Consider the following 115,343-nt stretch of genomic DNA (forward strand, 5'->3'; position numbering starts at 1 on the left):
GGAAACCCTATTTTATCATAATGATGCCTGAAAATGTTGGTGGCATCACACCAAATATTGAAAAAGATCAGGCTTGTTGTTCAGATAATCCCCAAAGAAGTTATTGTCTTTCATCCGCTGCATTAAGGGTTCAAGATCTTCTGGGGATTTTAGCTCTACCCCTACAATCGCCGGGGCATTTTCCCTACTTGACTTTTTGGAATACTCAAAGTGCGTGATATCGTCGTTGGGGCCCAAAATATCGACCACAAATTCCTTCAACGCGCCGGGTCGCTGGGGAAACCTCACAATAAAATAATGCTTCAATTGGGCGTAGAGCAAGGCCCTTTCCTTGATTTCGGCCGTTCGGGTAATATCGTTGTTGCTTCCGCTTACCACACAAACCACATTTTTGCCCTTGATTTCTTCCTTGAAATCATCCAAAGCAGCAATGGTGAGTGCTCCAGCGGGCTCCACCACAATGGCATCCCTATTGTAAAGGTCCAAGATGGTCTGGCACACCTTCCCTTCGGGAACAGTTACCATTTTGTGTAGGTAATCCCTGCAAATAGGATAGGTCAACGAACCGACTTTTTGCACTGCCGCTCCATCAATAAACTTATCAATGTTTTCCAGCTCCACCAGCTCCCCTTGTTCCATGGATTTTAGCATGGACGGGGCTCCTTCAGGTTCTACCCCTATAATTTTGGTGTTTGGCGATAAGGCCTGGAACGTTCCGCAAAGCCCAGATGCCAATCCGCCACCCCCAACGGCCACAAACACATAATCGATAGGTACATGTGACTGTTGCAACATTTCCAATCCAACAGTGGCTTGTCCCTCTATGGTTTTTTCGTCATCAAAGGGATGCACAAAGGTTTTGCTTTCTTGCTCGCAAAACAATTCAGCCGCCTTTTTGGAATCGTCAAACGTATCCCCTTCCAGAACCACATCCACCCATTCCCCTCCAAACATCATTGTTTGGTCAATTTTCTGTTTTGGAGTCACCACGGGCATGTAAATGGTTCCTTTCACCTGCAAATGGCTACAGGCAAAGGCAACGCCCTGAGCGTGATTTCCGGCACTCGCACAAACTACTCCGCTCTCCAGTTGTTGTTTACTGAGTGAACTGATCTTGTTGTACGCACCACGAATCTTGTAGCTTCGTACACGGTGTAAATCCTCACGCTTGAGAAGAATATTGGCCCCATGGGATTTGGAATAGCGGATACTTTGCTGCAAAGGGGTTACCCCTGCCACTTGGGCAATGGTCTTTGCCGCTTGATAAATATCCGCTATTTGCGGAAAGTATGTTTCCACCGTTTCGCTCATGGGACCAATGGTTTTGTTATCCTATGGGCTTCATGGCAGTCATGGAGGCGCGTAATCTGGCACCGACCACTTCCACATCATGCTCACGGATGGCCTTGTTGACTGCAATCAGCCGAACGTTGTCCACCCCTGTATCTTTTCCTTCGCCAAAGTGTTTGCCAATGATATCGGTGTCCACATTCTTCATAAAATCTGCCAATAATGGCTTACAAGCATGGTCGAACAAATAACAGCCGTATTCCGCAGTATCGGAAATGACCCTGTTCATTTCGAACAATTTCTTTCTAGCAATGGTGTTGGCGATCAATGGGGTTTCGTGCAGCGATTCGTAGTAGGCCGACTCTCCAATGATTCCTGATTCGGTCATGGTCTCATAGGCCAATTCCACTCCAGATTTTACAAAAGCGACCATCAACACCCCATTGTCATAATATTCCTGCTCAGAAATACTCATGTCACCAGCAGGTGTTTTTTCAAAAGCGGTCTCTCCCGTAGCGGCTCTCCAATCCAATAGGTTTTTATCGCCATTGTCCCAGTCTTCCATCATGGTTTTGGAGAAATGCCCGCTCATAATGTCGTCCATGTGCTTTTGGAACAAGGGGCGCATAATTTCCTTCAATTCTTCGGCCAAATCAAAGGCCTTGATTTTGGCGGGATTCGACAAACGGTCCATCATATTGGTGATTCCACCTTGCTTCAATCCTTCGGTGATGGTTTCCCATCCATACTGAATCAATTTGGAGGCATAGGCTTCATCGATACCTTTTTCCACCATTTTGTTGAAGGAAAGAATAGAACCTGTCTGCAACAAACCACAAAGAATGGTCTGCTCTCCCATCAAATCCGACTTTACTTCTGCCACAAATGATGATTCCAATACACCGGCTTTGTCCCCTCCCGTTGCCGCAGCATAGGCTTTGGCTTGTTCCAAACCTTTTCCTTCCGGGTCGTTTTCCGGGTGAACAGCAATCAAGGTGGGTACACCAAATCCTCTTTTGTACTCTTCACGCACCTCGGAACCTGGACTTTTGGGCGCTACCATGATCACGGTAAGGTCTTCACGCACTTGCATTCCCTCTTCCACGATATTGAAACCATGCGAATAGGACAAGGTGGCGCCTTGCTTCATCAAAGGCATTACTGTGCTTACCACATTGGTGTGTTGCTTATCCGGTGTCAGGTTGATGACCAAATCGGCAGTCGGAATCAATTCCTCATACGTTCCTACCGTAAAGTTGTTTTCCTTTGCGTTTTTGTAAGATTGACGTTGTTCCTTGATAGCTGCTGGACGCAGGGCGTAGGAGATGTCCAATCCGGAATCACGCATGTTCAACCCTTGGTTCAACCCTTGGGCACCACATCCTACGATTACAATTTTCTTTCCTTTTAATGCGGTAACACCATCAGCGAACTCGCTGGAATCCATAAATCTACATTTTCCCAACTGTGTCAGTTGTTCACGAAGTGATAGTGTGTTAAAGTAATTTGCCATTTTAAATATTTGATTTTACGCTATTTAGTTTTCTTGAAATTCTTGCAACATTTCGCTAATGGGCATGGTGGCCTTGGTGACCGCAATTCGGCCGGAACGAACAAATTGAAGGATTCCATAAGGCTCCAATGCTTCGTGCATTTCATCTATTTCGTGCCGACGTCCTGTTTTGGCCAATGCAAAAAACTCCCGGTTTACGGTCACGATCTGCGAATGGCTTTCTTTGATGATGTTTTGTATCTGTCGTTCATCGAACAACAAATGAGAAGCAATTTTGAACAGTGCCGATTCCTGATATATGGTCTCGTCATCGGTATGATAATAGGCCTTAATGACCTCAACCTGCTTTTCTATCTGACCAACGATTTTCCGTGTCCACTCCTCGGTGGTAAAAACCACAATCGTGAACTTAGAAACACCTTCAATCTCTGATTTTGAGACATTTAAACTTTCTATATTGATATGTCGCTTTAAGAATATTCCCGATATCCTATTAAGCAATCCCACATGATTTTCGGAATATGCCGAGATGGTATACCATTGTTTTTCCATAGTGTTTTGATATGCTTTGTGACTTGTTGGGTTTGATAAACCATCACCCTACAAGTTTCCTTTTCTATTCATTTTTACTTCAATCTGATGTCCGAAACAGATGCACCTGATGGAATCATTGGGAACACATTGTCCTCTTTCTCCACTTTTACTTCCAAGAAATATGGATTTTTGGATGCCATCATCTCTTGCACCGCTTCTTGAAGGTCTCCCCTTTCGGTCACCCTTCTGGCCTGAATGTGATAGCCTTCGGCAATCTTTACAAAATCGGGGTTGGTCATAACGGTGGATGCGTAGCGCCTATCAAAGAATAGTTCTTGCCATTGGCGCACCATGCCCAAGTGATCATTGTTCAGTACCACAATTTTAACGGGGACATTGTGCTGAAAAATAACTCCGAGTTCCTGAATCGTCATTTGATAGCCTCCATCACCGATAATGGCCACCACTTCGCGGTCCATGGCGCCCATTTTGGCTCCGATCGCTGCCGGAAGGCCAAATCCCATGGTGCCCAGACCTCCAGAGGTAATATTACTCTTGGATTGTTTAAACTTGGCGTAACGGCAAGCGATCATTTGATGCTGACCAACATCGGAGACAATCACCGCTTTGTGGTCGGACGCCAAATTGATTTGCTCAATGACCTCGCCCATGGTCAATCCTTCCTTGGTCGGGTGAATGTCCTTATCAATCAGGGCATCGTATTCGATTTGGTACATTTTATCAAACTCTGCCTTCCATGCATTGTGCTCTTTTTTATCCACCAAAGGGAGAATATCGCGCAATGTTTCTTTGGAATTTCCCAAAACCGCTACATCTACCTTTACGTTTTTATTGACTTCTGCTGGGTCTATCTCAAAATGAATGACCTTGGCCTGTTTGGCGTAGGTATCCAAATTTCCGGTGACCCGGTCATCAAAACGCATTCCAATGGCAATCAGCACATCGCATTCGTTCGTGAGTAGATTAGGCCCATAATTGCCGTGCATTCCCACCATGCCTACGTTCAATGGATGGTCGGTATCCATGGCCGAAAGACCAAGAATGGTCCAAGCCGCAGGAATTCCTGTTTTTTCCACAAAGGCTTTTAGCTCCGCTTCGGCTTCGCCCAAAATGACTCCTTGTCCAAATACAATAAACGGCTTTTTAGCACTGTTAATGAGTTCGGCCGCCTTCTCTAAGCTTCCAGCTTCTGGCTTGGGAACTGGTTTGTAGCTTCTGACCTTTGTACATTTTTCATACACAAAATCGAGCTCATCGAACTGAGCATTCTTGGTGATGTCGACTAAAACTGGTCCAGGCCGTCCAGATTTGGCGATGTAAAAAGCTTTCGCCATAATCTCAGGTATTTCTTCCACACGGGTGATTTGATAGTTCCATTTGGTCACCGGGGTCGAAATCCCCACAATATCGGTTTCTTGGAAGGCATCGGAACCTAAAAGGCTCCGTGTTACCTGCCCGGTAATGCAAACCATGGGGGTTGAATCAATCTGTGCATCGGCCAAACCAGTCACCAAGTTGGTAGCACCGGGTCCTGATGTAGCCATGGCCACACCTACCCTGCCTGTCACCCTTGCATAGCCTTGCGCAGCATGGGTTGCCCCCTGCTCATGACGGGTCAAAATATGGGTCAACCTATCTTGAAACTTATACAGCTCGTCATAAACGGGCATAATGGCTCCACCGGGATAACCGTATATTAAATCGACTCCTTCAGCAAGCAAACAGTGAATGATGGCCTCTGCTCCTGTTATTCGGATGCTATTTTGTGTTTTGCTATCTTTTTTTTGTGCTTTCAATGTCTCCATAAGCCTTAATTTAGGGAGATACCCCTTTTGTAATTGTTAGAACAAATCGGTAACACAGCCTTTTGCTGCGGATGATACCGTTTTGGCATATTTGTACAAGCTTCCTGATTTGACCTTCAATTCAGGTTGCTTCCATTCTTTTCTTCTTTTTTCGAGCTCTTCGTCCGAAATATTCACATTAATGGTATTCTTCACGGCATCGATGGTAATTTCATCTCCATCTTTTACCAAGGCAATACCGCCACCTACTTGAGCTTCGGGCGATACGTGGCCCACCACAAATCCATGGGAACCACCGGAGAATCGACCATCGGTAATCAATGCTACATCCTTTCCAAGTCCCGCTCCCATGATGGCAGATGTAGGCTTCAACATCTCGGGCATACCTGGTGCTCCTTTTGGTCCTTCATAGCGAATGACCACCACATCGCCTTTTTGCACTTTGCCGTTATGGATGCCTTCGTTCACCGCGACCTCGCTATCGAATACGCGGGCGGTTCCCGTAAATTCAAGTCCTTCTTTGCCCGTAATCTTGGCAACGGCGCCTTCTGTGGCGATGTTCCCGGTCAAAATGCGAATATGTCCGGTTTCCTTAATAGGTTGTTCTTTTTTTCGTATAATGTCCTGCCCTTCGGCCAAATCGGGAACATCCAATAGGTTTTCGGCCAAGGTTTTTCCCGTAACGGTCATACAGTCCCCATGCAACATCCCTTCCTTCAACATATATTTTAGTACGGCAGGCACCCCTCCAACATTATGCAGGTCTTCCATCAAATATTTGCCACTGGGTTTTAGATCAGCCAATAAAGGCGTAGACTCACTGATGCGTGTGATATCCTCCAAAGAGAAATCCACTTCCGCGGCATGGGCAATGGCCATAAAGTGAAGCACGGCATTGGTGGAACCCCCGAGTACGGTAACCAACCTAAACGCATTTTCCAATGACTTTTTGGTTACGATATCCCTTGGTTTGATGTCTTCTTTCAATAAATGGTACAGTGCCGCTCCTGCAGCTTCGCAATCCGCCTGTTTTTTATCGTTCACCGCTGGAATGGATGAGTTGAAGGGCATGGACATCCCCATGGCTTCTATTGCTGACGCCATGGTGTTTGCGGTGTACATACCACCACAAGCACCAGCACCCGGGCATGCCTTGTGGATGACCTCCTTGTATTCCTTTTCATCTATGGCACCGGCCACTTTTTGTCCATAAGCTTCAAAAGCCGAGATAATATCCAATTTTTTGTTATTGTGGCATCCCGGAGCAATGGTTCCCCCGTATACCAAAATGGATGGGCGGTTCAAACGCAATTGCGCCATTAAGGCTCCCGGCATGTTTTTATCGCACCCCACCACGGTGACCAAGCCGTCATAGCTCATGGCATGGATTACGGTTTCGATGGAATCCGCGATAATATCCCTTGAAGGAAGGGAATAACGCATTCCCGGGGTTCCGTTCGAAATGCCATCGCTCACTCCAATGGTATTGAAAATCAGACCAACTAAATTGGATGACTCTACCCCCTTTTTTACGTCAAGTGCTAAATCATTCAAATGCATGTTGCACGGATTACCTTCGTATCCCGTACTCGCAATTCCTATCAAGGGCTTTTGTAAATCTTCGTCTGTCAATCCAATCGCATGCAGCATGGCCTGAGCCGCTGGCAGTGTTGGGTCTTGTGTTACTGTTTTACTAAACTTGTTCAATTCCATTGTTAAAATTCATTCAAATTGCGTTTTCTTTTAAAGAAAGGCAGTAATTCAAAGATATATGTTTAAAAAGCCCTAGATTTTTAACAGTTGTTCCCTGTTTAAATCCACTGGAAACATAATATACATAAATTACTGTTTTTCAAACTTTTAGATGGTTTAAAAATCCAACATTCAATTAATTTTCTCTGAAATAAAAAAGGCCTGTATCGTGGTGGGATACAGGCCTTTTAAGTCAATAACAAGTCCGTATCACCCCGTTCTTGGAATAATAATGACAGCTACGATGACTTGGTTATTTATTTCCATACACCAATGGTACAAAAAATAATTGTTTTTGGTACGAAGGCCTTGGAGATTTTTTTAAATCAGTTTAAACCGCAATTCATCCCCGTACTTCTTTTGGGCCAAAATGGAGATGGACGCTTCTGAAAGTTGCAAAATACGTGGGTAACCGCCCGTGGTTTGACCATCTTTCATCAAAATGATCATACGGCCTGCTGGCGTAAGCTGGATAGTGCCCGGCAAGGTCCCGGAAGTAAGCATGGTATGCGAATGCCCTGCGATGAGCTCCGAAATTTGATAGGCCATTCGATTGTTTTCCTTGGAAACATGATAGGTTTTGGTAAAGATCTCGGTCAGTTGCCCATCCGAAAGCAACGAAAACTCGGGGCCTTTGTACACCTTGAGCACATTGCTTTCAAAATGCTCTTCTATCTTGACTTCCGATATTTTGGGTTCGTACGACTTGGTTTCCTTGTACGGGACCTCATCGCCATCTTTAAGTCGGGCCGACTTGGTAACGGGATAAAACTGTGAACGACTGTGGAGCAGTTTTTCCGTTTGAAAACCTCCTTTCACGGCCAAATACCCCCTGAAACCCTTCTCCAGACGACCGTAGGACAAAATATCACCTTTGCCCACTTTGATTACGGTATAGGTGTCAACTGGTTCATTGTTAAGGGTAGCGGCGATATGTGCACCAGACATACTAATATACGTATCGGTATCAAATTGGAGCGTGGGGCCCGTCATGGTAATTTCCAATACTGCATCGTTCTCATCATTCTCCAACAACAGATTGGCTTTTTTTACCGATTCCACATCCATGGCCCCAGCTATGGGCACACCAATATCCCGATGTCCGAACCTTCCAAGGTCTTGAATGGTCAAATAGAGGCCAGGTTTCAATACTTTAAGCATTCAGCACCACTTTTTCGGGTTCATATATACCTACTTCGCCCTCGATTTTATGCAGTTTGTATTCCGCTTTTGAAATAGATTCAAACTGTATCTTGTCCCCTACCTTCACAAAGCAAGGGTCATCCTTTTTGGGGTCGAATAGATTCACTGGACAGTTTCCGATAATGTTCCAGCCGCCGGGCGATTCCTGTGGATAAATACCGGTTTGTTTGCTGGCAAGTCCTACCGAGCCTTTGGGAACCTTTAACCTTGGCTCGGCACGGCGAGGGATTTCCAAAGAAGCAGGAAGTCCACCCAAATACATAAAGCCGGGCAAAAAGCCGATGCCGTACACCACATATTGATGGGAAGTATGCTGTTCGATGAGCGCTTCGGGAGAAAGCCCCAAGGTTTTGGAAGCATCTTCGAGGTCCATTCCAAATTCCAAATCGTAGCAAACGGGCAGTGTCCATAAATGCTGTATCCGTTCTGTTTTGGATTGGGCCTGACGCTCTTGGCATTCCGCAATCATCTTTTTGGTTTCCTCAAAATCAATATGGTCCTGATTGTAGACCATGGTCAAGGAATTATAGGCTACGGACATCTCCCAACCTGGGATTTCCAGCTCTTTGAATGCATCCATAAAATCGAGAATGTCGGCCAAAATGGATTCACTCACCTCTTTGGGCCATTCTACCAGAACGGCACGTTCACCAAAGGGCTTTATACTGATGGGGTAACTTTTCACTATGCTATTTTTACCTGATTTTGAGGTAATTCTCTAGAAAGATACATCAATATATCCAAAGCAGAAACCGTATCGCCATGAATGCACAACGTATCCGCACTGATTTGTCGAAGTCCACCATCAACAGTTAAAACTTCCCCTTTTTTGATGATGGGAAGAATATGTTTCAAGACTGCCTCAGGTTGCTCAATAAGGGCATTTTCCGTTTTTCTGGAAACTAGGGACAGGTCAGGATTATAGTTTCGGTCCGCAAAAGCTTCATACCAAATTTGAAACCCTTGTTCTTGAGCTATTCTTGCTATTTCTGAACCATAAGGCACATACAGGACAGCTTTATTTTTATATGCTGCAATGGCATCCAAATAGGCAATGGCCAGTTGGTTGTCCTTCGCCGTTTGATTGTACAAGGCACCGTGCGCTTTGATATGGTGCAATGTAATTTCTCCCTGATTTAGCACTTCATCAAAATCTGTCAATTGGGATTGAATGCTTTGGATAAGATCTTCGTTCGAAATATCCATGACCTCTCTGCCAAAATTGGCTTTATCCGGATATGATGGATGCGCGCCCACTTTAAGTCCGTGCTGCTTGGCCAAAGAAACTATTTCACGCATGGTTTCCATATCCCCCGCATGTCCGCCGCAAGCAATATTGCACGAACTGATGTACGGAAAAATCTGCGCTTCGTTCCCTACACCTTCGCCTACATCACAATTGATATCTATGGTAAACTGATCCATTTAAAACAAACCTATCACTTTTAATATACTTTTTGCACCGAGAAAAATGGCAAAAGCAACGATGGCGATGCCAAATGCATTCTGGACAACCGAGTTTCGGTGTTCGCCCATCACCGAGTTTTTGTTTACAACCCATAAGAGCAAAATGGCCATTACGGGAAGTAAAATCCCATTGGCCACTTGTGCAAATTGAATGACTTCGATGGGTTTAATATCAAAAGAAAGGAACACCACCCCGCAAAGCAGTACCGTGGTCCAAACCATTTTAAATTTTTTGTGCTGCATTCCGCCTTTCCAGCCAAAGCAACTACTGGCCACATAGGCGGCGGCTAAAGGGGCCGTAATAGCTGAGGTAATTCCCGCTGCCAAAAGCCCAATGGACATGAACAAAAATGCCATTTGTCCAAATAAGGGCTCCAAGGCCTTGGCCATATCCAAGGCATTGTTGATTTCGGAGATGGGTGCAGCGGCGGCAGTCACCAATATGGCCATAGAAACCAAACCGCCCAACCCTATGGAAATAAGAGTGTCCCAATGCACTGCCTTTAGATCTTTTTGCGAATTCCATTTTTCCTTTACCAAAGAGGCATGCAAAAAGAGATTGTAAGGAACCACCGTAGTCCCCACCAGGGCAATTACGGTAAGCAATCCGTTTTCAGGTAGTTTTGGAACAAACATTCCCTTTACAATTTCCCCAATCGATGGTTGGGTGATGATGGCACAAATAACGAAGCTTACTCCCATAATGCCTACCAAGCCCACGAATATTTTTTCCAAAATCTTATAATTGCTCCACCATAGTAGCATAAAAATTATTCCACCTATGATGGCGGGCAAAAAAGGTTTTACCGAAGGATAGGGCAACAACTGCTCCAATCCTAAAGTGGCTCCGCCGATATTTCCAGCTTCATAGGCAGCATTTCCCACCAAAATGGCACCGAGCACTATGGCGATGACCATATTTCGAATCCAAGGTGTTCGCAGTTCTGCCCGAACCACGTCCACTAGGCCACTTTGGGTTATGAGTCCAATCCTACCGGCCATGCCCTGCAATACGATAGTGGCTATTACCGATACCAAAAGAGCCCACAGCAAAGCGTATCCAAAACTTGCTCCCGCTAGCGTACACATGGTTATGGTTCCCGGCCCAACAAAGGCTGCTGCAACAAGAACTCCCGGACCTATTTTTTTAAACATGGATGGTTTGGTTTTGGTGGGTTGAAATTAAAAGTATAAATGGACAAATCATGCATTTCATCCGAAAAAGTGCCATTCGTCTAAAAGTGGGATGCCGTACATCGATTTTTTATACGATTTCGAAAAACTGAAAGTTATGGTTATACCAAATCTTATTGAGACCTAAACTTGACTAAAACCTATGATATGTAAGGATTGTGGCAAAGGCCTTGACCCCCAACAATATAAAGCTTCCAAGGAATCTTTGGGTGTTACACTCTGCGAAAGACATACAAAGCTTATCAAAAGAGTGATATTGAACAATGATACGCCAATTGAGGCCATTCATTTATTCTATGCCCTTAAAGAGGCCGGTGTATCTCCAATGCTGGAATGGTGGGATGGAAAAAAATCTGTGGATATAGCAATTTCCAGAGTAAAGCTCAACATCGAAATTGACCAAAACTACAACATGATCACCCACGAACAGGCCATAGCCGACCTTGAAGATGCCATGCATTCGTTCAAAAATGGGTTTACCACTGTTCGGATTCCCCATTTGGCCATCAAATATTATTTGGACGAAACGGTGGAGAACATCATGGGAATCATCGAAGGACTAAAAGCCAACATCAAGGCCATTTAGTTGGAAAACTGAAATCTGTTCTCTTTTTTGGTTTCCTTGTATTCCAAAATATTGATGACTACGGTTGCCTCACCAATGTTTTCCAAATCGTTGACGTAGTTTTTGCCACGATTTTCGAAATATTCGGTATCCCCGGGGTTTAATTTGATCATGTCGATTTTACCGTTGCCGTAACGGGTGATCACCAAACCTCCTGTGGTGCATACCCAGCCGTAATTGGTATTGTGCCTTCTAAAGTTAAGACGTTCTCCGGGCAAAAGGCATAAATCCCAAAGCTTGACCTCTTCATTTTCAAAAACCAATCGATTACTCAACGATTCTTTGATTTCCTGATGTAGCAACTCATCTATCTTCTCCTGCTCCCAAGGGTCAAAATTCCCCATTGGGTTCAACTCCACAAACTGCATGTTCACTAAATTTTAAAAAAAACGGGGCGAAAGTACTGTTTAAAAGTCTTATCAACAGCGGTTTAAGCAATATTTAACGTAATCACGCCATATCTATCCACAAAAGACCCTAACCTTATCAATTTGATGATAAACCTTTGGTTTATTTTCCATGCTCGCATTCCCTTTTTTCATCAATTTGAGGTTTAGCTTAACCCAGCCACCCTTCCCTATCCAGACTTCGATACTGTATCGCTTCCGAGATATGGTTTTCAGTTACCTCGGGAAACCCTTCCAAATCGGCAATGGTGCGGGATACTTTTAAGATTCTGTCATAAGCCCTCGCAGATAGATTCAGTCGTTGCATGGCCTCCTTTAAAAGATTTTTGGAGGAATCGTTCAATTTGCAAAACTCCCGAATATGTTTGGTTCCCATTTGGGCATTGTAATGGATACCCTCTATTTCGGCAAACCTTTGGTTCTGAATGTCCCTGGCCGCTTCCACTCTTTTTCGGATAACGATACTGCTCTCCCCTCTCCTGTCTTCGGACAATTTATCGAAAGGGACCGGGGTGACCTCAATGTGAATATCTATCCTATCCAACAAAGGGCCCGATATTTTGCCCAAATACCGCTGCATTTCTGCAGGTGATGATGTCACAGGGGCATCGGGGTCGTTGAAATATCCTCCCGGACTGGGATTCATGCTGGCCACCAGCATAAAACTACTGGGATAAGTAACCGTAAATTGGGCGCGGGCTATAGTGACCTCCCTGTCTTCCATCGGTTGTCGCATCACTTCCAGTACACGTCGTTCAAACTCGGGGAGCTCGTCCAAAAACAGGACTCCATTGTGGGCCAACGATATTTCACCGGGTTGCGGATAACTGCCACCACCCACTAGGGCGGCACTGCTTATGGTATGGTGCGGGTTACGGAAAGGTCGCTGGCTCATCAAGCCTTTATTTTTCACCTTGCCTACCACGCTGTGTATTTTGGTGGTTTCCAAGGCCTCGTGCAAGGTCATGGGTGGCAAAATGGACGGTAAACGCTTGGCCAGCATGGTCTTCCCTGCTCCGGGGGGACCTATCAAGATGATATTGTGACCGCCGGCAGCCGCAATTTCCATACATCGTTTTATGCTTTCCTGTCCCTTCACATCAGCAAAGTCAAATTCTGGCAGGTACTGTTGCTCGTAAAACGTTTTTCGGGTATCCACCACGGTTTGTTCCAGAGGAAGGTCGGCATCAAAAAAATCAATAACCTGTTTAATGGTTTCCACGCCGTAGACCTTGAGTCCGTCTACCACGGCTGCTTCGTTGGCATTTTCCTTGGGAAGGATAAAGCCTTCAAAGCCTTCTTGCTGGGCCTTAATCGCAATGGGAAGGGCGCCTTTAATGGGTTGCAGGCTTCCGTCCAACGAAAGCTCTCCCATAATCAGATAGTTTTCAATGTTTTCCGAACGGATTTGTCCCGACGCAGCCAATATTCCAATGGCCAAGGTTAAATCGTAGGCCGAACCCTCCTTGCGCATATCGGCCGGAGCCATGTTGATGGTGATTTTTTTACCGGGAATTCGGTAATCGTTGTTCTGAAGGGCAGCGGCAATTCGAAAATTACTTTCTTTGATGGCATTGTCGGGCAATCCTACCAAATGATACCCGATTCCCTTGTCGATATTGACCTCCACTACAATGGTGGTGGCCTCTATACCAAAAACGGCACTTCCGTAAACTTTTGTGAGCATAAATTGTTTCTAATTGAAAAAGATTGAAAATGTAAACAATCTATGTTCAAGAATAGGTACTCAATTGACGGATGCCCCTTTTGAATTGACGGATGCCCCTTTTGGGTTAACGAAAGATCAAAATGGATGATGCAGTTTCTTCAATTTCCTGCTTGTTCATCATCATTTTACGGAACTCCCCATTCACGTACATTTGGGCTTGATCCTGATAATGCTCGCTGAACGGATTTCCCGACTGGCCCGTGGGCAAGATGCTGATGCTGTTCTCCACATCGGAAAAATCGATGATCCTCCGAGTGGATGGACCCGAATTTACTTTGTAAAAACCTGTGCTGTCATAGGGAAAAGCAAGGTTGTTGATTACTTCTCGAGTGCCTTCCACAGGAAATGGACCTACGTTGAAATAGCCTCGCAAGGATTCCACTTGCCCAAATGGGTGTGGATGCTCCAGCGTATGCAGTTTATCCCATGTCCATTGGCTGGGGTCGGGTCCGAAATCTTCCACCAACGAATTCCATGCATCGGAAAAGGAAGCCATGACCATATCCTGTCTGGTTTCCACTACATCGGGCGTATTGACATTGTCCCACCATTTGGAACGCTCTATGGAAGCACCCCAAGCAATTTGTCTTTTGAATAAATGGGTGGACAAAAACTGTTTGAACATTTCCGTACCCATTTCATCCTCCACCGTATTTTTGACCATAAAATAGAGACTCCGATGGTACAAGGCTGGACTGGTACTGGTCAAGGAATACTTCCCATCCCAATTCCTCAGCGAATCTACCATCACCAATTGTTCCTCGGTCATTTTGGTCACATCAAACAACTTGATCAGTTCGGTGACCACTTCCGTATTTACGGGTGAGGTGACATCCAATATCATTTCAGAAACGGATTCCTTGTCCCAGTCGTTTTTTGCATCCAATAACTGTACTATGCGCTTGGCGCGATTTTCGGGCAAATAATAGCCGGGATATAACATACCTGCAATGGAATCGGGTTGATTGTTGGCAGAGTAGACGTAATTCCATGATGGGTTTTCGGCCATTGGATTCTCCGAAAAATCCAGGTATCTCAAAGGCTCCTCTTTTCCAGATGTCCCGTCCAACACAAACTTGGTGGACAAACTGTCGGGCATTTGATAAAGTTTGGCTGTGGCCCACCAAGCTACATTGCCATCGGCATCGCCGTACATTACGTTAAGTCCGGGCGCATGAATATTGGGCAGAGCACTTTTAAATTCCTCCATGTTTTTGGCATGACTAAGCCCATATAGTGCATGCATCACCATATTTTTGGGTTTCGTATATATCCAAGACATGCTTATGGGCCGCTCCCCGGATATTTGGTCGGCAATGTTGTTCAGCACCGGACCGTGATGTGTTTTTTTGTATGAAAAGGCCACATCTTCACCATCCTTAACCTTTATGGTCTTGTTTACTAATTGGTAGGTTTTCCAACCTTCTGCTGTTTTGTATTGAGTACTGTCGGATGGATTGGTTTCCTCATAATAAAAATCGATGTCATCGTTTTCGAACATCGTAAGTCCATAGGCTATTTTTCTGTCGTGACCCAATAACGGGAACGGAACACCTGCCAAATGATATCCATATTTTTCATAGGTAGGAGTGCTCACGTGGGCCTCGTACCAAACCGAGGGCTGTGCAAAACCGATATGCGGGTCGTTTGCTAAAATCACCTTGCCGTTTTTGGTCTTTTGCGGGGCTATCACCCAACTATTACTGCCTTCAAATTGAGGTATGGGCAATTTTTTCAATGCCTCATCCACACTTGCGGTAATTTGGGTTCCCAAGGTGTCGACCGACTCTCCTTTGTAATTTTTTATCCATACGGTAGAAGAATCGGAATCAATGGCCATGTCCTTCATGTAATCGTCACCCAATTTATTCCGTAAACTAGTAAGGAATGGGTCCGTTTTATGGGCCATGGCAAAACTAAAGGCCATATATCCCACCGCATTGTACACATCTTCAATGGTAAAGGGTTCTTTATCTATCCCAGTCAAGTAAAACTCTATGGGCGTGGGACCTTCTTCTATAAAAGCATTGATCCCATCCAAATAGGCTTGTGAAAGCACGATAGGCTCACTGCTTTTGTCCAATCCTTCCAATGTTTCCCGGGTATGCTCATCAATTCCAAGGGAGAGAAAAAACTTATCGGTCTTCACCATATCCTTCCCAAACACCTCGGAAAGTCTTCCTTTGGCCACCCTTCGCAAGAGCTCCATTTGCCACAAACGATCTTGGGCATGCACATATCCCAAAGCCTTAAGGGCATCTGTCTCATTCTCGGCATAAATATGGGGGATTCCGTAGGGGTCGAAATAAGTATTTACCTCACCGGAAAGGCCTGGAAGGGATTTTTCCCCTTCATAATCCGGTTTGAGACTGTTGATAAATAGGGCTACGCCAATAATGACAAGTAGAAGTAATCCTGCTAGAACAAGAAGAATCTTTTTGTATGTTTTCACAAAGAAGGGTTAAGTCGATTAGTAGACCTAATGTATAATTATTTTTTTAGATGTTGAACAAAATTGATTGACAAATGTCAATTATTTGTTCATGGATAGCTGATGTTTTTCCAAACCGGATTTTAACCAATCTTCGTAGGTGTCCACATCCACATACTGCACAGCTTCGTTCAATATCTCCAAATCGGGTGACAACAGCACATAATAGGGTTGCGATGCCGCATTAAAGTTGATGGTTTGGAACGTGCCCCACTTTTGTCCAATGGTTTCAATGGCTTTTACCCGTCCTGAATCATATTTAAAATCAAACTTTTCGGAATCCGGCAACTCCTTCCTATCATCCACATAAAGTGAAATAAGCACATACTCGTCCTTCAATAAAGGGTACACGCTTGAATCGCTCCATACATTTTCTTCCATTTTTCTGCAATTCACACAGGCCCATCCCGTAAAATCAAGCAAAATGGGTTTGTTCACTTCCTGTGCATGGGCAACGCCTTCCTCAAAGTCCTTAAAACAGTCCAAGCCTAGTGGACAATCACTTTCGGTTTCTACCACACTGTAAAAACCGGGAGGCGGAAATCCACTCAACAATTTCAATGCATTGATGTTGAACAGACCAAGCGCCAAATACACAGTAAAAGCAAAGCTGATCAGCCCAACAATCTTTCTGGAAGGAGACAAATTCTTTTTGGGACCATCATGCGGAAACCTGAACAATCCGAATAAGTAAAGGGTCATCAATACAAACAACACCACCCAAATACCTACGAATATTTCCCGTTTCAAAATGCCCCAATTCCCTACCAAATCCGCATTGGATAAGAATTTGAAGGCCAAAGCCAGTTCCAAAAAGCCCAACACCACTTTTACCGTGGTCATCCATCCCCCTGATTTAGGTAGTGAATTCAACCAAGCCGGGAACATGGCAAACAAGGCAAAGGGCAAGGCCAAGGCCAAACCAAAACCGACCATCCCTGAAGTTAAATTGGTAGCTACATTTCCTTCTGCCAAGGTGGTACTGCCCAAGAGTCCACCCAAAATTGGTCCCGTACAGGAAAATGAAACAATGGCCAAGGTCAAGGCCATAAAAAAGATACCCAGTCCCCCTCCTACTTTGGAGGATGCCGAGTCCATCTTATTGGCCCAGGAACTCGGTAAGGTCAGCTCGTAGTAACCAAAGAAAGAAAAGGCAAAGAAAACAAAAATGACAAAGAAGAATACATTAAGCCAGATATTGGTGGCGATGGTATTCAATATTTGGGAGTCCACCGAATTGAACAAATGAAACGGTAAACTCAACAAGAAATAAATCAGCACAATGAAAAATCCATAGAGCAAGGCATTGGCAATCCCCTTGGATTTCTGCTTGGTCTGTTTGGTGAAAAAGGACACTGTTAGCGGAATCATGGGGAAAACGCAGGGCGTCAACAAGGCTATAAGTCCGCCGATGAATCCAAGTCCAAAAATCACCCAAAGGTTCGATTTGCCTTCGGAATCGGTCACTCCATCTTGTTGGAGCAGTTCCTTGTTCTTTAAATCAACCTTTAGCGATTCGCCCAAGGCCACACTTCGTTCATCCAAGGAGGTCTCTTCTGCCACAAATCCACTTCCATCCAACGAAATTTGGAAGAATTCATCTACTGGGAGACACACCTCTTTACAAATCTGATAAAAGAGATTTACAGAAATTTGATTTACCTCCGGGTCGAGGAGTTTAATTTTTTGGGTAAAAATGGCCTCTTCCTTAAAAAAGGTCTCATCCACTTCAAAAATATCACTGTATTCGGTAATGGTCTCACTCTCCTCTGTGACCCCGACCAATTCATAGTCTTCCCCTGCTTTTTCAAAAGTAAACTCACTAGGTAGGGCGCCACCTTCGGCTGTATGCTGGGAGTATACGTGCCATCCCTCCATGATTTTTCCCTTGAACACCAATTCATATTCAGTATCCGATAGCTGGCGAACCTCGTGGCTCCATACTGCAGGATTTTCATCCGTTTGGGCCAGAGCAACGCCTGTACCAATAAACAATAGTCCAAAAAAGAGTACCAATAATCTCATAGCAACTGTGTAATCTTAATTATTTCGCGGGTCGATTCCTCCACTTTGAAGCGTTCATCGGCCCTTTTGCCAACGACCCAAACAATATCATCCGCGGAACAGAGCAACCATTGTTTTCCTTTGGAAACAACATCCATTTTTTCATCCTTGAAAAACTTGGACAGTTTTTTTTTGCCCTGCATCCCAAAAGGGTAAAAATAGTCGCCTTTTTCCCAATATCTTAACAATAAGGGTGGGTTTAACTTTTCCTTATCCAAATAAACCACATTCTTCCCTGCTTTCTCCAACTTTTCAACCGATTCAATTTTTAGCGATATCGGCAATTCACATGGGGTTCCGTCCAAATAGACAGGATATGATTCATTTACCCTATTCTCTTTTGGTGTTAGCAACAAACAATCTCTATCCTTCAACAAGATATGAGTTTTTGAGACCACTTGCTTCCCACTCATTGCTGAAAGCAGTCCTTGTATATCTTCCCATTCAGAAAATCCATACTCCTGAAACAGATAATATAGATAGGCTTCCAAGGGTTTCAATTGTTTCAGTTCCGATATGCTGATTCTGATGATTTCGTCTTCTGACTTGAACAATTGAGATTTCAATGACTTGATATGGTGACTGATCAAGTCGTTGGTTTGACCCAGATGCTTTTGCGTGGACCGGAAATTTTGCAAAAAAGTTGGGTGCAGCTCCTTGAGCACGGGTACAATTTGATGACGAATCTTGTTTCTGAGGTATTTGCTACTTGCATTGCTGCTATCCTCACGCCATGCAAGACCAGCGGATTGGGCGTATTCCCGAATTTCATCCTGTGAGAAAGGGAGCAGCGGCCTTATGATTTTATCATTCCTTTCAGGGATGCCCGTAAGTCCCGAAATCCCAGTGCCGCGAGATAAATTGATCAAAAATGTTTCTAGATTGTCATCCGCATGGTGCGCTGTCAGCACAAAATCAAAGCCCTCAGCATCCAAAAGCTCGGCAAACCAGTGGTAGCGAAGCTCACGTGCCGCCATCTGAACGGAGCCGCCATGATTTTTCATGTGGCTGTCTACATCAAACTGTTTCACAAAACAATGAGTTCCCATGTTCGATGCCCAATTGTTCACAAAATCCGCATCACCATCACTCTCTTTTCCTCTAAGCCCAAAGTTGCAGTGTGCCATAGCAATATGCAATTTGGTAGCTTTACACAAATGCGCCAATACCACGCTGTCCACTCCACCACTGCAAGCAACCAACAGTTTCTTTTCTTTTAGAAAAGAAAAATTTTCGTTGATGTGTTGGTTGAACTTCTGGAGCATTTCGCAAATTTACGAATAAACATTATCCCTCCTCCAAAACCGTCCGCATAGCTTTGGCTTTGAGCAGGCACTCCTGATATTCCTTTTCGGGGTCCGATTGTGCCGTAATGGCACTCCCAACAGAATAGGAGACGTATTTTTTGGAAGCGTTGTACAAAATGCTTCGGATAACCACATTGAAATCAAAATCGCCGTTTGGGCTAAAATAGCCTACCGTACCGCTGTATAATCCCCGTTTGGTCTCTTCCAAATCTTCAATGATTTTCATGGCCGATATTTTCGGGGCGCCCGTCATACTTCCCATAGGGAAAGTTTCCCTAATGAGGTCAATAGATGACTTGTTTTCCGGAACCTCGGCCACTATGGTAGAAATCAACTGATGTACTTGCTTAAAAGTATAAGGTTTGCAGAGTTCTTCAACCTGAACGGATCCCTTGACCGCACTTTTGGAAAGATCGTTGCGCACCAAATCGGTGATCATGATGTTCTCCGAACGTTCTTTTTTATCCAAGCTAAGGGATTCTTTGATCTGCTCATCTTCCAGCTTGTCCTCACCTCTTCGAGCAGTGCCTTTAATGGGCTGTGAAATCACCTTTGTGCCTATCCTTTTAAGATAGCGCTCTGGAGAAGCGCACATCAAATACTTGTCTGAAAAACGCGCGAATACGGCAAAAGGAGGTTCCGAAATACGATTCAGTTTTTGATAGGTTGCCCAAGGATCCAATTGAAACTCCTCGGCATAAAATTCTTGACAAAAATTGGCCTCGTAAATATCCCCCCTATGCATGTGCTCCAAGAATTGGTGCGCCTTTTCGAAGTAGGCATCCTTATGGATTCGCATCTTTATTTTGATGGTTTCACGAGGCTTCAAAGCGTCACCCTTGCTTTTTGTATCATGGATTTCGGCAAAATCCGATTCTATTTCATGCCCAATAGCATCCAAATACTTAAAATGGAGTTGACCATCCGCTACTACTATGAGCTTTTGGGGCTGAAAGAATTGTATCATCGGAAAATCCAAACCATCCTCATGGGAGGAAGTCAAATCTTCCAACACATTTTTTACATCATAAGAAAAATAGCCAAACAGCCAATCTGGTGTTTGCCTTAAAAATGATTTGATTTCTTCTAAGTCGTTGCAAAATGTTGATGCACCAACGGCGAGGCAGGCCTCAAAACTGGAATATGGGTCGTGATGGGAGTTACTGTCCAACCAAACTACGTGTCCATAGTTCCTGGACCATTGGAGCAAGGATTCCTTGCACTGCTGTACCGAATGTATCTTGAATGACCGATGCGTCCGCAAGAGCTTTTAGTTTAATGAATCCAAAAACGTCTGCAACGCATGCTGATGCCCAGTCTTGAGGTCTTCGTCCAAAATCCCATCCTCGCTAAAGTTATCGTAAAAGGATGGCAAAGAAAATGTAGCCACTATCTCGGCCCCAAAGCGCGGCAACATGCTTTCAATCACTACCAACGAACCCTTTGCCCCTCGCTTTCCGCCGGAAGTTGACATCAAAAATACCTTGGTGCCCTCCAAAAAGTTGCGCTCCAATCGGGACAACCAATCCAAAAGGTTTTTAAAGTAGGCGGATGGATTGCCATTATGCTCGTTTACCGATAAAATGATGCCATCGGCTTGAGCAATCTGGTCCTTCAACCCGGTAAGTGCATCAGGATACCCTTTTTCCCTTTCCAGGTCTTCACTAAACATCGGAAAAGGATGCTCAGCCATGTTTAAGGTCTGTAAATCATGATTTTGCACTAAAGATGTGGTGAGTTCTACCAATTTAAAATTGATGGAAGTTGAAGAATTGCTCCCGGCAAATGCCAAAATTGCAGCCATAACTAAAAATCGTTGATTGTTTCGCTAAAATACCGTAATTGATATATACCTGCGACTATTTTCCATATTTTTGGCGCGAGTAACATCCAAACTGCTTGCTAAACAAGTATATAGGGTGAACAAAAATTGGATGACAACGGACAAGAACAGATTGTTTTTTATTGATGCCATGCGTGCTTGGGCCATTTTGATGATGCTGCAAGGGCATTTCATCGATGGTCTCTTGGACCCCGTTTTTAGGGATCCCAACAATCCGGTTTATGCGGTTTGGCTCTATTTTAGGGGAATTACTGCCCCAGTGTTCTTTACAGTTTCCGGTTTTATTTTTACGTATCTGCTCATCAGAGCTCCCCAAAAAGGAATGGAAAACCCGAGGGTTGCCAAAGGCATTCGTCGTGGTCTGCAATTGCTGGCCATTGGATATCTATTGCGTTTAAACCTTGGCGGATTGCTCAAAGGAGAGATTTATAATTCATTTTATCTGGTGGATGTGCTCCATTGTATCGGGCTTTCCATTTTAGGCCTTATTGGGCTTTACCTGCTCACTGCCAAAAAGAAAGAATACGTTTTTCCATTGGTCTTGGTCACCACCACCCTTTTGCTGTTTTTGTTCGAACGGACCTATAAACCATGGTCTTTTGCTTTTTTGCCTGATTTTCTCGCCAATTACTTTACAAAAGCCAATGGTTCGGTGTTCACCATTATCCCATGGTTCGGCTATGCCACCATGGGAGCGTTCATTGCAGTGTTGTTCACTCGCTTCAAGCATTTCAGGTATTTGTATCCCACCGCCATTTCCATTGCCCTGTTGGTAGGCTATGTATTGATTTATCATTCGACCCCTGCATTCGCCGCCCTGTATGAAGCGACCGGATTTGGATTCCTAAAGTTATTGTTGACCAACAATTACCTATTTATACGTTTGGGGAATGTGTTTGTGGTATTTGCCGTATTTATGATGCTCCGTAGTTGGATGACCAACAAAACCGTTTTGAATATTGGCGCAAGCACATTATCCATTTACGTAATTCACTTTGTGATTCTTTACGGAAGTTTTACCGGTTTGGGACTGTACCGATTTTTCAATCGTTCCCTTTCTCCCGAAGTCGTTGTTCCGGGAGCACTATTGTTCATGATGGTCTGCACCTTCTTGGCCTTGCAATACCATAAACACGAGGCGCATATCAAATCACAGATTGCCTCGGGGATTGCTTTTGCCAGAGCACAAATTGTTGAAGCAAAGGAGATTACACTTCCATTACTGAAAGAGCTGATGGTTCGCCTTCATCTTTTCCTAAAGCGTGTTTTACGTACCGTACGAAGCTAAAAAAAGCATCCAATCCCTAAGATTGAATGCTTTTAATTATGATTATACTTCAATAAACCCTTTATCGATACATTTTTTTGAATTTGGGTTCAAAAAAACACTCGAAATGAAAAGTATTCAATAAAATGAATACCTGCCAGTTCGACTTTTTAGTTACACATGCAATGCTCTATCATCTGTGGCTGCCAAGGCAGCTTCCTTAACGGCTTCGGCAAAAGTGGGGTGCGCATGGCTCATTCGGGAAATATCCTCAGCGGAAGCCCTGAACTCCATGGCGGTAACGCCTTCGGCAATCAAATCGGCACAACGTGCTCCAATCATATGAATGCCCAACACCTCATCCGTTTTCTTGTCAGCTAGTATTTTTACAAATCCATCAATGTCCATACTGGCACGGGCCCTGCCCAATGCGCGCATGGGAAACTGTCCTGATTTGTATTCGATACCTTCTTCCTTCAATTGCTCCTCGGTTTTTCCAACCGCGGCAACTTCCGGCCAAGTATACACGACCCCGGGAATCAAATTGTAATCGATGTGTGGCTTTTGTCCGGCCAACAGTTCGGCAACCATGGTGCCCTCTTCTTCCGCTTTGTGTGCCAACATGGCTCCTTTTACCACGTCTCCAATGGCGTAGATATTGGAAACATTGGTCTGTAGATGCTCGTTTACTTCAACGCGACCTCTATCATCCAGCTTTACTCCAGCTGCTTCGGCATTTAATCCGTCCGTGTAAGGTTTTCGACCAACACTTACCAAGCAGTAATCGCCTTTAAGTGTAACCTCTTCACCCTTTTTGTCATCTGCCTTTACAATGACCTCATCGCCTTTACGCTCCACAGATTTCACCTTGTGGGATAGGTTGAACTTTACTTTTTGCTTTTTCATCACCTTGGTCAACTCTTTGGAAAGGGCAGCGTCCATCCCAGGGATGATTCGGTCCATGTATTCGACCACAGTAACCTCTGCTCCCAAACGCTTGTAAACCTGACCCAATTCCAGGCCAATAACACCACCGCCAATGACAATCATGTGCTTTGGAACTTCTTTCAGTTTTAAGGCCTCGGTGGAAGTAATAATGCGTTCTTTATCAATTTCGATAAATGGCAAGGACGCAGGTTTGGAACCTGTTGCGATAATGATGTTCTTGGCCTCAATGGTTTCCTCCCCATCCTCTTTGGCAATATGGACATGGGTGGCATCCTTAAAGCTTCCTACCCCATGGTACACATCGATTTTATTTTTGCTCATCAAAAACTCAATGCCCTTGGTGGTTTGGTCCACAACGCCCTGTTTACGGGCGATCATTTGTTCCAAATTGACCTTTACCTCTCCCGGGATTTCAATACCGTGTTCTTCAAAATGCTTTACGGCATCTTCATAATGGTGCGAAGAGTCCAATAATGCCTTGGAAGGAATACACCCCACGTTAAGGCAAGTACCGCCCAAGGTTGCATATTTTTCTATTATGGCCGTTTTCATTCCCAACTGGGCACAACGAATGGCCGCCACATAGCCTCCTGGTCCTGAGCCGATGATGGCTACATCATATTGATTCATATTCTATTTTTTGAAAGGATAATTGCTAAACAGATTTGTACGTTACAAAACGACCGTAAAAATACAAATGTTTTTCGGGACGGCATCAATTCACTGTTTTCTAAAAATTGTGCAGTAGTTGATTGGATTGAATGACAGTGAGCAATGATTCTGTTGGCAGTATGGAGTAAACGGTTGGTGTTTATTTTGTCGGAAGTCAGAAGTCGGAAGTCAGAAGTCGGAAGTCAGAAGTCGGGAGTCAGAAGTCGGGAGTCAGAAGTCGGAAGTCAGAAGTCGGAAGTCGGAAGTTAGAAGTTATGGGTTTAGAGTTGCGGGTTTGATGTTGTGAGTTCAGTCTTGTTTTGAACTTGATGCTTGAACTTGAATTTTTCAAACAGATTTCTACATCGGTGCTTCGCATTTCAGGTGGAAATGACCCCGTGCCGCGATACCGGAACTGTCATTCCTACCCGCACAGGAATCCGCAGTTAACAACTCATGGATTCCGCATCAGGTGCGGAACAATACTGAAACCTGCCTTTGCCGCAGGCAGGCATGCTCAGCAAAAAAAAACCACCGAGGACCCGAAGGTCGCCCGGTGGAAAAATAACCCAACGTAAGACTTGTCAGTATAGATTTTTATTCTGCTACTTCTTCTGCCTCTTCTTCTGGGCAGTCAGCCTCAGCTTGCAATGTGCCCGTTAGGGCCCAATTATGGTTTATGGTAAGGCTTTGAATGGCTTCCACCACCTCTGGTCCGCAAATGGAAAGTCCATCAACACCTACGGTGATGTTCTTTGGCCCCTCGTTCTCTTCCACATAATTGTTCCAGCCGATTAGTGTGGCATTAAGGTTGGCGGCGGACATACCGCTGTTATCCAACATAAATTCCATGGTGAAGACACTTCCGATATCCCATCCTCCTAAATTCTGGTCAAAAGCGGTAGCACCGTCAAACATATTCTCTACATCTGTGACCTGGGATATATCCCAACCACTAATATTTTGGTTAAAGGAAGTTGCTCCTTGAAACATGGCACTCGTAGCCAACACATTGCCTGTATTCCAATCCCCAATATTCTGATTGAACGAAACCGCATCCCTAAACATTCCTCTCATATTGAATACATTACCAGTATCCCAGCTTCCTATGCTTTGATTGAATGCTGAAGCTCCTGAAAACATATTTTGCAATTCTGTCACGGTACTAGTATCCCAATTCCCCATAGCACCATTAAAGGAAGAGGCATTTAAGAACATGGACCTCAATGAGGTGACTTCAGAGAGGTCAGGCGTATCGGTAGCCGTAAAGCCTGTAAGATTGGAACAGTCAACAAAAGCCCATTCCATCGTCTGCCATTTACCTGTACCCCATTGCACAACGCTCACAAGTGATTCCTTACTACCTGCATCTGCATTCAACATTTGAATGGCAGGGAATTGTCCTTTGATCGCTATCAAATAGGTTCCGGCATCGGCATATTCATGGGATGGGTTTTGATCTAAAGACCCGTGCGAGTTTCCATCGCCCCAGTCTATGACATAATCGTATTCATAGCCTAAATTGGTACCTATGGTCAGCACTTGACCTTCGGCCACTTCCCACTCCGTAATAAAGGCCGCTGGATCTTCAAAAAGGGTCTCGATGACATTTTCCACTTCAATGGTAACATTAGTGCTGATGGGATTAGTGATACCATCGGTCACAGTTACCGTGATGCTATGCTGTGGTTTGGTCTCAAAATCGAGGTTTTTCCCCGTGGCAAGGCTCAACTGACCATCACTGGTCAGTTCGAACATATCATCGTCATTAGCGGTTAAACTGAAGGTAAGTGCGTTCCCATCCGCATCAAAAGCCTTTACGATTCCAATAATGTCGGTATCCGAAATATCCTCGGAAGGGTTAAAACTTTGCGCTACCATTACTGGCCCTCGATTGGTGGCAATGGGGTAGCCTGCATCGTCCTCGGCACAGGACCAGAACAGGCCCAGTGCCATGAAGGACAGTATTATGTTTTTGATATTCATTTTATTCTATTTTTTATTTTAATTGTTGAAAAAGATTCGGAAGCTTCAGGGGTTTTAGTTACACGTTACTGGTCCTGCATCTGTAATATCCCAGCTGTTGGCGTCTTGAAGAATGTCTATCCTAGCGGTTACAGTATCTGTATCATCACAAAAGTTGATGCCAGCAGCTCCCAAGTTTATGCCATCTGGAATGCTATCATCTCCTAAACTGGCCCAGCCTCTAAGGGTGGCGCTATAATTTAAGGTGCTCATACCGCTTTGCTGAAACATTCCAAACATGCTTACAATACTTTCAATATTCCATGCACCTAAGTCCTGATTGAACGAGGTTGCCCTCCTGAACATATTGAGCATCTGAGTCACATTATCAACTTCCCATCCACTAATATCTTGATTGAACGAAATGGCATCTGTAAACATATTATCCATGTGCGTTACGTTTAGCACATTCCAATTGCTAATATCCTGGTTAAAGCTTGAGGCTTCTCTAAACATACTCGTCATAAGGGTCACATTGCCAACATCCCAATCGCTCAAGTCTCCATTAAAATTAGTGGCGCCACCAAAAGTTGTTCTCATATCAACCACATTTCCTACTTCCCATTGACTCAGGTCCCCATTAAATGCGCTTGCATTGTAAAACATCAAGGCTATCGTCTCTACCTGTGTTAGATCCGGTAAATCAGCGGCACTGAAGCTTTCCAAGTTAACACATGAATGAAATGCAGCAGCCATAGATTGCCACTGCTGGCTTCCCCACTGTACTACATCCACCAAGGCTTCCTGGCTCAAAACATCTGATTCACTCATATTTAAGGCAGGGAATTGCCCATTAATGGCTACGGTATAGGTTCCCATGGTTGCATACACATGGGAAGGGCTTTCATTGGTCGTAATCTGTTCAACATTGCCATCACCCCAATCGATGGTATAGTCGTAGCTAAATTCTGGGTTGGTGCCAATAATCAATTCCTGTCCATCGGTTTCCACATTCCAAGTGGTGATGAAGGAAGCCGGGTCGTCAAAAATATCACCATCGTCCAATACGTTTATGGTCACGGTGATTTCCACAGTATTGACCCCGTCGCTGACGCTTACCACAATCGTGTGTTGCTCCGAGGTTTCAAAATCCAAACTTTGTCCTTCTGCCAAAACAATTTCACCATTGTTGGTCACCGCGAACAAACCGTCTTCATCTTCTATAATTTCATAGGTCAATGGTTCTCCTTCGGGATCAACTGCCTCGAGGACACCAATGAGCTCTCCTTCAGGTAGCGTTTCAATAATGTCATCAAAAATCTTATCCTCGGCTATGGGCGGCAAGTTTTCGGGCGGGGTAACCTTTATGGTTACACTTCCCTTTCTGCCCACAACCCCATCGTGTACATACACATCCAGAACATGTTCTTCTTGAACTGCATTACTCAACTTTTTACCTGCTGCCAAGAACAGGTTGCCGTTTTTGGCTACTTCAAATAGTCCGTTGGACTCTTGAATCAAGGAAAATTCCAAGGCATCTTCGTCCTTATCCGTCGCCTGGATTACGCCAATCAATTGGCCGTCAGGGAAATTCTCCGGAACGGTAAAGGTTTGGCTGGGCACCACGGGTGCATTGTTGATCAAAACGGAATCGGGCTCATTGGGCTCACAGGACCAAAAAACCACGAACGAAACCATGATCAGAAATAAAAATCTAGCTTTCATACTTATATATTTTGAAGGCTAAGGTCTACAATGCCATTGAATTTTTCGGGTGCCAATTGACGGATGCCCCTTCTGATCTGACGGATGCCCCTTCTGATCTGACGGATGCTTTTTTTGGGTGTCGATTTTAGAGTTGAAATTTTAGAAATTGGATGGAAGGAAATAGAGAAGAGACAGGAGACAAGAGACAAGAGAAGAGAGACATCAGACATCAGACATCAGACATCAGACATCAGACATCAGACAAAAGAAAATGGTTTAGCAGAGAGTTGCGGTCTGGGCTCTTTATTAGAATAACGGAACAGGAAAACAGTCAACTTGAAACCAGAAACTCGTAACCAACAAAACTAAATATACAACGACGGGCTGTTCTTCACTTTAGGGAGACAAGAGACATCAGACATCAGACATCAGACATCAGACATCAGACAAAAGAAAATGATTTAGCAGAGAGTTTGCGGTCTGGGCTCTTTATTGGAATAAAGGAACAGGAAAACAGTTAACTTGAAACCAGAAACTCGTAACCAACACACCTAAATATGCACCGATGGACTATTTTTCACCTCATTAATAACAAACGAGCTTTGGGTATTGCCAATATTCGATATGGCCGTGAGCTTGGTCAGCATAAACTCCCGGTAGCTTTTCATGTCCTTCACATAAATCTTGAGTACATAATCATAATCCCCGCCTACGTGAAAGCACTCGGAGACCTCCTTGAGTTTTAAGATCTCTCGCTCAAATTTTAGCACGTTTTCCTTGGTATGCTGTACCAAACGAATTTGGCAAAGTACCATAAAATCACGTCCCACCTTTACCTTATCCACCAAGGCCGTGTATTGGGTAACGACCCCATTGCGTTCCAATCGACGAATACGTTCGTAAACCGCGGTTTTTGACAAATGGAGCAAATCGGCATATTGTTGGGTTGTTTTTTTACTGTCGTTTTGGAGTAGACGTATCAACTCAATGTCTATTTTGTCCAGTTTCATCCTGATAATTTTTCTGATGAATGTGGCTAAAATGAATCATATTTGAATATTATCCTAATATTTTATCAGAAAAAGACTTAAATTCTATAATTCATAATAGGTATTGACAATGGGTCGGTTTATTTCTAATTTTATCAAAAACAGTACATTATGGACTACAAAGCATCGGAACACATTCAGGACCTTCAATATTTTGGTGAATTCGGAGGCGTAAACCCCTCCATATCAGATTCATCCACCTACACCTTCCTATCAGCAAAGACCATGTTCGATACCTTCGAGGGCAATACGGAAGGTTGCTATTTGTACAGTCGCCACTCCTCCCCTTCCAACCTATATTTAGGCGAGGCCATGGCACAATTGGAAGGAACGGAATCGGCCAATGTATATGCCAGCGGCATGGGAGCCATCACCGCAGTACTCTTGCAGCTTTGTGATTCGGATGACCATATTGTATGTAGCCGAACCATATACGGGGGCACCTACGCCTTCCTGAAAAACTTTGTAAAGAAATTTAATATCAAGGTTTCCTTTGTGGACATCACCGATTTGGAAACGGTTAAAAAGTCCATTACCCCCAAAACCAAATTGATTTACTGCGAGGCCGTAAGCAATCCACTGTTGGAAATTGCAGATATCCCCTCGCTTTCCAAAATCGCCAAGAAAAATGGCATGCCCTTGGTGGTTGACAATACATTTTCACCCCTTACCATCAACGCTGCACAACTGGGTGCGGACATTGTGGTGCACAGTCTCACCAAGTTCATCAATGGGAGCAGCGATTGCGTTGCGGGCGCCGTTTGCGCCTCTACCGATTTTTGCTTGAGCCTTAAGGATGTGAACAACGGGGCAGGTATGCTTTTAGGAAGTACCTTGGATAGTTTGCGGGCGGCATCCATTTTAAAGAATATGCGCACGTTGCATATCCGAATCAAAAAACACAGTGAAAATGCCCATTATTTAGCCCAACAATTTGAAAAGGATGGTCTTAAAGTGGTCTATCCCGGGCTGGAAAGTCACCCTGGTCATGAGTTGATGAAATCCCAAATGAACCATGAATATGGTTTTGGGGGTATGCTGACCCTGGATGTAGGTTCTGTGGAACGCGCCAATGCCCTTATGGAACTGATGCAACAGGAAAAACTGGGCTATTTGGCCGTAAGCCTCGGTTTCTATAAAACCCTTTTCAGTGCGTCGGGCACATCCACCTCTTCCGAAATACCTGAAGAGGAACAACAAGAACTCGGGCTTTCCCAAGGACTTATACGATTCTCCATCGGTTTGGACAACGATATCCGAAAAACCTACGCCACTATGCGAAGCTGTATGGAAAAACTGGATATTTTGTCTCCCGATACAAGTTTGGCCTAAGGGTATATTGCAACGGTTTGCACAACAAGGTGCAAAATCGTAATATTACCTTTTAACAAACTCACACCAACATGCCGAACCCAAAGGAAGAATCAAAGTTTAGGGAAGACGAACATATTGTAGAAAACAAAGAACTCTCTATTACAGAAGCATTGATACCCGTTTTTGCCCTCGTGGGGATGCTGGCCTACAATGTTTTTGTTTTTGGGGATGACGCCCTAAGCGGTTCCAACCAATTCATCCTTTTAATGGGCGGAGCAGTCGCTGCCATTGTTGGTATTTTCAACAAGGTATCCTACGAACAGATGATTGCCGAAGTGGCCGAGAACGTGAGGTCCACCACCGGTGCCTTGCTCATCCTTTTAATGGTGGGCGCCCTATCCGGAACATGGTTGGTCAGCGGAATTATTCCCGCGATGATCTATTATGGGCTACAGATTCTCAATCCTACCATATTTTTAGCGGCAAGCGTTATTATTTGTGCGATTATTTCCATTGCCACGGGCAGTAGCTGGACCACAGCCGCCACCGTAGGCATTGCTTTGATCGGGATTGGTGACGCACTGGGCATTTCTTTGGGAATGACGGCAGGTGCCGTGCTTTCCGGTGCCTACTTCGGGGATAAGATGTCCCCCTTAAGTGATACGACCAACTTGGCTCCGGCGATGGCCGGAGGGGATTTGTTTTCCCACATTCGCTACATGACCTATACCACGGTCCCGACCATTGTAGTCACCTTAATTGTCTTTATCATTATTGGCTTTACGTTGGATACCTCAGGTGTTGCAGATACCAGTTCATTATTGAACAATATTGGGTCTACCTTCAACATCAACGGATGGTTGTTCATTGTACCCTTGGCCGTCATCGGAATGATCGTAAAAAAAGCACCACCATTAATGGCTTTATTGGTGGGAACTTTGTTGGGCGGCCTCTTCGCCCTTATTTTTCAACCGGATATTGTGGCCAACATTGGCGGAGGAACTGCACTCAACTTTGAAACAGGCTACAAAGGTATCTTGAATGCGATAACCGTAGATACCGAGATTGCCACCAGCGACCCAGCCTTGAACGATTTGTTCTCTTCCGGGGGAATGTCCGGTATGCTAGGCACCATCTGGCTGATTGTTTGCGCCATGGTATTTGGGGGTATTATGGACGGTATTGGTGCTTTGGAGCGTATCACGGAGTCTCTGCTAAAATTGGCCAAGACCACTTTTGGACTGTTCGCAAGTACGGTGGGCAGTTGTTTGGCATTGAACGTTACAGCTTCCGATCAGTATCTGGCCATTGTAGTGCCCGGAAAAATGTTCGCTAAAGCATATGAGGAGCGTGGGCTGGCCCCAGAAAACCTGAGCCGTTCGCTGGAAGATTCCGGGACCGTAACTTCTGTTTTGGTGCCTTGGAACACTTGCGGAGCTTATCACAGTGGGGTTTTGGGCGTTGGTGTTGGCGAGTATGCGCTCTATGCCATTTTCAATTGGTTGAGCCCGTTCATGACCTTGTTGTTTGCCGCATTCCGAATCAAGATCAAGCAACTGGCCACTACTGCGGCTGAATAAATTTAAATTCTACATTTTTAATTAAGCCAGATTCTTTGAGGAGTTCTCAATGTGACTAGCTCATATTTGTGACAACCTTAATAATGACAACGTTTTTTTAGCACATAGTCACAGCTTATCCAGTCATAAGAAATAGAAATTTTTAAGTTGGTGTAAGCCATCAAACCGCCCTATTTTTGCAGCTCGAATTTTATAAAAACATCCAATAAATGACTTTAGTAGGAAGAAAATTTCCAAGTATTGAAGTAAACGCTATCGACGAATTGGGCGATACGTTCAAAATCAACATTGTAGAAAAAGCCAAGGCCGAGAACAAGAAAATTTTGTTGTTCTGGTACCCAAAAGACTTCACTTTTGTATGTCCTACCGAGCTTTTTGCATTTCAACAAAACCTAGCCGAGTTCGAAAAACGAAATACCATCGTCATCGGAGCTTCCTGTGATACGGCGGAGGTACATTTCGCATGGTTGAACACGGAAAAGGACAATGGCGGTATCGAAGGCGTTTCATACCCACTTGTATCTGACAGCAACCGAAACCTGGCCAGCGCATTGGGCATCTTGGACATTATGAAGGAGGATTTCAACGAAGAGACCAACTCTGTTGTGGTAGAAGGCGACAATGTGACCTACAGGGCCACCTATTTGATCGATGAGGAAGGAACGGTATTCCACGAAAGCATCAACCATATGCCCTTGGGAAGAAACGTGAAGGAATTTTTGCGTTTGGTAGATGCCTATACCCACGTACAGGAAAAAGGCGAGGTTTGTCCTGCCAACTGGGAAGAAGGAAAGGAAGCCATGAATGCTGACAGAGCAGGTGTTTCCGAATATTTGGCCAATCACGTAAACTAATGTCCCATGGTAGTAGAATTGGATAAAGACAATTTGAGCGAGGTCATTGCCAACAACGAGAACGTAGTGGTACAGTACAGTGCGTCTTGGTGCGGCAATTGCCGAATAATGAAGCCAAAGTTCAAAAAAGAAGCCACTTTGAACGAGAACGTAACCTTTGTAATGGTCGATGCCGAAAAATTTCCGGAATCCAGAAAACTAGCCAATGTGGACAACTTGCCCACATTTGCCGCTTTTTCCAAAGGAAGCCTAAAAAATCAGGTGCAGACCAACAAATATGATGTTTTAAAAGACTTGATCCATGAAATTGCCCATAATTAAGCAATTGGTCAATTTTGCCGAGGAGCATGACGAGGATTATTTGCAGGAAACTGCGGACACCTTGGAGAGTGTATGCGAGGTTGCAAGCCTCAAAGACGAGGAGTTGGACATGATCGGGGAACTGATCTCCAATTTGTACGGCGCCCTTGAAGTCTCGAACGAGATCAAAAATGGCACTCCCAAAAAAGAAGCCCTTAACGGTTTTATGTCCAGGGTTCTCGGCTCCATCGACAAGTAACGGACATTGTTGTAAACGTTGAAATAAGAACCTTCCCGTAACAGACTTCGGGAAGGTTTTTTTAGTATTTTTGATTCCAAATCAAAACTGCGACTATGGCAACTGTAACATTAAAAGGAAACGAATTGCATACCTTGGGAAACCTTCCCGGTAACGGCACCCAAGCACCCAACTTTACATTGGTCAAAAATGACCTGTCTACGGTAGAATTGTCCGACTACAAAGGACAAAAAGTAGTGTTGAACATCTTTCCAAGTATCGACACGGGAACCTGTGCCCAATCCGTGCGACAATTCAATCAGGAAGCAGCGGAACTGAGCAATACCAAAGTGCTTTGTATTTCCAAAGATCTGCCTTTTGCCCAAGCCCGTTTTTGTGGAGCGGAGGGTATCGATAAGGTGGAAACCTTATCTGATTTCAGGGACGGGAACTTTGGAAAATCCTATCAGGTAGAGTTTACCGATGGGCCATTGCAAGGACTGTTGTCCCGTTCCGTGGTAGTCGTCAACGAGGCTGGTGAGGTGGTCTACACCGAGCAGGTAGCCGAAACCGTGGACGAACCCAATTACAAAGCAGCCTTAGAAGCATTGATGGATGCCTAAAGAATCTTTTTTTAAAAACCGTGTAAAAAGCGTAGGATATGCCCTTAAGGGCATGTTACTATTGCTGCGGACCGAGTCCAGCATCCAAATTCAATTTGTGATCGCTATTGTGGTTACCGCTTTCGGTTTTTATTTTGAGATTTCCCAAACAGAATGGACCATACAATTATTGGCCATAGGCATGGTTATGGGTGTGGAAGGTGTTAATACGGCCGTGGAGAAAATCTGTGACTATATCCAACCCAATCTGGACCCCAAGATCGGTTTGATAAAAGATATTTCCGCTGGAGCCGTAATGATAGTGTCCATCTTAGCCAGCATTATAGGGTTGATCATCTATATCCCCAAAATCTTTTAGCAAAATCCAACACAAGGAGTAGCAACGTAAATTTGTAACTTAGCCCCGCTTAAACAGAATTGATGGCCAAAAAAAGGACAAAATCAAAAACCAAGAAAACTACCGATGCCCCAAAAAAGGTCTCGTTCAAGCTTTCCAAGCAGAACAAGATCATCTTTGGTAGTCTTTTGATCGTTCTGAGCATTGCGCTTTTCTTCTCTTTCATGTCGTTTTATTTTACTTGGCAGGAAGACCAAAGCATGTTGTCCCAATTTGCCGACCGCAATGCCCAAGCAAGTAACCTATTGAATAAATTCGGGGCCAACGTAAGCCACTTTTTTATGTACAAGGGCTTTGGTCTGGCTTCATTCGTATTTCCTTTTTTGTTGGCTATAACCGGGCTTTATTTATTTCTGGGGTTAGAGCTTAAAGGCTTGATATCCAAATGGATTTGGGGATTGGTAGGCGTTATTTGGGGCTCGATTGCCCTTGGGTTCTTTGCCGCTGATTTTCCTTTGTTGGGCGGTCTAGTGGGCTACGAAATGAATGATTTCCTTCAAGATTATACCGGTAAAATTGGGGTCTTCCTGATTTTAATATTCATTTTGATGGTAATTTTGGTGCGCCTGTTCAATTTTACCCCCGAAGGTTTTGCCAACTTCTTCCGCAGACAAAAACGACAGATCACATCGGAACTCAAAGGTGATGAAATTTCCAATCCGTCAATGGATTCCTCCATGGAGGACGACGAAAATCAGATTCCGCTGACCACAGAAGATACCATACCTGAAAAAATAGATACGTATACCCATAAAAAGGATATCCCTCCTTTGGATGAAGCAGGGCTCGATGTCAATATTCCCGAGGAAGAAGAATCCGACATCGACCTAAAGGTTGAGACAACCCCGGTTGAGGAAGAGGAAGAAACTGACGCCAAAGCGGCCAAATTGGTAGAGGATTTTGGTGAATTCGACCCCAAACTGGAGCTGGGCAACTACAAGTTTCCCCAACTGGACCTCTTGGACGCACACGGCGCATCGAGCGGCATCACCATCAACCAAGAGGAACTCGAGGAAAACAAGAATCGTATTGTAAGCACCCTCAAAAATTACAAGATCGGGATTGCACAGATCAAGGCGACCATTGGACCAACGGTGACACTTTACGAGATTGTTCCCGAAGCCGGTATCCGTATTTCCAAGATCAAAAACTTGGAGGATGATATCGCGCTTTCCCTAGCGGCCTTGGGAATCCGTATCATAGCTCCCATTCCCGGAAAGGGAACCGTGGGTATCGAAGTGCCCAACAAGAACGCAACCGTTGTTTCCATGCGTTCGGTTATCGCATCGAACAAGTTCCAGAAGGCCGAAATGGAACTGCCCATCGCCTTTGGAAAAACCATCAGCAACGAAACCTTTGTGGTGGACTTGGCAAAAATGCCCCACTTGCTCATGGCCGGTGCCACCGGACAAGGTAAATCTGTGGGATTGAATGCTGTGATTACCTCCCTGCTCTATAAAAAGCATCCGGCAGAGGTAAAATTTATCTTTGTCGACCCCAAAAAGGTAGAGTTGACGCTTTACAACAAAATTGAACGTCACTTTTTGGCCAAGTTGCCCGATTCCGATGAGGCCATCATTACGGACAACACCAAAGTGATCAATACCTTGAACTCGCTATGTATCGAAATGGACAACCGATACGAGTTGCTCAAAACCGCCATGGTTAGAAATATCAAGGAATATAACGCCAAGTTTAAGGCCAGAAAGCTCAACCCGAACGATGGGCACAAGTTCCTCCCCTACATTGTACTGGTGATAGATGAGTTTGCAGATTTGATCATGACCGCGGGCAAGGAAGTAGAAACCCCCATTGCCCGATTGGCGCAATTGGCACGTGCCATCGGTATTCACTTGATCATTGCTACGCAAAGGCCATCCGTAAATGTTATTACGGGAATCATAAAGGCCAACTTCCCAGCTAGGATTGCGTTTCGGGTGACTTCAAAAATAGATTCCAGGACTATCTTGGACGCCCAAGGTGCGGACCAGCTCATCGGTCGCGGGGATATGCTGTACACCCAAGGCAATGACGTAACCAGGCTTCAATGTGCCTTCGTGGACACCCCAGAAGTAGCCAAAATCACCGACTATATTGGGTCGCAACGGGCCTACCCCGAAGCGCACCTACTGCCAGAATATGTAGGCGAAGAATCTGGCACAAGTCTTGATAATGATATTGAGGACAGGGATGCCATGTTCCGCGAAGCTGCCGAGGTTATCGTGACCGCACAGCAAGGTTCGGCCTCCTTGATCCAGCGAAAACTGAAATTGGGGTACAACAGGGCTGGTAGAATTATCGACCAACTGGAAGCCGCTGGTATTGTAGGGCCTTTTGAAGGCAGTAAGGCACGGCAAGTGTTGGTTCCCGACATATACTCCTTGGAACAATTATTGGAAAATGAAGCAAAGTAACATCATGAAGAAAAAAAACATCCTATTTGTAGCCTTGTTTACCCTTGGAATCCTTTCCTACGGACAAAATTCGGACAAGGCTAAAACACTGCTGGACGAAGTGTACAACAAAGTGCAGAGCTACGATAATATTTATATTGACTTTCAGTCTGTTTTGGAGAACACGGAAGCTGATCTAAAGCAAGAAACCAACGGAAACGTTACCCTTCAAGGTGAAAAATATCTGCTGAACTATTTTGGGGCCAAGCAATTGTACGATGGAAACAAAGTGTACACAGTGGTTCCCGAAAATGAGGAAGTCACCATTGAGGACGTAAACGAGGACAACGATACGGTGAGTCCTTCCAAAATGCTGACCTTTTACAAAACAGGCCATAATTACCAATGGGATATTCTCCAAAATGTAGGCGGCAGAAAAATCCAGTATGTCAAGCTGATTCCCATCGATTCCAATACAGAGATCAAATCTATCCTTTTGGGCATAGATGCACAGACCAAGCACATCTACAAACTGATCCAGACCGGAAACAATGGCACCAAAACCACCATTACCGTTAATTCTTTCAAAACCAATCAGCCCATATCGAGGACACTGTTTACCTTTGATGAGCAAAAATACGAGGACAAAGGGTACTACATCATAAGAAATTAAGCATTGAAAATACTTGACCAGTATATACTAAGAAGATTTCTATACAACTTCTTCAGTTCCTTTTTCATCTTGATCGTCATATTCATTTTTCAAGGGATATGGCTGTTCATCGATGACTTGGCAGGAAAGGGGCTGGGCATGGTCATCATTGGCAAGTTCATTTTTTATTTTATTCCCACTTTGGTGGATAAGGTGCTGCCCCTTACGGTACTCCTCTCCTCCATCCTTACCTTTGGTACCTTTGCGGAAAACTATGAGTTTGCCGCCATGAAAGCATCAGGTATATCGCTGCAACGGGGGATGCGGAGCTTGATTGTTTTTGTGCTCTTTCTTGGATTGGTGACCTTCTTTTTTGCCAATGATGTAATTCCAAAATCGGAACAAAAAATGTTCAACCTGAGGCGGAATATTGCCAAAGTAAAGCCTGCAGCCGCCATTACGGAGGGTGTTTTCAGTGATTTTGAAGGAACTGCCCAAGGAATGAACATTAAAGTGGACAGAAAATACGGCGAGCAGGACCGCTTTCTGGACAATGTCATCATCCACAAAAAAACGAACCAAAACATCAACAATACCGTCATTAAGGCAAAAACAGGTGAGTTGATCAGTAGTGAGGAGTCCGACATTATCCAATTGGTGCTCAAAGATGGCAATTACTACGAAGAGGTGATTCCGCAAAAGGCAGCAGAACGGCGAAAGCATCCATTCGCCAAGTCCAATTTTGACACCTACACCATCAATATCGACATTTCTGAATTGAACGACCAGGATCTGGAAGAAGACCAAAACATCACCACCAACAAAATGAAAAATGTGGGGCGTCTGATCAAGGATATTGACTCTCTTCGGGAAAACAATCTCGAAAAAGTGACGGCCTTCTCCAAAAACGTGGTCAACCGCATGGGAGCCTTCCCCGTGGAACCCAAAGTAGATTCCTTGGAACTTATTGTCCCAGAAAAGAAAACAGAAATCCAACAAGATACCATCCGCGACATTGATGTGTTTATTTCAAGTTTGCAACAATGGGAACAACTGCAGGTAGTTAAAAAAGCACAGAACGAAGTGACCAGCATTCTTAGTACGGTAAACGCTAAAAAGGATGAGTTGCAAAGCCGTTATAAATTTTACAACAGCCATATTTTATCGCTGCATCAGAAGTATGCGCTTGCACTTTCCTGCATTATCCTATTTTTTGTGGGTGCACCATTGGGGGCCATCATCCGTAAAGGAGGACTTGGGTTGCCCATGGTAGTGGCCATTATCCTATTTTTGGCCTATTATTTTATTGGGGTGTTTGCCGGCAACTACGCCAAGGAAGGCAATATTCACCCGGCGATAGGCGCTTGGCTGCCCACTATGATCATGTTGCCGCTGGGCATATCGCTTACCCGACGCGCAACAGCGGATAAAGGATTGATAGGCTTTGGTCATTTTATCGACCGTATCAAAGCATTGTTTAAAAGGAAAAATAAAGAAGCAGAGGACGAATGATCTCCAACGAAAACAACATACAACTGAACACCATTGAAGAAGCCATTGCTGACATTAGACGAGGCAAAGTGATTATTGTGGTGGATGATGAAAACCGGGAGAACGAAGGTGATTTTTTGGCCGCTGCCGAACTGATTACACCTGAGACCATCAATTTTATGGCCACCCATGGCCGTGGACTCATCTGCACTCCCCTAACCGAGGGCCGTTGCAAAGATTTGGGACTACATAAAATGGTGAGCCATAATACGGACCCATTGGAGACCGCTTTTACCGTGTCAGTAGATTTGCGCGGCAATGGAGTTACCACGGGCATTTCTGCCGGTGATAGGGCCAAAACCGTGATTGCGCTCACCGACCCCTCAACCAAACCGCATGAGTTGGCCCGACCTGGGCACATATTTCCCTTGATTGCCAAGGAAGGTGGAGTGCTTCGCCGAACGGGACACACGGAGGCTGCCATTGATTTTGCACGTTTGGCCGGACTGCAACCCGCGGGAGTGATCGTGGAAATTATGAACGAGGATGGTTCCATGGCGCGTTTGCCCCAGTTGATGGAGGTGGCCAAAAAGTTCGACCTTAAGATCGTGTCCATCGAGGATTTGATTGCCTACCGCATGGAGCACGATAGCCTGATAGAACTCAAGGAAGCCTTTACCATCAATACCCGATTTGGTGAATTTCGGCTCAGGGCGTATCAACAGACCACAAACGACCAAGTCCATATCGCGCTGCTGAAAGGCAAATGGAGAAGTGGTGAGCCTGTGCTGACACGTATCAATTCTACTTTGGTGAACAACGATATGCTGGGCACTTTGACCAATAATCCTGATGAAGCATTGCAACGGATGTTCGATGCGCTGAACAAGGAGGAGAAAAGTGCGATGATTTTTATAAGTCAAGAAAATCAATCCATGAACTTATTGAGCCGCTTGTCCGAGTTTAAAAAACTGCAGGGCGACGGGGTTACCAAGGCACCTAAAGTGGAAATGGACAACAAGGATTTTGGTATCGGCGCACAGATTTTGCACGACATCAACATTTCCAAAATACGCCTACTTACCAATTCCGCACAAACCCGACGTGTAGGCATGGTAGGCTATGGCTTGGAAATCGTGGAGTACGTAAAGTATTGATTCAACGGTTCAACATCACGAAGCTAGCTGCGATTGATAGCAGACCACTTATAATGCTGCCTTGATGGCATCGACCATTTGCTTGGCACGTATTTTAACCTCTTCTTCCGTCCATCCCAGTTTGATCAAACACGAAATATTTCGGGACATCCATTGGTCTGATTCGGAAAAATCAGCTTTGCTGTAATCAGGCAAGGATTCCACCACGTCTTTGGGCAATTTGCCCAGCGACTTCCTATCGGTTAGGTGTTCCCATTTTCTGTAGTAGTGCCAATTATTGTCGAACCAATAAAAACAGCCGTCCACTCCAGCTTCAATCAGTTCTTGGTGTGCTATTTGTGCCAATTCCCCCGAGGGCATAAAAAAGTTGAGAAAGGAGTAGTTCTCATCTCCCCCTTCGGGCACGGTTCTAAACACGACTTCTGGAATCTGGGACAGGGCTTCCCGCAATATGGTATAATTCCGTTTTTGTATGGCCAAAAAATCATCCAAACGCGCCAATTGGGCCACCCCTACGGCTGCATTCATCTCAGAAATACGGAAGTTGTACCCTAAAAACGGATGTTCCTCCGCTCCCCTATTGTTTCCGATGTGGTCATGACCATGATCGGAGTATTTGTGGGCATTTTCATAATACGCCTTATTGTTGGTGATCAACGCCCCACCTTCTCCACAGGTAATCGTTTTTACATAATCGAAGGAGAAACAGCCCAAATCGCCAATACTGCCCAAGGGCTTTCCGTGGTAGGTCCCTCCGATGGCCTGACAGGCATCTTCGAGCAACAAAAGATCGTTGGCCTCGCAAATGGCCTTCAACGCATTTAAATCTGCCATGGAGCCGCACATGTGCACGGGCATCACCACTTTGGTTTTTGGAGTGATGGCTTTCTCGACCGCTTCGGGTTTCAGGGTTAGGGTGTCATCAATATCGACCAGTACCGGAACAGCTCCCAGGGCCAAAATGGACTCAAAACTGGCCACAAAGGTAAAGGTGGGCATGATCACTTCATCCCCAGCACCAATACCAGCACTGGCCAAGGCCACGGTAAGAGCCGCAGTTCCACTGCTCACGGCATGGGCATATGGGGTCTGCATGCGCTTTGCCAAACCTTGTTCGAGTTCCAGAGCCTTCCAATGTCCGTTGCGCATGGCATCAAAACCGTAGCGCATCAGCACCCCGGAATCCAATACATTTTGCACTTCCATTCTTTCCTTATCCCCAAAAAGTTCAAATCCTGGCATATATCAATTTAAATTTTTAAAAAAACCATAGTTTGATGGCCATTGCCACTACGGCCACGACCAAAAATGTTTTGATGAACCCATCCCCCTTTTTTACGGAGAACCTACTGGCGAACCATGCGCCTGACCCGTTCCCAATGGCAAGGATAAAGCCTAATTTCCAGTCTATCTTATCGTTGAACGCGAAAACGGCCAAAGCTGCCAGCATATATACTAACACGACCGCAACTTTGGTAGCGTTGGACCGAACTAGGTTCATTCGATTAAAGTAATGCAAAAAAAGCATCATTAAAAATCCAAGTCCCGCATTGATAAACCCCCCATAAATCCCGAAAAAGAAAAAAACGATCAAAGCAACCCACAGGTATTTGCCCGTAAGTCGTTCTTGCATCTCCTCCAACCGCATCTTTGGCTTGAAAATAATAATCAGCACCACGGCAATCATAACGATGGCCAAAATCCGATTAAAGGTTTCCCCATCAATATCAACAGCAATATAGGCTCCGATTATAGATCCTAAAAAGGCCGCAATACCCAAGTACAGATTGAACGGAAAGGTGGAAACACCCTTGCTGCGAAAACCGGCCGTTCCCAGAGCGGTCTGGACCACAATGGCCACCCTGTTGGTTCCGTTGGCCACAGCCGGTGGCAAACCCAAAAAGATGAGCGTGGGCAATGAAAGTAAGGAACCGCCCCCCGCCACGGTGTTGATAAACCCCACTGCAAAACCTACAGCAATCAATAGCAAATAGTGGTACCATTCGAGCATAGCGGCAAAGGTATGACCATTGTTTTGATCGGCCTTAATCGTTTCAACATCTTTTAAAGGATCCGGACAGCTTTTGCTTTTCCAGATGTTGCTGAAATTATTGATTTATCAAAATACGGCCTTTAAAAATGCGATTATGTTAATTTTCACTACTTTAGAGTAACCTTAAAATTCAAAATCATGAAAAAAATCGTTTTAGTTGCGCTAACCACGTTGTTAGGATTCTCCTTTGCCCAGGCACAAGGTGATTTTAACGCAGGAATCCATGCAGGCTTGCCTGTCGGGGATGCCGGGGACTTTTCAAGCTTTGCCATCGCGGTGGAATTGGGCTATTTATTTGATGTTTCCGACGAATTCAAAGTGGGCCCAACCTTGGGCTATTCCCATTCCTTTGGGAAAGAAATCGATACGGGAATCGGTACCGTTGATGTTGATGATGTGCAGTTCCTACCTATTGCAGTCGCCGGGCGATTTCAAATTTCTGATCAATTTTCACTGGGAGCCGACCTTGGTTATGCCCTTGGCATCAGTGACGGTAATGATGGAGGCTTTTATTATTCCCCAAGAATGGCCTATTCTGTATCAACAGCCCTGGATTTAGTATTGGCGTACAGGGGCGTTTCTTTGGATGGTGGTAGTTGGGATATTCTTTCATTGGGATTGGAGTTTGGCCTAGACTAAAGCTAAGAGCAATATTTTTTTAAATCCGGTATATGAGAATATATCGGATTTTTCTTTTCGGACAACAATAAACAAAAAAGGTCTTTTGGGATAAGAAAAAGCTTTATATATTTGCACCCGCTTAGGAGGAATGGCAGAGTGGTCGAATGCGGCAGTCTTGAAAACTGTTGAGGGTCACACCTCCGGGGGTTCGAATCCCTCTTCCTCCGCAACCAAGCGCAAAGCTTGAAAGTAAAAAACCGCAGATTCAACGCTGCGGTTTTTTTTATTTTAAGTGTTTATGCACCTTTAGATCCTTTGAGTCAGTCATTTTCGGGCATGGGCCGGTCTTCGTAGAAGTCCTTAAACGTTTTTTCGGTAGTGTAATCGTCCCTCAACACCTTGTAGACAGTTATAATCAGCGCTACCTGCCCCAAAACAGTAAGGTAAAACACCCAGTTAAAAGCCAAATCCATGGCCGCAAAGAGGGTCACAGTTACCAAAACAAGGGTGGTCAAACCCAGCCAATCCATCGCAGAAATCTTCATCCTTTAGGTTTTTATTGTTTTGTTTAATTTTAACCTAATATAGTTAAACATTTTGTATCTTTCGCAAAATTGCTGTTAAAAAAAATACTTTAATCCTTAAATCTAGATTCCCCATGTTCGGATTGTTCAAAAAGAAAACGGAAAAAGAAAAACTACAGGAAAAATATGCCAAGTTGCTAAAGGAAGCGCATGCCCTATCCACTACCAATCGCAAGCTTAGCGATGAAAAAGTCTTTGAGGCAGAAGAAATCATGAAAAAAATAGAACAGTTGGATTAAGGTCCACTCTCCCCCATTCCCTCCCCAGTAGGTACTTATCGGATACACGGACACAATAGCGTCCAAATTCTGATGAACCACTACCTATACATAACTTATACCCCTTAAGGTTAAATCCTTCATCGAGCCAAAGGTTGAAAATGCCTTGCCCATCAGTTAAAAATGACACCTCCTATTAGTTTTATAACTATTTTGGGATTTAAGGATTTTTGTTTCCAAATAAAATAGATAGCTAAAAAATGAAAAAAGAACTCTATTTTCTGACTCTGATTTTTATCCTGGCCAGCTGTAGTACAGAAAAAAAACTAATTACTGAATTCGAAACAATTCTTGGAGCAGAAAATGCAGCAGATTTAGCTCTATTCATACAAACCTTTGAAAGGGATGTCTTGGCTTCAAATTATACCTCTGGAAATCTCTCTCAAAAATATCAAGAATTTACAAACAACTGTTTTATAGAAGGAGCTTATAATGCTCTACCAATTCAAGGTGAATCTTTAAATAGATTTCGGGATACCCAAATGTGGAATGAAATATTTGCCCAAATAGATTCAACTTGGATTGGCGAATACGATGGGTTAAATGCGAGAGTCATTTACAATTCTGAAATTGGAATTCAAGAAATTGGGACAATTGGAACATCAACTAGAGATATTTCAAGTCTGGATTCTTTGCGAACCGCAGCGCTACAATGGCAAATTTGGAATCACCGAGGCAAGTATATGAAAGCCTTTGAAAAAATTAAAGACAAAAATGCTTTTATAAAAGAATACTACGAAGTGAAAACCACTTTGGGAGAGTTAAGTAGTCATCTTTTTTGTGATATGATATTAAGACACAAACCCGATTTTAATAACTACTTTATAAAACGGATAATTGCAATTGAGCTAGCAAGAATATACGTAAATTAATACTTCCTAAAATCCATTGCTCCCCTCCAACCCTGAACTAAATTCCCTACTTTTAAGCAAACAACCCAACATGAAATACTTTAAACCCCTTCTTTGCCTGCTGCTACTATCGAATGTCCTTGTCGGGCAAAGCCCAAAGGAAGAAAAGATGGAACAGCTCCAATTTTTGGTCGGGGAATGGGTGGGCACATCAAAAATCTACGAAAACGGAGTGTTGACCAAGGAAGGAGCAGCCTACGAGCATATCTCTTACGACCTAGAAAAAAACATATTGGTCATTGAACTAAATACGGAGTTTCTACAACTCCATACCGTTATCGTTTATGACGAAAAAGACCAGAAATACTACTACCACCGATTTTCCAAAGATGGAGCGGCCATATATCCCGCAGAATTTAAGGAGGGTCAGCTCATTGTATGGCGGGACCAAAACACCCGGTTTTTCTTCGGTAGTACTCCAGAGGGTGGTTTTCGAGAATATGGCGAACAATTGGTCAACGGAAAATGGATAAAAACATTCGAAGACAACTTTATAAATACCCAATGAAAATCCAAATCCAAAAACCCAAAGGTGCAGCTGCAAGACCGGCAATGAAAATCAAGTATATGAAACCACTCTTTTTATGGTCCTTTATCGGACTCTTGGCATTGAGCTGCAAGGATGAAAAGACCATTTCCGAAGAAGAAAAGCCTCAAGTTGTGGCCACTTTGAAAGAAATCATGGAACTCGACCAGAAATACGCGGGGATTCCGTCCAATGAGCTTCGGGAAAAATACGGCAATCAGAAAGCTTGGGAGATTTTTAAAAAGCAGCGGGATAGCGTAGGCCTAGTCAATCAGAAAAAAATCAGGGATTTATACCAAAAGTACGGATACTTGGGCGAGCAAAAGGTAGGAAAGGAAGCCGCTACCGATTTTTGGGTGGTGGTCCAACATGCGGACAATGACATCCCCTTCCAACAGGAAATGTTGAAGGCCATGGAAACGGAAATCGAAAAGGGAAGTCAAGACAAATACCACTATGCGATGTTGGAAGACAGAATCAATGTCAATCTCAACAAACCGCAACGTTTTGGAAGCCAGGTTACTTACAATGAGATGGGGCAGGCCATTCCAAAAAATGGACTGGTGGATACCACGGCGGTCGACAGTTTGCGCAAAGCGCACTCCATGCCCGAATTTATCGAATACTATAATCAAATGACCCAAATGCACTATGAAATGAACAAACAACTATTTCTGGACAAGGGCATTATGGAACCACAACTGTATGGAAACTAAAAAAGAACTACGTAATCGTTGCTGGATAGATATTGACGGAAAAAAGTTTTTTGGTCCGGGACGGGCGCAATTATTGGTGATGATCGATAAAAACGGTTCACTGTCCAAAGCGGCCAAGGAAATGGGCATGTCCTACCGCAAAGCATGGTCCATGGTCGAGGATATGAACCAAAGAGGCCAACAACCCTACGTGGAACTGCACAAGGGTGGTACCCAAGGGGGCGGGGCCGAATTGACGCCACGGGGAAAAACAGTGCTGGCTGCCTTTCAACATATGAACGCCAAGATTCAGGTAACTTTGGAGCAACACACCCAAGACATGTTGGGATTAATTTAGATCTTGATACCGAATCCGTGAAGCAGTATCAAACGAAAACCCACATACTGCACTAAAATGGCCGTGAGCACACCCAAAAACTTTAGATTGAACCTTTTATTGGATAGATAAGAGCCGATTCCACCGCCAAGCACCACTGCCACCACCAATTGGAGCATCAGCTCGTTGTTCAGTCGGAAGGTTCCCGCCATATTCAGACCAATCAGGCCAGCAATGGAATTCACCAAAATAAAAACGGAAGCCAAAGAAGCCACTATTCTTGGGTTTTCCCACTTGAGCAGGTTGAGCACCGGTGATAAAAAGATGCCGCCACCTATTCCGGATATTCCAGAAAGTAAGCCAATGCCTCCACCGAGCGTCAATTTTTTTGGATTTGAAAATTTTTTCGAGTCCAGTTTTTTCTTCGCAAAGCGAAGCATCATAAAAAATCCTGCCATCACCAAGGCGCCGCCCAAAATCAAAAAGAAGGTGGTTTGGGACAAGCGGATTTGGGCGCCCAGATAAGCAAAAGGTATGCTCATTACCAAAAAGGGCCAGAACAATTTCATGTCGAATACCCGGTTCCGAATAAAAACTAGCGTCCCAATAGTGACCACACAAATATTCAACAAGAGCGCAGTGGAACGTATTTCGTAAAAATCGGTAAGGAAAAGGCTTAAAATCGCCAGATAACTGGACCCACCCCCAAATCCAACCGAACTATAAAACAGCGCAATCAGAAAAAAGACCAAGGGCAAGTATTCGACTGTCATCAATTAAGAAATTAGCTTACATTGAATCAAATCCCCCTTTTTCATTGCCTCGCCATCGTCTACAAAAGCGAGTGCATTGCCTTGGGCCATGGATTGGATCATGGAAGAACCTTGTCCGTCCAAAATCTCCACAGTTCCGTCAAGAACAGCGGCCTTTAAAAAAGTGGGGCGTCCAAAACGGTTTTCAAAATCATGTTGTATCGGGAACCGATAGGTCGGTAAACCGGTTTTGGAATACCCTGATAATTTTTGAAGCAGCGGAAGCACGTACACATAAAAACAGGTCAATGATGACGCTGGGTTTCCTGGCAAGGCAAACACAAACTGATTTCCCTTTCGGCCAAAATAGAGCGGTTTTCCCGGTTTTTGAAACACCTTGTAAAACAACTCCTTAACTCCGTTTTCCTCGAGGGATTGTTTTACAAAATCGTAATCACCCACAGATATTCCTCCAGAAATAATGAGCACATCGCAAGACTCCAATGCGGTTTTGATTCCCGCTTTTGTGGCCTCGAAATCGTCTTTAATTTGTGTTTTTTGATGGTGCTGGAATCCGAATTGTTGCAAGGCTCCGGCAATTGCGTAACTGTTGGATTCATAAATCTGTCCCTCAGTTTTGGATTCTCCCGGTTTTACCAATTCATTTCCCGTGGTGATGATGTTGACCCTTGGTTTAGAAAAAACTGTGAACTGCGACAACCCCAAACTTCCCATCAAAGCCAAAGAAGGTGGATTCAAAACGTGCCCTTTTTCAAATACGGTTTGCCCTTCCGCCAACTGACCGCCCTTTTTTCGGATGTTCTGACCCATTTTGGGCATTTCATCAAGAAACAGCCTGCTGTCTGTTACGGAGGTTTTCTCCTGCATCATCACAGCTGTTGTATTTTCAGGTACCTTGGCGCCAGTAAAAATGCGAACGGCTTTGCCATCGTTTAAAGAGATAGACTTGGAGTCACCAGCTGCCACCTCCCCTACCATATGGTATTCTTGATAAAGTCCGCAAAGCGCATAGCCGTCCATGGCCGAATTATCAAATTCAGGCACATCAAAAGGGGCGGTCGTTTTCGTCGACAAAGCATAACCAAGTGCCTCCTCCAAAGGTTTGGATTCCCTTTTTAGTTCAATCTTTTGGTCTTCGATGATCCTAAGTGCTTCTTCAATCGTAACCATTAGCCTCCTATTGAAATCATGGAACGGTTCTGCTCATAATGGTCGGCATCCATTTTTACGTCCATGCCGTCCCTTGAGTGTTTTTTGGATTTGATGGACTCCAAAATGATATTCTCTATGGGTTCTCCATTTCGAAACGCAGTCAACAAATCGGTTTCGGAGGTGGCAAAGAGGCAATTTTTCATTTTTCCATCAGCTGTCAATCGAATACGGTTGCACTTATCACAAAACGGATTGGTAATTGTGCTCACAATGCCAAAACTGCCCTTGTGGCCTTTTACCCTAAAGTTGGTAGAGGTACTATGTTTTGGATTTTGCAAGGTTTCTATTTCACCGAACTTGTCGCCAACGGTCTTTAAGATGTCCTCTTTGGACACACCTTTGCTCCAATCCCATTTATTCCCCTTAAAAGGCATAAACTCAATGAACTTGGGCGTAATCTTTTTATCCTTGGTCAAAGCGATAAAATCATTGATTTCATTATCGTTTACCCCTTTGATCAACACCACATTGATTTTAAGGTCCATATCCATGTCCAACGCCATGTTCAGGTTCCGCATTATGCGCTCATAATAATCCCGTTTGGTGATGAAAACGGATTTAGCTTTGTCTAGGGTATCCAAACTAAAGTTGATCTTGCGCAATCCCACTTTCTGAAAAAGCTCCAGATATTTGTCGAGCACAATGCCGTTGGTGGTCAATTTAAGGGTAACACCCAACTTGGCCAACTCTTCGACCAAGTAGCCAAAATTCTTGCGAACCAAAGGTTCACCGCCCGTCAATCGAACCGTATCCACTCCCAAATCCCTAAAAGTTCGGGTAATGGCGATGATTTCTTCCAAGGTCATGATGCTGGGCTTTTCCATCAACTCAATGCCTTCTTCGGGCATGCAGTAAAAGCACCTCAGGTTGCATCGGTCCGTCAATGAAATGCGCAGATAGGTATGTGGCCTACCGAAATTGTCGATTATTTGTGGTTTCTTGTCAATCATGTCTTTTTCCTTCTATCACTTTAAATGCGTGCAGTACGTGGGGGAAAATCGCATCCATGGATTCTGCCGCCCCTTTGGTGGAGCCCGGCAGTGCCAATATCAATTTTCCGTCCTTGATGCCCGCGATGGAACGCGAGAACATCGCATACGGCATCCGATTTTGCCCGTAGCTACGCATTTGTTCTTCTACTCCTTTTAGTTTGATGTCCAACAAGGGCTCCAAGGTCTGTGGGGTGACATCTCGCGGTCCCACGCCCGTGCCTCCCGTAAAAATCAAAAGGTCGGCTTTGGTGTTTTCCAATTTTTGGATGATTTCCTCAGCTTCATCGGGAATGATGCTTTTTTGGGATGCAACCCCAAAAGCCTGTAATCGCTCCACGATGGCCTCTCCGGCCCTGTCCTCTCCCTTTCCTTTGGAAATGGTATCCGAACACACCACCACTTCGGCAGTCAATCCCTCCAAATTGATTTTGTATGAAGATTTCCCTCCTTTTTTCGATTTGAGACGAATGGTGCTGATTTCAACATTCTTATCAATCGGTTTGAGCATATCGTACATCGTAAGGGCCACTACACTGGCCCCGTGCATTGCCTCTACCTCCACCCCGGTTTTATAAATGGTTTTCACCGTCATGGAAATGGTAATGTCCAATCCATCGATTTCATAATCGATTCCGGTGTATTCAATGGGCAACGGATGGCAATCGGGCAACAAATCCGGTGTTTTTTTGACCCCCAACAAGCCGGCTGCCTTGGCCATTTCAAATACATTCCCTTTGGGAACGGCGTTGTTTTGTATGGCATCAATCGTAGCCTGACTGCTCGTTTTTACGATAGCTTCTGCGGTGGCTTCCCGCAAAGTAGTTTGTTTATGTGTAATGTCTACCATTTACTTGTTTACTTTCCATTGATGGGTTTCGTCCTCAAAAATCTCTTTACCAAATACCGGTACTTTCGCCTTGATTTCCTCCACAAAAAAGTTGGTCGCCTCTATCGCAATCTTTCGGTGTGCCGATGATGTGAACACGAACAAGCACAGCTCTCCCACATTGACTTTACCCAAACTATGATAAATATGGGCGCAGGTGATGTCGAACTTGGCAAAAGCGGCTTCGCGTATGTCGTGAAAGACGTTCTCTGCCATTTCTTCATAAGCCGTGTAGTCAATCGCGGTTACGGTTTTGCCGTCCACTACGTCGGCCCTCACCTGTCCCAGAAAAATACTGTGGGCACCAATATTGGTCTTGCTTTGGTGGTTGGCCACCGAAGTCGCTATTTTTTCGGGAGGAATCGCTCCTTGTACAAATACTTTTTTTGGTTTCTTTTTATCCATCAATAATTGTTTCTATACCGCCTTCCACGTTTTTCAAATTGTGGAAGCCAAATTCATTTTTCAGGACTTCTATGGCGTTTTTGCTTCGCTTTCCTGATTGGCAAAACACAAAAACATCCTGATTATTGGGTATTTCTTTGTACCGTGATGCAAGATCGCCAAAGGGAATGTTCAGCACCTTTTTGCCTTTCGGTTTGGGCTGTTCGAACACTTCACGCACATCAAGATACCACTGATCTTTATGTTTTAAATCGCAATCGATATAAACGGGGGCGACCCCGTTTTTGCGAATTTTTTCCACTTCTTCGGGCCGTTTGTTGATGTTAATGGTCTGCTGGCTGGCCTGCATCATATTGATCAACTTTAACTTGCCTGACAGGACCTCACCCACCCCAAGGATAATTTTAAGGACTTCCGCCGCCTGAAGCGTTCCCAAGATGCCCGGTAATACTCCCAATACACCAGTGGCCTCACAACTGATGTTCTGTCGGGTGCTTTTTGGGAACACACAACGATAGGTAGGCCCATTCTTGTAATTGAAGACCGACAATTGCCCTTCATTTTTATAAATGGAGGCAAAAACCCAAGGCTTATCCGTCAAAATACAGGCATCGTTGATGAGGTATTTGGTCTCAAAATTATCGGTGCCATCTAAGACCACATCATATTGTTGAATGATTGTTTCGGCATTTTCAATGGTCAACGGCTCTTCGCACACTTCAAACCGCACCTCACTATTCTGTTTTGCCAAGCGTTGTTTGGCTACCGCTGCTTTCGATTGCCCTACATCTGATTCCTGAAACAAAACTTGCCTATGCAAATTGGACATATCGACTTTATCATGGTCCATCAACCCAATGGTACCGACTCCTGCCCCAGCCAAATACATCGCTGCAGGACAGCCCAATCCCCCAACACCAACTAGTAATATTTTGGCATTGCGAAGCTTTTCCTGACCATCAGGCCCAACTTCCGTGAGTTGTATTTGTCTGTCGTATCTGCTCATCCTCCAGCGAAGGGTGGCAACAAGGCCACTTCGTCCCCTTCTTTTAAGGTTATACTATCGTCCAAATTTTGATTTACGGCAATCTGTACGGAATCTTTATCCGCTATGGCCAAACCGTTTAAGCACTGTGCTTTCAGCTCCGAAGCGGTCAACGTTCCGTCAAACTCCTTCACCTCTTCCGACTTTGCAGCAGCTTCGGCGACCAAACCAAAATATTTTACGGTCACTTTCATACATCCATTTGTTTTAATTGCCGAACATCTTCTTCGGTATCCACATCAAATCCTCCTTTGCTGAAAACTTCAGTACCATAGTCAAAATCTTTTAGGTGAATCAACTTTTTGGCTCCTTCGTCTCCTTCCAATTGCATCAACAACGGAAATGCTTCCTTACTAAAAATGGCGGGCACCCCAATATTATCCCCATATTTGGAATAGGTGGCTTTCGGGTTTTTGGTGAGTTGGGCATGCACCAGTTTGATTAAGTTGGTGCGTTCCAAAAAGGGCTGGTCGGATACGAGAAAAAGGGCGTGGTCCAATGCTTCCGCTGCCGAGGCAGCTTTCAAGCCCAATTTGATGCTGGATGCCATTCCTTGCTGCCAATCGGGATTAACAACGACTTGATATCCGTTTACATCTATTTTTCCCAAAATCTCTTCGTGACGAGAACCCAACACCAAAACCTTGCGCTGAAAACCAAGCATATTTACTTGTTTCAAGGTATGTTCAAGCAGCGTTTCACCTTTAAATTGTACCAACTGCTTGGGTCGGCCCAATCGTGTGGAGCCGCCAGCGGCCAAAACAATAACTGCTATGTTAGCATCTGCACTCAAAGGGTTATTTTTTGAAATTGATTTGTTTTGCCCTCATGAATTGGCTCGGTTTTCTGCTTTAGGGGTCGCGCTCCTTTATGGGTCAGTACACTTTGAATCTCCGCCAAAATGGACAATCCAATTTCAGCAGGGGTCTCCGCTCCTATTTCCAATCCCACGGGTGCGTGTATTTTAGCCAAATCCGATTTTGACACTTCCACACCTTCGTCTGCCAACTCGTTGAGCATGCGTTCGTATTTTTTCAATGGTCCCAAAATCCCGATATAGGGTATTACTGGGTTTCCCAGCAACAATTTGAGCACCGATAGGTCGTAATTATAGTTGTGGCTCATGAGGACAAAAAAAGTGCGTTCGTCAATGTTGATGTTTTGTAGTGTTTCCTCGGGTTTGGCCACAATCACTTGGCACGTGCCCACAAAGCGTTCTTTGTTGGCATGGGTTGGACGTCCGTCCGTAACAATTACCTCCCACCCCAATATATCGGCTTGTTGCGCCAAAATCTGGGCATCGTTCCCCGCTCCCACTAAAATCAATTTTACCGGGGGCTGATGTAACTGAATAAACACGAAGTTTGTTCTTTCCGCCGTTTCAATCTTTCCAAAACAGGAGTTGCCCTCCTCAATGACTTCCATGCTTTTGGTGAGAAGGACCTTATGCAGGTTTCCTTGGATTTGTTTTCCCAAAACCGCTTGGCTTTCGTTGGCAACCAAACTAGTTCCCAATTGGTTTTGGCTTTTGTCCAAATCAAAAACTATCGAAATCGCCACGGGAACCTCCTGTTCAATAGCGGTCTGCAACAATGCACAGGGATTATGCCTATCGGTATAATCAATGGGCTCAAACAATACCTGAATGATACCGTTGCACCCCAACTGGGCACCAATGATGGCATCATCCTCATCACTGGTATCATAAGTGACCAGTTTGTTTTCTTGTCTGTCCAAAGCATAAAGGGCCTTTCGGAGCGCATCGCCTTCCAAACAGCCTCCGCTGATGGCTCCCGTTATGTTACCATATTCATCCACCAACATACGGGCTCCCGCCCTGCGATACGATGAACCTTCAACATGGACTACGGTGGCCAAAATGCAACGGGTTTCTTGCAGTCTGAGTTCTTGATACTTCGCTATGATGACGTCCAACTCCCTCATACGTTGACAGTTTTAAGTTGGTTGACCGCTTTTTTGATGTCCCGCACAGTCGTTTCAATGTCTTCCAAAGAAGTATTTCGTCCTGTGCTGATCCTTAGACTTGCCAAAGCAGTGGCATCGTCAAGTCCCATCGCTTTTAGTACATGGGACGGATTCACTTGGTTGGAGGTACAGGCAGAACCTCTAGATACGGCCAAGCGGTTCAAATATCGTAGCAACTTGGTACCGTCCACTCCCTTAAACGATACGTTCGTTGTATTGGGTAAACGGTCTTCATGCTGGCTGTTGATGATAGCTCCTTCGATGGCTGAAAGTTCCTCTTCAAGTCGATATTGAAGATGTTTATAGTGTTGATGATTCGCTTCCAGACTGTATTGGGCAATACTACAGGCTTCTCCAAAACCCACAATGCCAGGGACATTCAATGTACCTGGGCGAACGCCCTTTTCATGATTTCCACCGAAAAGATGCTTACCAATACAGGTGTTATTGCTCTTGTTGAGATAAAGTGCGCCAACTCCTTTAGGTCCATAAAGTTTGTGTGATGAAAAAACAGCCATATCGATTCTTAAATCTTGTAAGTCAACAGATAATTTCCCAACTGCCTGTGTAATATCAGACATTATGGACACTCCTTTGGAGTGAACAAACTCCACTATATTTTTTATCGGGTGAATGAGCCCGGTTTCGTTGTTGGCGAGCATTAGGCTTACCAAAATCGTTGATGGCGTTATGCTGTCCTCCAAAATATCGAGGTCAATATTACCTTGACTGTCCACATCCAAATAAGTAACCTCAAAACCATCATCCTCCAAAGCCTGTAAGGTATCCAAAACCGCTTTGTGTTCCGTTGTACAGGAAATGATATGGTTGCCCTTGCTTCGATTCCTTTTACAAAATCCGAACAAGGCCAAATTGGCGGCTTCGGTAGCACCCGAGGTAAACGTGAGTTCCGCTGGCCGGCAGTTAAGAAGCCCCGAGATTTGTCCACGGGCGGTTTCGATGGCATCATCGGCATGCCACCCAAAGGAATGATCACTACTGGCGTTTCCAAAGTGCTGCGTAAAATACGGCAGCATGGCCTCTACCACACTAGGGTCGGCAGGCGTCGTTGCATTATGATCCAGGTATATTTTCTCGTTCGATGTCAAAACATTAGCGTTATGTACATGCATGCATAACGCAATTTAAGAAGAATAACATCGATTACCTTATATTTTTCAAACCATATGAAAGAAAAACAACAAATTCTTTGCGATCCATAACATTAATCGTAATATTGCAATGAATAAATCATTTAGATGGGACTCACCAAAACTGAAATATTTACCGACAAACAAAACCAAATTGCACAATACGCCAAGGTTTTGGGGCATCCGGCCCGGGTTGCCATTTTGCAATATTTGTACAAGTTGAATGCTTGTGTTTGTGGTGATTTGGTGGATGAAATTGGTTTGGCGCAACCCACCATTTCCCAACATCTGAAGGAATTAAAGCAATTGGGACTCATTAAAGGCAATGTGGAAGGAACTAGTGTTTGTTATTGTATCGATACCGACAATTGGAAGAAAATGAAGCTAGTGATGTCCGAGTTTCTGAACCAAGACGTCAATCCAAAGGATTGTTGCTAAAAAAATTTGAATACATTAATCGTAATATTACAATAAATAGATATTGATATGAAGCTAGAGGATGTAAAATCAGCATTGGCTCAATTGGACACGATTGCCTTTCAATTGCCCAACGGGGAGTTGGTCCCCAACCATTTCCATGTGACAGAAGTAGGTAAAATCACCAAGCACTTTATTGATTGCGGGGGGACTGTTCGCCACGAGGAGGTCGTTAATTTTCAACTTTGGAACGCAAATGATTACGACCACAGGTTACATCCGGAGAAATTGGTCAACATTATAGCGTTGTCCCAAAAAACGCTGGACATCGGCAATTTGGAGGTGGAAGTGGAATACCAAGGGCAGACCATTGAGAAATACAGCTTGGATTTTGACGGAACGCATTTTTTGCTGACTACCAAGCAGACGGATTGCCTGGCCAAAGACCAATGTGGTATACCAACCGAAAAACCTAGGGTGAAACTTTCCGAACTTCAACAAACAGGCTGCGCTCCTGGAAGTGGTTGCTGCTAACTATAATCCTTCAACATGGCACTTAACAACACATTGCATAATTTTGTTTCCCAATTGGACACTGATGCTATTCCACACGAAAGAAAACAACTACTGGACCTTCTCTCGGGATACGTTCAGGAAAAGGTGGACAAAAAAAAGCCCATCCGGCTTAATTTTATCTGTACCCATAACTCCAGAAGGAGCCATTTGTCCCAAGTTTGGGCACAAACCATGGCACATCATTTTGGGGTAAGGAATTTAAGCTGCTATTCTGGGGGAACCGAGGCCACTGCCCTATTTCCTGTGGTAGCTACTACTCTGGCGAATACAGGTTTTGCGGTGCAAATGCTTTCCGTAGGAAAGAACCCTGTTTACACCATTAAGTTTGCAGAGAACGAACACCCCGTTATCTGCTTTTCCAAAACCATGGATGACGCTTTTAATCCAACATCCGACTTTGCAGCCATTATGACCTGTTCGCAGGCGGATGAAGGCTGTCCTTTTGTACCAGGTGCCGAAAAACGGATTCCAATCACTTATGATGACCCGAAAGTGTTTGACAACAGCCCGCAACAGGCTGAAAAATATAGTGAGCGTAGCAAACAGATTGCTTCCGAATTGTTTTACGTCTTTTCCCAAATTCAGAACTAATGTCAGCGAAGAAATTAAGCTTTTTAGATAAAAACCTGACCCTTTGGATTTTTGTGGCAATGATATTGGGTGTTGGAATCGGTTACTTTTTTCCAACCTTTCCCGATTTCGTCAATTCATTCAGCAGCGGAACCACCAATATTCCCATTGCCATTGGTTTAATATTGATGATGTACCCACCGTTGGCTAAGGTAAAGTATTCCCTATTGCCCAAAGTCTTTAAGAACACTAAAATCCTTTCCATCTCACTCTTTTTGAATTGGATTGTGGGTCCCATTTTAATGTTTGCCCTGGCAGTCATCTTTTTACGTGACTATCCTGAGTATATGGTTGGGCTTATTTTAATCGGTTTGGCTCGGTGCATTGCGATGGTTTTGGTGTGGAACGATCTGGCCGAAGGCAGCAGCGAATACGGTGCAGGGTTGGTGGCGCTGAACAGTGTTTTTCAGGTTTTTGCCTATAGTTTTTATGCTTGGATTTTCATTACCGTACTTCCTCCTTATTTTGGTTTTGAAGGCGCCATAGTTGATATTTCCATTGGCACCATTGCCGAAAGCGTAGCCATTTATTTGGGTATTCCTTTTTTAATGGGCATTTTGAGCCGTCAAATCTTGGTGAAATTAAAAGGCGAAGCATGGTATGCCGAGAAATTTATTCCTGCTATCTCTCCCATCACCTTGATAGCGTTACTCTTCACCATTGTTGTGATGTTTTCATTGAAAGGTGAATTGATCGTACAAATCCCGATGGATGTTTTGATTATTGCCGTTCCCTTGTTGATTTATTTTGCCTTGATGTTCATTATTGGCTTTTTCACGACAAAAGCCATGGGTGCCGAATACGATAAAACAGCTTCGGTGGCATTTACAGCTGCTGGTAATAATTTTGAATTGGCCATTGCTGTTGCCATTTCTATATTCGGGCTAAACTCTGGACAGGCTTTTACAGGGGTCATCGGCCCATTGGTGGAAGTTCCCGCACTTATTTTGCTGGTAAAAGTATCTTTTTGGTTCCGAAAGAAGTATTTTAAAGTTTCGGAAGCAAAGGCTTAGGAAGAACATTTTATAAATTACCGGAGTTTAGTAACTTCAATCCCGCAAAAACTTAAACAAACTGAACACATCATGGGTAAAGGAGTTACTATTCTTGGACTTTTGATTTTGCTACTATCGTGCAACTCAAAAAATGACAACGCTGAACGTGAATTGGGCTTGGTCTACAATGTGTTGAGGGACATGGATATCGAGAATTACGAAGTATACGCGATGAATCTGGATGGTTCCAACAAAACGAACATCACAGATTTCCCCAATGTGGAATGGACCTATTATTCATATGAAGATGACCTCTATTTCATTTCGGACAGGGACGCCTGTAAGCGTTGCTATTATTTGTACAAAAGCAATTTTAAAGGGGAAAACGTCCAAAAAGTATCGGAATTGGAGCTCGCCGATAGCTGGATGAGCAGTAGAAACGATGGCACGGAACTCATCGTAAAGCCCAAACTCATCATGAAGAACACCTTCTACGTTTTGGACCTGAAGGGCAACATCATAGATCGGCTTGACACGGGACTGGCCTTCGCTGCGGACCCGCTATTTGTAAACGATGGCAAACAGGTGGTTTTTAGGGGCGGCAAAACGGTAAGCAAAAACATTGAAGGTTTTGATGAAGAGCTTTACATTATCGACACCGACGGAAGCAACCTAAAACAATTAACCCACTACCCTGAAAAGGATTCCACAGCGGGACAATACGGTTACAGGGCCGGGGCTCCAAAACTGCATCCTACGGAAAACTTTGTCACCTACCAAAGCATGCAGAACGGCAAATACAGTCTCTATGCCGTGAGCCTGGACGGCAGCAAAACCTGGAAATTGACAGAGAACACCCAAAATGAAGGTTGGCACGATTGGAGTCCGGATGGGAAATGGTTGGCCATTGAGCTATTTGATGATGAACAATCCCAATTCCATATTGGGCTGATGAATTGGGAAACCAAGGAGTTAAAGATTTTGACCGATGATACCTTCACCTATCAACAAGCACCCAATTTTATCTATAAAAATTAATTTTTTGTAAGAAAAATGCTTCTTTTTTAAGTCAATTTGTGCATTTCATCGATAAAATTGACATATTTCTTTGAAACAGTAGGGTTTTTTGATCTTTGATTGTTTAGTAATTATAAAATCAGAACAGGGCTAATTATGCCCTGAAATCAAAAACCCCATACAATGAGAACAAAGTTAATTTTTAGCTTACTATTTACATTGGCCCTTTTTATGATGGGCTGCTCCGATGGAGAAGGTTCGGCAAGTGCCGAAGGCACTGGAACCTTATCCGTACAACTTACCGACGCACCCTTCCCCTATGAGCTGGTAGCCGAAGCAAATGTTACCGTTTATAAAGTTGAAGCTCGCCAAATTGATGGTGATGATGACGACAACGCTGATTCAGATGAAGGCATGGACGATGATAGTTCATCTTTCATCACGTTAATGGAAGAGGAAATCGATGTAAATCTCTTGGAACTCACCAATGGATTGACCCAACAATTAGCAGAAATCGATGTTCCTGCTGGATCGTATGACTTGGTTCGTGTGCACGTTAAAGGTGTAAATGTTGTCTTGACCGATGGAACCGTTTACGATTTGAAAGTGCCCAGTGGAGACGCTTCAGGTATTAAAGTGTTTATCGAACCTGCCATTACAGTAGTAGGTGGACTCTCCACAGATTTGTTGTTGGACTTCGATGTCAGCCGTTCCTTTGTTGCCAAAGGCAACTTGGATACCCCCGCCGGTGTCAACGGATTTAATTTTAAACCCGTAATCAAGGCTAGTAACATGTCTACCTCTGGTACCTTGTCTGGAACTGTTGGCACTATGGAAAGTGAATCAATACTTGCTTTGGAAGGTGCCCAGATTTCCGTGTTTGCTGCTGACACCCTAAACACCGCATCTTTTACCGATGTGGATGGCAACTACGCCATCCTAGGTTTGAAAGCTGGAATGTACGAAGTCGTAGCCGAATTGGAAGGATATTTGGCAAGTGACACCTTGGAGGTTCAGATTGATGCCGCTAACGTGACAACCCAAGATTTTATCCTTGAAGTGGATCCTGATGCTGGGGAGGAAACGACCACAAGCAGTAACTAATAGCAACAGAACAACAAAGAAAAGCCAGGATCCAAAATCCTGGCTTTTTTATATCTGGTTGGGAAGTTTTTTATCGATTGACCAGATAATCCTGCACAAATCGGATCAAATCTTGGCCATGCAAATTCTTGGCCAACACCTTACCTTCTTTGTCCAATAAAAAGTTGGCTGGAATTGTACGCAGCCGTAACGAGTCCATTACCGGATTTTGATCACCTTCCAGATGTGACGCATGACGCCATCGATATGCACCATCGCGTTCTATGGCATTCTCCCAAGCCGATTTGCTGCTTTCCAAACCATAGGCGACTATCTGAAAACCTCGATCATTATAATTTTCCCATAGTGGCACCAAAACATTTCGATTCTCCACTCTGCAGGGCGCGCACCACGACGCCCAAATATCCAACAACAGCAGTTCCTTCCCTTTTCTAATTTCCGAAAGGAAAAGATGCTCCCCGGTTTGCATGGGCAACTGTAAATCCGGAAGCGTATCGCCCAAGAGTACCGGCAACTTATCCCTGTCAGCCAATGACTCCAATTGGTTGACCCACGGATGTATTGGGTGTATTTGGTGCCATTTTTTGGATTGCGCGTATATGCGTTCGGCAATCCGTTCATAATTTCCCTCCGGACTCGCCCACCGAAGTGCCATTAGGGCCGGCAACAAGTGCTCTGTGGTATCCGCAAAATCAATCAACTTATCTTGATACGCTTTTAGGTTTTTCTCTCGCTCCAATAGTCCCTCATCGGATTCATCTAGGCTATTTTCCGTTTCAAAGTGATGTTTAAAAACCTCCAAACGCAGATCCCTCAACTTCAACATTGCTGCATTGGCAGGTGATGGATTCGTAATGGAGAAGCTCGATTGAAAATTTACCATTTCAGTATGAACCCTTAAAGAGGTACCTGGCTCATACACCAACGGAAAATAATTGTCCGTAACCGGGTTTTCATTCACCAATCTGTTGGCATATCGCTCGCCCTTTTGCTGCACTACCAGAAACAGCAAGGTGCTATCCTTAATGGGAAGTGCTTCGGTGAACCTAAAACTACCGTCTTTGGATACCGCGGCAGAATCCAATATTTGTCCTACAAAACTTTGGGCAGCATCACTGAATTTTTCGGGCTGTACCAAGTAAATTTTGGGACTCCAGTCTTCCGTTTGGGATAATTTGAGGCTTCCCGACAACCAAGCTTCCTTGGAACAGGATTGCATCATCAGCAAAAAAATGAGTGTGGTTTTCAACAGTTTTTTCATACCGATAAAAATAACTATTTCTCCAGATGCCATCCGAGGGGTAGCCTTTCAAAAATTAAATTAGGGAATAAACCGAGCACAATTTTAAAAATCAATAGTTATTAAATAATCCTTATTACGACCAAGTTAGCATTCAACGTAAACCAATAAACACATGACAACAAAATCCATTTTGAGCTTAGTACTGCGACTTGTTCCAGCCATAATTCTGCTACAAACCCTTTATTTTAAGTTTTCCGCTGCCCCAGAATCCGTTTTTATCTTTGAACAATTAGGTTTGGAACCTTGGGGACGCATAGGTCTGGGCGTCGCTGAATTGATCATTGCCATACTGATTCTTGTTCCTAGAACGACTTGGCTAGGTGCCCTGTTGGGTATAGGTATTATGGCCGGAGCCATATTCTCCCATGTAACGCAGTTGGGGGTGGTGGTTCAAAATGACGGAGGCACTTTATTTATATTGGCCTTGGTCACTTTAATTTTCTGTATGGTACTGGCATGGGTCAATAGAAAGCAGATTCCCTACGTGAACAAATAATGGGATTACGCTCGTAATGAACCTAAAGCGGTGTATCTTGCTGCCATGGATTGTTTCAGCATGGCCAGCACCTCTCTGTATCGGGTTATAGCAAGCACCATACTGCTGCACTGTATTTTCTGGCATTGTATAACTGCCCAAGAGGACACACTTGCCATTGTAAATTATTCGAACAAGATTATTATCAAGGCCAATCTGGACACCAAAACCGACTTCTATTCTTATGAAAACAGGCAATTAAATAACCGAATAAGCATTCAACCCAATAATCGCTATCGGCTTTTTCTTTCTTTGGATTATGAGTTTATAGGGTTTAGTGTGGGTTTTGTGCCCAAGTTCCTTGGTGCCAATAGCGATGAAAACTTAAAAGGGGAATCATCTTTTACGGATTATAAGTTTCGTTTTTTTCTGGGCAGATGGGTCCAAGCCATCTCTTACAGCAAGATTTCCGGCTACTATGTGAGCAATACCGGGGATTTTATACCTAGCTGGAACGAGGGTACCGACCCCTACATCCAATTCAATGATTTAGCGACCCAACAATTTGGGATGTCCACATCCTACGTATTCAATCCCGATTTCTCCTATCGGAACATTGTGTATCAAAATGAGTGGCAACGGATCAGTAGTGGAAGTTTGGTCGGTTCTTTAATTTACGACTACAACATTTTTGATTTGAACGAAACCTCCCTAGTCAACCGGGAAAAGTTTTTTAATGTAAGAATAGCCCCGGCATATTACTATACTTTTGTGTTTCATGACAACTGGTTCGTCTCGGCCAATTTGTCCCCCTCCCTTGGATTGCGTTTTTCCAAAGCGGAGTCAGGAATAGGTAATCCTATAAGTACAGAGCGCAATACCTACCTTACCCGACGGCTGGAAGGCGGTCTTAATTTAGGATATAGCTCCAAAAGGATAATCTATGGGATAAATATCAATTTCAGTGCCGATTGGTACAACGAGGACAAGGTTTCCATTACAGAGAACGATCAATTTTATGGCTTGCTATACTTTGGCTATCGATTTGATGCACCACAGGTTATTGAAAAGGTTTTTAATTCAATAACGAAAGGTGAATAAGTTTTCACAAATAGCTGAAGATAGCGTCAATTCCCCAAATAAGCCTAAAGAATTATACACAACCCATTTACTCTAAATCATTGTCTTCCCTTTTTTCCCTTTTCAAGCGTAACGAATCATAGACCTTTTCCAAAATTTCAAGTTTATCGGTAAGCACGACCAATTTATCATTTGCCTCTATTTCGGTCATTCCATTAGGGGTGAGGTAATTTCCGTCCCTCTGAATCATGGCAATCAATGCATTCTTAGGAAAGTTAAGGTTAACGATTTTAAGGCCAACAACAGGACAGGATTCGGTTACCTTGATTTCTCTCATTACAGCTTTTGGGTGTTCCGATAAAAGTTCATCGGTTGGAGAAAGCGGTTTTGCATTTTCGGGCAACCCAACGTGCAACCATTTTGCAACAATCGACAATGTACTTCCCTGTATCAATACCGAAGTAAGTGAAACAAAAAATACAATATTAAATATCATATGTGCCTTTTCAATTCCTGCCAAAAGAGGGTACGTGGCAAAAACAATAGGAACAGCCCCTCTCAAGCCTACCCAAGAAATATAGAATCGTCGCCTCATCTTCATCTTGAAGGGTATCAGAGAAATCATTACAGCCACGGGACGAGCCACAAAAATGAGAAAAAGGGAAATCAGCAGGCCGATTCCCATATACGGCACTATCTCACTCGGAAAAACGAGTAATCCAAGAGTAAGGAACAAAACAATTTGCATAAGCCAAGCCAAACCGTCAAACATCCGCATAATGGTGCGCTTATGTATCAAGTTTTGATTTCCGAGATAAACTGAGCATATGTAGATTGCCAAAAAACCGTTTCCTCCAATAAAATCGGTTGCGGAAAAGGTCATAAACATTAATGCAATGGTGAGCACGGGATAGAGTCCCTCAAAATCCAACTTTATTCTATTAATGATGACTTTACTGAGTTTTCCGAACAAAAAACCAGCAACCCCACCAAGAACCATTTGAAGAAAGAATATGGGCAATACGGATAGTACATTCTTTTCCGGAAACTGTACCAATGTCAAAAACGCTATAGTGAGCACATAGGCCATGGGGTCGTTACTCCCACTTTCCAATTCCAAAGTTGGTCTCAGGTTTTTCTTCAAGGCGAGGTTTTTACCTCGTAAAATGGAAAAGACCGCCGCCGCATCCGTCGAGGAAACAATAGCCCCCAGTAATAAGCTTTCGAACAAATCAAAGTCGGTGACGGCATATACAAAATATCCTAGACCTACCGCAGTAAGCAAAACTCCCATAGTTGAAAGCATAATACCTTCCTTAAGTACTGGTTTTACCGATTGCCAGTTGGTATCCAAGCCACCAGAAAAGAGTATGAAATTAAGGGAAACCACTCCCACAAATTGCGCAATTTTAGGATTATCGAAATGAATGCCACCAATTCCATCCGAACCTGCAAGCATTCCAATGGTCAAAAACAATAATAAGGTAGGGATACCAAAGCGATATGTTGTTTTACCTGCCAGTATGCTGATGAGAAGCAATACTGAACCAATAAGTATGATATTTTCAATAGTAATGTTCATGGGATTGTAATAGCGTTTTTCAAAACATACCAGTTATAAAACGAAGTTAACCCAATTCGCTCGAAATGTTTAAGTATTCATTGCTCAATCGATAGAATGAAATAGCAACGAGCATCGTGCCTGTCCAACTTCATAAAAATCCGATAAAATACTTTTTAAGGCGTTTTTGAGTGTTAAACACCTAAAAAATATTCGTTGAAATACACTTTTTATCCGTTAAAAGTGAAAACCTATGAAAAATTCATAAGTATTCCGGCGGAATGTTTTTGATCTTTGTAATGTATTAACCCCCAAATCTATACATCATGACACGATCTACAATTTTCAGCCTACTTGTTTCAGGAATGTTACTAGTCAGTCAAAACAGTACAGCGCAATCAGACCAAATCAACGAAGCTATGGAAGGAAGTGTTTCCACCATTGACGGTTACGTACCTTCCATGTCCATAACCAAAGATGGAAAAACAGCCTACTTTAGCAAGGGAACCTACGAAAAGCCACTTTACGGCGTGTTCTCCAAAAAAGAGTTGGTGTACCACATTTATCGTGCGGAAAACATCAACGGCGAATGGACGAATATCACCCAATTGGAGGTTTGCCCAAAACACTACTCCGCCAAACATCCTACGGTTACTGGTGACGGAACACGCTTGTTCTTTGCCTCCAACATGAAAGGGACCTTTGGCAAATACGATATTTATGTGGCGGATATCGCTGCGGATGGCACAGTGGGCGTATCCAAAAACCTTGGCCCAAAGGTGAACACCAAAGAGGATGAACTCTACCCTAGCATCTATAACGAAACCTTGTTGTTCTTTGCTTCCGAAGGAAGGGATGGTTTTGGCGGATTGGACCTTTACGCCTCCCAAGTGGTAAAGAACACCTTGACCACATCGGTAAACCTTGGTGCCCACATCAACACCAACAGCGATGAGTACGCCATTCAGTTGAGCCCTGAGAAAAAAATGGGTTTTGTGGTCTCCAATAGAGGTTTCAACAATACCGTATCACAATATACAGTGGCCTACGGACGTTCAAGTAATCGGGATCAGTACAATGATGTTGCTGATGGAGGTACAGGACTCCAAACTGCTATGAATGGGAATGCCTACGACTATGTGGACACCTCATTCCAAGACGAAGAATAATATTTGATTGCCAACAACTTTATTGAATCGGTCAATAAACCTGATTGTGTCTTATGATGTTTCATAGCCGAAATTCTGAAACACTCATGACAATGATAAGAAAGACAGGGGGAAACTGACAGACTATCATTAGAAAACGGGTTGTATTATTTCAATCTGACCGATTTACTTCAAGAATAGGATGCTGATGGGACGGCATCCTATTTTTTTATGCAATAATTTGAAAATCAATTTTTTGCGATACATCCATACTTCTTTTTACGCTTCCCAACACCTTTGATGACTTAATGAAAATGTGCATTTGAACGAAAATCACTACAAAAATTCCGCTCGATAGTTAAAAAATTCTAAATTCACTATTGAAATAATACAATCCCAAATCTATTAAGTCATGAACAGAAACTACAACACACAGAAAAAAGGAGTCCCAAAACCTCTTTTCCATCTACTTTTTTAGAGGAAACCTCAACTAAACATTTTTTTTTAGCGCTTGGCCCTTTTTTGGGTCACACCCACTTTTGAAGAAAACCAAATTGGCTTTCCGGTAGATGCCCTTTGTTGCATCCCATTCGATTTCCATAGGTTTATCCCAACTTCAAAAGCGGGAGAACGGACACTATTGTCCAAATCTTAACCTACAATACACATGATGTAACAGTATGAATCCCCCAAATCTTTCTTATCATGAAAACAAATTCATTAAAAATTGCCATCATCGATAACGATGATACGCTAGGCGGCATTTACACCCAGTATTTTGAAGACAATGAGCAGTACGAGCTGCACGGAATCTACCCCTCCGTACACTCACTTTTGTCCAATTTTGGACGGTCTCACCCGGATATCATTATCTGCGAAGCTATGCTCAATGGCATATCCGGCATTGACGGGCTTGAATATTTTTATCGAAAAAACAAGCATCTAAAGGTGTTGATGATGAGCCAGAAAAACGACTTTAAGCTCATTAAGGAGGCTTTCACCAAAGGTGCCAGTGGCTACCTCATCAAACCCATAACCAAGGATAGGCTCTTCAATGCGTTGGATGCGCTAGGCCAGCACGGTGTAGCTTTGGAGCTCGATGTGGCGAAAAAGATCATTGATTCGTTCCAGACCAAATCGTTCGAAATGTTCTCCAAAAAAGAAAATGAAATCGTGGAATTGCTCACACAGGGGTTTACCTACAAAATGATTGCCGACAAGCTTTTTGTAACACCCAGTGCCGTTAATTTTCATATCCAAAACATCTATGTAAAACTCAATGTGAACTCCAAGTCGGAAGCCTTGCGAAAGCTCAAGGAAATGGAAATGCAGCAGTTAAATGCGGCCTAAATCGGAAACCTCAACCAGACAAAAAACCCTGACGGAATCGTCAGGGTTTTTGTGTTATTAAAGACCTAACTAAAATGTATTGCTCGTAAAACCAAGCATACCATCTTCAGATTTGGCACTAACCTCTAGGATGATGGCGGGTATATCACCAGTATCAGGGAGCCTGATGATGATTTCCCCATTGGCATCGGTTTCCAAACTTGGGTTCCAATACAATAATTTATTCGTCTCCTTCTTCCTTTTTGAAAGGCGTTTGTGGTACTCCTGAAAATCAATGGTGGGTGTGTATCCTTCAAAGCGAAGTGCACTTTCACTTCTGGAAACATGGTCCAACTCGTTGCCCATTCTTGTGTAGATGACAAAAACTCCAGCAGACGCCCTGCTGCCGTACATGGAAGCCTCAGGACCTTTCAACAACTCCACCCGTTCAATATCCCTATCGCTGACCAAATCCATTACGTCATCCAAAGGACTCGTAGCGGCCGTACCCACTTGGGCAGCACTTCCTTCTTGGGCCAACGGGAAACCATCCACAACCCACAATATCGTTCCCGAACCACCCATGACTTTCACTGATGGGTTTAAGGTCTCCGCTCCGGTCACAATAACCCCCGGAAGCTCCGCGAGCAACTGTGGTAGGGTTTTAGGTCTGTCAAAATCTTGATGGTTGATGCGATGTGAAGGAACATCTACCCCGTATTTGGCAGGGGTACGTTTTATCTTTTCCTTGCCCTTCTCCACCACTTCCACTTCTATCAGTTCAATGGTCCTTTCCGAATCCTCATCACTGAACGATTCCTCAGTAAAGGGCTTCTCCATGGTGGATTCTATTTCCATTTCCCTATTCTCAAAAGCCCTGTTAAAAGTTATGATCTTCACCAATCTGGATTTCACATCCTCCCCTTCCGTCCTAGCGACCAATGTTGCTGTTCCCTCAATCTGAATCCACTCCAGTTTAAGTATGCCTTGAGCATCAGTCTGCGCCTCTCCCGCCCAAACATCTTCTTCGCTCGTTGCCACCAATTGAATTTTGGTGTTGGTCAAAAGGTTGTTGTTCAAGTCATAGGCATGCCCCATGATTTCCAATCCTTCTTGATAAGGGAATTTTTTACTGACAATTGCAGTTTCATTGTCTTCGGATACATCCTTGTTGACCTCTTCTTCAGAGATTAAGACCTCAAGGTCTTTGAGAAAAGCCTTTTTTCTGTAAAGGGATACCTCCTGCCCCACTGAAACATCCGAAAAAGTAAAGGATGTATTGTTAATGGAAACATCAGAATCGGTGTTGGGGCGGGTTGTATCTGTTCGGTTGACACTTAATGTCAATTTTGACTTTACAGGTCTATTTTGATCATCGGTTACTTGAATTTTGATGGTCTTCAAATCCCCTCTGGTATCTTGCCGAAGAACGTCGACGCCAATGCGAAGCTTTTCCTTAGCTATCCAAACTGGTCTTGTAGCCAATTCGTAGCCGAGCTGGTCTACCAACTTTAAATGGATGATCCCAGCCGGTAAGTTGGGTTTGAAAAGTTCCACATCCAAACTATTTCCATCAGCGAAATTCAAGTTTTTTCTAAAATAGGTTATCCCGCCAGATGTTCCGATAAGTTCCAATTCTTCACCGGTACGTTTCGCAGAAGGAGTTATGCGTACGATGGCGTTATCCCTATCCAGATTGTTCACGTGTAAAAGAAATCCATCTGATGTGGACTTTGGCAGCGCGAACCGCATTTCATCTTCCAATTCCAAGGTATATGTTTCGTTTTCTTTTGGAGTTAATAGTGCCGTCCCCAGACCGGAATCATAAAAGGAAACTGTTGTTACTTCTTGTCCATCCCCATCCAAAATCCTTCCTTGTCCCACCTCTTTGTGGGTTGCACCGGATGGAACTTTTACAACTATCCTGTTCTTTTGTCCGCTTAAAAATGTTCCGCCTTCAGGGATGATTAAAACAGCCGTGTCCCCTTCTGGTTGATTTGTGGTAGAAAGCTCCCCTACTCGAATTTGCTCTTGTGCAGCGAACCCAACACCATAATTTTGGGACCACCGGGTATAGGCCTTTACCATGTAATTGCCCGATGCTACGTCTTTTGGCAAATTCAGTTGCCCCTGAACCGTTCCGTCCACAATTTTATGTAATTGTCGCTTTACCAACGCTCCATCACTGTCCAACAAATCGACATTTAGGACCCCGCTTTTACTGTATCCGCCGAATTGATTCTCCGTGATGAGGTATCCTTTAAAAAAAAGAGGTTCTTCAGGGTTGAGTTGTTTATTGGCAATTTGAAGTATCACACGCTCCTTGCGTACCGCCAGTGAATCCTCAAAACTTGCCTGAAAGTCCAGTTTAAGATCTTTCCAAGGTTCTTTGGTAAAGTCAGATTGCGAACTTTGGGCCGACATCACGGCTAAGCCAAGCAAAAACAGGATGATACAAGACCGTCTTATTTTGTTTTTCATAGCAGAGAAAAAGGATTTTCACGGGATAAAATGACTATCCATAGGTGCAACCATCCCGTCTGTTCATATCCATCATTCTAAAAATACGAAAAAATAGTGTCAGGAATACCCTACTTTAACATCCCATACGGAAAGCAAACAAAAAACCCTGACGAAATCGTCAGGGCTTTTTTATTTATATGACAACTTGTTGTTACTTCACTTCTTCGAAGTCTATCCTTCGACTTTGCTCAGGACAGGCTACTTGACTTCTTCAAAGTCTACGTCTTCAACATTGTCACCTTCCGAAGCTCCGCCGCTTCCAGCGGTATCATTGGCACCAGCAGATGATGCTCCTGCTCCACCTTGAGCTTCGGCCTGTGCTTTGTACATTTCTTCGGAAGCTACTTTCCATGCTTCGTTGATTTTTTCCAAAGCTGGCGTAATCACCGCTAGGTCCTTGCCTTCGTAAGCCTTCTTCAATTCTTCCAAAGCTTCTTCGATTGGCTTTTTCTTGTCATCGGACAATTTATCGCCAAACTCGCTCAATTGCTTTTCGGTCTGGAAGATCATGGCATCGGCCTCGTTCAACTTATCGGCAGTTTCCTTGGCTTTCTTATCCGCCTCGGCATTGGCTTCCGCTTCTGCTTTCATCTTCTTGATTTCCTCCTCAGTCAATCCAGAAGAAGCCTCGATTCGGATATCCTGTGACTTACCGGTAGCCTTGTCAGTAGCAGAAACCTTGATGATACCGTTGGCATCAATATCGAAGGTCACTTCAATTTGAGGCGTACCTCTTGGCGCTGGTGGAATACCATCCAAGTGGAACCTACCGATTGTCTTGTTATCTGCCGCCATAGGTCTTTCCCCTTGCAATACGTGGATTTCAACCGAAGGTTGATTATCCGCCGCTGTGGAGAATACCTGCGACTTCTTGGTCGGGATGGTCGTGTTCGCCTCAATCAACTTGGTGAACACGCTTCCCATGGTTTCGATACCCAATGAAAGTGGAGTAACGTCCAACAAGAGTACGTCTTTCACGTCACCTGTCAATACACCACCTTGGATAGCAGCACCAATGGCCACCACCTCATCTGGGTTTACCCCTTTGGATGGTTTTTTACCGAAGAATTTCTCAACGGCTTCCTGTACCGCGGGGATACGGGTGGAACCACCTACCAAGATAATCTCATCAATATCGCTTTTGGAAAGTCCAGCGGACTTTAATGCCTTCTCGCAAGGTTCGATTGTTCTTTTGACCAAATCAGCAATCAGTTGCTCAAATTTGGCTCTGGACAATGTTCGTACCAAGTGCTTGGGTCCTGAAGACGTAGCAGTTACATAAGGTAGGTTGATTTCTGTCTGCGCAGAAGAAGACAACTCAATTTTGGCTTTCTCCGCAGCTTCCCTTAAACGCTGAAGCGCCATAGGGTCTTCACGAAGGTCCATATCCTCATCTTTCTTGAACTCTTCGGCCAACCAATCAATAATTTTTTGGTCCACATCGTCACCTCCCAAGTGGGTATCACCATCAGTGGCCAATACTTCAAACACACCGTCACCCAATTCCAAAATGGAAACGTCGTGCGTACCACCACCAAAGTCGAACACCACTATTTTCTGGTCCGTGTCTTTCTTATCAAGTCCATATGCCAAAGATGCAGCCGTAGGCTCGTTGATGATTCGCTCCACGGTAAGACCGGCAATCTCACCAGCCTCTTTGGTAGCTTGTCTTTGTGAATCGTTAAAGTAGGCCGGAACGGTAATCACCGCCCTGGTTACATCTTGTCCCAAATAATCCTCTGCGGTCTTCTTCATTTTTTGAAGAATCATTGCAGACAATTCCTGTGGGGTGTACAAACGACCATCGATATCTACCCTTGGGGTATCGTTTTCACCTTTGGTCACTTTATAAGGTACACGTTTGGCTTCCTTACTGGATTCTGAGTATTTATTACCCATAAATCGCTTGATGGAATAAATCGTTTTGTGCGGGTTGGTCACCGCTTGTCTTTTTGCAGGGTCACCGACCTTGATCTCCCCGCCTTCCACAAAGGCGATCATGGATGGAGTAGTTCGTTTTCCCTCGGCATTTGGAATTACCACGGGTTCGTTACCTTCCATTACAGAGACGCAGGAGTTGGTCGTACCTAAGTCTATACCTATAATCTTGCTCATCGTATCTAAAAGTTATATCTGTTTAAAATTCGTTTTCGTTTCGCTCTTTAAATGTCAATGATTATGCCATGCCAAAGAATATGACAAGCTGTCATATAATTGAGGGAACCCCACTAATTATGGTTCAAATTGAGAGTGTCCTAATTTTGGGTGGAAAAGTGATGCAGATATTTAAATATTCGCAATATTATCCCGTTTAGCTTCCTATATTTGAAACGGTAAATTCAATATATGGAGTGCATCAGTGTGTTTGATATGCTAAAAATAGGTGTGGGACCGTCCAGCTCGCACACCTTGGGACCATGGCGTGCTGCCGAACGCTGGATTGGAGAGCTTGAGGAAGAAGGGCTTTTTGAAAAAGTCAAGTCCATCAAGGCCTATCTTTATGGTTCCCTATGCCTTACCGGAAAAGGTCATGCCACCGACGTCGCCGTGGTGATGGGCTTATTGGGAACCGACCCGGTTACCGTGGATATTGATAGTATTTCAGGAAGTATTGACAGGATAAAGTCGGAGAAGCAACTCGATTTTGGCGGAAAAAAACGGATTCCGTTCAGCTTTCAAGAAGATATCGTATTTATCCGTGAATTTTTGCCTTTCCATGCCAACGGTATGCGCTTTGAAGCCAATTTGACCGACGGAAGCACGGTTAGCGAAACCTATTACTCCATTGGTGGCGGTTTTGTGGTCAAAGAGGAACGAATCCATGCCAAGGAGAATAAGGAAACCTTCAAAACCTTCCCCCATCCTGTGCGAACGGGCGACGAATTGCTGCAACATTGCAATGCGCAGAACAAATCCATCTCCCAGATTGTGATGGAAAACGAGCTCTCCCTGCGGACGGAAGAAGAAATCAACGAGGGGATTGCGAATATTTGGAACACCATGCTGGAGTCCATGTACATTGGTTGCCATACCGAAGGTAAACTCCCAGGGGGACTCAATGTAAAACGGCGTGCCTTTGAAATTCACCAAAAACTCAAAGGGGAAGTCCCCTACTCCAATCCGCAGGAATGGTTGGAAAGTATCCGCGATACCGAGGTCAAGTTCAGACAAATCATCAAATGGGTGAGCTGCTTTGCACTGAGCGTTAACGAGGTGAATGCCTCCTTGGGCCGAGTGGTCACAGCACCCACCAACGGAAGCGCAGGGGTCATCCCTGCCGTATTAATGTATTACATGGTCATTGAAAACCATGATGCCAATTTTGACGACGTAAAGCAATTTTTGTTGGTGGCCAGCGAGGTCGGGAGCATTTTTAAGAAAGGTGCCACCATTTCTGCCGCCATGGGTGGTTGCCAAGCAGAAATCGGAGTTTCCTCTGCCATGGCCGCTGCGGGCTTAACGGAGTTGATGGGCGGTACACCCGAACAAGTGCTCATTGCTGCCGAAATTGCCATGGAACACCATTTGGGGCTCACCTGCGATCCCATCGGGGGCTTGGTGCAGGTCCCGTGCATTGAACGCAATGCCATGGGTGCCATAAAAGCCATTAACGCCGCTGAATTGGCCTTGGATACAGACCCAAAAGAATGTAAAGTACCCTTGGACAAGGTGGTAAACACCATGTGGGAAACGGCAAAGGATATGAGCTCCAAATACAAGGAAACCTCCGAAGGAGGCTTAGCGGTAGGTGTATTCCTCAGCGATTGTTAATCCATACAGCCTTCCTTGCCCCTAGTGTCGATCAAGTAGATGATTTTCCATTCGCCATCAAAATTGATAAGCTGAAAGGAATTGATACCGCAATGGCTAAACTCACCGTTCAACCAAAACTCATACCCGACCCAAGCATTGGCCATGGTCCTATCCACTTGGATGGAGAAGGATGTGAGTTTTTCCTCAAACTTGGTGGTCTCGGGAATACCGACAATCGATTTCAAAAATTTTGAAAATTCCTCGGTTCTAAATTGGGTTTTACCCTCAGCGTTTCTTCCCGTGGTCTGCAACACGATTCCATCAGCCACGGTACTTTTAATAATGGTGGAATCTTGCTTGTGGAAGCCATCAAAAAAGGTTTCAATGACTTGCTTTACTCGATTTTTGTCTTCTTCATTGGATGGATTTGGCCCTTGGGCATATCCGAAGGCACTGAATGCTAGCAATACGGCAAAAGTGAACAGTTTTCTCATTTGATTAGTCTTTTGATTGAGGCCTAAATTAAACAAATCTGCTTACTTTTAGCCATCAAACAGAATTACCATGTCAACAGCTAAAAAAGAATATAAAAGGGTAACGGTAAAATCGTTGGTGGATATGAAAAAGCGTGGTGAAAAAATCAGCATGCTTACCTCCTACGATTATTCCATGGCAAAAATTGTGGATGGTGCCCATGTGGATGCCATTTTGGTGGGGGATTCCGCCAGTAATGTCATGGCAGGTCACGAAACCACACTACCCATCACCCTCGACCAGATGATCTATCATGCCACCTCGGTGGTGCGGGCCGCCAAAAGGGCCCTCGTTGTGGTCGATATTCCTTTTGGCAGTTATCAAGGTGATTCCAAGGAAGCTTTGCGCTCCGCCATCCGAATTATGAAGGAAAGTGGCGCACATGCTGTAAAAGTGGAAGGAGGCGAGGAAATAAAAGTGTCCATCAGCCGTATTTTGGAAGCGGGAATCCCTGTGATGGGCCACTTGGGACTTACACCACAATCCATCTATAAATTTGGCACCTATACGGTTCGTGCCAAAGAAGAGGAAGAGGCCGAAAAACTCAAAGCAGATGCCAAATTATTGGAGGAACTGGGCTGTTTTGCCATTGTTTTGGAAAAAATTCCGGCCAAATTGGCCAAAGAGGTAGCGGATAGTGTATCCATTCCCATTATCGGCATCGGTGCCGGCAACCAAGTGGACGGACAAGTACTGGTGGTGCATGATATGTTGGGCATGACCCATGAATTCCACCCAAGATTTTTGAGAAGGTACCTCAATCTATATGATGAAATGACCCAAGCTGTTTCACAATATGTGCAGGACGTGAAAAGTCGGGATTTCCCGAATGATGAGGAGTCGTATTAAATGCATAATCAAACCGTCAGTTCGAGTTTTTTCTGAAGGAAAAAGTACCTGCCTGCCGGCAGGCAGGTCGAGAACCAGGTTTGCATTAACAAAGCTTCTTTTCTCGATACAATTTTTTGATCTTCGGTTCAAAAAATCACTCGAAATGACAAATTTCTCATCAAATTGATTTTAAAGCTCAAGTTAGCCCTAAAGTGAAATCCAAAAAGCCAAAAACCGAAGCATCAAAAAGGTCCACCCCTTCCAATCTTCAAGTGCTCTTTGAAGACAATCACCTCATCGTGGTCAATAAACGAGTGGGCGATATTGTTCAGGGGGATAAAACGGGTGACGCCCCTTTGAGCGAGGTCGTAAAACAGTACTTGAAAGAGAAGTACAACAAGCCCGGCAATGTGTATTTGGGTGTGGTGCATCGTTTGGACCGGCCTACTTCGGGCATTGTGCTCTTTGCCAAAACTTCCAAAGCCCTACCGCGGCTGAACAAGATGTTCGCCGAGGGTGACACCAAAAAAATGTATTGGGCCGTGGTCAAAAACCCACCCCCTAAAGAAAGCGACACCCTAACACATTGGTTGGTCCGTAATCCAAAGCAGAATAAATCCTATGCCCATAACAAGGAGGTTCCCAATAGTAAAAAGGCGGTTTTGGACTACAAACTCATAAAAAAATTGGATAGCTATTATCTTTTGGAAATTGACCTAAAAACGGGCAGACATCACCAAATACGGGCGCAATTGGCCGCCATTGGCTGCGTTATCAAAGGGGATTTAAAATATGGTGCGGACCGCAGCAACAAAGATGGCGGGATTCACCTGCACGCTAGAAGCCTTGTAATCGTTCATCCTGTGCAAAAAGAGCCTGTCGCGTTTTTGGCAACTCCCCCAGAAGATCCTATTTGGAACGCCTGTATCAGCGAGTAAGCGCCAAAGCCTTTTCCCTGATGATTTCAGAAACCGGTTTGTTCTGCAAATGACTTTCCAACCATGAAAGGATGTCCAGATACAAGAATGCCCGCTTTTCGTACGGATGGTTTTCGTATTTCTTAAGCTCGTTGTACAATTTCTGGAACTCCCCTTTTAGATCGGTGGGGTAGATATCGCCAAGATTTCGTAAAAATTTGATCATTTCTTTCTGCACCTCGTGCAAGTCGTTCATTTTCAACAGGAACTTATAGGTGCTTTTCAATTGCACTTCCAAATGGTAGTCCATACCCGCTTCGTAATGCGCCACCAAGCTCAATACCCTGGCAAAACACATCAGGTCTTCACGCATTTTCAACTTTTTGTTGGAAATGATTTTCTTGAGATACGAAATACAGTTTTTATTGTCCCCGTTGCCAAAATACAAACAGGCAATCTTGTAATAGAGGAGCATAACATGGTGCTCATCAATCTGCTGGCGATGTTTTTTGATGCCGTACTCGATAATGTTCACCAAATAAATCCCCTTGTCAAAAGTGCCTTCCAAAAAATGAAGGTTCAGTTTATTGGTATTGATGTACAAAAAGGCCAGCGAACTGATGTTATCGTTTTTAGGGAACTTGTCATCGTTTACCTGTGCTTCCAACCGTTCCAAAGTTTCCCTAAACTGGGATGCATATTTCACAAAAAACAATGATTCCAGCAGGTAATGGTTTCCCTTCAAAAAGAAAACCGGATTCAAAGGAATCATATGTTCGTTTTCGTAGAAGAGGTCCACCCATTTACTGGCGTATTTATAGGCTGACAAAAAGTCCTGAATCAACAAGCTATACCATAAATGTGCCTTGTACAACCATAATTTTTCACGAAAACCTAGGTCTTCGATATTGTATTTGGGCAAATGCTCGTCAAAATAGCTTTTTACGTTTTGCAAATCCTCATCGCTGCGCACGTAGCCCACTTTTAGCATCATTCCGTACAATTGCAGGGAAAGATTGGAGAGTTTGCTCGTCATTACATTTTGTGCGGACAACTGCTTGGCCTCCCTGGCCAACTCGTCCGCCCTATCTGGAATACTTCGTGTAATATATTGTGTTTCGATGATTTTCTCCAACTCCACAATTTCGTAGGCCACGTTCTTTTCCTCGTTCTCGATAGCGAAGCTTTTGGCCTTCTCCAAAATTTTCAAGCTTTGCTTGTAGAGTCCCTTTTGATATAGGATGGTGGCAAAGTCCAACTGTTCCCGAATCTGAATACGCACATTTTGGTTCACCGGGTTTAGACGCAAACTCACCAAAATCTGCTTGTATAAATGGGCTTTTAGGTTGGAAAGTTGTGATTTTTTGACAATCCCGCTATCCAAGATCTGTCGCTCATCATACCGCCGCATTTTGTCCAGTAGATTGAATAGCGCCAAAAACTTGGCATCCGTATTCACACCCAATCGGCCAACATAGAGCTTAAATTGGCGTTTTTCGGACTTGGAAAGCGATTTCACCAGCACAAACAAAGCATCCTTATGGGCATTTGTCATCGTAAAAAATAATGTTTAAGCAATTGTTTTTCAGTTATTTAGTTGAGTGCGCAAGCCGTTTAACGTTGTAACGTGTCCTAGGCGGCGTTTCGTCTTCTGCCCTGCTTTACTACTTTCGTTAGTCATAGAAAAAACAGGTTGATAACATGGGTAAAGATAAGGTAGAAATTTTTGACACAACACTAAGGGATGGCGAACAGGTACCTGGCTGTAAACTAGATACCGAGCAAAAATTGATCATTGCCGACCGATTGGACGAACTCGGGGTTGATGTGATCGAAGCAGGGTTCCCCATTTCCAGTCCCGGTGATTTCAAATCGGTGAACGAAATAGCCAAGTTGGTCAAAAATGCAAGGGTTTGTGGGCTTACCCGTGCGGTGAAAAAAGATATCGAAGTGGCTGCAGAGGCCATAAAAGATGCCAAAAGACCCAGAATCCATACCGGAATAGGAACTTCTGAATCACACATCAAGTATAAATTCAATTCTACACAGGACAAAATCATCGAGCGAGCGGTTGAAGCTGTGGCCTATGCCAAAACTTTTGTGGAAGATGTTGAGTTTTATGCTGAGGACGCCGGCCGTACCGATAATGAATTCTTGGCCCGCATTTGTGAAGCAGCCATAAAAGCAGGTGCCACCGTTCTCAACATTCCAGATACCACTGGCTACTGCCTTCCCGAAGAGTACGGTGCCAAAATGAAGTATTTGAAGGAAAATGTCAAAGGCATTGAAAAAGCTATCCTATCCTGTCACTGCCACAACGATCTAGGTTTGGCCACCGCCAACTCCATTGCAGGGGTCATCAACGGAGCCCGACAAATTGAGTGTACCATCAACGGTATCGGTGAACGTGCCGGAAATACCTCCCTCGAAGAAGTGGTGATGGTGATGCGACAACACCCTCATTTAAATTTGGATACCGACATCAACAGTAAATTACTTTGGGATACGAGTACCATGGTTTCCCAAAAAATGGGAATGCCCGTACAGCCCAATAAAGCCATTGTAGGCTCCAATGCATTTGCGCACAGCTCGGGAATTCACCAAGACGGTGTAATCAAACGGAGGGAAACCTATGAAATCATCGACCCAAAAGATGTTGGGGTGAGTGAATCCTCCATTGTGCTGACCGCCCGTAGTGGTCGCGCAGCCTTAGCGTACAGAGCCAAAAAGGTAGGTTATGAGCTCACCAAACTCCAATTGGACACGGTGTATGAAAACTTCTTGAAGTACGCCGATGTGAAAAAGGAAATTGTGGACGAGGATATCCACGAAATTGTGGAGACCAGCAATATCGGGATGAAAAGCCTGGCATAAATCACACTTTGTGTATGACGTTTAAAATTGCATTGCTACCCGGTGATGGTGTAGGACCCGAGGTTCTGGCCCAAGCCGTGAAATGTTTGAAGGCCGTTGAGGAAACCTTTAATCAACATTTTGTTTTTAAGGAGGCTCCCGTAGGTGCCGTTGCCATCGACAAGAAAGGGGTTCCCCTACCCGATGCCACACTCCAGTTGTGCAAGGAATCGGATGCCGTGCTGTTCGGCGCCATTGGTGATCCAAAATATGACACTGATCCCGATGCCAAGGTTCGCCCAGAACAAGGTTTGCTGCAATTGAGAAAAGAATTGGGGCTTTTTGCGAATATCCGTCCGGTGATTTCCCATCCCACCTTATTGGACAAATCCCCTTTAAAAAGAAACATCATCGATGGAACTGATTTTGTAATCTATCGCGAGCTAACGGGTGGCATCTATTTTGGTGAGAAAAAATTGAATCCAGAAGGTACCAAAGCTTCGGACCTTTGCGAGTATACCGAAGAAGAAATAAGTCGTATCACCCACTTGGCATTTAAGGCCGCGAAGGGCCGTAAAAAGAAATTGACTCTTGTGGACAAAGCCAATGTGCTGGAATCCTCCAGACTTTGGCGCAAAGTGGTCACCAAAATTGGGGAAAGCTACCCCGAAGTGGCCTTGGACTTTTTGTTTGTAGACAATGCCGCTATGCAAATCATTCTCAATCCCAAACAGTTCGACGTTATTTTGACCGAGAACATGTTCGGAGACATCATTTCCGATGAGGGGAGTGTGATAGGTGGCTCCATTGGATTATTGGCTTCGGCCTCCATTGGAGAGGAAAGCGCCCTGTTTGAACCCATCCACGGTTCCTACCCGCAAGCCAAGGGCAAGGATATTGCCAACCCGATAGCCTCTATCCTATCTGCATCCATGCTATTGGAGCATTTGGGACTTATCGAAGAGGCTTGGGCCGTAAAAAAAGCAGTGGACAAGTCACTGAAAAAGGGAATCGTCACACCCGACTTGAATAAGGAAAGTCAATATGGAACCAATCATGTTGGGGACTTTATTGCCCACAATATTGTGGATATTGAGGACGACACCCTAATGAACGATGAGAACATCCATTTGGGGAAATCCACCATTATCTAGTCCGTTTTCGTTGGATTTTACTCGGAGGTCAGTTCTTGGATCGTTTTATTGAACTCTTCTTTGAATTCGATAAACTTTTCACCCGTAGCAGGTCCATTGAAACCAGTATGAATCTTTCGGACCTCTCCGCTTTTATCAATGTAAATGGTGGTAGGATACGAAAGAATATGGTTCAGCATAGGTAGTTTTTCATTGGCCTTTTGCTTGTTGGACGTACCATATTGCGCCAAGAGTATTGGATAGGGAACATCTTCCCGCTCCTGTAAACGTTGGATACCCTCAAAAGCCTTTTCTTCGGTTTTGGCATACTCAAATGCCAGCCCAACAAGTTGCAGGTCCAAGTCGGGATTGTTTTTGACAAAATCCACATAAAATCGGGTCTCATCCAAGCAATTGGGGCACCACGTCCCCATTATCTGGACCAAAACCGCTTTGTCCTTGAACATGGGGTCGTCCAGACCCACCATTTCCCCGTCCGAGTTTGGAAAGGTAAAATCGAATTTATCATAACCTTCCCTCAAATAGGTCAATTCATTGGAATCCGGTAGCTCGAAGGCCTCGTTTCTGGCCGCCATAAATTCTTCTACGGAATGATTCCCGGAGTAAAACTTCCCGTTGAGCGTGCTATCCGTAACCTCTGCCAAAAAAAGGAAGACATGGGAGCCATCAAAAGCTGAAAGCTTCATGCTATCTCCTGTCACCACGCCATCCAAATAGCGGTAATCCCCTGTCTTTGTCCTAAAAGTTCCTTTTAATCGATTGCCATTCTGCATAAAAATACCCTTGGCCGCATATTCATCTTCCGTATTTACATCAAAATAGGTCTCCCAAATTCCCGAGAGGTTTACGGCCGCATCTTCATTCACCGTAAAGCGGTCCTGCTTGCCATAGGTAGCCACAAAAGGCACCCTCCTTTCCTTGCTCTCCTCAATAAATTCGCCCGTAATCCGATCTGTAGTATAAGTACCTGTGATATGTCCTTCAAAAACGGGCATTCGAATATTGATGGAATCCCCATTGAAGGTAAATTCGTCAATGGTCACTACCTCTTCAGCGTTGAAGGCTTGCATCACATAGTCACCTTCCTCATTTTGGGTAAGCGTAAACTCAAAAGGCAATTGTTGTGACTCGGATACTTCGATTTTGGCCAACCAATCGCCGGTTGCCAATTTGGGCGCCTCTTCTTTTTTGCACGAGGCACATAAAATCACAAGCCCTGCTAACGCTATCCCGATTCTGTTCATAAATTGAAAGATTTTACCTAAATGTAGGAAATACATTTTAAAACTTACCATTTCCTAGGTTTTATGGTTAGTATTATCGTTGAATCTGTTCCCCTATTGTTATATATTTGTGCCCTCTAAAAATGGGGTATGAAGATTTCTTATAACTGGTTGAAGCAATTTTTGCAAATTGATTGGGATGCTCAAAAAACAGGTGAACTTTTAACAGATCTGGGTCTGGAAGTTGAAGGCATCACCCAATTTGAATCAGTTAAAGGCGGTTTAAAGGGAATCGTAGTGGGCCACGTGCTTACTTGCGAGTCCCACCCTAATGCAGACCGCCTCAAGTTGACCACAGTGGATATTGGACAGGAAGCTCCGGTACAGATTGTTTGTGGGGCACCCAATGTGGCCGCTGGACAAAAAGTTCCTGTGGCAACCGTTGGCACTACCCTTTATACCAAAGAAGGCGAGGCTTGGGTAATCAAGAAAGGTAAAATCCGAGGAGAAGTGAGCCAGGGCATGATCTGTGCCGAAGATGAAATCGGTTTGGGCGAAAGCCATGACGGAATTATGGTTCTCAACGAGGAGCTGGTTCCAGGTACACCTTGCGCCAAAGTGTTCGATATTGAAAACGACGAGGTTTTTGAAATTGGCCTCACCCCCAACCGTGCCGATGCCATGAGCCATTTTGGCGTGGCCCGTGACCTAAAGGCAGGTCTCGAACAAAAAGAAATACAAAAGGAACTGGTTACCCCTTCGGTGAGTAATTTTTCCATTGACAACCGTTCCCTAAAAGTGGATGTGGAAGTCATGGAGAGCGATTTGGCTCCAAGATATTGCGGGGTTACCATCAACAATCTTGTTGTGCAGGATTCTCCCGATTGGTTAAAAAACAGGTTAAAAGCCATTGGCTTGGCACCGATAAACAATGTGGTGGACGTAACCAACTATGTGCTACACGAACTGGGGCAGCCCTTGCATGCTTTTGACGCATCCAAAATAAAAGGCAACAAGGTAGATGTAAAAACATTGCCCTCGGGCACCAAATTCACTACGTTGGACCAAGTGGAGCGCGAGCTTCATGAAGACGACCTTATGATATGTGACGCTGAAAAACCCATGTGCATTGCTGGAGTTTTTGGTGGAATTCACTCCGGGGTCACCGAGCACACGACGTCCATTTTCTTGGAAAGTGCCTATTTTGACCCAGTTTCCATTAGGAAAACGGCCAAAAGACACGGTTTGAATACGGATGCTTCCTTCCGATTTGAAAGGGGCATCGATATCAATTTAACCAAATACGCCCTAAAAAGAGCTGCGCTGCTGATCAGGGAAATTGCCGGTGGCTACATCACTTCCGAAATTGTTGACCTGTTCCCCAAAAAGCCGCAAGAAAGGCAAGTATTTCTGACCTTTAATAAAATCAACTCCTTGATCGGACAGGAAATCCCGAGGGATACCATAAAATCCATCCTATCGTCTTTGGAGATACGAATCAACAACGTAACGGAATCAGGCCTTGGACTGACCATCCCTACCTACCGGGTAGATGTGACCCGTGAAGTGGATGTCATCGAGGAAATCTTGCGTGTGTATGGTTACAACAATATCGATTTCAAGGAAAAACTAAATGCGAGTATTGCCAAAACCTCCCGTTTTGAAAATTACCGTATCCAAGATGTGGTCGGAAACCTACTGGCCTCCAAAGGTTTCTATGAAATTATGACCAATAGTTTGGTTGCGAACACCATGAGTTCGGAAGAAGATGGTGCCGTTCAAATGCTGAACCCTTTGAGTTCCGATTTATCCGTGCTGCGTACGTCCATGTTGCATTCCGGGCTTCAAACGGTGAGCTATAACCACAACCGTCAAAAAACGGACCTCAAATTGTTCGAGTTCGGAAAAACCTACCACAAAGTGGATGGGTCGTACCAAGAAAACCAACACTTGGCATTGTTCGTTTCTGGTGATCGAACACAAAGTAGCTGGGCGGTCGCTCCGAAAAAATCCGAATTCTTCTATTTGAAAGGTATCGTCGAAAATGTTTTTGAACGTTTGGGCGTAAGGGATTTGGACACTCAGCCATTGGGCAATGCTGATTTTTCGGAGGGCATCTCCTACACCAAAAATGATACGGTCTTGGTTTCCCTTGGTTTGGTAAGCAGAGCTGCGCTGAAGCAGTTTGACATCAAACAGGAAGTATTTTATGCTGATTTGAATTGGGATGCACTATTAAAATTGGTAAGTACCCAAAATGTAGTCTTCAAGGAAATACCAAAATTCCCCGAGGTAACCCGTGATTTTGCCTTATTGCTGGATGAGTCGGTTTCTTTCCAAAAAGTATATGACATCGCTTGGAAGACAGAAAGAAAGCTACTTAAAAAAGTGAATCTGTTTGATGTGTATACTGGAAACAACCTTCCAGAAGGCAAGAAATCCTATGCGGTAAGCTTCACGCTCATGGACGAAAAGAAGACGCTTACTGACAAACAAATCGATAAGATTATGGGCAAACTATTGGCCCAATATCAAAAGGAGTTGGGAGCGGAACTTCGTTAATTACATTTGGGCAGGGAGAATCACGCTGTCGATTTCGTGAACCACACCCTCATTTTCCAGGTTAAGGTCAGCGGCAGTGATTCGTGCCGTATTGCCAACAGGATCGGTCAATACGATGTCATAGCCATCCAAATGGGCTGTCAATTTTTTGCCTTGAACCGTTGTGAAAGTTGCGACGCCATTTCCTCTTCCGATGGCCCGGAGCATGCGGGACGCAGTTAATTGTCCTGCAACAATATGGTAAGATAGCAGTGATTTTAATGCTCTCTTGTCCTCCGCATTGATCATTTCCGACATTTTTTGACTAGAAAACTTCTCAAAAGCCGCATCTGAAGGTGCAAAAATGGTGAAGGGCCCCGATTTCTGGAGCAAGGCTCCCAACTCTGTGGCATTTACCGCACTCAATAAAATGGTGTGATTTCCCAACCTACTGGCATACGAAAGTGCATTGGAAGTGCTTTGGGCTGAAGCAATTAGCGAAAAAACAAAACAGACGATACAAAGAAACTTCGTTGCGGGGGCACTCATAAGGTTGGTTAAATTTTAGGGCTTGAACGATTTAGTATGCTTTTACGATTAACTACCAAAAACGTCGATAAGATACACCTTTTTTATTGACATCTGTGAGTTTTTATGGGTCTCAAAATCCATTTAACAAAAACTTAACATCGGATTATATGACAATTGTCAGTATCGAAAATTCAATTCCTTAAATTTGAGTAGATTACTAAAAAAAAGCTGCATGATTTTGAAAGGAACCAACATTGCCCAAAAGCTTCGGAAAAGCAGGGAGAAAAACGGAAACGGCGAACACATTTTGGCCGAGGTTAAACAAATTTTAAGCAACGATGCTCAAAAAGAAGAGCAGATAGCCCAACAATTGAGCTCCAAGAACAACACTCTTTCCAACGACTTTGATTTTGACCTTTTGGAAACAGATAAGATTTTCCACATTGATCAAATCAAGGAGATTTGTATCGATTATCGATTGCGCTTCTTGGACAGCTCCTATTTTAAGGGGAAGATTCCTCAGGCCGCCATTTCCAAAATCAAACATTTGGAAGCTGCACACCACACCGAAATCAAAGGATTTAAGATAATGGCACCGTCCAAATTGTTCCGTTTGGAGGACAAGGACGACCCATTGCTCTTTGCTCCCATCGGTAACGATTATTTTTACTTGATCCACAAATGGGGGAACGATTTACATCCCTTGCGCAAATTGTTCGCATGGCCGTTTAAGAACGTTTCCAATCTTATCTTGGTGGTGGTATTGCTCAGCTATCTGGTTACCTTGATGGTACCGGAAGGGCTGTTCTCCAAGAAAAGCTCCACGGCCGAATTTTGGATCATTTACTTCTTTATGTTCAAAAGTATTGCTTCCGTGGTGATATTCTACGGTTTTGCCCTTGGTAAAAACTTTAATCCAGCCATCTGGAAAAGCAAGTATTTTAACGCTTAAGCGGTAACGGCATACATTTTTTCACGCTGCTCTTTGATGGACTTGTCCGACATATAGTCATCAAAGGTCAAGTAGCGGTCAATGGCGCCATTGGGCGTCAACTCAATAATTCTGTTCGCCACGGTGTTCACAAACTCGTGATCGTGCGTGGTGAGCAGAATTGTTCCTTTAAAGTTTTTTAGGGAGTTGTTGAATGCGGTGATACTTTCCAAGTCCAAGTGGTTGGTAGGTTCGTCCAACATCAACACATTGGCGCGAAGCATCATCATACGGCTGAGCATACAGCGTACCTTTTCCCCTCCGGAGAGTACCGTACATTTTTTCAACGCTTCCTCACCGCTAAACAGCATTTTCCCAAGGAATCCCCTTAGGTATACCTCTTCCCGTTCTTCTTCGGTCTTGGCCCATTGACGGAGCCAATCCACCAAATTCACTTCGTCTTGGAAAAATTCCGAGTTATCTGCCGGCAAATAGGATTGAGTAGTTGTAACCCCCCACTGATACTTTCCATTCGCGGCCTTGGTTTTCCCGGCGATAATATCGTAAAAAGCGGTAGTTGCTCGGGAATCCTTGGAAAGGATGGCCACTTTGTCCCCCTTGGCCAAGTTGATGTTCACATCCTTGAACAATAGGTCGCCATCTTCTGAAGTAGCGGTCAATTTTTCCACATTCAGGATTTGGTCCCCCGCTTCCCTCTCACGATCAAAAATAATGGCAGGATATCTTCTGCTGGATGGTTTGATGTCTTCCACTTTTAACTTGTCCAACATCTTTTTACGCGAAGTAGCCTGCTTGCTTTTCGCCACGTTGGCGCTAAATCGCTGGATAAATTCCTGTAGTTCCTTGGCCTTCTCTTCTGCCTTTTTGTTCTGCTGCGCCCTTTGCCTTGCAGCTAGTTGACTACTCTCGTACCAGAAGGTGTAGTTTCCTGAGAATAGATTGATTTTTCCAAAGTCGATATCCGCAATGGTGGTACAAACGGCATCCAAAAAGTGCCTGTCGTGAGAGACCACGATAACGGTATTGTCGTAATTGGCCAGGAAATTTTCCAACCAATTGATGGTTTCGTAGTCCAAATCGTTGGTAGGCTCGTCCATGATCAGCACATCGGGATTTCCGAACAAGGCTTGCGCCAAGAGCACTCGTACCTTTAGTTTGGAATCCAGGTCGGCCATATTGGTGTAGTGCAGGTCTTCCGTAATCCCAAGGTTGGATAACAATGCAGCGGCATCGCTGTCGGCGTTCCATCCGTTCATTTCCTCGAATTCGACCTGTAGCTCGCCAATCTTTTCCGCATTTTCATCGGTGTAATCGGCATAAAGGGCATCGATTTCCTTCTTGATTTTGTACAGGGGCTTGTTACCCATCACCACGGTTTCCAACACCGGATATTCGTCGTATGCGTTATGGTTCTGCTCCAAAATCGACATACGCTTGCCTGGCTCCAAATGCACATGGCCAGAGGTAGGATCTATCTGCCCGGATAAAATTTTAAGAAAGGTAGATTTACCGGCCCCGTTGGCACCGATAATACCGTAACAATTCCCTTGGGCAAAGGTTACATTGACCTCATCGAACAAAACTCTTTTGCCAAACTGTACGGATAAATTCGATACTGATAACATGCAACTATCTTTATTTTTTGCAAAAGTAGCTAAATACGATTCCACATTCTAATTTAAAACGGCATATTTGAACGATGGAAAAATACCGTTTAACAACATTTAACGACCCCTTAACAAGTTAGGCTTCTTGGGTTGCTTACATTTGAAAGTCAATTGAATGGTCCCCTATATATGGTAAGATTTTTACTCGGCCTCACCTTGGTAGCTTCTATCGTATCGTGTTCTGATGCCCCAGAAAACGGTTCTACAGTTTTTTTCGGTGGCGAAATCGTGAATCCAACCAGTAATTACGTGGTGCTGTACCACAACGATTCTTATGTGGACTCCGTACAATTGGACGATAAAAACCACTTTTTGTTCCAACTGGACAGCATTGAAGAAGGACTTTACCATTTTGACCATAGCCCCGAACTACAATATGTTTACCTTTCCGAAGGGGACAGCCTTTTGGCCCGTTTGAATACCGTCGAGTTTGACGAATCACTGGTATATTCCGGTACAGGAAGTGAAATCAACAACTTTTTGATAGAGATTTTCCTTGCGATTGAGGAAGAAGAGCCGTTGATCAATGAATATTTCAACCTAGACCCTGAAACGTTTAGCGAAAAAATAGATTCCCTACATACGGTCAAAGTGGCTTTGCTGAACGAATTGAATGCAGACAACGAGTTTACCCCAAGGGCACTGGCCATGGCAGAGGCTTCGATTGACTACAACACTTATATCAACAAGGAAAAATATCCGTTTTACCATAAAAAAGGAACTGGCGAAGAAACCATCCACGAACTTCCCGAAGAATTTTATAGGTATCGCACAAACATTGATCTGAACAATAAGGACCTCACCTACTTTAGGCCTTATTTCGATTTTATGAAGTGGCATTTTGGCAATGTGGCTTACATGACCTGCTTGGAAGATTGCTCCAACAATAAAAAACCGGTGAGCGACCGCCTACACTTTAATAAGCACAAGCTTGCTTTGGTGGACAGTATTGTGAAGCAACCTGAGTTAAGGGACATTCTTTTCAGGAACATTGCGATGGATTATCTGCTTCGCGAGCACACACCCAGTGAAGAGGCCACCGTTTTTATTGAAAAGTTCAAATCACTTTCCACCAATAACGAACACCAAGAGGAAATCGATTTGCTGTACAATGGCATCAAAAACCTCCAACCCAATACCACAGTCCCTGATATTGCTGTAAAGGACATCAACAATGAGGCGATTTCCCTAAAAACATTGGCCAACGATAAAAAGAACACCGTATTTTATTTTTGGACTGCCGACCAAAAGAAGCATTTTATCAATGTGAACACACACATTACTTCTTTGGAGAAAAAATATCCGCATTACAATTTTGTGGGCATCAACCTTAGGACCAACTTTGCGCAGTGGAAACAGCTTATGGACGAGTACAAACTCGATGCGGGCAAGCATTACCATGGCGATAATTTCAAGGATTTGCAAATGGCCATGATTATTGATGGTCTCAACAAATGCGTGATTGCCAAGGACACTTTGGTGGTCGATGGTTTTGCCAATCTCTACACTTCACTATAAATAAAAAAGCCCCGAACTTTCATTCAGGGCCATTCAATCTTTTGGACTCTCCCAACTAGGAGTTTCCTTTTTTGTAATCTTCCAAGAATTTGGCCAAGCCAATATCGGTCAATGGGTGTTTCAATAATCCATCGATAGACGACAAAGGACCTGTCATCACATCGGCACCAAGTTTTGCACAATCGATCACATGCATGGTGTGACGGATGGATGCGGCCAATATTTGGGTCTCAAAACCGTAGTTGTCATAAATCAAACGGATTTCGGCAATCAAATTAAGGCCGTCGGTAGAAATATCGTCCAATCGTCCCAAGAAAGGGGATACATAGGTAGCTCCAGCCTTAGCGGCCAATAACGCCTGCCCTGGGGAGAATACCAAAGTGCAATTGGTACGGATACCCTTATCCGAAAAATATTTTAATGCCTTTACCCCATCCTTGATCATGGGTACTTTCACTACAATCTGTTCGTGCAGCTCGGCCAACTCCTCACCTTCTTTTATGATTTCCTTAAACTCCGTGGCCACTACCTCGGCAGAAACATCACCATCCACAATGTTGCAAATGTCCACGTAATGTTTCAAAATATTATCCTTTCCGGTGATGCCTTCCTTCGCCATTAGGGAAGGGTTGGTGGTCACACCGTCCAAAACACCGAGTTCTTGGGCTTCCTTAATTTGGTCAAGATTGGCAGTATCAATAAAAAACTTCATTTCTTACTATTTATAATTGGTTCACAAATCCCCTAAAATTACAACTTATAATGGTCGAGGAGTAATTTTTCGTAGACTTTGTCGGGTAAAATCTTTTTTAACCTAAGGGAGAATTTTTGTAAAAATGCGCCTACGGGGTTGTGTATCTTCGGCTTTTTCTGGTTGATGATCTTGTACACGGCCTCCGCTACCTGTATTGGGTCTCCCCCACTGTCCACATCCGCATTGATGGCGTTTAGGGTCTGTTGGTATTTTTCTTGGTAGGCAGAGCCTTCGATAACCGGTGCATGGTACCTGCCCGATGCAATATTGGTAGCAAAATCACCGGGAGCCACATTGGTAATGGTCACGTTAAAATCCTTGGTTTCCATGCGTAGGGCCTCGGTAAGGATGCCCAACGCACCTTTGGTGGCGGAGTAGAATCCTCGATAGGGCAATCCCATGTAACCCGCAATGGAGGTGATGTTGATAATAGCCCCGCCGCCCTGCTTGCGCATTTGCGGCAAAACGGCCTTCATTACATGCACGGGACCATGAAAATTGGTGTCGAACACGCGCAAAATCTCTTCGTGGGGGGTTTCTTCGATGGGTCCGGTAATGCCAACCCCAGCGTTGTTTATCAAAACATCCAATCTATTCTCTTTGGAAATGACATTGGAAACGGCCTTTTGGATGCTTTCCACATCCGTTACATCCAATTGAACCAGTTCAAAAGCCTTAAAATCGGGATAGTTTTTTGGATTGCGCGTAGTACCGTAAACCGTAAACCCTTTTTGGACCAAGTAGGTCCCGATGGATTTACCAATACCTGAAGAACCGCCGGTGATCAGTACAACTTTTTTATCCATGATCAGCTGATTTTTGGGTACAAAAAAGGGCAAGCTACCTACATCGCACCGCTACGACCACATACCCTTGCTGCGTTCCCGCCCTGGGGGATTCTGCAGGAGCTGGTCGTGTAGGACTTGCCCGGCTGCAAATATACGACCTTTTAAATTTGTGGCAATCCCAATACATTCTTAATTTCGAAGATTCATGAGTAACAATTTATGATACAAGCAGTAAAAAATATGGGCAAACTTTTTTTCGCAACCGGGGCCTTGCTCTTCTTTTTGGCCTGCGGTGGCAATGCCGACCCGGCCAAGCATTTTTCCATCCAACTGGAAAACAAGGCCATACAGCAAAACCAACAATTGGGAGTAGCCCTCAAGAACAAAAAGGACATTGAAATATCGGACCTACGCTATTATATTGACGGAAAGGAAATGCCCGTTGAAAATGGTAAGTTGACCCTTGACCTCCCCACCTTGGGCAACAAAACCTTGGTGGCAAAGTTCAATATTGAAGACCAAAACGTCTCAGTAGAAAAAGACTTCCGCTTATTGGCCGCTTCGGCACCGGAAGTGTACACCTATGAAATCCTGAATACCTACCCACACGATACCGGGGCCTACACCCAAGGACTGGAATTCCACGATGGCATCTTGTACGAAGGCACAGGGAAAACAGGTTTTTCTACGCTCCGAAAGGTCGATTTTAAAACCGGTGAGGTACTGCAAAAAATTGATATGGACGCTTCAGTCTTTGGTGAAGGCATTACGATCATGGATGGTAAGCTGTACCAATTGACCTGGCAAAGCGGGATGGGATATGTGTACGATATCGAGACTCTGGAGAAAATCAAAAACTTTACCTATGGTAAAAGCCGCGAAGGATGGGGTTTGTGCAACGATGGCGAGAAACTTTATAAAAGTGACGGCACCGAAAAAATCTGGTTTTTAGATCCTGAGACATTGGAAGAGACCGGCCATATCGAAACCGTGACCAATAAGTCCATTTTTAACCGTGCCAACGAGCTGGAGTATGTGAACGGTAAAATTTATGCCAATGTGTACCAAAAACAGAGCATGATGATCATAGATGCCACCTCCGGCGCCATTGAGGGTGTGATCAACTTTGGCGGACTTCAAAGCCAAGTAACCAAAGGGCCTCAATGGGATGAAGGCAACTCTGTACTGAACGGCGTGGCCTACCACCCCGAACGGGAAACCTTTTTTGTGACAGGCAAAAACTGGGACAAGCTGTTTGAGGTGAAAATCCTTAAAAAATAGGGATGAAGACCTACTCGGAAGCTTTTGATGTGATGCCCAACGACCTGGACGACCTCAACCATGTGAACAATATCCGCTACGTGGAATGGATCCAAGAGATTTCCAAGAGGCACTGGAACCATGTGACCACCGAAGCCATACAGCAATCCTTGATTTGGGTGGTGCGCAACCACAACATTACCTATCATAAATCGGCCGTGCTCGGGAACACCATGCTCATCAATACCTACATAGCAGAGAACCAAGGGCCTATTTCCACAAGGGTGGTGGAAATCAAAAACAAGGAAACCAATGAGCTGCTGGTGAAAGCGGTTACGGAATGGTGCTTACTGGATGCCCAAACCTTTCGGCCCAAACGGGTGCCGGAGGAAATTCAGGCGCTATTCTTATAGCGTACACCCCAATTCGTAGCAAAAATACTTTCATATTGATCAAATAGCTGTAATTCATCGAATTTTCGCCCAATCTCCTTAATTCCAGTCACCTAAATTTTGATGCTTTCCCAACAAATTGTAATATAGGGTAACCTAAAAACCGAACTAAACCTATATTCTGAACTAACTGAGCACGAAAAACCCCCAATTTACATCTCATTTTCATCTTGATGGAACGCCAAGGAAAGTACGTTTCCAAACGGCTGTTTCGCATTCAAAAAGCAATCCTTAAAAAATAGGTGTTTTGTTACACTCCATTTCGATTTAACGAATTTTTAGGGGAAAATGTAAGAAAAACACCCGATTTAAGATGAAACCCCTAGTTTTTTTAAGGGAAAACTGTAGTGAGTTTTTTTTGTGCCTTAGTAACTTGCAATCAGGAATTTGCACATGGAATATACCTACAACATCATCGACTCGGACGCCTCCTCAAAATTGCAGTTGCAATTGTATTTGGAGGAGTACGATGATTTTGTTTGTGCCAGCGAGGACACCAACGCTTCAGCAGGTCTAAATTCCATTTTAAAGTACAATCCCGATGTGGTGCTCGTCAATTTGGGCGAAGATGGCCTAAGCTACTTTCAAATGGTAACGGAACTGAATCAGTATATGCAGTCCTTACCTATTATTATAGGATACGCCAAAACCAAGAAGTTCGCCTACAATGCCATTAAAAGCGGCTTTTTTGATTATTGGATCCTGCCACACAACGAGTTCGATATCCGAAAGACGATTTTACGACTGCGCAAATTGCACCCAAAGCACGATACGCCATCCACCATTTGCCTTAAATCCTATAAGGACTACCGGTATTTGGACACCCAAAACATCCTTTATCTCAAATCGGATAACAATACCACTGACTTTTTTATGAAGGACGGCAGCATCATCAGTGCATTCAAGACCTTAAAGTCCTTCGAGGAAAAGTTACCCAAGAACTTTATCCGTGTACACCAAAGCTACATTATCAATAGTGTATATGTCACCCGTATCAATTATGGGAAATCCATCTGTAGTCTAAGGTGCGGGGAAGAGCAGGAACTCCCCTTCTCCAAAACCTATAAGGATAAGGTAGACAGCCTTAAGAACATGCTCTCCAAAACCTCGGCAAAGGCCCTTAATTAGCAAAATTCTTGCAGATTGTGGTAAAATTCTAACAGATTACCACAGAATACTACGCTCTTTTCAAATACAGCGTAGCCATCCCTATTGCGAAATACTTTAGCTGCACAAACCTAATTTTTACACCTAAAAACCTATAATTATGAAAAAAGTATTTAGCATTTTGGCCCTTGCACTATTGACCACTGGATTTTACTCTTGCGAAACGGAAACCGACGTACAGGACACCGAAGCCATGTTTGAACAACTGACCCTTGATCAGAATGCGACTGATGGTGAGGACGCAGAAAAGGACGGAAGAGGTAATAACTAGATTTTTATGCTTGCTGCCATTACCAACTTATACAAAAACATTATCCTGATTGTAATCCTTGTAATTGCCCTTCTTTATCAAAGGGATGAGTCCAAAGTGGTCGATTACATTGCTTTGGATAGACAGGAAGCGCTATCAGGAGACTATCAGAAGGGATCCCATGAATACCGAGTACGCCTCGGATTCTCAAAACAGAGCAAAAGACGATTGCAGCAGAGCGCAAACGACAGCCGACGACTGTAAGGAACATTTAACATAACACCCAGCCCCAAACCTTTACTGTTTTGGGGCTTTTTTGTTACCTTGGAACTAGAAACCACTTGGAAAATTTGAAAAACGGAGTATTCATTTTAGTACTACTGCTCGTTTTGGGCTGTAAACAGCAGGTATCCAACGATGAAACGGTGCGGAACCCCAAGGTCGACTCCATCCAACAATTGCTGACTATTGCCAAGACCGCCAAAGAATTATCATCCGATGAACGCAGAGCCTATATTCAAGATGCAGAGGTACAGGCCTTGACCCTTTCCAAGGATTCCACCCGATTGGAACAATTATCCCAGGTTTCCTTAGCGTATTTGCAGCAAAAGGATTCCGTAGGTTTTCGGCAATCCAATGCCAAGCTCCTAAAGCTATCAGAAGAAGCAAAAGCAGATAAAATACTGGGCTATTCCAATTGGGATCTTGGGGGTTTTTTTGAAAATTATGGAGCGATGGACAGTGCCTTTTACCGTTACCGAAAAGCCTTGGAAAGTTTTGACCGATTGCCGAAAGATTCCACCTCTAAATCCCTAAAAGCCAGAATGTTATATAATATGGCAAGGGTACAGGATGCCTACAAGGATTATTTGGGCGGCGAAACCAGTGCTGCCGCTGCCATAGAAATCTTTGATGAACTGGACGATGATTATCGCTTATATAATGCCTATAATATGTTAGGCATTTTGGCCAACGGCTTTGGCGATAGCCAAAAAGCGATTGAATCCTACGAAACAGCTCGCGGATATATTGAAAGCTCAAATCGTGAAAACAAAACTCAATTGATATGGAAACTCCAAAACAATATTGCTAGCACCTATCTAAACGAAGAAGATTTCACCCAAGCAAAAAATGTTTACCAAGAACTGCTTTTTAATACAAATCTAAAACAAGAGATTCCCGACCTGTATGAAAAAGCCTTGGGAAGCTACGCTTTTTCAGTCCTCAAAACCGAGAAGAACACTAAAAAGTCCGAGGAATTGTTAGTGGAGGCCTTTTCAGTTAACGCCGCAACTGGCGACCTCTACGACAGGGCCAGACTGCATTATTACTATTCCGAAGTTTTGGCCGCCAAGGGAGACACCCTAAATGCCATTGCCAATGCCAACGAATCCTACAATATTGCCAAAGAAACCTATAACAACGATCGTGCCTTGGACGCTCTCCGGTTGCTTACCCGATTGGATACGGTACATGCCGCCTCCTATGCCGAGCAGTACTACCAACTCAACGACATTATACAGGAAGAGGAACGCACCAAACGGGATAAATTTGGCCGCATCCGCATGGAGACGGACGACATTATCGAAGAGAACAAGATCCTGACGCAGGAAAAGCAGATTTGGATACTATCCTCCACCCTAATGCTATTGTTCGGGGTAACCGCCTTCATCATTATTTCCCTGTATATAAGCAACAACCGCTTAAAGTTTAAACAGCGACAACAGGAAAGCAACCAAGAAATCTACAACCTGATGCTCGCCCAACAAGGAAAATTGCAGGAGGGCAAGCAAATGGCCCAAAAACGAATTTCCGAGGAGCTCCACGATGGCATTCTGGGCGAAATGTTGGGTATCCGATTGATGTTGAGCGGCCTTAACGATCGCGAGGACCAGGCCTCCATGGAACAAAGGGCCATGTTCATTGAAAAACTTCAGGCCGTTGAGGAGGAAATCCGAACCATTTCCCATGAGCTGAACAATGAAGCCTACAAAAAATTTCATAATTTTATCGTGTCGTTGGAAGACATGATCAGCGGTATCGAAAAGTCATCCGGTATTTCCTGCACCTTCGACTACGACAAAAAGGTACCTTGGGACAATTTGCTGGGCGATATCAAGATCAACGCCTTCAGGGTGGTCCAAGAGGCACTAAAAAACTGTGTGAAACACGCAAAAAGCGAAAACGTGTCCATTTCCTTTCAACTGGTGGACGATATGTTAAAGCTCAATATCTCGGATGATGGTGTTGGCTTTGACCCAAACCGAGCGAAAAAAGGAATTGGCCTGAAGAACATTATATCCAGAGTCAAAAAAATAAAGGGCAAAGTGGATTTTGACAGCAAACCTGGCCATGGAACCATTATAAAAATACAGATACCCGCTTCCTATGTGGAACACACCGTTCCGCAAATATCGATAGCGGTAAACGCATAAACAACTCCCCCAAATTAATAGTAATACCTACCATGAAAACACTGAGAATACTAGCCATCGATGATCATGAAATGACCATGCTCGGGTACAAGTTCATACTCGAGGGCATCGATTTTGACGGTCACAAGATCATAGTGGACACCGCAACTTCCTTCGAAGCTGGGAAACAATTGATCGAGGAATCCGCAAAAACCTTTAGGTATGATATCTTGTTTTTGGATGTTCAATTATTTGCCCCTAACGAGGACCAACCGCACAGTGGGGAAGATTTGGGCATCTTGGCCAGAAAGATCGTACCGGAAAGCAAGATTGTTTTTATGTCCTCCTTTAGCGACAACTTTAGGATCAACAGTATTCTTAAGTCCGTAGATCCGGACGGTTATTTGGTAAAAACGGATATTGACCCCAAAACCTTGGAAGATGCCGTGCGGACCATTATGCTGGACCCGCCCTACTACTCTTCCAAAGCGCTTGGCGCCATCAGAAAAAAGATGGCCAACAACATAGATCTTGATGAGAAGGACAAGCAAATCCTTTACCATTTGTCCAAAGGGACCAAAACCAAGGATTTGGAAAAATTCATCAGGCTTTCCCCCTCCTCCATCGAAAACAGAAAACGTCATTTAAGAACCTTGTTCGGTACAGAAAACGAGAACGATTTGGCCTTGATATTGGCAGCAAAAAACAAAGGCTTTATTTGACCATCAATGCACTAAACGCAGCCTTACTTTTCGTTTTGTGGTAGGATTATGGGCCAAAAAACCTTAAAAATCCTACAAACTGGGGGAAATCCATAGAATTTTTAAGGATTATCTGCAATCCAAAATCAAAGATTCATCCTAATTTTATGTAGAAAGAATAGTAGAATCCAATCTATAGCTACATGTCATCCCCGAACAAACGAAATAGCAGATACAAAGGTCCAAAAACCTATGTGGCCACCGATGGTCTGGACGACTTTCTAAAAGTATTGGAAAAGTACTTTTTTGCCACGGCCAAAGTGCAGTGCAAGCAGGATTTTCAAAACAACAGAACGGATTTGATCATCCACCTTCACCATAACTTTGGGATAGCCGAATGTCTTCGACATTTTAACGATGGGAATTGGGGCAGCTATGATTTTGCCGAAGATTGCCAATCCAGTATATCCACTAAACTGGCCAAGGCCTTGGAGACGCTAAACCAAGAAAGTACCTATCCTACGGATATTCTGGAACTTTCCTTGCATTTTGAGGATACTTCCATCATCATCTCACGATTGTTCAAGCATAGCATCACCGAACAGGCCAGCGATATACTGACCGCTGTTGGCAAGCACTTTGTCTACTTTACCAAAGGGCTCACCGAAATGCCCTATGAAATCTTTGTTCCTGTTTTTGAGGATACCGCCACGGTCGGCACCAGTGGTTCAACTCAGGAGGAAGATAACCCGATCAGTTATTTTGACTATTGGGGCCTCTATTTTGACCGAGGGGATGGGCAGGAAGCCTACATTTATTCCCTTCACCAGAAAAAATTGTACGAAGAGAGCATTTTTCTCTTCGAGTAAAAATTTCCACTAGCAATTACTAAGCACTGAACAGAGGTCGCGATTTCATTAAATCGTTGACCTTTTGTTTTATGGAAGCTATTTTGGTTTCGTTCTCCGGGTCGGTCAGGATTTCGTCAATAAAGCCCACAATGATCTCCATATCGGCCTCTTTTAAGCCTCTGGTGGTGATTGCAGAGGTTCCGAAACGGATTCCTGACGTAACAAAAGGTGATTTATCATCAAAGGGCACCATGTTCTTGTTGGCTGTGATATCCGCATGTTCCAATACCTTTTCGGCATCTTTACCAGTAATATTTTTGTTTCGGAGGTCGATCAACATCATGTGGTTGTCGGTACCCCCAGAAATCACTTTGTAATCCCTGTCCATAAACGCCTTCGCCATGGCGGCAGCGTTCTTTTTCACTTGGACCATGTAGTGGAGGAACTCGTCAGAAAGGGCTTCCCCAAACGCAACGGCTTTGGCCGCGATAATGTGCTCCAACGGTCCGCCTTGATTACCAGGGAATACTGCCAAATCCAATAGGGCCGACATTTTTCTCAGGTTTCCGTTCTTTAGTTTGATACCAAACGGATTGTCAAAATCCTCCCCCATCAAAATAAGTCCTCCACGTGGACCACGGAGTGTTTTGTGTGTTGTGGTGGTCACAATATGGCAATGGGGGATCGGGTCGTTCAAAATACCTTTGGCAATCAATCCAGAAGGATGCGATATATCTGCCAACAAGATAGCTCCTACACTATCGGCAATTTCACGGAAACGCTTAAAATCCATGTCCCTGGAATAAGCTGAAGCACCGGCAATGATCAGTTTGGGTTGCTCCTTTTCGGCAATCTCTTGGATTTTGTCGTAGTTCAAAAGTCCGGTTTCCTCATCTACCCCATAAAACACAGGGTTGTACAATTTACCGGAAAAGTTCACAGGCGAACCATGGGTCAAGTGCCCGCCGTGGGAGAGGTCAAAACCTAAAATGGTATCACCTGCATTGAGGCACGCATGGTAAACCGAAGCATTGGCCTGGGAACCGGAGTGCGGCTGTACATTGGCGTAAGCGGCACCGAACAACTCCTTGGCACGGTCTATGGCCAACTGTTCCACTTGGTCAACAATTTCGCAACCGCCATAATAACGCTTTCCTGGGTAGCCTTCAGCATATTTGTTGGTAAGTACAGAGCCAGCGGCCTCCATCACTTGCGGACTTACAAAGTTCTCGGAAGCGATCAGTTCTATACCTTCCAGCTGCCTATCGTTTTCTTGCGCTATCAGTTCAAAAATCTTTTGGTCTCGTTGCATGTTGCCCATAGTTTAATTAAGGGCGTAAAATTACGAATTGAAAGGGGATTTATCCGCATAAAAAAGCCAATGAGGGCTAATTTTATCAAACGGAAATTAACAATTATGTTAGTTTCCCATCCTTCCAAAAATCTCCCATTTACAACCTTTTTATCCAAGATATACTACCGTTCATCCTTTTTCGTTTATAGATTGGGGATTTTTGGCACAGCTATTGGATTCCCCTAACCAAATCAAAAAGTAGATGACCATGAGAAAACTTTTACTCTTACTTACAGTTATGGTTCTTGGCGCCTGTAGTGGTGTTAAAAAAACGCAAGAGGCCCTGAATACGGGAAATTACAATGCGGCAATGAACAAGGCCATTAAAAATTTGGCCGAGAACAAGACCAAAAAAGGGCATCAGCAGTTTATTGTTCTTTTAGAGGAAGCCTTTGCCAAAAATGCGGCCAGAGAGCAACAAGAAATTGCCTTTCTTCAGAATGACGGAAATCCAGCAAACTTGGAATCCATCTACAATAAATATGTTCAACTAAAGCAAATACAGGAACGGATTCGTCCCCTGTTACCGCTGTATATTGTTGATGAAGGAAGGGATGCCAGATTCAATTTTGTGAACTACGACAATCAAATCTTGAACACCAAGGATGACCTATCCGAGCATTTGTATCAGAATGCCCTCTACCTTTTGGCCTCGGCCAAATACAAATCCGATTATCGAGCTGCCTATGATGATTTGAAGTACTTGCAGGAAATCAATCCGGGGTATAGGGAAACGGTGGCCAAAATGGATGAGGCCTATAACAAAGGGCTGGAATTTGTACGTGTGGAGATTGCCAATCAGACCCAACAGATCATCCCAGAACGTTTGGAGGCCGAATTATTGGATTTTAATGCCTTTGGAATTGAAAATTTTTGGTTGCAGTACCATACCAATCCGTTGGAAAACATCAATTATGATTATGCGATGAACCTGGATTTTATGGAAATCAACATTTCCCCAGAGCGTATCAACGAAACCCAAGTTATTAAGGAAAGACAGATCAAGGACGGTTGGGAATACCTTTTGGACCAAGATGGTAATGTGGTGAAGGATAGTTTGGGCAACAAGATAAAAGTGGATAAAATGCGAACTGTTACTTGTAAGTTGTTCCAATTTACCCAATTCAAAAGTGCGCAAATTGGGGCCAAGGTAAGCTTTACCAATTTAAGGGATGGACAGGTCATCAACTCCTACCCCCTCTCCAGTGAGTTTGTCTTTGAGCATATCTTTGCGAATTACCAAGGGGACAAAAGAGCGTTAGAAGACGATTTGCTATTGTATCTGAACGCTAGGGAGGTACCTTTTCCGTCCAACGAGCAAATGGTGTACGATGCTGGCGAAGACCTAAAACTGCGCCTCAAAAATATTGTCTCGAGGTATCAGTTCAATTAAAAGAAAGTGTCACATCGAGCGGAGTCGAGATGCCTTAAGTTCTCGACTCCGCTCGAACTGACATATAATCATGATTTCTTTTATAGGTACTTCGTAAAATCCATATCCGAAATGGCTCCGTGCGAGGTGTGGAAGGTAACCTCACCATTCTTGACGACCAGTAATTGGGGAGACTCGTGGAGTACATCAAATTTCTCCGCAATCCGGTTGGAAATATCCCGGTGGTTTTGAATGGTCAAAAAATAAAGGTCAATATCCAAATCCATATCGTACGACCCCTCGAACATATTGAGGACCATTCGGCTTATGCCGCACGTATTCGAGTGCTTAAAAATCACCTGTGGTCGGCCATTGGACTTTTCCGCAATCGCCTCCAATTGATCCATGGCTTCCAATGGAATCCAAGGCAATGCTTCCTTTTTTGTCGTTGTGTTCTCCTTTTTTCCGAAGACGCTGTCAAATATTCCCATATTGCAAATTTATAGGATAAGTCGGTAGGGAACAAAAAGCTTACAACTGACTAAATGTCTTGCTATCACTGGTTTTATCGGACATTTTGACGGTAATATGGTATTGGTAAGGTTGTTGACTTTAATCGGTAAAACGAAAACGATGAACTTTAACAATTTTACCATAAAATCGCAAGAAGCCATTCAAAGGGCCCAGCAATTGGCCCAAGAATTTGGGCATCAACAAATAGAAAACGAACACCTGTTCAAAGCCATTGGCGAGGTGGATGAAAATGTGCTTCCCTTCATTTTGAAAAAATTGAACGTGAACACCAACCTCATCCATCAAATATTGGACAAGGAACTCCAGAGCTTTTCCAAAGTGACCGGAGGAGAAATCATGCTTTCGCGCGAAGCCGGAAAAACCGTCAACGAAGCCAGTATTATCGCCAAAAATATGGGCGATGAATATGTTTCCGTGGAACATTTACTCTTGGCCATTTTCAAATCCAAGAGTAAGATTGCGCAAATCCTAAAGGATCAAGGCGTTACCGAAAAAGACCTGAAGGCAGCCATTCAAGAATTGCGCAAAGGAGGAAAGGTAACCTCTCAAAGTGCCGAGGAAACCTATAATTCCTTGGATAAATACGCCAATAACCTCAACCAATTGGCCGATAGTGGCAAATTGGACCCCGTTATTGGAAGGGACGAAGAAATCCGAAGGGTTTTGCAAATCCTCTCCCGACGCACCAAAAACAACCCTATGCTCGTAGGGGAGCCCGGTGTAGGTAAAACAGCCATTGCCGAAGGATTGGCGCATCGAATTGTGCAAGGTGACGTGCCCGAAAACCTAAAGGACAAAATCATCTACTCATTGGATATGGGTGCCCTGATTGCCGGTGCCAAATACAAGGGTGAATTTGAGGAGCGCCTAAAGGCGGTCATCAAAGAGGTGACCTCCTCAGATGGGAACATCGTGCTCTTTATCGACGAGATCCACACCTTGGTAGGCGCTGGTGGCGGACAGGGTGCTATGGATGCCGCAAACATCTTAAAACCAGCCCTCGCCCGTGGTGAACTTAGGGCCATTGGAGCAACCACTTTGGATGAGTATCAAAAATATTTTGAGAAGGACAAGGCATTGGAGCGCAGGTTCCAAAAAGTGATGGTTGACGAGCCGGATACCGAAAGCGCCATTTCCATCCTTCGGGGTATCAAGGAAAAGTATGAAGCCCACCACAAGGTCCGCATTAAGGATGATGCGGTGATCGGGGCGGTTGAACTATCGCAACGCTACATCACCAACCGCTTTTTGCCCGACAAGGCTATCGACCTCATGGATGAAGCGGCTTCCAAACTTCGCATGGAAATCAACTCCAAGCCCGAAGAATTGGACGTACTCGACCGTAAGATCATGCAGTTGGAAATTGAAGTGGAGGCCATCAAACGGGAAGACGACACCACTAAACTAAAGTCCCTAAACTTGGAGTTGGCCAACCTCAAGGAAGAGCGAAACGAAATCTTTGCCAAGTGGGAGAGCGAAAAAACCGTGGTGGACAATATCCAACGAACCAAGGAGGATATCGAAAACTATAAGGTGGAGGCCGAACGCGCCGAGAGGAACGGTGACTACGGTAAAGTAGCCGAGCTACGGTACGGAAAAATCAAAGAGGCGCAAGAGAAGTTGGAAAAGCTTCAAAATGAATTGTCCGAGCAACAAACTGCCGGCACCTTGATCAAGGAAGAGGTCACTTATGAGGATATCGCCGAAGTGGTGGCCAAATGGACCGGAATTCCGGTGAACAAGATGATGCAGAGCGAGCGCGAAAAGCTTTTGAAGCTGGAAGACGTGCTGCACAAACGTGTGGTGGGACAAGAGGAGGCCATTGTGGCCGTATCCGACGCCATTCGAAGAAGCAGGGCCGGGCTGCAAGATGCCAAAAAACCCATCGGTTCATTCCTGTTCTTGGGTACCACTGGTGTGGGTAAGACCGAGTTGGCCAAGACCTTGGCCGCCTATCTGTTCGATGATGAAAATGCCATTACGCGGATAGATATGAGCGAATACCAAGAACGCCACTCCGTGAGTCGATTGGTAGGTGCGCCTCCCGGGTACGTGGGCTATGATGAGGGCGGACAGTTGACCGAAGCGGTACGAAGAAAACCTTATTCGGTGATATTGCTGGATGAAATCGAAAAAGCCCACCCTGATACCTTCAATATTCTTTTACAGGTATTGGATGAGGGTAGGTTGACCGATAACAAAGGACGTGTGGCGGATTTTAAGAACTCCATCATCATTATGACCAGTAATATGGGAAGCCACATCATCCAAGAGAAATTTGAGGATGCCAAGGATTTAGAAAGTGCGTCGGAGGCGGCACGGGTAGAAGTGATGGGATTGCTCCGCAAAACCATCCGACCAGAGTTCTTGAACCGTATCGATGATATTATCATGTTCACCCCGTTGAGCAAATCGGACATCAAGGACATTGTGGGGCTGCAATTGGCCAACTTGAAGAAAATGTTGACCAAGCAGAACATCACCTTGGATGCGACCGAGGAAGCAATCGATTATTTGGCAGCCAAAGGATTTGACCCGCAATACGGTGCACGGCCCGTAAAACGATTGATCCAGAAAGAGGTGTTGAACAACCTGTCTAAAGAGCTGCTATCAGGAAGAATTACTTCGGACAGCATCGTGCTCTTGGATTCTTTCGATGATCAGTTGGTATTCAGAAATCAAAATGAATTGGTAGAATAATACCAAATCACCCATAGGTAAAGCCCTTACTTTGTTAAAGTGAGGGCTTTTCTTTTATAAAATACCGTACAGTATTTGATTTTTTATATCTTAGATACGACCAACAGCAACCAACAAAATGACCAAAAAGGCAGAACGTACCACCGCTTACATTATTGAGACCGTAGCGCCCATTTTTAACAAACATGGCTACATAGGCACCAGTATGAGCGACCTTACAGAAGCTACAGGCCTCACCAAAGGTGCCATTTACGGAAATTTTGAAAACAAAGAAGCCCTGGCGCTCTCCGCCTTTGAGCACAATCGGAATATGCTCTTGCGGGCAATTGACAATGCTCTGGAAACAGGTGACGAAGCCTTGGCAAGAATTTATGCCCTATTGAATTTTTACAGGCAGTACGATGTATTCACCCTGCCCATGGGCGGATGTCCCATCCTCAATGTTGGTGTGGATGCCCAAGGCAACAACAAGCTCCTTGCTGCGGCGGTAAAAGAAACTGTCAAAGAAATTGAGGGCAAGATTGCCCTTGTCCTTGAGAATGGAGCGAATCGAAACGATATTAAGCTTCCTGTACCCCCTTTACAGTTTGCTAAGCAATTGTTCACCATGATCCAAGGGGCCGTGGCCATGAGCACCATGATGCAGGACCGAAAGTACTTGGTCAATACCGTTGCGTATTTAGAGTTTTTGGTGAAGCAAGAACTCAAAAAGTAAAGCCCATTTTCTTATTCATTCAAGCGCCTTTCATTCCAATAGTGCAAAGCGACGAGGTAGCTCACATCATTTAATTAGGAAATGGATTTCGCTCTTTGCTTGATATAACCGTACCATCTAACATCAATTTCCTTTGACACGGAAAATCCAGGTTTTTTCCGCATACTTACCAAAAAACTTGCTGTCTCGGGCCTTTCTGGCTTCATCCATGGTATTGTAGCGCTCCAAATACACATAATTGTACTTGTTTACACTTCGATAGAAGGATTTGGGTTCCAAACCTTTTTCCCGGAGCGTTTTCATGAAGTTTTCAAAATATCGTTGGGTACCATATACGTTGGCAATCAAATAGAAACCGGGCTCCAAACCTTCTTCATTTTCTACTTCTTCGTAGCGTTCGTTTGGTCGAACCTCTACTTGCTGCCGTTGTAATTGTTCCAGACTGTCCTTTTTGCGCTGCTGTTCCATAAGTTCCCATTGGCGTTGTACTTCCGCTAGGGAGTCTTTTACACGTTCCAATTGTCTTCTTGCCTCAAGTTCGCGACGCTCCTGCTCCAGTCGTTGTTGCTCTATTTCCTCTTCCAGTGGGTTTGGCTCCTCTTCCACGGTTTCTGCGGGTAAGGCTTCTTGCGGCTCTTCCGGCTGAATTTCCTTTGTTTTTGTTTTTCCAAAGTGATAGGAAGCAACGATTTCAAACGTGGCGTCTTCTTCGCTCAACGCGTTATCCGTTGCAAACTCCATCAATCCACCCAAAGAAAAGGATTTTGCCAAGGTAATCCCCAGACCACCTGACGCACCATAAAAACTGTTGTAGCCGCCCTGTACCCAAAATTTAGAGGTGGAGAACAACCCATTCAACCCAAACTGGGTGTCGCCATTGGGCACGGATTTGACATATACTACGGGGCGAACAAAACTATCTCCCAAACCCTCCGATATCATCAACGGAAAATCATGCGACACCGTTCCGGTAACACTCTGAAAGCTATCCATATTTTGCCCGTTGGAACCGGAAACATTAAAGCCCACTGCATTTTCCAAGGCCAGGCCAACACTGAATCGATTGACCATCAAACGCAATCCAGGGGTAAATTGTACCTTAAACCCTTCAAAATCCTCCAATGCAACAGGGTCCAACCCGTCACCTTCCACAAATTGTTCATCAGCAACTGTTTGCTGGAAGGCAAAGACATTGAGTCCGGCCATCAGCTGAATTTCATCATCCAATTGAAAGGTTTGGGCAAAAGTCAAATTACCCCCAGTGTACAAAAAAACACCCGTATTGTGCTGTAAAAAGCCTACCGATGCTACTGAAGCTGGATTCAATTGGTGGGTGTAATTGGCGAAAATGGTGGAAGGGTCACCATCAATGCTCTGCCATTGCCATCGGGTCCAGACCGAAAGGGAATTCGGGTTGTTCCAGTCCAAGGCGTAGGTAGGATTCAGCAAACTGGCATTGAACTGCGTGAGCGAATGTTGCCTAAAATCGGACGGCAATGTAGGCTCTTGCCCCCAAGTCAAGGAGGTACTTATGATAACGAATAAACAAACCAAAAACTTGGGCATACCAGAAAATGAAAATTAAACGTTACTTTTAAAACAAATTAACCAAAAACATACGGGAACTTTGAATAGAACTATGCGAACCATCAAACCCCTAATTGCCCTTGCAATTATACTCGTTGGAAGTATCGGCTGCAAAAAAGATACGAAAATTGCCGAAGATCCTGTTATTTCCACCTTCTATTTTATAAGGCATGCCGAAAAAGACAGAACGGACCCTGAAAACCCGGACCCAGAGCTCAATCAGGATGGTTTGGACAGGGCCATACGCTGGGCCGAAGTCTTCGACCCCATCCCTCTGGACATGGTCTACTCCACCAATTACGAGCGGACTTCCATGACGGCTGCACCTACCTCTATCAAAAAAGATATCGATATCAAATACTACGACCCTCGCGATATGGATATCGAGGCGTTCAAAATGGAAAATGAAGGGAAAAATGTCCTTGTGGTCGGCCACAGCAATACTACGCCAATGTTAGTGAACAAAATAATCGGCATGGAAAAATATGATGCCATGGATGATTCGGACAACAGTAGTTTGTTTATCGTCCGAATTATTGATGGTGTACCAACGGACATCCGATTAAAAATTGATTAGGCCTATTCCACCAAAATATTTTCCAGTTCGATCTTGCTTAGGAGTTCAAGTTCCCCTTTATCGTACAATTGACCGATTTCTAGAATGCCTGTGCCTTCTTTTAGAGGTTTATAGTTCTCGTAGTCAACAAAACGAATACCATTCACATAGCGTTCGTTATAGGCTTTTCTAAACCGCTGACCTCCTCCATTTACATGAAAGTCGTAGGCTAAATACTCTGGCTTAAATGTTTCTTTATCAAACCAATATAAATAGGTATCCTCAAAATCGTCACCTCCACCTTGCTGGTCAAAAGTCACCTTTACTTTGTAATAAGGCTTGTTCTTTATGGTCTCCTCGCCTAAAAAAGTTTTGTTAACGGCAGCATCGTTTAAACCATATGGCAATCGCACAAAATAATGCACTGAGTTGATGGAATTGGCATATTTCACCGCCATGGTATCGTGCACCTGCACCAAGGAATCGTTCACGTAGCGTTCAAAATCATCACCTCTTTTGATATCGATAATCGTAGTGGTGTCCAAATCAGAAATCCGCTTAAAGACCCTTTGGCCATCCACATTTTCGGAAACATAACGTTTATCCCTAAAATCAAAAGTCACCGTATGGTCGTTAAACAGTTTTCCTCCACTATCGGCTATGGAATTATCTACGATTTCCTGGGCAGTTGGTTGTTCTTTGGCTTCTTGTTTGCATCCAATAGCAAAAACAAGTACTAGAAGAATTAAAAGTCGTTTCATAAGGTTGTTTGGGTACTTATTCGTAAAATCTAGCGTAACATTACAATTTTCTTGGCAAAGAGTTCATATTTTTGTGTCCGATGCAGCAAAATATCAACATAAAAAACAGAAGAGCCCGATTTGATTATGAAATTTTGGACACCTACACGGCGGGTATCGTCCTAGGGGGTACCGAAATTAAATCACTTCGTTTGGGCAAGGCTTCCATTTCGCAAAGCTTTTGCGAGTTCAATGACAAAGGCGAACTGTTTGTCGTGAATATGCAAATCGACGAATATACGCACGCCAGCCATTTTAATCACGCCCCGAAGGCCGTTCGTAAATTGTTGCTCAACAAAAGGGAACTCAAAAAACTCCAAAAGGAGGTAGCTACCACTGGACTTACCATTGTGCCGCTCAAAGTTTTCATCAACGATAGGGGTCTGGCCAAAATGAACATTGGTCTGGCCAAGGGTAAAAAATTGTACGATAAGCGGGAAACCATCAAGGACCGGGACAACAAACGGAACCTATCCCGAATCAAAAAGAGTTTCAACAATTAGTTTTTATCTTCCAACAAGGGAACGAACCGAAACGAACCGTACTCCTTTTTCTCGAATTCCTTTTCGGATTTACGCACGAACAATGTCATGATTTGTTCATCCACCCCAACGGGAATCACCAGCCTGCCCCCCACTTTCAATTGAGACAAAAGAGGTTTGGGAACTTCTGGCGCACCCGCGGTAACAATAATTCCATCGTAAGGCGCTTCTTCGGGCAATCCTTTGTAGCCATCCCCAAAAATCATTTTTTTGGGCCTGTAATGCATTTTATTGAAGAACAATTTAGTGGTCTTGAAGAGCTCCAATTGGCGTTCGATGGTATAGACCTTGGCCCGTAAATGCAGCAAAACTGCGGTTTGGTAACCGCTACCCGTGCCTATTTCCAAAATTTTATCGTTGGGCTTCACCTCTAATAATTCGGTCTGGAATGCCACCGTGTAAGGCTGAGAAATGGTTTGGTCGGCCCCGATGGGAAAAGCTTTATCCTGATACGCATGATCTTCGAAACCACTATCCAAAAACAAATGCCTGGGAACCGTTTTAATCGCCTCCAGCACCTTTTTGTCCGTAATCCCCTTGGCGGCAACAACATCCGCCAAGTTCTTGCGCATTCCCCTATGTTTGAGCGTATCCTTCATGCTATCTGGTCTGGTGGGGCGAAGTTAAAAAGTTCCCTAAAAATATCCCCTTAGTTCCGTTCAAAAATTTGTGGAAACTGCCATCATATCCGTATTTTTGACGAAAACAGGTCATATGCTAAAAGTTGGTGTCCTCGGTGCGGGACATTTAGGAAAAATTCACCTCAGGCTCTTAAACCAATCGGATAAATATGAACTTGTTGGGTTTTATGATCCCGATGAGATCAATGCCAAAAAGGTAGCTGCCGAATTTGGATACACCCATTACGACAATATCAACAATTTGATAGACGCCGTGGATGTGGTAGATATAGTGACACCTACCCTTTCGCATTTTGATTGTGCCAAAAAGGCGATTGAAAAAGGTAGGCACATCTTTATTGAAAAACCGATAACCAATACGCTGGAAGAGGCGGAACAATTGCTCGAACTCTCCAAAAAACACGGTGTTAAAGGCCAAGTTGGCCATGTGGAACGCTTTAATCCCGCATTTTTGGCCGTAAAGGACAAAATCGAGAACCCTATGTTCATCGAAACGCATCGTTTGGCGGAATTCAATCCGCGGGGGACCGATGTGCCCGTTGTGCTGGATTTGATGATCCACGATATTGATGCAATTTTGAGCGTGGTGCCTTCCGAAGTGGAAAAAATCAATGCCAGTGGTGTTTCTGTCATTAGTCAATCACCCGATATTGCCAATGCACGTATCCAATTCAAAAACGGTTGCGTGGCCAACCTTACCTCGAGCCGTATTTCGCTTAAAAATATGCGGAAGTCGCGTTTCTTTCAGCGCGATGCCTATATTTCGGTAGACTTCTTGGAGAAAAAAGTAGAAGTGGTCAAAATGAAGGACGCTCCCGAAAATCCTGGCGATTTTGATATGATCTTACAAAACGCCGAAGGCGAGAAAAAGCAGATCTATTTTGAAAACCCCGAAATAGACGTGAACAATGCCATTTTGGACGAATTGGAAACCTTTGCCGATGCCATCAACAACGACACGGAGCCCGTTGTAAGTTTGGAGCAAGGCACCAATGCCCTGCGTGTAGCCCTTCAAATCATTGCATCATTTGATAATTAATCGTCGTTCCTCCGGAATACTCGGATGGACCAGCATTTTAAATACAAGCTTATGAAACAAATAGCGGTTATTGGAGCAGGAACCATGGGAAATGGAATCGCCCATGTTTTTGCGCAGAACGGATACAAAGTCAATTTAGTGGATATCTCCCAAGCTTCCTTGGACAAAGGGCTGGCTACCATTACCAAAAATTTGGACCGGATGATGGCCAAAGAGGTCATTGATGCCTCCAAAAAAGAAGCCACCCTTGCCAATATCACCACTTATACCAACTTAAAAGAAGGCGTTTCCAAAACGGATTTGGTGGTTGAAGCGGCAACGGAGAAATTGGATATTAAACTTCAGATTTTCAAAGATTTGGACGAAGTATGCGAGCCATCGGCTATTTTGGCCACCAATACATCCTCCATTTCCATCACCCAAATCGGTGCTGCCACGAATCGCCCCGAAAAAGTGATCGGCATGCATTTTATGAATCCGGTTCCCATTATGAAGTTGGTGGAAATTATCCGTGGGTACAGCACTTCGGATGACGTCACGGAAACCATTATGGAGCTTTCCAAAAAACTGGGAAAAACCCCTACCGAGGTAAACGACTATCCAGGATTTGTGGCCAATCGTATTTTGATGCCGATGATCAATGAATCCATCGAAACCTTGTACAATGGCGTCGCTGGTGTTGAGGAAATCGATACTGTGATGAAATTGGGCATGGCACACCCCATGGGTCCTTTGCAATTGGCGGACTTTATCGGATTGGATGTATGCCTTTCCATTTTGAACGTGATGTACGATGGGTTCAAAAATCCCAAATACGCCCCTTGTCCCCTACTGGTGAACATGGTAATGGCCGGTAAATTAGGAGTGAAATCGGGCGAAGGGTTTTACGATTATTCCGAATCCAGAAAGGCTGAAACCGTTTCCGCGCAATTCAAATAAGAACGTATGGCCATTGTCAAACCTTTTAAGGCCATACGCCCTACAAAGGACAAAGCTTTTTTTGTGGCATCGCGCTCCTACGAGGAATATTCCAAGGAGGAACTAAAAGCGATATTGCAGTACAACCCGTTCTCGTTTTTGCACATTATCAACCCAGGATTCAAGTTTGAGAAGAACATTAGGGGCAAAGAACGGTTTGGCTTGGTGCACAATCGGTATTTGGAGTTTTTGGAGGAAGACATCTTCCAAAAAGATGATGAACCCAGCTTTTACCTGTACCAAATCACAAAGAACGATTTTAAAAGTCTTGGTTTCTTTTGTGCCTGTAGCGTAGAGGATTACCGTAACAATGTGATCAAAAAGCACGAGGACACCCTACAGGACCGGGAGGAGCTCTTTGCCGATTATTTGAATACCGTAGGCTTTAACGCGGAACCTGTTTTGATGACCTATGAGGACAATGAGACCGTAGATGAGATCTTTCAACGCAAAATAGAACGAAAGCCAGAGTACGATTTTACCACCACGGACAGGGTGAACCATAAACTATGGAAAATCTCGTATCCCGAAGGGATTGAAAAACTGGAAAAGGCTTTTGGAGACCTCGATACACTTTATATTGCCGATGGGCACCACAGAAGCGCATCATCCAGTCTGTTGGCAGACCTGAAGAAATCGGAAAACCCCAATCATACCGGAGAGGAATCCTATAACTATTTTATGGCCTACCTGATTCCCGAATCACAGATGCGAATTTCGGAATTCAATCGTATGGTGAAAGATTTGAACGGATACTCCAAAAAGGAGTTTTTAATTCAGTTGGATGAGCATTTTCGCATAGAGAAACGGGAGAATGGGCTGTGCAAACCATCTAAAAAACATGAATTCAGCATGTATTTGGAAGGAGAGTTTTACACCCTTCATTTCAGGCAAACAAACCATGAGTTTACCGATGCACTGAGCCGTTTGGACACCCAAATCCTTTACAAAACCATTTTGGAACCTATTTTGGGCATTACTGATTTAAGGAACGACAAGCGGATTTGCTACGGTTACGGTAAAAACAACCTTATCCAAATGAAGGATTTGGTGGATTCCGGCAGTTACGCCGTTGGATTTAGCTTGGTTCCCACGACAGTGCAGGAAATCAAGGCCATTGCCGACGCTGGTTTGGTAATGCCACCAAAAAGCACGTATATTGAACCTAAGCTCCGTAGCGGCCTGGCCATTTACGAATTGTAAAATTGCTATTCCCGCGAAAGAGAAATCCATAAATGTTAAAGATTCCGCATTAGTTGCGGAATGACAATGATTAAACTATGTCTGTAAAAGATAACCTTACAAAAATAACATCCGAACTCCCGGAAGGTGTGACCTTGGTCGCCGTTTCCAAAACCAAGCCCAACGAGGATATCTTGGAAGCGTACGAAGCGGGACAACGAATATTCGGTGAAAATAAAGTGCAAGAGATGGTCCAAAAATGGGAAGACTTGCCCAAGGACATCGAATGGCACATGATCGGTCACGTACAGCGCAACAAAGTCAAATATATGGCCGAGTTCGTTTCCTTGATTCATGGTGTGGACAGTCCCCGTCTGTTGAAGGAAATCAACAAACAAGCCAAAAAACACAATCGAGTCATCCCCTGCTTGTTGCAAATTCACATCGCCGAAGAGGATACCAAATTTGGCCTGGATGAAAAAGAGTTAAATGAGCTTGTGGATTCTGACGAGTTCAAAACCATGGAGCACATCAAAATCGTTGGTTTGATGGGTATGGCGACCTTTACTGAGGACATGAACCAAGTACACAGGGAGTTTGCCCAGCTCAAATCCCTGTACGATCATCTTAAGGCCAAATTGACCGATATCAACATCCTTTCCATGGGCATGAGTGGGGATTACACGGTCGCCATTGAGGAAGGAAGTACCATGGTGCGGATAGGAAGCAGTATATTTGGGGCTAGAAACTACACATAAGCAGCATTTTTTCCATGTACGCCATACTCGACATTGAAAGCACGGGAGGGAAATACAATGAGGAAGGTATCACCGAGATAGCCATCCACAGGTTCGATGGGCATCAGGTGGTGGACAAATTCATCTGTTTGATCAATCCGGAACGGGAAATACAGCCCTTTGTGGCCAAATTGACGGGTATCAACAATAAAATGTTGCGCTCCGCTCCCAAATTCCACGAAGTGGCCAAACGCATTGTGGAGATTACCGAAGGAACCGTTTTGGTCGCCCACAACGCACAGTTCGATTATCGCATACTCCGCACCGAGTTTAGGCGATTGGGGTACGATTTTCAGCGCAAAACACTCTGTACGGTAGACCTTTCCAAGCAGCTTATACCCGAAGCGGAATCCCATAGCCTGGGCAAACTGGCGCGTTCCCTTGGGATACCGATGAGCGATAGGCACCGCGCCAACGGTGATGCTTTGGCGACCTTGAAACTCTTTAAGCTATTGCTCGACAAGGATTCCGATAAAAAAATCATTACCGAGGTCATCCGCGAAGAGACCCACGGGGAGCTTTCACCCAACCAATTGGACATGGTGTTCAACCTGCCCTCTGAAACCGGTGTTTATTATATGCACGATAAGGACGGGGAGATCATCTTTTTGGGGAAAACCAAGGATATTAAGAAGCGGGTAAACCAACATTTTACGAATGTGGGCAAAATTGCCCGAAAGCTTCAAAAGGAAACCAAAAAAGTGACCTACGAAACCACAGGCAGCGAATTGATTGCCATTTTAAAGGCCTATTTGGAACAAAAGAAGAACAGACCACGCTACAATCATGTTTCCAAGAAAAAGCTGTTTACCCACACCATAGATTTTAGTCTTAATGGAACGGAACATATTGTGCTGGATGTGGAAAAAGATAGGACCTTGGAACACAAAAAAATGGCTTTTAACGGTACAGAGGCCGCGAAAAGCTTTTTGAACAAAATTAACGAGGAATTTGAACTATGCCCATCATCTTTGGGGGAGGAAGTTTGTATGTCCGAACAAAACAAGGGTATTGCCGAGAATTGTAATGAAAAAGTCCGTGCTGCCTTTGAGAAATATAGCATCCAAAATAAGGACATTGCATTGACCGACCGTGGTAGGCAAACCGGGGAACGCAGTTTTATTCTCATCAAAAATGGCCGACTTCAGGGATTTGGATTTGTGGACCTCAATCATCAAATCAATAATATTCATATCTTAGAATCGATAATGACCCCAATGAAGAGTGATGAGAATACCACTTTTATCGTTGAGGCCTATTTAAGAAAGAATAACCGATTAAAGACCATTCCCCTAACCCGCTGATCATTGAAAGATTACAAACCACAGGCCAAATGGAAGAGCAAACTTCATGAAGTTATTTATGAAGCGGATACTCCGTCGGGCAAGCTGTTTGACATTCTTCTCTTCGTCTTGATCATCATCAGTGTTATTTTGGTGATGCTGGAAAGCATAGACGATTTTGATGCGCGCTACCACCGTACACTATTGACCTTGGAATGGGTGGTGACCATCTTTTTTACCATTGAGTACATTGCACGACTCATCAGCATCAAGAAACCTTTAAAATACGTCTTTAGTTTTTACGGTATCATTGACTTCCTGTCGACCATACCACTTTATCTTTCCTACATTTTGGCGGGATCCCAAGTGCTTTTGGCAGTAAGGGCTTTCCGTTTGCTCCGTATTTTCAGAATATTAAAGCTCGTCAAGTTTATGGGCGAAGCTTCCCAATTACAGTCAGCCCTAAAGGCAAGCCGAGCCAAGATAGCCGTTTTTATCTATGTGGTCTTGATTCTATCGGTGATCATGGGGACTTTAATGTACATTGTTGAAGGTGACGATTCTGGTTTTACCAGCATACCCAAAAGTATTTATTGGACTATTGTAACGCTGACCACTGTAGGTTACGGTGATATTGCGCCACAATCCAATCTAGGGCAGTTTTTGGCGACCGTAATCATGATTCTGGGTTATGGCATAATTGCGGTACCCACTGGCATTGTTACCGCAGAATTCACCCGTAACCAAAAAAACGGGAAAGAAAGTGGCGATAAAGGTTTTATGGTACATGTGAACACCCAAGCCTGCCCTAGCTGTTCCGCGGAAGGGCATAGAGACGATGCTACCCACTGCTATAATTGTGGTCATCCGTTATGAAAAAAAAGGTGCTACTGGCAGTGGTAGGCCCTACGGCCATTGGAAAGACCGCTTTGGGCATTCAATTGGCCAAACATTTTGATACCGAAATCCTTTCGGCAGACTCTCGGCAGTTTTTTAAGGAAATGGAAATCGGTACCGCGGTTCCGTCAGAAGAAGAGCTGGCACAGGTGCCACACCATTTCATTCAGCATAAAAGTATTTTTGAGCCTTATTCCGTAGGGGATTTTGAAAAAGAAGCCATGACTGTTTTGGATGGACTGTTCCAACAAAAAGATACTGTGGTCATGGTTGGGGGAAGCGGACTATATGTGGATGCCGTGGTCCACGGGCTGGATGAGTTTCCCGAAGTGGATCCTGATATTCGGGCAGCATTGAACCAAAAACTGGAAAAAAATGGCCTCAGCAGTCTTCAAGAAGAATTGAAACTGAAGGACCCAACGTATTATAAAATTGTTGACTTAGAGAATCCGCACCGGCTGATACGTGCCCTGGAGGTGTGCAGAGCCTCGGGCCAACCTTTTTCTTCATTTTTGAATCGCGCCAAACCAAAACGTCCCTTTAAAACCCTTTATGTTGGTCTGGAGGCCCCACGAGAGGTCATTTATGAGCGGATCAACCAACGGGTGGACCTAATGATACAAGCAGGCCTGCTGGAGGAAGCAGAACGACTTCATCAGTACAAAACACTCAATGCCCTGCAAACAGTTGGTTACAAAGAACTTTTTGAATATCTTGACGGGCATTGCACATTGGAATTTGCCGTTTCGGAAATCAAAAAAAACACTAGAAGATTTGCAAAGCGGCAGCTAACATGGTTGCGAAAAAACAAGGATATACTGTGGATACCCTACAACGCAGAAGCTGAGAAGGTGCTGCAGATAATCACAGACCGACTAAAAACCAACCTCTATGCCTAACGGTAAGACTGTGATAGTGGTGATGGGAGTCAGTGGTTCCGGAAAAACCAAAATAGGACAACTGCTCTCGAAGAAACTATCCGTTCCCTTTTACGATGGTGATGATTTTCATCCCAAGGAAAATATCAAGAAAATGAGCTCGGGACAGCCCCTAAACGATACAGACCGTAAAGGGTGGCTTGTACAACTCAACAGACTTGCTTTGGAGCACCGGGAGCAAGGCGCCGTTATAGCTTGTTCCGCCCTCAAAAAAAATTACAGAAGCCTATTGCGGGCAGGCATGGGCAATTGTATGGTGTTTGTGTATTTAAAAGGTTCGTTTGACTTGATCAAATCCCGATTGGACTCCAGAAAAGGTCATTTTATGTCCTCCGCCCTGCTCAAATCACAGTTCGATACCTTGGAGCCTCCATCCAAGGCCATTACCGTTTCTATTGAAGAAACCCCAGCGAACATCGTTAAAAAAATCATCAAACAACTTTAACTCATGGAAGTTCAGCTTTTTTTGGCCGTAGTCATCGGCATTGCCATCCTATTGTTCTTGATCTTAAAGCTTCGCATCCATGCCTTTGTTGCACTACTTATCGGCAGTATCGTTGTAGGGCTTATTGCAGGACTCGATGCAAATCAAATTATATCCACCATACAAAAAGGCATGGGCGGCACCTTGGGTTTTGTGGCCACCGTCGTGGGGTTGGGTGCCATTTTTGGTGGGATTCTGGAAGCATCAGGCGGTGCAAAAGCCATCGCTGATTTTATGGTTTCCAAGTTTGGACTGAAAAAAGCTCCTGCCGCTATGGTAGTCTCCGGTTTTTTGATTGCCATTCCTGTTTTTTTTGATGTAGCCTTTATCATTTTAGTGCCCATGATGTATGCACTGCAGCGAAGAACCGGAAAATCTTTGCTTCTTTACGCCATTCCGTTATTGGCGGGACTAGCTATAACCCATGCTTTTATTCCACCAACACCAGGACCTATCGCCGTGGCTGACATCATCGATGTAGATTTGGGATGGGTCATCCTCATGGGATTCATCGCCGGAATCCCCACCGCCTTGATTGCAGGGCTTTGGTTTGGACGTCACATCTCAAAAAAAATATTTGTGGCTGCGCCCGAGGAAATAGAAGATGGTACCACACCAAACCTCCCTCCCATTGGTCAAACCCTAATGATCATTGGTCTACCCATTATTTTGATCCTACTGAATACGATGGTGACTGCGGGTACATTCGGAATTACGAGTACAACCGTACTACAACTAATCGCCTTGGTGGGGCATCCATTTTCTGCTTTGATCATTGCCAATTTGCTGGCTTGGTACTTTTTTGGATTAAAAAAAGGGTTCACCAAGGACCAACTCCTTAAAATATCCACCAAATCGTTAGCACCCGCAGGTACCATTATCCTGCTAACAGGAGCGGGAGGTGTTTTCAAGCAGGTACTTACCGATACGGGAGCTGGTGAACTTTTGGCCAATTCGCTTAGCAATGCTGGAATACCCGTTTTGGCCTTTGCTTTTATCAGTGCCGCCATTGTGCGAATCGTTCAAGGTTCGTCTACGGTAGCCATGATTACAGCTGCCGGTTTGGTTTCGCCACTTTTGGCCAATGCCGAACTGAATCCCATGCAACTGGCGTGTATGGTGATTGCCATTGCTTCGGGAGCAAGTATTTTTTCCCATGTGAATGACAGTGGTTTTTGGCTGGTAGGACAATATTTGGGCATTACCGAAAAACAAACCTTCCGATCTTGGACGGTAATGACTACTATTTTGGCCTTTGTTGGTATGCTTACCGTTTCCTTGGTCTATATTTTTGCATAAAAAAAGCCACCCGAGGGTGGCTTGTCTATCTTATAATCTTCTGATTATTGCTCATTCTCAGCTTTCACGACCAATCGGAATCCTTCACCG

The 115,343-nt window shown here is 44.2% G+C and carries 109 protein-coding genes, 1 tRNA gene and 1 other RNA gene (1 of these 111 only partly in view); 60 read left to right on the top strand and 51 right to left on the bottom strand.

What is annotated here, in order from left to right; genetic code table 11:
* Positions 1 to 45 precede the first annotated feature (45 nt).
* From ilvA to GGE08_RS05020, 9 genes are all read right to left on the bottom strand, one after another.
* Positions 46 to 1,311, bottom strand: coding sequence for a threonine ammonia-lyase IlvA (gene ilvA, locus GGE08_RS04980; protein WP_179383810.1), 1,266 nt, complete (start codon positions 1,309 to 1,311; stop codon positions 46 to 48).
* A gap of 16 nt (positions 1,312 to 1,327) precedes the next feature.
* Positions 1,328 to 2,803 (bottom strand): ketol-acid reductoisomerase, encoded by a 1,476-nt coding sequence (gene ilvC / locus GGE08_RS04985; protein WP_179383811.1) that lies wholly within the window; start codon positions 2,801 to 2,803, stop codon positions 1,328 to 1,330.
* Between the two features lie 24 nt (positions 2,804 to 2,827).
* Positions 2,828 to 3,355 (bottom strand): acetolactate synthase small subunit, encoded by a 528-nt coding sequence (gene ilvN, locus GGE08_RS04990; RefSeq protein WP_179383812.1) that lies wholly within the window; start codon positions 3,353 to 3,355, stop codon positions 2,828 to 2,830.
* 74 nt (positions 3,356 to 3,429) lie between these two features.
* Entirely contained in the window at positions 3,430 to 5,163 is a 1,734-nt protein-coding gene (gene ilvB, locus GGE08_RS04995) for a biosynthetic-type acetolactate synthase large subunit (RefSeq protein WP_179383813.1), read from the bottom strand.
* Between the two features lie 36 nt (positions 5,164 to 5,199).
* The gene (gene ilvD, locus GGE08_RS05000; RefSeq protein ID WP_179383814.1) at positions 5,200 to 6,876 is read right to left on the bottom strand and encodes a dihydroxy-acid dehydratase; all 1,677 of its coding nucleotides are present in this window, start codon (positions 6,874 to 6,876) and stop codon (positions 5,200 to 5,202) included.
* A 360-nt stretch (positions 6,877 to 7,236) separates the two neighbouring features.
* Positions 7,237 to 8,076, bottom strand: coding sequence for a biotin-dependent carboxyltransferase family protein (locus tag GGE08_RS05005; protein WP_179383815.1), 840 nt, complete (start codon positions 8,074 to 8,076; stop codon positions 7,237 to 7,239).
* Positions 8,069 to 8,803 carry a 5-oxoprolinase subunit PxpB gene (gene pxpB / locus GGE08_RS05010; protein WP_179383816.1) on the bottom strand — a complete coding sequence of 245 codons (735 nt, stop codon included), beginning with the start codon at positions 8,801 to 8,803 and terminating at the stop codon, positions 8,069 to 8,071. The genes GGE08_RS05005 and pxpB overlap by 8 nt, the downstream gene beginning before the upstream one ends.
* Positions 8,803 to 9,543 carry a 5-oxoprolinase subunit PxpA gene (gene pxpA, locus GGE08_RS05015; RefSeq protein ID WP_179383817.1) on the bottom strand — a complete coding sequence of 247 codons (741 nt, stop codon included), beginning with the start codon at positions 9,541 to 9,543 and terminating at the stop codon, positions 8,803 to 8,805. The genes pxpB and pxpA overlap by 1 nt, the downstream gene beginning before the upstream one ends.
* Positions 9,544 to 10,740 carry an Nramp family divalent metal transporter gene (locus GGE08_RS05020; RefSeq protein ID WP_179383818.1) on the bottom strand — a complete coding sequence of 399 codons (1,197 nt, stop codon included), beginning with the start codon at positions 10,738 to 10,740 and terminating at the stop codon, positions 9,544 to 9,546.
* 181 nt (positions 10,741 to 10,921) lie between these two features.
* On the opposite strand from GGE08_RS05020, the gene GGE08_RS05025 reads away from it, so the two are divergent.
* Positions 10,922 to 11,365, top strand: coding sequence for a hypothetical protein (locus GGE08_RS05025; protein WP_179383819.1), 444 nt, complete (start codon positions 10,922 to 10,924; stop codon positions 11,363 to 11,365).
* On the opposite strand, the gene GGE08_RS05030 is transcribed toward GGE08_RS05025, so the two are convergent.
* From GGE08_RS05030 to GGE08_RS05060, 7 genes are all read right to left on the bottom strand, one after another.
* The gene (locus GGE08_RS05030) at positions 11,362 to 11,772 is read right to left on the bottom strand and encodes a hypothetical protein (protein WP_179383820.1); all 411 of its coding nucleotides are present in this window, start codon (positions 11,770 to 11,772) and stop codon (positions 11,362 to 11,364) included. The two genes, GGE08_RS05025 and GGE08_RS05030, sit on opposite strands and share 4 nt — an antisense overlap.
* 190 nt (positions 11,773 to 11,962) lie before the next feature.
* The gene (locus GGE08_RS05035) at positions 11,963 to 13,498 is read right to left on the bottom strand and encodes a YifB family Mg chelatase-like AAA ATPase (protein WP_179383821.1); all 1,536 of its coding nucleotides are present in this window, start codon (positions 13,496 to 13,498) and stop codon (positions 11,963 to 11,965) included.
* A 106-nt stretch (positions 13,499 to 13,604) separates the two neighbouring features.
* Positions 13,605 to 15,992: a penicillin acylase family protein gene (locus GGE08_RS05040; protein WP_179383822.1), complete on the bottom strand. Its 2,388-nt coding sequence runs from the start codon at positions 15,990 to 15,992 to the stop codon at positions 13,605 to 13,607.
* Positions 15,993 to 16,073: 81 nt separating this feature from the next.
* Complete coding sequence (locus GGE08_RS05045) at positions 16,074 to 18,056, bottom strand: protein-disulfide reductase DsbD (RefSeq protein ID WP_179383823.1); 1,983 nt, start codon at positions 18,054 to 18,056, stop codon at positions 16,074 to 16,076.
* Positions 18,053 to 19,360: a tRNA lysidine(34) synthetase TilS gene (tilS, locus tag GGE08_RS05050; protein WP_179383824.1), complete on the bottom strand. Its 1,308-nt coding sequence runs from the start codon at positions 19,358 to 19,360 to the stop codon at positions 18,053 to 18,055. Before tilS ends, GGE08_RS05045 begins: the two co-directional genes overlap by 4 nt.
* 22 nt (positions 19,361 to 19,382) lie before the next feature.
* A complete protein-coding gene (locus tag GGE08_RS05055; RefSeq protein ID WP_179383825.1) occupies positions 19,383 to 20,666 on the bottom strand; it encodes an anthranilate synthase component I family protein in 1,284 nt (427 codons plus the stop codon).
* 6 nt (positions 20,667 to 20,672) lie between these two features.
* Positions 20,673 to 21,206 (bottom strand): NADPH-dependent FMN reductase, encoded by a 534-nt coding sequence (locus GGE08_RS05060; protein ID WP_179383826.1) that lies wholly within the window; start codon positions 21,204 to 21,206, stop codon positions 20,673 to 20,675.
* 130 nt (positions 21,207 to 21,336) lie between these two features.
* Here GGE08_RS05060 and GGE08_RS05065 point away from each other — a divergent pair, with 130 nt between their 5' ends.
* Entirely contained in the window at positions 21,337 to 22,533 is a 1,197-nt protein-coding gene (locus GGE08_RS05065) for a heparan-alpha-glucosaminide N-acetyltransferase domain-containing protein (protein WP_179384561.1), read from the top strand.
* A gap of 153 nt (positions 22,534 to 22,686) precedes the next feature.
* On the opposite strand, the gene lpdA is transcribed toward GGE08_RS05065, so the two are convergent.
* The 4 genes from lpdA to GGE08_RS05085 all read right to left on the bottom strand — a co-directional run bounded on the left by lpdA (position 22,687) and on the right by GGE08_RS05085 (position 28,793).
* Positions 22,687 to 24,090: a dihydrolipoyl dehydrogenase gene (gene lpdA, locus GGE08_RS05070; RefSeq protein WP_179383827.1), complete on the bottom strand. Its 1,404-nt coding sequence runs from the start codon at positions 24,088 to 24,090 to the stop codon at positions 22,687 to 22,689.
* A 618-nt stretch (positions 24,091 to 24,708) separates the two neighbouring features.
* Positions 24,709 to 26,097: a BspA family leucine-rich repeat surface protein gene (locus tag GGE08_RS05075; RefSeq protein ID WP_179383828.1), complete on the bottom strand. Its 1,389-nt coding sequence runs from the start codon at positions 26,095 to 26,097 to the stop codon at positions 24,709 to 24,711.
* A 54-nt stretch (positions 26,098 to 26,151) separates the two neighbouring features.
* Positions 26,152 to 27,801, bottom strand: a complete 1,650-nt coding sequence (locus GGE08_RS05080) for a BspA family leucine-rich repeat surface protein (protein WP_179383829.1) — start codon at positions 27,799 to 27,801, stop codon at positions 26,152 to 26,154.
* Positions 27,802 to 28,334: 533 nt separating this feature from the next.
* The gene (locus tag GGE08_RS05085) at positions 28,335 to 28,793 is read right to left on the bottom strand and encodes an Lrp/AsnC family transcriptional regulator (protein ID WP_179383830.1); all 459 of its coding nucleotides are present in this window, start codon (positions 28,791 to 28,793) and stop codon (positions 28,335 to 28,337) included.
* A 150-nt stretch (positions 28,794 to 28,943) separates the two neighbouring features.
* Here GGE08_RS05085 and GGE08_RS05090 point away from each other — a divergent pair, with 150 nt between their 5' ends.
* The 11 genes from GGE08_RS05090 to ribB all read left to right on the top strand — a co-directional run bounded on the left by GGE08_RS05090 (position 28,944) and on the right by ribB (position 39,831).
* Positions 28,944 to 30,164: an aminotransferase class I/II-fold pyridoxal phosphate-dependent enzyme gene (locus GGE08_RS05090; protein ID WP_179383831.1), complete on the top strand. Its 1,221-nt coding sequence runs from the start codon at positions 28,944 to 28,946 to the stop codon at positions 30,162 to 30,164.
* Between the two features lie 71 nt (positions 30,165 to 30,235).
* The gene (gene nhaC, locus GGE08_RS05095) at positions 30,236 to 31,726 is read left to right on the top strand and encodes a Na+/H+ antiporter NhaC (RefSeq protein WP_179383832.1); all 1,491 of its coding nucleotides are present in this window, start codon (positions 30,236 to 30,238) and stop codon (positions 31,724 to 31,726) included.
* 209 nt (positions 31,727 to 31,935) lie between these two features.
* Positions 31,936 to 32,580: a peroxiredoxin gene (locus GGE08_RS05100; protein ID WP_179383833.1), complete on the top strand. Its 645-nt coding sequence runs from the start codon at positions 31,936 to 31,938 to the stop codon at positions 32,578 to 32,580.
* A 6-nt stretch (positions 32,581 to 32,586) separates the two neighbouring features.
* Entirely contained in the window at positions 32,587 to 32,901 is a 315-nt protein-coding gene (locus GGE08_RS05105) for a co-chaperone YbbN (protein ID WP_179383834.1), read from the top strand.
* Entirely contained in the window at positions 32,882 to 33,139 is a 258-nt protein-coding gene (locus GGE08_RS05110) for a DUF6952 family protein (RefSeq protein WP_090295870.1), read from the top strand. Before GGE08_RS05105 ends, GGE08_RS05110 begins: the two co-directional genes overlap by 20 nt.
* A 95-nt stretch (positions 33,140 to 33,234) precedes the next feature.
* A complete protein-coding gene (tpx, locus tag GGE08_RS05115; RefSeq protein ID WP_179383835.1) occupies positions 33,235 to 33,741 on the top strand; it encodes a thiol peroxidase in 507 nt (168 codons plus the stop codon).
* Complete coding sequence (locus tag GGE08_RS05120; RefSeq protein WP_179383836.1) at positions 33,734 to 34,099, top strand: diacylglycerol kinase family protein; 366 nt, start codon at positions 33,734 to 33,736, stop codon at positions 34,097 to 34,099. Before tpx ends, GGE08_RS05120 begins: the two co-directional genes overlap by 8 nt.
* Positions 34,100 to 34,161: 62 nt before the next feature.
* Complete coding sequence (locus GGE08_RS05125) at positions 34,162 to 36,552, top strand: DNA translocase FtsK (RefSeq protein ID WP_179383837.1); 2,391 nt, start codon at positions 34,162 to 34,164, stop codon at positions 36,550 to 36,552.
* Positions 36,553 to 36,556: 4 nt separating this feature from the next.
* A complete protein-coding gene (locus GGE08_RS05130; protein ID WP_179383838.1) occupies positions 36,557 to 37,204 on the top strand; it encodes an outer membrane lipoprotein carrier protein LolA in 648 nt (215 codons plus the stop codon).
* 3 nt (positions 37,205 to 37,207) lie between these two features.
* Complete coding sequence (locus GGE08_RS05135) at positions 37,208 to 38,695, top strand: LptF/LptG family permease (RefSeq protein ID WP_179383839.1); 1,488 nt, start codon at positions 37,208 to 37,210, stop codon at positions 38,693 to 38,695.
* Entirely contained in the window at positions 38,692 to 39,831 is a 1,140-nt protein-coding gene (gene ribB / locus GGE08_RS05140; protein WP_179383840.1) for a 3,4-dihydroxy-2-butanone-4-phosphate synthase, read from the top strand. Before GGE08_RS05135 ends, ribB begins: the two co-directional genes overlap by 4 nt.
* Before the next feature lie 48 nt (positions 39,832 to 39,879).
* Here the strand turns inward: ribB and GGE08_RS05145 are convergent, their stop codons facing one another.
* Together GGE08_RS05145 and GGE08_RS05150 are read right to left on the bottom strand one after the other, a co-directional pair.
* Positions 39,880 to 41,073, bottom strand: coding sequence for a DegT/DnrJ/EryC1/StrS family aminotransferase (locus GGE08_RS05145; protein WP_179383841.1), 1,194 nt, complete (start codon positions 41,071 to 41,073; stop codon positions 39,880 to 39,882).
* Between the two features lie 16 nt (positions 41,074 to 41,089).
* On the bottom strand, positions 41,090 to 41,842 hold the full coding sequence (locus GGE08_RS05150) for a sulfite exporter TauE/SafE family protein (RefSeq protein ID WP_179383842.1): 753 nt from the start codon (positions 41,840 to 41,842) through the stop codon (positions 41,090 to 41,092).
* A gap of 180 nt (positions 41,843 to 42,022) precedes the next feature.
* On the opposite strand from GGE08_RS05150, the gene GGE08_RS05155 reads away from it, so the two are divergent.
* Both GGE08_RS05155 and GGE08_RS05160 read left to right on the top strand, forming a co-directional pair.
* The gene (locus tag GGE08_RS05155) at positions 42,023 to 42,523 is read left to right on the top strand and encodes an outer membrane beta-barrel protein (protein WP_179383843.1); all 501 of its coding nucleotides are present in this window, start codon (positions 42,023 to 42,025) and stop codon (positions 42,521 to 42,523) included.
* 124 nt (positions 42,524 to 42,647) lie between these two features.
* Positions 42,648 to 42,732, top strand: a tRNA-Ser gene (locus GGE08_RS05160).
* A gap of 93 nt (positions 42,733 to 42,825) precedes the next feature.
* On the opposite strand, the gene GGE08_RS05165 is transcribed toward GGE08_RS05160, so the two are convergent.
* The gene (locus GGE08_RS05165; RefSeq protein ID WP_127141758.1) at positions 42,826 to 43,050 is read right to left on the bottom strand and encodes a hypothetical protein; all 225 of its coding nucleotides are present in this window, start codon (positions 43,048 to 43,050) and stop codon (positions 42,826 to 42,828) included.
* 113 nt (positions 43,051 to 43,163) lie between these two features.
* Here GGE08_RS05165 and GGE08_RS05170 point away from each other — a divergent pair, with 113 nt between their 5' ends.
* The 5 genes from GGE08_RS05170 to GGE08_RS05190 all read left to right on the top strand — a co-directional run bounded on the left by GGE08_RS05170 (position 43,164) and on the right by GGE08_RS05190 (position 45,857).
* The gene (locus tag GGE08_RS05170) at positions 43,164 to 43,328 is read left to right on the top strand and encodes a Lacal_2735 family protein (protein ID WP_127141757.1); all 165 of its coding nucleotides are present in this window, start codon (positions 43,164 to 43,166) and stop codon (positions 43,326 to 43,328) included.
* A 239-nt stretch (positions 43,329 to 43,567) separates the two neighbouring features.
* Complete coding sequence (locus tag GGE08_RS05175) at positions 43,568 to 44,239, top strand: hypothetical protein (protein WP_179383844.1); 672 nt, start codon at positions 43,568 to 43,570, stop codon at positions 44,237 to 44,239.
* A 70-nt stretch (positions 44,240 to 44,309) separates the two neighbouring features.
* The gene (locus GGE08_RS05180; RefSeq protein WP_179383845.1) at positions 44,310 to 44,786 is read left to right on the top strand and encodes a hypothetical protein; all 477 of its coding nucleotides are present in this window, start codon (positions 44,310 to 44,312) and stop codon (positions 44,784 to 44,786) included.
* The gene (locus tag GGE08_RS05185; protein WP_179383846.1) at positions 44,783 to 45,520 is read left to right on the top strand and encodes a DUF6624 domain-containing protein; all 738 of its coding nucleotides are present in this window, start codon (positions 44,783 to 44,785) and stop codon (positions 45,518 to 45,520) included. The genes GGE08_RS05180 and GGE08_RS05185 overlap by 4 nt, the downstream gene beginning before the upstream one ends.
* Positions 45,510 to 45,857: a winged helix-turn-helix domain-containing protein gene (locus tag GGE08_RS05190; RefSeq protein WP_179383847.1), complete on the top strand. Its 348-nt coding sequence runs from the start codon at positions 45,510 to 45,512 to the stop codon at positions 45,855 to 45,857. The genes GGE08_RS05185 and GGE08_RS05190 overlap by 11 nt, the downstream gene beginning before the upstream one ends.
* Here GGE08_RS05190 and GGE08_RS05195 read toward each other — a convergent pair.
* The 10 genes from GGE08_RS05195 to GGE08_RS05240 are packed head-to-tail and all read right to left on the bottom strand — an operon-like array spanning position 45,854 to position 54,268.
* On the bottom strand, positions 45,854 to 46,609 hold the full coding sequence (locus GGE08_RS05195) for a sulfite exporter TauE/SafE family protein (protein ID WP_179383848.1): 756 nt from the start codon (positions 46,607 to 46,609) through the stop codon (positions 45,854 to 45,856). The genes GGE08_RS05190 and GGE08_RS05195 overlap by 4 nt on opposite strands.
* A 3-nt stretch (positions 46,610 to 46,612) precedes the next feature.
* The gene (gene glp, locus GGE08_RS05200; protein ID WP_179383849.1) at positions 46,613 to 47,779 is read right to left on the bottom strand and encodes a gephyrin-like molybdotransferase Glp; all 1,167 of its coding nucleotides are present in this window, start codon (positions 47,777 to 47,779) and stop codon (positions 46,613 to 46,615) included.
* On the bottom strand, positions 47,779 to 48,771 hold the full coding sequence (gene moaA / locus GGE08_RS05205) for a GTP 3',8-cyclase MoaA (RefSeq protein WP_179383850.1): 993 nt from the start codon (positions 48,769 to 48,771) through the stop codon (positions 47,779 to 47,781). The genes glp and moaA overlap by 1 nt, the downstream gene beginning before the upstream one ends.
* Positions 48,764 to 49,660: a bifunctional molybdenum cofactor biosynthesis protein MoaC/MoaB gene (moaCB, locus tag GGE08_RS05210; protein ID WP_179383851.1), complete on the bottom strand. Its 897-nt coding sequence runs from the start codon at positions 49,658 to 49,660 to the stop codon at positions 48,764 to 48,766. Before moaCB ends, moaA begins: the two co-directional genes overlap by 8 nt.
* Positions 49,661 to 50,104 (bottom strand): molybdenum cofactor biosynthesis protein MoaE, encoded by a 444-nt coding sequence (locus GGE08_RS05215; protein ID WP_179383852.1) that lies wholly within the window; start codon positions 50,102 to 50,104, stop codon positions 49,661 to 49,663.
* Positions 50,097 to 51,110, bottom strand: coding sequence for a HesA/MoeB/ThiF family protein (locus tag GGE08_RS05220; protein WP_179383853.1), 1,014 nt, complete (start codon positions 51,108 to 51,110; stop codon positions 50,097 to 50,099). Before GGE08_RS05220 ends, GGE08_RS05215 begins: the two co-directional genes overlap by 8 nt.
* A complete protein-coding gene (locus tag GGE08_RS05225; RefSeq protein WP_179383854.1) occupies positions 51,107 to 51,343 on the bottom strand; it encodes a MoaD/ThiS family protein in 237 nt (78 codons plus the stop codon). Before GGE08_RS05225 ends, GGE08_RS05220 begins: the two co-directional genes overlap by 4 nt.
* Positions 51,340 to 51,942, bottom strand: a complete 603-nt coding sequence (locus GGE08_RS05230; protein ID WP_179383855.1) for an NTP transferase domain-containing protein — start codon at positions 51,940 to 51,942, stop codon at positions 51,340 to 51,342. The genes GGE08_RS05225 and GGE08_RS05230 overlap by 4 nt, the downstream gene beginning before the upstream one ends.
* On the bottom strand, positions 51,939 to 53,093 hold the full coding sequence (locus GGE08_RS05235) for an XdhC family protein (RefSeq protein ID WP_179383856.1): 1,155 nt from the start codon (positions 53,091 to 53,093) through the stop codon (positions 51,939 to 51,941). Before GGE08_RS05235 ends, GGE08_RS05230 begins: the two co-directional genes overlap by 4 nt.
* A complete protein-coding gene (locus tag GGE08_RS05240) occupies positions 53,090 to 54,268 on the bottom strand; it encodes a cysteine desulfurase family protein (protein WP_257023960.1) in 1,179 nt (392 codons plus the stop codon). Before GGE08_RS05240 ends, GGE08_RS05235 begins: the two co-directional genes overlap by 4 nt.
* A gap of 126 nt (positions 54,269 to 54,394) precedes the next feature.
* On the opposite strand from GGE08_RS05240, the gene GGE08_RS05245 reads away from it, so the two are divergent.
* The 6 genes from GGE08_RS05245 (at position 54,395) to GGE08_RS05270 (ending at position 59,025) form a co-directional block, all read left to right on the top strand.
* Positions 54,395 to 54,724 carry a helix-turn-helix transcriptional regulator gene (locus GGE08_RS05245; RefSeq protein ID WP_179383857.1) on the top strand — a complete coding sequence of 110 codons (330 nt, stop codon included), beginning with the start codon at positions 54,395 to 54,397 and terminating at the stop codon, positions 54,722 to 54,724.
* Positions 54,725 to 54,772: 48 nt separating this feature from the next.
* Positions 54,773 to 55,237 (top strand): DUF6428 family protein, encoded by a 465-nt coding sequence (locus GGE08_RS05250; RefSeq protein ID WP_179383858.1) that lies wholly within the window; start codon positions 54,773 to 54,775, stop codon positions 55,235 to 55,237.
* Positions 55,238 to 55,252: 15 nt separating this feature from the next.
* Positions 55,253 to 55,870, top strand: coding sequence for a low molecular weight phosphatase family protein (locus tag GGE08_RS05255; protein WP_179383859.1), 618 nt, complete (start codon positions 55,253 to 55,255; stop codon positions 55,868 to 55,870).
* Entirely contained in the window at positions 55,870 to 56,922 is a 1,053-nt protein-coding gene (arsB, locus tag GGE08_RS05260) for an ACR3 family arsenite efflux transporter (RefSeq protein WP_179383860.1), read from the top strand. Before GGE08_RS05255 ends, arsB begins: the two co-directional genes overlap by 1 nt.
* A gap of 72 nt (positions 56,923 to 56,994) precedes the next feature.
* Positions 56,995 to 57,942 (top strand): TolB family protein, encoded by a 948-nt coding sequence (locus GGE08_RS05265; protein WP_179383861.1) that lies wholly within the window; start codon positions 56,995 to 56,997, stop codon positions 57,940 to 57,942.
* A 162-nt stretch (positions 57,943 to 58,104) separates the two neighbouring features.
* Positions 58,105 to 59,025 carry a DUF4382 domain-containing protein gene (locus tag GGE08_RS05270; protein WP_179383862.1) on the top strand — a complete coding sequence of 307 codons (921 nt, stop codon included), beginning with the start codon at positions 58,105 to 58,107 and terminating at the stop codon, positions 59,023 to 59,025.
* Between the two features lie 70 nt (positions 59,026 to 59,095).
* Here the strand turns inward: GGE08_RS05270 and GGE08_RS05275 are convergent, their stop codons facing one another.
* Positions 59,096 to 60,286, bottom strand: a complete 1,191-nt coding sequence (locus GGE08_RS05275; RefSeq protein ID WP_179383863.1) for a TlpA disulfide reductase family protein — start codon at positions 60,284 to 60,286, stop codon at positions 59,096 to 59,098.
* Between the two features lie 154 nt (positions 60,287 to 60,440).
* Between GGE08_RS05275 and GGE08_RS05280 the strand changes: the two genes are divergently transcribed.
* Both GGE08_RS05280 and GGE08_RS05285 read left to right on the top strand, forming a co-directional pair.
* Positions 60,441 to 60,824 (top strand): DoxX family protein, encoded by a 384-nt coding sequence (locus GGE08_RS05280; RefSeq protein WP_179383864.1) that lies wholly within the window; start codon positions 60,441 to 60,443, stop codon positions 60,822 to 60,824.
* A gap of 60 nt (positions 60,825 to 60,884) precedes the next feature.
* Entirely contained in the window at positions 60,885 to 61,904 is a 1,020-nt protein-coding gene (locus GGE08_RS05285) for a DUF4421 family protein (protein ID WP_179383865.1), read from the top strand.
* A 67-nt stretch (positions 61,905 to 61,971) separates the two neighbouring features.
* Here GGE08_RS05285 and GGE08_RS05290 read toward each other — a convergent pair whose 3' ends face one another.
* Positions 61,972 to 63,465, bottom strand: coding sequence for a potassium/proton antiporter (locus GGE08_RS05290; RefSeq protein WP_179383866.1), 1,494 nt, complete (start codon positions 63,463 to 63,465; stop codon positions 61,972 to 61,974).
* Positions 63,466 to 63,770: 305 nt separating this feature from the next.
* Here GGE08_RS05290 and GGE08_RS05295 point away from each other — a divergent pair, with 305 nt between their 5' ends.
* Complete coding sequence (locus GGE08_RS05295) at positions 63,771 to 64,613, top strand: PD40 domain-containing protein (RefSeq protein ID WP_179383867.1); 843 nt, start codon at positions 63,771 to 63,773, stop codon at positions 64,611 to 64,613.
* A 684-nt stretch (positions 64,614 to 65,297) separates the two neighbouring features.
* A complete protein-coding gene (locus tag GGE08_RS05300; protein WP_179383868.1) occupies positions 65,298 to 65,942 on the top strand; it encodes a response regulator transcription factor in 645 nt (214 codons plus the stop codon).
* Positions 65,943 to 66,011: 69 nt separating this feature from the next.
* Here the strand turns inward: GGE08_RS05300 and GGE08_RS05305 are convergent, their stop codons facing one another.
* Both GGE08_RS05305 and dnaK read right to left on the bottom strand, forming a co-directional pair.
* Positions 66,012 to 68,402: a TonB-dependent receptor gene (locus tag GGE08_RS05305; protein WP_179383869.1), complete on the bottom strand. Its 2,391-nt coding sequence runs from the start codon at positions 68,400 to 68,402 to the stop codon at positions 66,012 to 66,014.
* A 240-nt stretch (positions 68,403 to 68,642) separates the two neighbouring features.
* Positions 68,643 to 70,559, bottom strand: coding sequence for a molecular chaperone DnaK (dnaK, locus tag GGE08_RS05310; RefSeq protein WP_179383870.1), 1,917 nt, complete (start codon positions 70,557 to 70,559; stop codon positions 68,643 to 68,645).
* Positions 70,560 to 70,790: 231 nt separating this feature from the next.
* On the opposite strand from dnaK, the gene GGE08_RS05315 reads away from it, so the two are divergent.
* Positions 70,791 to 72,215, top strand: coding sequence for an L-serine ammonia-lyase (locus GGE08_RS05315; protein WP_179383871.1), 1,425 nt, complete (start codon positions 70,791 to 70,793; stop codon positions 72,213 to 72,215).
* Here the strand turns inward: GGE08_RS05315 and GGE08_RS05320 are convergent.
* Entirely contained in the window at positions 72,212 to 72,691 is a 480-nt protein-coding gene (locus GGE08_RS05320; RefSeq protein ID WP_179383872.1) for a nuclear transport factor 2 family protein, read from the bottom strand. The two genes, GGE08_RS05315 and GGE08_RS05320, sit on opposite strands and share 4 nt — an antisense overlap.
* A 70-nt stretch (positions 72,692 to 72,761) precedes the next feature.
* Between GGE08_RS05320 and panB the strand changes: the two genes are divergently transcribed.
* Together panB and GGE08_RS05330 are read left to right on the top strand one after the other, a co-directional pair.
* On the top strand, positions 72,762 to 73,580 hold the full coding sequence (gene panB / locus GGE08_RS05325; RefSeq protein WP_179383873.1) for a 3-methyl-2-oxobutanoate hydroxymethyltransferase: 819 nt from the start codon (positions 72,762 to 72,764) through the stop codon (positions 73,578 to 73,580).
* 194 nt (positions 73,581 to 73,774) lie between these two features.
* Positions 73,775 to 74,500, top strand: a complete 726-nt coding sequence (locus tag GGE08_RS05330) for an RluA family pseudouridine synthase (RefSeq protein WP_179383874.1) — start codon at positions 73,775 to 73,777, stop codon at positions 74,498 to 74,500.
* Here the strand turns inward: GGE08_RS05330 and GGE08_RS05335 are convergent.
* On the bottom strand, positions 74,490 to 76,034 hold the full coding sequence (locus GGE08_RS05335; RefSeq protein ID WP_179383875.1) for a hypothetical protein: 1,545 nt from the start codon (positions 76,032 to 76,034) through the stop codon (positions 74,490 to 74,492). The genes GGE08_RS05330 and GGE08_RS05335 overlap by 11 nt on opposite strands.
* Positions 76,035 to 76,180: 146 nt before the next feature.
* On the opposite strand from GGE08_RS05335, the gene GGE08_RS05340 reads away from it, so the two are divergent.
* Positions 76,181 to 77,353 carry a 2-isopropylmalate synthase gene (locus tag GGE08_RS05340; protein ID WP_179383876.1) on the top strand — a complete coding sequence of 391 codons (1,173 nt, stop codon included), beginning with the start codon at positions 76,181 to 76,183 and terminating at the stop codon, positions 77,351 to 77,353.
* Between the two features lie 14 nt (positions 77,354 to 77,367).
* Positions 77,368 to 78,486: a 3-isopropylmalate dehydrogenase gene (gene leuB / locus GGE08_RS05345; protein ID WP_179383877.1), complete on the top strand. Its 1,119-nt coding sequence runs from the start codon at positions 77,368 to 77,370 to the stop codon at positions 78,484 to 78,486.
* A gap of 17 nt (positions 78,487 to 78,503) precedes the next feature.
* Here the strand turns inward: leuB and GGE08_RS05350 are convergent, their stop codons facing one another.
* Positions 78,504 to 79,730 carry a peroxiredoxin gene (locus tag GGE08_RS05350; RefSeq protein WP_179383878.1) on the bottom strand — a complete coding sequence of 409 codons (1,227 nt, stop codon included), beginning with the start codon at positions 79,728 to 79,730 and terminating at the stop codon, positions 78,504 to 78,506.
* Between the two features lie 129 nt (positions 79,731 to 79,859).
* Between GGE08_RS05350 and pheT the strand changes: the two genes are divergently transcribed.
* A complete protein-coding gene (gene pheT / locus GGE08_RS05355; RefSeq protein ID WP_179383879.1) occupies positions 79,860 to 82,271 on the top strand; it encodes a phenylalanine--tRNA ligase subunit beta in 2,412 nt (803 codons plus the stop codon).
* Here the strand turns inward: pheT and GGE08_RS05360 are convergent, their stop codons facing one another.
* On the bottom strand, positions 82,272 to 82,799 hold the full coding sequence (locus GGE08_RS05360; RefSeq protein WP_179383880.1) for a fasciclin domain-containing protein: 528 nt from the start codon (positions 82,797 to 82,799) through the stop codon (positions 82,272 to 82,274).
* A gap of 214 nt (positions 82,800 to 83,013) precedes the next feature.
* Here GGE08_RS05360 and GGE08_RS05365 point away from each other — a divergent pair, with 214 nt between their 5' ends.
* The gene (locus GGE08_RS05365; protein WP_179383881.1) at positions 83,014 to 83,733 is read left to right on the top strand and encodes a hypothetical protein; all 720 of its coding nucleotides are present in this window, start codon (positions 83,014 to 83,016) and stop codon (positions 83,731 to 83,733) included.
* On the opposite strand, the gene GGE08_RS05370 is transcribed toward GGE08_RS05365, so the two are convergent.
* The gene (locus GGE08_RS05370; RefSeq protein WP_179383882.1) at positions 83,730 to 85,358 is read right to left on the bottom strand and encodes an ABC-F family ATP-binding cassette domain-containing protein; all 1,629 of its coding nucleotides are present in this window, start codon (positions 85,356 to 85,358) and stop codon (positions 83,730 to 83,732) included. The two genes, GGE08_RS05365 and GGE08_RS05370, sit on opposite strands and share 4 nt — an antisense overlap.
* Positions 85,359 to 85,529: 171 nt before the next feature.
* Here GGE08_RS05370 and GGE08_RS05375 point away from each other — a divergent pair, with 171 nt between their 5' ends.
* Positions 85,530 to 86,918 carry a TlpA family protein disulfide reductase gene (locus GGE08_RS05375; RefSeq protein ID WP_257023961.1) on the top strand — a complete coding sequence of 463 codons (1,389 nt, stop codon included), beginning with the start codon at positions 85,530 to 85,532 and terminating at the stop codon, positions 86,916 to 86,918.
* A 55-nt stretch (positions 86,919 to 86,973) separates the two neighbouring features.
* On the opposite strand, the gene fsa is transcribed toward GGE08_RS05375, so the two are convergent.
* The 3 genes from fsa to ffs form a co-directional block, all read right to left on the bottom strand.
* Complete coding sequence (gene fsa, locus GGE08_RS05380; RefSeq protein WP_127141719.1) at positions 86,974 to 87,630, bottom strand: fructose-6-phosphate aldolase; 657 nt, start codon at positions 87,628 to 87,630, stop codon at positions 86,974 to 86,976.
* A gap of 38 nt (positions 87,631 to 87,668) precedes the next feature.
* Positions 87,669 to 88,478 (bottom strand): SDR family oxidoreductase, encoded by an 810-nt coding sequence (locus GGE08_RS05385; RefSeq protein WP_179383883.1) that lies wholly within the window; start codon positions 88,476 to 88,478, stop codon positions 87,669 to 87,671.
* A gap of 24 nt (positions 88,479 to 88,502) precedes the next feature.
* Positions 88,503 to 88,601: signal recognition particle sRNA small type (ffs, locus tag GGE08_RS05390), an RNA gene on the bottom strand.
* Between the two features lie 99 nt (positions 88,602 to 88,700).
* On the opposite strand from ffs, the gene GGE08_RS05395 reads away from it, so the two are divergent.
* The 8 genes from GGE08_RS05395 (at position 88,701) to GGE08_RS05430 (ending at position 95,573) form a co-directional block, all read left to right on the top strand.
* Positions 88,701 to 89,741, top strand: coding sequence for a glutaminyl-peptide cyclotransferase (locus GGE08_RS05395; RefSeq protein WP_179383884.1), 1,041 nt, complete (start codon positions 88,701 to 88,703; stop codon positions 89,739 to 89,741).
* Between the two features lie 2 nt (positions 89,742 to 89,743).
* On the top strand, positions 89,744 to 90,133 hold the full coding sequence (locus GGE08_RS05400) for a thioesterase family protein (RefSeq protein ID WP_179383885.1): 390 nt from the start codon (positions 89,744 to 89,746) through the stop codon (positions 90,131 to 90,133).
* A gap of 432 nt (positions 90,134 to 90,565) precedes the next feature.
* Positions 90,566 to 91,300, top strand: coding sequence for a LytR/AlgR family response regulator transcription factor (locus GGE08_RS05405; protein WP_179383886.1), 735 nt, complete (start codon positions 90,566 to 90,568; stop codon positions 91,298 to 91,300).
* Between the two features lie 139 nt (positions 91,301 to 91,439).
* On the top strand, positions 91,440 to 91,610 hold the full coding sequence (locus GGE08_RS05410) for a hypothetical protein (RefSeq protein WP_179383887.1): 171 nt from the start codon (positions 91,440 to 91,442) through the stop codon (positions 91,608 to 91,610).
* 6 nt (positions 91,611 to 91,616) lie between these two features.
* A complete protein-coding gene (locus GGE08_RS05415; RefSeq protein WP_179383888.1) occupies positions 91,617 to 91,853 on the top strand; it encodes a hypothetical protein in 237 nt (78 codons plus the stop codon).
* Between the two features lie 86 nt (positions 91,854 to 91,939).
* Positions 91,940 to 94,024, top strand: a complete 2,085-nt coding sequence (locus tag GGE08_RS05420; protein WP_179383889.1) for an ATP-binding protein — start codon at positions 91,940 to 91,942, stop codon at positions 94,022 to 94,024.
* Positions 94,025 to 94,056: 32 nt separating this feature from the next.
* On the top strand, positions 94,057 to 94,725 hold the full coding sequence (locus tag GGE08_RS05425; RefSeq protein WP_179383890.1) for a response regulator transcription factor: 669 nt from the start codon (positions 94,057 to 94,059) through the stop codon (positions 94,723 to 94,725).
* 182 nt (positions 94,726 to 94,907) lie between these two features.
* Entirely contained in the window at positions 94,908 to 95,573 is a 666-nt protein-coding gene (locus GGE08_RS05430; RefSeq protein ID WP_179383891.1) for a hypothetical protein, read from the top strand.
* A gap of 19 nt (positions 95,574 to 95,592) precedes the next feature.
* Here the strand turns inward: GGE08_RS05430 and glyA are convergent, their stop codons facing one another.
* The gene (gene glyA / locus GGE08_RS05435) at positions 95,593 to 96,867 is read right to left on the bottom strand and encodes a serine hydroxymethyltransferase (protein WP_293288802.1); all 1,275 of its coding nucleotides are present in this window, start codon (positions 96,865 to 96,867) and stop codon (positions 95,593 to 95,595) included.
* 250 nt (positions 96,868 to 97,117) lie between these two features.
* Here glyA and GGE08_RS05440 point away from each other — a divergent pair, with 250 nt between their 5' ends.
* Positions 97,118 to 98,302, top strand: a complete 1,185-nt coding sequence (locus GGE08_RS05440; protein WP_179383893.1) for a hypothetical protein — start codon at positions 97,118 to 97,120, stop codon at positions 98,300 to 98,302.
* Positions 98,303 to 98,382: 80 nt separating this feature from the next.
* On the opposite strand, the gene ytxJ is transcribed toward GGE08_RS05440, so the two are convergent.
* Positions 98,383 to 98,772, bottom strand: a complete 390-nt coding sequence (gene ytxJ, locus GGE08_RS05445) for a bacillithiol system redox-active protein YtxJ (protein WP_179383894.1) — start codon at positions 98,770 to 98,772, stop codon at positions 98,383 to 98,385.
* A 142-nt stretch (positions 98,773 to 98,914) separates the two neighbouring features.
* Between ytxJ and clpB the strand changes: the two genes are divergently transcribed.
* Both clpB and GGE08_RS05455 read left to right on the top strand, forming a co-directional pair.
* Positions 98,915 to 101,515, top strand: a complete 2,601-nt coding sequence (gene clpB, locus GGE08_RS05450; protein WP_179383895.1) for an ATP-dependent chaperone ClpB — start codon at positions 98,915 to 98,917, stop codon at positions 101,513 to 101,515.
* Positions 101,516 to 101,633: 118 nt separating this feature from the next.
* Positions 101,634 to 102,230 carry a TetR/AcrR family transcriptional regulator gene (locus GGE08_RS05455; protein WP_179383896.1) on the top strand — a complete coding sequence of 199 codons (597 nt, stop codon included), beginning with the start codon at positions 101,634 to 101,636 and terminating at the stop codon, positions 102,228 to 102,230.
* Positions 102,231 to 102,353: 123 nt separating this feature from the next.
* Here GGE08_RS05455 and GGE08_RS05460 read toward each other — a convergent pair whose 3' ends face one another.
* The gene (locus tag GGE08_RS05460) at positions 102,354 to 103,796 is read right to left on the bottom strand and encodes a PorP/SprF family type IX secretion system membrane protein (RefSeq protein WP_179383897.1); all 1,443 of its coding nucleotides are present in this window, start codon (positions 103,794 to 103,796) and stop codon (positions 102,354 to 102,356) included.
* Between the two features lie 61 nt (positions 103,797 to 103,857).
* On the opposite strand from GGE08_RS05460, the gene GGE08_RS05465 reads away from it, so the two are divergent.
* Positions 103,858 to 104,394, top strand: a complete 537-nt coding sequence (locus GGE08_RS05465; protein ID WP_306456981.1) for a histidine phosphatase family protein — start codon at positions 103,858 to 103,860, stop codon at positions 104,392 to 104,394.
* Positions 104,395 to 104,396: 2 nt separating this feature from the next.
* On the opposite strand, the gene GGE08_RS05470 is transcribed toward GGE08_RS05465, so the two are convergent.
* Positions 104,397 to 105,134 carry a DUF6503 family protein gene (locus GGE08_RS05470; protein WP_179383898.1) on the bottom strand — a complete coding sequence of 246 codons (738 nt, stop codon included), beginning with the start codon at positions 105,132 to 105,134 and terminating at the stop codon, positions 104,397 to 104,399.
* 80 nt (positions 105,135 to 105,214) lie between these two features.
* On the opposite strand from GGE08_RS05470, the gene smpB reads away from it, so the two are divergent.
* Complete coding sequence (smpB, locus tag GGE08_RS05475; protein ID WP_127141703.1) at positions 105,215 to 105,676, top strand: SsrA-binding protein SmpB; 462 nt, start codon at positions 105,215 to 105,217, stop codon at positions 105,674 to 105,676.
* On the opposite strand, the gene GGE08_RS05480 is transcribed toward smpB, so the two are convergent.
* Complete coding sequence (locus tag GGE08_RS05480) at positions 105,673 to 106,314, bottom strand: protein-L-isoaspartate(D-aspartate) O-methyltransferase (protein WP_179383899.1); 642 nt, start codon at positions 106,312 to 106,314, stop codon at positions 105,673 to 105,675. The genes smpB and GGE08_RS05480 overlap by 4 nt on opposite strands.
* Positions 106,315 to 106,429: 115 nt before the next feature.
* Between GGE08_RS05480 and GGE08_RS05485 the strand changes: the two genes are divergently transcribed.
* From GGE08_RS05485 to GGE08_RS05525, 9 genes are all read left to right on the top strand, one after another.
* On the top strand, positions 106,430 to 107,395 hold the full coding sequence (locus GGE08_RS05485) for a Gfo/Idh/MocA family protein (protein ID WP_127141701.1): 966 nt from the start codon (positions 106,430 to 106,432) through the stop codon (positions 107,393 to 107,395).
* Positions 107,396 to 107,446: 51 nt separating this feature from the next.
* Positions 107,447 to 108,334 (top strand): 3-hydroxyacyl-CoA dehydrogenase family protein, encoded by an 888-nt coding sequence (locus GGE08_RS05490; protein WP_179383900.1) that lies wholly within the window; start codon positions 107,447 to 107,449, stop codon positions 108,332 to 108,334.
* Between the two features lie 6 nt (positions 108,335 to 108,340).
* Complete coding sequence (locus tag GGE08_RS05495) at positions 108,341 to 109,576, top strand: DUF1015 domain-containing protein (protein WP_179383901.1); 1,236 nt, start codon at positions 108,341 to 108,343, stop codon at positions 109,574 to 109,576.
* A 77-nt stretch (positions 109,577 to 109,653) separates the two neighbouring features.
* Positions 109,654 to 110,313 (top strand): YggS family pyridoxal phosphate-dependent enzyme, encoded by a 660-nt coding sequence (locus tag GGE08_RS05500; RefSeq protein ID WP_179383902.1) that lies wholly within the window; start codon positions 109,654 to 109,656, stop codon positions 110,311 to 110,313.
* A gap of 14 nt (positions 110,314 to 110,327) precedes the next feature.
* Positions 110,328 to 111,656, top strand: coding sequence for an exonuclease domain-containing protein (locus tag GGE08_RS05505; protein WP_179383903.1), 1,329 nt, complete (start codon positions 110,328 to 110,330; stop codon positions 111,654 to 111,656).
* Between the two features lie 3 nt (positions 111,657 to 111,659).
* Entirely contained in the window at positions 111,660 to 112,511 is an 852-nt protein-coding gene (locus GGE08_RS05510) for an ion transporter (RefSeq protein ID WP_179383904.1), read from the top strand.
* Positions 112,508 to 113,431 (top strand): tRNA (adenosine(37)-N6)-dimethylallyltransferase MiaA, encoded by a 924-nt coding sequence (gene miaA / locus GGE08_RS05515; protein WP_179383905.1) that lies wholly within the window; start codon positions 112,508 to 112,510, stop codon positions 113,429 to 113,431. Before GGE08_RS05510 ends, miaA begins: the two co-directional genes overlap by 4 nt.
* Positions 113,424 to 113,915, top strand: a complete 492-nt coding sequence (locus tag GGE08_RS05520) for a gluconokinase (protein ID WP_179383906.1) — start codon at positions 113,424 to 113,426, stop codon at positions 113,913 to 113,915. The genes miaA and GGE08_RS05520 overlap by 8 nt, the downstream gene beginning before the upstream one ends.
* 3 nt (positions 113,916 to 113,918) lie before the next feature.
* The gene (locus GGE08_RS05525; RefSeq protein WP_179383907.1) at positions 113,919 to 115,253 is read left to right on the top strand and encodes a GntP family permease; all 1,335 of its coding nucleotides are present in this window, start codon (positions 113,919 to 113,921) and stop codon (positions 115,251 to 115,253) included.
* A 44-nt stretch (positions 115,254 to 115,297) separates the two neighbouring features.
* Here GGE08_RS05525 and GGE08_RS05530 read toward each other — a convergent pair whose 3' ends face one another.
* On the bottom strand, positions 115,298 to 115,343 hold the end of the coding sequence (locus tag GGE08_RS05530) for a response regulator transcription factor (protein WP_179383908.1). 671 nt of this gene lie beyond the right edge of the window; only the last 46 of its 717 coding nucleotides appear in the window; the start codon falls outside the window, past its right edge; it ends in the stop codon at positions 115,298 to 115,300.

The organism is Allomuricauda sp. ARW1Y1 (genome assembly GCF_013407935.1).
Taxonomy (GTDB): Bacteria; Bacteroidota; Bacteroidia; order Flavobacteriales; family Flavobacteriaceae; genus Flagellimonas.

Coding starts and splice junctions, on each gene's coding strand:
- ilvA (WP_179383810.1), bottom strand. CDS start 1,311: ATGAGCGAAACGGTGGAAACATACTTTCCGCAAATAGCGGATATTTAT.
- ilvC (WP_179383811.1), bottom strand. CDS start 2,803: ATGGCAAATTACTTTAACACACTATCACTTCGTGAACAACTGACACAG.
- ilvN (WP_179383812.1), bottom strand. CDS start 3,355: ATGGAAAAACAATGGTATACCATCTCGGCATATTCCGAAAATCATGTG.
- ilvB (WP_179383813.1), bottom strand. CDS start 5,163: ATGGAGACATTGAAAGCACAAAAAAAAGATAGCAAAACACAAAATAGC.
- ilvD (WP_179383814.1), bottom strand. CDS start 6,876: ATGGAATTGAACAAGTTTAGTAAAACAGTAACACAAGACCCAACACTG.
- GGE08_RS05005 (WP_179383815.1), bottom strand. CDS start 8,076: ATGCTTAAAGTATTGAAACCTGGCCTCTATTTGACCATTCAAGACCTT.
- pxpA (WP_179383817.1), bottom strand. CDS start 9,543: ATGGATCAGTTTACCATAGATATCAATTGTGATGTAGGCGAAGGTGTA.
- GGE08_RS05020 (WP_179383818.1), bottom strand. CDS start 10,740: ATGTTTAAAAAAATAGGTCCGGGAGTTCTTGTTGCAGCAGCCTTTGTT.
- GGE08_RS05025 (WP_179383819.1), top strand. CDS start 10,922: ATGATATGTAAGGATTGTGGCAAAGGCCTTGACCCCCAACAATATAAA.
- GGE08_RS05030 (WP_179383820.1), bottom strand. CDS start 11,772: ATGCAGTTTGTGGAGTTGAACCCAATGGGGAATTTTGACCCTTGGGAG.
- GGE08_RS05035 (WP_179383821.1), bottom strand. CDS start 13,498: ATGCTCACAAAAGTTTACGGAAGTGCCGTTTTTGGTATAGAGGCCACC.
- GGE08_RS05045 (WP_179383823.1), bottom strand. CDS start 18,056: ATGAGATTATTGGTACTCTTTTTTGGACTATTGTTTATTGGTACAGGC.
- tilS (WP_179383824.1), bottom strand. CDS start 19,360: ATGCTCCAGAAGTTCAACCAACACATCAACGAAAATTTTTCTTTTCTA.
- GGE08_RS05060 (WP_179383826.1), bottom strand. CDS start 21,206: ATGGCTGCAATTTTGGCATTTGCCGGGAGCAATTCTTCAACTTCCATC.
- GGE08_RS05065 (WP_179384561.1), top strand. CDS start 21,337: ATGACAACGGACAAGAACAGATTGTTTTTTATTGATGCCATGCGTGCT.
- lpdA (WP_179383827.1), bottom strand. CDS start 24,090: ATGAATCAATATGATGTAGCCATCATCGGCTCAGGACCAGGAGGCTAT.
- GGE08_RS05075 (WP_179383828.1), bottom strand. CDS start 26,097: ATGAATATCAAAAACATAATACTGTCCTTCATGGCACTGGGCCTGTTC.
- GGE08_RS05080 (WP_179383829.1), bottom strand. CDS start 27,801: ATGAAAGCTAGATTTTTATTTCTGATCATGGTTTCGTTCGTGGTTTTT.
- GGE08_RS05085 (WP_179383830.1), bottom strand. CDS start 28,793: ATGAAACTGGACAAAATAGACATTGAGTTGATACGTCTACTCCAAAAC.
- GGE08_RS05090 (WP_179383831.1), top strand. CDS start 28,944: ATGGACTACAAAGCATCGGAACACATTCAGGACCTTCAATATTTTGGT.
- nhaC (WP_179383832.1), top strand. CDS start 30,236: ATGCCGAACCCAAAGGAAGAATCAAAGTTTAGGGAAGACGAACATATT.
- GGE08_RS05100 (WP_179383833.1), top strand. CDS start 31,936: ATGACTTTAGTAGGAAGAAAATTTCCAAGTATTGAAGTAAACGCTATC.
- GGE08_RS05105 (WP_179383834.1), top strand. CDS start 32,587: ATGGTAGTAGAATTGGATAAAGACAATTTGAGCGAGGTCATTGCCAAC.
- GGE08_RS05110 (WP_090295870.1), top strand. CDS start 32,882: ATGAAATTGCCCATAATTAAGCAATTGGTCAATTTTGCCGAGGAGCAT.
- tpx (WP_179383835.1), top strand. CDS start 33,235: ATGGCAACTGTAACATTAAAAGGAAACGAATTGCATACCTTGGGAAAC.
- GGE08_RS05120 (WP_179383836.1), top strand. CDS start 33,734: ATGCCTAAAGAATCTTTTTTTAAAAACCGTGTAAAAAGCGTAGGATAT.
- GGE08_RS05125 (WP_179383837.1), top strand. CDS start 34,162: ATGGCCAAAAAAAGGACAAAATCAAAAACCAAGAAAACTACCGATGCC.
- GGE08_RS05130 (WP_179383838.1), top strand. CDS start 36,557: ATGAAGAAAAAAAACATCCTATTTGTAGCCTTGTTTACCCTTGGAATC.
- ribB (WP_179383840.1), top strand. CDS start 38,692: ATGATCTCCAACGAAAACAACATACAACTGAACACCATTGAAGAAGCC.
- GGE08_RS05145 (WP_179383841.1), bottom strand. CDS start 41,073: ATGCCAGGATTTGAACTTTTTGGGGATAAGGAAAGAATGGAAGTGCAA.
- GGE08_RS05150 (WP_179383842.1), bottom strand. CDS start 41,842: ATGCTCGAATGGTACCACTATTTGCTATTGATTGCTGTAGGTTTTGCA.
- GGE08_RS05155 (WP_179383843.1), top strand. CDS start 42,023: ATGAAAAAAATCGTTTTAGTTGCGCTAACCACGTTGTTAGGATTCTCC.
- GGE08_RS05165 (WP_127141758.1), bottom strand. CDS start 43,050: ATGAAGATTTCTGCGATGGATTGGCTGGGTTTGACCACCCTTGTTTTG.
- GGE08_RS05170 (WP_127141757.1), top strand. CDS start 43,164: ATGTTCGGATTGTTCAAAAAGAAAACGGAAAAAGAAAAACTACAGGAA.
- GGE08_RS05175 (WP_179383844.1), top strand. CDS start 43,568: ATGAAAAAAGAACTCTATTTTCTGACTCTGATTTTTATCCTGGCCAGC.
- GGE08_RS05180 (WP_179383845.1), top strand. CDS start 44,310: ATGAAATACTTTAAACCCCTTCTTTGCCTGCTGCTACTATCGAATGTC.
- GGE08_RS05185 (WP_179383846.1), top strand. CDS start 44,783: ATGAAAATCCAAATCCAAAAACCCAAAGGTGCAGCTGCAAGACCGGCA.
- GGE08_RS05190 (WP_179383847.1), top strand. CDS start 45,510: ATGGAAACTAAAAAAGAACTACGTAATCGTTGCTGGATAGATATTGAC.
- GGE08_RS05195 (WP_179383848.1), bottom strand. CDS start 46,609: ATGACAGTCGAATACTTGCCCTTGGTCTTTTTTCTGATTGCGCTGTTT.
- glp (WP_179383849.1), bottom strand. CDS start 47,779: ATGGTTACGATTGAAGAAGCACTTAGGATCATCGAAGACCAAAAGATT.
- moaA (WP_179383850.1), bottom strand. CDS start 48,771: ATGATTGACAAGAAACCACAAATAATCGACAATTTCGGTAGGCCACAT.
- moaCB (WP_179383851.1), bottom strand. CDS start 49,660: ATGGTAGACATTACACATAAACAAACTACTTTGCGGGAAGCCACCGCA.
- GGE08_RS05215 (WP_179383852.1), bottom strand. CDS start 50,104: ATGGATAAAAAGAAACCAAAAAAAGTATTTGTACAAGGAGCGATTCCT.
- GGE08_RS05220 (WP_179383853.1), bottom strand. CDS start 51,110: ATGAGCAGATACGACAGACAAATACAACTCACGGAAGTTGGGCCTGAT.
- GGE08_RS05225 (WP_179383854.1), bottom strand. CDS start 51,343: ATGAAAGTGACCGTAAAATATTTTGGTTTGGTCGCCGAAGCTGCTGCA.
- GGE08_RS05235 (WP_179383856.1), bottom strand. CDS start 53,093: ATGAGGGAGTTGGACGTCATCATAGCGAAGTATCAAGAACTCAGACTG.
- GGE08_RS05240 (WP_257023960.1), bottom strand. CDS start 54,268: ATGCATGTACATAACGCTAATGTTTTGACATCGAACGAGAAAATATAC.
- GGE08_RS05245 (WP_179383857.1), top strand. CDS start 54,395: ATGGGACTCACCAAAACTGAAATATTTACCGACAAACAAAACCAAATT.
- GGE08_RS05250 (WP_179383858.1), top strand. CDS start 54,773: ATGAAGCTAGAGGATGTAAAATCAGCATTGGCTCAATTGGACACGATT.
- GGE08_RS05255 (WP_179383859.1), top strand. CDS start 55,253: ATGGCACTTAACAACACATTGCATAATTTTGTTTCCCAATTGGACACT.
- arsB (WP_179383860.1), top strand. CDS start 55,870: ATGTCAGCGAAGAAATTAAGCTTTTTAGATAAAAACCTGACCCTTTGG.
- GGE08_RS05265 (WP_179383861.1), top strand. CDS start 56,995: ATGGGTAAAGGAGTTACTATTCTTGGACTTTTGATTTTGCTACTATCG.
- GGE08_RS05270 (WP_179383862.1), top strand. CDS start 58,105: ATGAGAACAAAGTTAATTTTTAGCTTACTATTTACATTGGCCCTTTTT.
- GGE08_RS05275 (WP_179383863.1), bottom strand. CDS start 60,286: ATGAAAAAACTGTTGAAAACCACACTCATTTTTTTGCTGATGATGCAA.
- GGE08_RS05280 (WP_179383864.1), top strand. CDS start 60,441: ATGACAACAAAATCCATTTTGAGCTTAGTACTGCGACTTGTTCCAGCC.
- GGE08_RS05285 (WP_179383865.1), top strand. CDS start 60,885: ATGGCCAGCACCTCTCTGTATCGGGTTATAGCAAGCACCATACTGCTG.
- GGE08_RS05290 (WP_179383866.1), bottom strand. CDS start 63,465: ATGAACATTACTATTGAAAATATCATACTTATTGGTTCAGTATTGCTT.
- GGE08_RS05295 (WP_179383867.1), top strand. CDS start 63,771: ATGACACGATCTACAATTTTCAGCCTACTTGTTTCAGGAATGTTACTA.
- GGE08_RS05300 (WP_179383868.1), top strand. CDS start 65,298: ATGAAAACAAATTCATTAAAAATTGCCATCATCGATAACGATGATACG.
- GGE08_RS05305 (WP_179383869.1), bottom strand. CDS start 68,402: ATGAAAAACAAAATAAGACGGTCTTGTATCATCCTGTTTTTGCTTGGC.
- dnaK (WP_179383870.1), bottom strand. CDS start 70,559: ATGAGCAAGATTATAGGTATAGACTTAGGTACGACCAACTCCTGCGTC.
- GGE08_RS05315 (WP_179383871.1), top strand. CDS start 70,791: ATGGAGTGCATCAGTGTGTTTGATATGCTAAAAATAGGTGTGGGACCG.
- GGE08_RS05320 (WP_179383872.1), bottom strand. CDS start 72,691: ATGAGAAAACTGTTCACTTTTGCCGTATTGCTAGCATTCAGTGCCTTC.
- panB (WP_179383873.1), top strand. CDS start 72,762: ATGTCAACAGCTAAAAAAGAATATAAAAGGGTAACGGTAAAATCGTTG.
- GGE08_RS05335 (WP_179383875.1), bottom strand. CDS start 76,034: ATGACAAATGCCCATAAGGATGCTTTGTTTGTGCTGGTGAAATCGCTT.
- GGE08_RS05340 (WP_179383876.1), top strand. CDS start 76,181: ATGGGTAAAGATAAGGTAGAAATTTTTGACACAACACTAAGGGATGGC.
- leuB (WP_179383877.1), top strand. CDS start 77,368: ATGACGTTTAAAATTGCATTGCTACCCGGTGATGGTGTAGGACCCGAG.
- GGE08_RS05350 (WP_179383878.1), bottom strand. CDS start 79,730: ATGAACAGAATCGGGATAGCGTTAGCAGGGCTTGTGATTTTATGTGCC.
- pheT (WP_179383879.1), top strand. CDS start 79,860: ATGAAGATTTCTTATAACTGGTTGAAGCAATTTTTGCAAATTGATTGG.
- GGE08_RS05360 (WP_179383880.1), bottom strand. CDS start 82,799: ATGAGTGCCCCCGCAACGAAGTTTCTTTGTATCGTCTGTTTTGTTTTT.
- GGE08_RS05365 (WP_179383881.1), top strand. CDS start 83,014: ATGATTTTGAAAGGAACCAACATTGCCCAAAAGCTTCGGAAAAGCAGG.
- GGE08_RS05370 (WP_179383882.1), bottom strand. CDS start 85,358: ATGTTATCAGTATCGAATTTATCCGTACAGTTTGGCAAAAGAGTTTTG.
- GGE08_RS05375 (WP_257023961.1), top strand. CDS start 85,530: ATGGTAAGATTTTTACTCGGCCTCACCTTGGTAGCTTCTATCGTATCG.
- fsa (WP_127141719.1), bottom strand. CDS start 87,630: ATGAAGTTTTTTATTGATACTGCCAATCTTGACCAAATTAAGGAAGCC.
- GGE08_RS05385 (WP_179383883.1), bottom strand. CDS start 88,478: ATGGATAAAAAAGTTGTACTGATCACCGGCGGTTCTTCAGGTATTGGT.
- GGE08_RS05395 (WP_179383884.1), top strand. CDS start 88,701: ATGGGCAAACTTTTTTTCGCAACCGGGGCCTTGCTCTTCTTTTTGGCC.
- GGE08_RS05400 (WP_179383885.1), top strand. CDS start 89,744: ATGAAGACCTACTCGGAAGCTTTTGATGTGATGCCCAACGACCTGGAC.
- GGE08_RS05405 (WP_179383886.1), top strand. CDS start 90,566: ATGGAATATACCTACAACATCATCGACTCGGACGCCTCCTCAAAATTG.
- GGE08_RS05410 (WP_179383887.1), top strand. CDS start 91,440: ATGAAAAAAGTATTTAGCATTTTGGCCCTTGCACTATTGACCACTGGA.
- GGE08_RS05415 (WP_179383888.1), top strand. CDS start 91,617: ATGCTTGCTGCCATTACCAACTTATACAAAAACATTATCCTGATTGTA.
- GGE08_RS05425 (WP_179383890.1), top strand. CDS start 94,057: ATGAAAACACTGAGAATACTAGCCATCGATGATCATGAAATGACCATG.
- GGE08_RS05430 (WP_179383891.1), top strand. CDS start 94,908: ATGTCATCCCCGAACAAACGAAATAGCAGATACAAAGGTCCAAAAACC.
- glyA (WP_293288802.1), bottom strand. CDS start 96,867: ATGCAACGAGACCAAAAGATTTTTGAACTGATAGCGCAAGAAAACGAT.
- GGE08_RS05440 (WP_179383893.1), top strand. CDS start 97,118: ATGAGAAAACTTTTACTCTTACTTACAGTTATGGTTCTTGGCGCCTGT.
- ytxJ (WP_179383894.1), bottom strand. CDS start 98,772: ATGGGAATATTTGACAGCGTCTTCGGAAAAAAGGAGAACACAACGACA.
- clpB (WP_179383895.1), top strand. CDS start 98,915: ATGAACTTTAACAATTTTACCATAAAATCGCAAGAAGCCATTCAAAGG.
- GGE08_RS05455 (WP_179383896.1), top strand. CDS start 101,634: ATGACCAAAAAGGCAGAACGTACCACCGCTTACATTATTGAGACCGTA.
- GGE08_RS05460 (WP_179383897.1), bottom strand. CDS start 103,796: ATGCCCAAGTTTTTGGTTTGTTTATTCGTTATCATAAGTACCTCCTTG.
- GGE08_RS05470 (WP_179383898.1), bottom strand. CDS start 105,134: ATGAAACGACTTTTAATTCTTCTAGTACTTGTTTTTGCTATTGGATGC.
- smpB (WP_127141703.1), top strand. CDS start 105,215: ATGCAGCAAAATATCAACATAAAAAACAGAAGAGCCCGATTTGATTAT.
- GGE08_RS05480 (WP_179383899.1), bottom strand. CDS start 106,314: ATGAAGGATACGCTCAAACATAGGGGAATGCGCAAGAACTTGGCGGAT.
- GGE08_RS05485 (WP_127141701.1), top strand. CDS start 106,430: ATGCTAAAAGTTGGTGTCCTCGGTGCGGGACATTTAGGAAAAATTCAC.
- GGE08_RS05490 (WP_179383900.1), top strand. CDS start 107,447: ATGAAACAAATAGCGGTTATTGGAGCAGGAACCATGGGAAATGGAATC.
- GGE08_RS05495 (WP_179383901.1), top strand. CDS start 108,341: ATGGCCATTGTCAAACCTTTTAAGGCCATACGCCCTACAAAGGACAAA.
- GGE08_RS05500 (WP_179383902.1), top strand. CDS start 109,654: ATGTCTGTAAAAGATAACCTTACAAAAATAACATCCGAACTCCCGGAA.
- GGE08_RS05505 (WP_179383903.1), top strand. CDS start 110,328: ATGTACGCCATACTCGACATTGAAAGCACGGGAGGGAAATACAATGAG.
- miaA (WP_179383905.1), top strand. CDS start 112,508: ATGAAAAAAAAGGTGCTACTGGCAGTGGTAGGCCCTACGGCCATTGGA.
- GGE08_RS05520 (WP_179383906.1), top strand. CDS start 113,424: ATGCCTAACGGTAAGACTGTGATAGTGGTGATGGGAGTCAGTGGTTCC.
- GGE08_RS05525 (WP_179383907.1), top strand. CDS start 113,919: ATGGAAGTTCAGCTTTTTTTGGCCGTAGTCATCGGCATTGCCATCCTA.